This window comes from Sphingobacterium olei (assembly GCF_005048855.1).
Lineage (GTDB): Bacteria > Bacteroidota > Bacteroidia > Sphingobacteriales > Sphingobacteriaceae > Sphingobacterium > Sphingobacterium olei.
In genome coordinates, this window is record NZ_SUME01000008.1 from 1 (window position 1) to 115,343 (window position 115,343).

Sequence of the window (115,343 nt, forward strand, 5' to 3'; positions counted from 1 at the left end):
TTACGTTACCGCCAACTGTCGTGTTCGTTAAATTCTCGATCAATTGGTTAAGCACCTCCGTATTGGTAACGATCTCCTCAAAGTTGTTGATCACATCCGCAGGGACATCGATCGTAACCGTAGCACCTGCCTCGTTCGTATAGGTGTACGTACCGTCATTGTTGGTAACCAGTGTCGTTACCGTCTCATTGGCCTGTACGATACTCTCGATCGTTGCCCATTCCAGTTCGCCGGTCACGTTGGTAACCAGCATGGAGTTTGCATCCCCAGCCTTGATCGTGATCCTAAAGGGGTCTGTGTCTGTTCCCGTCCCGCTTACCTCGATGAAATCGTTGTCCTCGAAATTGGTGTTATTGGTAATGATCTGTGTAAGGTACTCCTCGAAACTGCTGTATGTATCGCCATTGACGACAATCTCTTCGTTGACAATCTGGTTGTAAATGTTCTCAAAGTTGCTGATCACATCTGCAGGGACATCGATCGTGACCGTTGCACCTGCCTCATTCGTATAGGTATAGGTACCGTCGTTATTGTTGACCAATGTCGTTACCGTCTCATTGGCCTGTACGATCTCTTCAAAGTTGATCACCTGCTGTACGTTGTTCTCATCGATATACGTGAACTGGTCACCGTCGTAGCTTACGTTACCGCCAACTGTCGTGTTCGTTAAATTCTCGATCAATTGGTTAAGCACCTCCGTATTGGTAACGATCTCCTCAAAGTTGTTGATCACATCCGCAGGGACATCGATCGTAACCGTAGCACCGGCCTCGTTCGTATAGGTGTACGTACCGTCATTGTTGTTCACAAGTGTCGTTACCGTCTCATTGGCCTGTACGATCTCTTCGAAACTGATGTTCTGGACAACGTTGTTCTCGTCAACATAGGTAAACTGGTCACCGTCGTAGCTTACATTGCCGCCAACTGTCGTGTTCGTTAAATTCTCGATCAATTGGTTAAGCACCTCCGTATTGGTAACGATCTCCTCAAAGTTGTTGATCACATCCGCAGGGACATCGATCGTAACACCTTTACTTAGAATCGGATTGCCATTAGTATCGATTGCCTCTTCGTTAAAATAAGTATATTTTCCACCACCATTACTCACCAATAGAGTTTTCGTTTCATTAGCTTTAATCGCTTGCACCAAATTAACGGTTTGCGGGTTACCACTGGCATCGATGTAACTGATCACGTAAGTCGTTGGATCATAAGATATATTAGAAGCCGAGCCTGAAGAGACCAAAACCCATTTTGTTCCATCATTATAATAAATACCTGGAACAACATCATTTGTAGTCACGGTATTATAAACCATCATCCCTGCCACATGTGCACTTAATGGAGTAAAATCCGTCGTCCGACTGAGTTCAATCCGGACATGCAATAGCCCCTTGTTGATACTACTCAATTCCAAAATTGCATTTTTATTGGGAACAGTCGGATCCCCATTTACAGTACCGTCAGATATTTTGGACTGTGCATTAGCCATGCCTATACAACCAAAAAGTAGACCGTATAGTAAAAATTGATTACGTTTATTCATTAATTTAATACTTAGATTAATTCCTTATCTTGATTTATACCTTGAATTTGTATTCAGGAGCTTAGCTAGGGAAGCTTTTAAATTTTCTTTTAACTGACTACGTTCCAAAAAGTCATGGATGCCGATCGCATTATAAAATGGCATGAAAGACAATTCCCATTCGTCGACGATTAGCACAACTTTCGCCTTAAATCTCATGTTCAACATGCTCTCGACATGTTCTATATTCTCTTTAATACGCATATCAATTGAAAGGATAATCAAACAATCATGTAGTGAATCTCCTGAATCCGCATGCGTTTCCAACTCAGTAATCCTATCTACGCTTTGTGTTGGAAATTCGGACTCAAACATTGTCTTTAACATACTTTTTATACGCGCAGATAATCGTTGAGATATACCGGCTAATACGATCCGATTGATTTTATTTGCAGATTCCATATACAGATTAAATTTTGTACTTGTGGAACAAAGAAAACCAGAAGAGATGGGAGTTAAGAATTATTGAATACGCACTTATACGCACATCATACGCTTAAACATAAGCATCTAATAATAAGATAATTGTCTTTTATTTTTGTAAATTTACATCTACAAATTTTCAGTATTACGATCTTAGATAAAAACTAGAGAATATCAGTAAAATTTACTACTCACTTATACGCATACCATACAACAAGATCTGATTAGGATGACTTTTGCATAATTATATAACAAGCAAATAGCTTTAGAAATGTTTCTAGGTTTGAATGACGTACAAAATCAATGCAGCTAGCCTTAGATAAACAAAAGGACTCCCAAAACATTAACGACTAGATTGTTCTTTACAAATCCCATTAAAAACTGATATACAATCAAAAAAACATCAATACAAGTGTCGAAAAACAACAAATACCTTATAATCAATTAATTAATATGAAAAAATGTAGTTCTTATACTACATAATTATGATAATAGAATTTTTTGAGAAAATGGATACTATAGAAAAACTCAGTTATTAAAGCGTTAAGCCACTTTTTAACAAATAAGTATTCCATTTGATTATTGGGTGAAATTTGGATTATCCCAATTTTTAATAATATTTGTGCGTCAGGAGAAGAGACTCTTTATAATCACACTAAAAATAGTTTAAAATCTTAGATAGGAAAGGTATAAAACATGGCACGTTATTTACATTATTTTATTTCAATTATTATATACCTAGTTGCGTATGCAGTATTACAGAGTGCGAATGCACAGTCGATATCCAATACGTTCAAAATCCAGTCGTTGTATAAGTTCGACTCACAGATACAAAATAATAAAGACAACAACAATAAAAACATCGATATATCTTTTGAAAAAACTATGCCGGCCGAGATACATCCGTACCGAAAATCATTCTTTACATTGATTAGCTTTACAGTACTTATATCAATAACGTTATTTTTTGCTTTTAAATACTATCAAAATATACAATTAGAGCAACGAAAAGCCGTGGATCAGCTCGTACATAAAGTTGAAGAGCTTAGTCAACATCAGTCTTCTCAGAAAGAGGAGGAAAAGGATAAATATATTCAAGAGTTGATTGAACTTGCAAACAACAGAAACCCTATTTTTTTTACAAAATTTAATCAATATTTTCCTGAGTTTTCGCGTCAGTTGATGACGGTAAGCTCATTTAAACTTGTCGCAAAAGAAATAGAAATCTGTGCGATGTTGATACTCAATTTTGACACAAAAGAAATCGCATATTATACCAACAGTACTACCCGGTCGGTAGAAAGTAGAAAATATCGAATCAGAAAAAAGCTTCAGGTTCCTTCATCGGAAGACCTGACATTGTGGATGCAACTGAAATTACCCGAACGATTAGAACAACTAAGAAGCCAATCAGTCTCTTTATCTACCATAAATCTCATTCAAATGCATAGCTAGACGAATACCTGCTTTAAGTAAACAATCTTCCATGATATACTTGTAATCGTAGATATAGTTGTAGCTCAGATTAGTGTTATTTTCCACATCTTTATAAATCTTATTGGCCAATTCGTGGGATTGGAATAGCATTTCTTCGAACGTACAATCCCTATATTTCTTATAAACGTTCATGTCATGAATATCTAATACATCTGCATACTCTGTAAAGCTATACTTCTCATTTTCGACTAAATCGGAATCCCATACGCGATGAATATTAGTTTTTCGACCAAAGAACATTACATCTATTTTATTACCTCCAAGATCTGATTCCCGGCTCACATGCATGGGTTGGTGGGCATCTGCGAAAAGATGTATTATATAATACAACTCATGTTGCTTTTCCAAGAGACTCGTACTAAGGCTGTTTTTTGCATGATCCTTAATCCGCAAATAAGCTTTATAGAGATTATTTTCCGGCGACTGTAGCAGTTCGTACGAAAATTGCTGAAAAGTTAGATTGGAATTGGTATTTACAAAATGCCAGGAACCCGTTTGATTAAGCTTGGGATCGGGGTCTGATTTAATAAAATCAGCCCAATTTGACCAATATGCTAATTTTTGATTGCCAATTATACCTTGAATGTTCTTTTTGGTTTTTTTCGTTAAATGTCGTTCAGCAATTTCCGCAATGACGCGATGTCCCGTCATTCCCCATGCCCGTGCAGTTTGCATGGATGCTATAGAAATAAAAATGACTAGTGTGAGTAATGTTGAAAATTTATGTTTCATTTAAAGATTATTTAAAGATATCAAATAAATACTTTGCGGTAGACCAAAATTCGTCTAAAGCGATGATACGCGGTTTAAAAAACGAGATCAAAGCAGGCCAATCTTCTTTTTTCAAGATGCTGACATCTTCCAGAGACCTAGAAATACGACCTATTTGTTTTCCATATTCGTCATAACATACGTTACTCCAATCCCATTCTTCCTGAAATGTCGCCTGAAAAACAGGTTTAAGTTCCAGAAACTGTTCGAATACCAGATTTCTTATCCCGTCATCAGCTTGTGATATTTCAATCATTATAGTCGCTTTTTTATTAGTAACTTCCATACGAAAGAAAATGTTTTTAATACCCGTTTTATAATTCACCCAGTTAATTTTTTCCATGTCTGAAGAAGGAACAACAGCCATATATTGGCCGAATGTTGTCCAAAAATGTTCTTTCAGTTTTTTTGTTTCTTCTCTTGAGTACAATGTGCTTTTTTTACAAAACTAGCAATTTACATAAACATTTAGGATCGCAAGGTGTTTTAACTTCGGAAAGCATTGATATTTAACAACACAGATATGAATAAGAAGAAATCTTTATTAGTATTGACAGCCGTTGCTGCCGGATCAGTTATCTACAATATTTGGAAACCGATAAAATCAGACCTTCCTGTTATCCAAAATTTAGATATCAATAGATATCTAGGAAAATGGCATGAAATTGCGCGATTAGATTTCTATTGGGAAAAGAATCTCAAAAATGTGACAGCAGAGTATAACCTTAATGAGGATGGTTCTATTCGCGTAAATAATCAAGGACTTGACTTTACTAAGAATAAACACAAACAAAGTATTGGCAAAGCAAAATTTGTAAGGACACCAACTGAAGGGGCACTTAAAGTTTCCTTTTTTGGCCCATTTTATTCGGGATATAATATTATGCATGTAGATGATGATTATCGATATGCGTTAGTTTTTGGAGAAAATTTAGATTATATCTGGATACTATCACGGGAAAAAACTATTCCGGATGAAATACGTGATATGTATTTAGCGTATGCTGAGAAGGCCGGATACGATGTAAAAAAATTGGTCTGGACATTTCATGATTAAATCAAATCCGCTAGCTCTGTGCGGCGGTGCGCATTATTTCTGGCTACTACATAAAAGAAAACGTTCGTATACGAGAACGTTTTCTTTTATAATTACAAACATAGGCTAACTCAGTTGACAAGCTAGCGTCGCTTATAATCTTTTATATTTTCTTCATATTGGAGATACTTTGCTAGTGACGCGGATTAGTTGGACTGTTTAATAACGTGTCCGCTACATCTGTAGATGTAGCGGCAACAGAATCTGTGGCAGTCGTATTATTGGTGCCGCTTCCTTCTCGGCCAAAAAGAAACCAAATCAAAATCAAAATGATCGGAATCAATATCCACCATAAGCCTGCACCTCTTGTATTTTTTGCTATAGCCTCATGGGTATGCACAATAGGCGCAGCTGATGGAATTACAGGAGGAATCTCTTCTTCTATTATGGGAGGTACATACGTATCGGCCGGAGTAGGCGTATCTACGATACCCGGGTCGTTAGTCAAAAGGTTCGGTGTATCCGCTTCCGCAAATGCAGATCCAAAAGTGCCTAATCCCAATCCACCCGGAAGAGCAGAAGCAAAAGACGATTTATTAATCTCCAATACTTCGGCGATCGAACTGATGCTCCAATTACTGCCATTCTCTGTTAGACTCGCGAATACCGCCGGAAGAACGGCTTCTAACAAGTGCCTGATCGTACCGGATGAGTTGCCGGAAAATGTAGATAGCGAAGCGAGAATAGCATCAAGTTTATTACCGAAAACGGTATATAGGAAACTATTGTCGGATAGCTGAGATGCCGTATGCGTATCCTCGGGTTCTTGGGCAAATAAACTCCCCGTTATATTCTCGAAATCAATACCCGAAAAATGTTGTTTCGCTTGTTCAAGTATACCGGCCAAGCCTTCGCTCGATTGACTTTGTAGACCTAAAAATATGGAAGGGATAGCGATATCTAAGCCCCTTCGGATCGACTCGTCACTTTCTCCAGTATTTGCACCCAATCTAGAGATGATAACCTCATCGTTAAAGTGTGATTTTGCTAAATTTAACAAATTATTCTCCATAGCAATAAAATGATTAATTACAATTATACAACACCATTGAATAAATTTTGTTTCATTTTCTTAGTTTAATCTTCTCTTGTATATCTAGCTGTAAAGCAATTATAACTACTGGTTAAAGTAAACATACCCTTTAAATCAATTTGATTTGCAAATGCTGTTCATAGCCTTTTAACTGTTGTTCGAATGGTATTTTTGAATTAACATTAATTTAATTTGAATAACTTATATTTGATTTTTCAATCTAAAAACAGTTATGAATAAAAAAATCACGACATTACTTTTTCTTTCTTTTCTTTTCCTCCTTCCCCTATTTGGTCAGAAAGCCAAATATATTTTTTTCATGATCGGTGATGGCATGGGACTTAATCAAGTTAACATTGCTGAAGTATATTCAGCAGAATTAGCTGGGAGAAACGGTGTTTTCCCTTTGGTATTTACGCAATTTCCATACGCGACATTTGGCACATCATATTCGCTGTCTCATGGCGTTACTGATTCAGGAGCGGGAGGCACTGCGCTTGCTGTAGGAAAAAAAACAAGGAATGGTGTAATAGGGATGGACAGCGCAGCTACGGTACCTTACAAAAGTATTGCGTATGCCGCTAAAGCTAAAGGTATGAGAGTCGGTATTGCGACAAGTGTGAGTATTGATCATGCCACTCCTGCTTCATTTTATGCCAATCGTCCCGACCGCAACATGTACTACGAAATTGGTTTGGATCTGATTAAATCAAATTTTGACTTTTTCGCCGGTGCCGGTTTCATCAAGCCCGATAAAACTTTCGATAATAAGGATGCTCCTTCCCTATTTCCTCAATTTGAAAAGGCAGGTTACCAAATTGTCAAAGGTTATAGAGCCTTTCAAGATGCAAAGAAGACTCAGAACGGCAAGATTATCTTGACGAATATGGATGATACAGATCAATCTGCATTAAAATATGCAATTGATCAAAAAGCAGGCGACCTTAATTTAGCGGAAATTACAGCTGCAGCTATTGAAGCACTCACCTTGAACGATAAAGGAGACGGCTTTTTCCTAATGGTAGAAGGCGGAAAAATAGATTGGGCCTGCCATGCTAATGATGGTGCTACCGCAATCCATGAAGTACTTGATTTCAATGAATCCGTTAAATTAGCTTTTGAATTTTACAAAAAACATCCGGAGGAAACACTCATTATCGTAACAGCAGACCATGAAACCGGAGGAATTGGAATCGGTAATGGCAGTAGCCGATTAAACACAAAGGCACTTAACGGACAGGTTGTGTCTCAAGGAGAACTCTCTACGCATATAAGAGAGCTTCGCAAAACAAATCCAAATGCAAGTTGGGAAGAAGTAAAAAGTGTATTACAACAAAATTTGGGATTGTGGTCTACTGCGAAAGTTGCTGAAAACGACGAAAAGCAACTTTTTACGGCCTACGAGCGGAGTTTTGTCAAACATGAAAATGAAACAGAAAAAAGTCTTTATGCCAATGACGACAAAATAGCGGCATTAAGTATATCCATTTTGAATAAGATATCTTCGGTTTCATGGGCATCTGGAGGACATTCAGCGGCATACATTCCAATTTATGCCATTGGCGCGGGAGCTGAACTATTCAGGCATAAAATGGAAAACGTAGATATTCCAAAAAAAATAGCTATGGCTGCGGGACTGGAATTCTAGGGATATAGTAGAAAACAAAAAGCGGGATGTGCATGTTGCATATCCCGCTTTTTATTTTAGAATGGAAGATCGGTATCCCTGTCCGCTGTTCGGGTGTCAATTTCCTTTGAGGCGTAATCCAATGCCATGAAATGATTTACCTTGATTTCTGCTATCGAACGTTTTATACCTTGACTATCTATATATTCACGGTACTGCAATGGCCCTGAAACTAAAATTTGTGCACCTTTTTTACCATATTTTTCTACAGCATTATTCAACTCACCCCATACCACACAGGTATGCCATTGTGTAGTCTCTTTCCACTCTCCACTACGTAATTTTATACGTTCATTCGTTGCCAAACGTAATGTACAAACCTTAGTGTCTTGACTAGTTGTTTTGATTTCTGCATCAGCACCTAAGCGCCCAATTAATTGAACTTGATTCATTAAAGCATTCATGATCTTAAAATTTAAATTGTAAAAAATATTAATTTAACCTAAACAACGAATAGCCCAAAAGCTACTTGCTGACACAAAGATCGGGGAGGTAAAAATATTATTCGTATATTAAACGCTTATTACCGACTATAACCGTTTGTAAACGCTTACAATTAGATACTAAAGATTAAATATGAATGAAAAATCATGCTTAGAATGTCTCAAACCCATCAAAGGACGTGCTGATAAACGCTTTTGCGATGATGCTTGCAGAAATACGTATAACAACCGACTAAATGGCGATCAAAATAATATCATCCGTAATATCAATCACATACTTCGTAAAAACAGAAGGATACTACAGGCTTTCTTAGGAAATGAGAAATCGATTAAAGTTTCTTCAGATAAGCTTCAAAAAGAAGGCTTCCAATTTGATTACCACACACATTTGCTTCACACTAGCAAAGGACAATCTTATATATTCGTCTACGAATACGGATACCTCCTTCTGGAAAACCATTTATGCTTGATCGTTAGACAAAAATAATCAATGAGACTCGCAAATTAGGAAACGATAAACTTACTATTCTACTTCTTCGTAATTCCAGCTTATCAATTTTTCTTCCAGAATGCGTGCCATTTTATTGAAATAACGTTTTTGTTTATAACCCATGACCCATTGAATACCTTGAACCGCATTGGTACAGAAAATCTCATCAGCACGTTTCATGATTTCCGGACTTATTTGCGCTTCAACTACGGGAATTCCTTCATGTCTGGCCATATCCATTACAACGCGACGCATTACACCGTCAATGCATCCTTCAGATAGCGCTGGTGTATACAGTGTTTTTTCGTAATACACGAATATATTGGAAGTTAATGCCTCGCATAAATAGCCCTCCTGATTTAATAACAATACATCGTCAAAAGAGAACTTTTTCTTGTGCAATCCAGCTAAAACATATATCAGGGAATTATTGGATTTGATACCCGATAGATCACTATATGATTTTTTATACTCGGTATAGAGATCCACAATTAACCCCACTTTCCTGTCGCGTAGGGTCTCATCTATTTTATGCACCTGAAAAACAAAAACAGGTCTATTCGTTTGTGGACTATAAAGCCCTCCACCATCTCTAAATACGATCAAACGAATGCGAAGACGTTTCCCTACCATATTATTCTTCCGAATAAGCTCCTCTGCCCTACTCCGAATAAAGAATTCGTCAAATTTCGTATATTCATCCAAGTGCAGCATTTTCATGCTCTTTTGTAATCTTTCAACGTGAAATTTTAGAAATCGAATGTCCCCGTCTTTCCATAACATAGTTTCAAAAAGACCATCCCCATAGCGGAAGGCGCGATTTTCAACCGTCATCACAGACGTATCCTCCGGCACAAACGTGCCGTTGTAATTAATATAATGTATCGGCATAAATGAATATTCTATTTTACTTCGTGACCCGTGGCATAATTACGCCACTTCTCTAACACTAAACGAAAATCTTCCGGTATTGGTACCTCGAAGTGCACTGTTTTCTTTGATGTGGGATGCACAAAGCCGAGTGCCCGTGCATGTAAAGCCTGTCTTGGCATCATCTGAAAACAATTTTCGACAAATTGCTTGTATTTGTTAAAGACCGTTCCCTTAACGATTTTGTCACCACCATAAGCAGCGTCACTAAATAAGGGATGGCCTATTGATTTCATATGCGTACGGATTTGGTGTGTACGACCTGTTTCCAATTGACATTCGATCAAGGTAACGTAACCCAAGCGTTCTAAAACTGTATAATGTGTTACCGACCACTTACCCTGCTCTGGTTCCTTATACATTTCCATTACCCTCCGATCTTTCATATTACGTCCTATATATCCAGAAACGGTACCATCTTCTGCTATGTCTCCCCATACTAGGGCCACGTAACGGCGTGCTATTGAGTGATCGTAAAATTGCTTGGCTAAATAGGTCATAGCCCATTCATTTTTTGCAATAACCAAAAGCCCTGAGGTGTCCTTATCGATTCGGTGCACGAGTCCAGGTCTACCAGTATTCCCAACCATATTCGGTAACTGACTTAAATAGAAAGTCAATGCGTTTACCAACGTGCCGGTAAAGTTATTAAATCCTGGATGTACAACCATCCCAGCTTCTTTATTGACAATCAGTACATCTTCATCTTCATAGGTGATATTCAATGGAATATCTTCTGGATATACTTCCGTATCGCGTGGTGGATCAGGTAGTAACATGGTGATCACATCTAATGGTCTCACCTTATAAGAGGCCTTTACAATTTTATCATTCACCCGAACAGTATCTGCATCGATTGCATTCTGAATACGATTTCTAGACGTATTCTCTACTCTGTTCATCAAAAATTTATCCAAACGCAACGGAGCTTGTCCCTTATCCGCCACAATACGGATATGTTCAAATAATTCCTGATCTTCTTGTTCTAATAATTCTAAATCCTCTGCCATTGCACAAAAGTAAGGCAAATAGGTCAAAATCTCTTAACTTTGAAGCAAGAACATGAATTAAATATAACAGCAATCGAATTGACACTTGATTTTTATAGTCCCGAGGAGGAATTATTTCTTCCATTATTTAAAGAAAAGCAGGTACGGGTTTTCGTTAAGCGAGATGATTTGATCCATCCTTTTATTTCAGGGAACAAATGGCGTAAACTTAAATATGCGCTAATATCGGCAAAGGAAAACAAACAAGATACGCTGGTTACATTTGGAGGAGCCTGGTCCAATCACCTGCTCGCCACTGCTTGCGCCGGAGCCATGTTCGGTTTTAACACTATAGGATTCGTACGCGGTGAAAGTGTCTCCAATCCCGTTCTCGCGATGTGTAAACTCTATGGAATGGAACTGGTATTCGTGACCCGAACCGAATATAAACACAAAACGGATTTATTCCATCAACGGTTCGAAAATGGCAGCAATGCCTTATTTATTGATGAAGGGGGATATGGAACTCACGGTATGAAAGGTTGCTCCGAAATAATTACAGAATTAAAACAAAATTACAACCATATCTTTTGTGCCGCAGGTACGGGTACAACGTTAGCCGGATTGGCGAAGGGAATTGCAGATCATCAACTGGACAACACAACTCTTCACGGCATTCCAGTCTTAAAAGGGGGAGATTTTATCGAGGAGGAAATGAAGAATCTTAATGCACCCATCAACCAATTGATCCTACATACGACCTACCATTTTGGAGGGTATGCCAAGACTGCCCCCGAATTATTTCACTTTATCCAGGAATTTGTGTCCAAAACAGGTATCATGGTAGAACCGATTTATACTGGAAAGCTTTTCTACGCCCTTCAGGATTTAGTACAAAAGGAAACCTTCTTAGCCAATGAAAAGATATTAATCCTGCACACCGGCGGATTGACAGGATTTTTAGGCATGTATGAAAAATTCATATAGTGCCGTGTTACAGGAAATCTGCCCTAAATGGAGTAAACGTATCAATTAATTCTCCCGCCTCGAGACATACACAGCCATGTACAAGATTAGAAGGTATCACACAGCCATCACCTGCAGAGAGAATCTGATCCTTTCCATCAATGCTATACTTAAACTTACCTAATGATACATAAGAGGATTGTACATGTAGATGGTGATGCAACTCGCCAATCGCACCCGTTTCAAAACGGACCTTTACTAACATCATTTCCGGTGTATATCCTATTACCTTTCGCTGCACACCTTTTCCCAGATCCTGCCATTCCTTTAGATTATCCATTAAAAACATATCTTTTTTGATTACTATATCTTAATCTTTTCTCATTAAATTAACACCCGCTCTTCTTAACCAAAGATACTCCGTTTTATCTGTTTCAGAAAATTTTGGTTGTCATTATGTCATATTCATAATTGCTCATCATCTAATTATCATCTATTCGTCAAACTCACTTTTAAGATTTTATAATAAAGAAAATATCCATTTAATTTGCGTCAGAATTTTTGAACATTTACTTCAGAAAGTCAAAATGAATTAATTAATATTTTATGAACAACGTAATAAAGAAAGGCATTTTATTATTTCTGTCTATTCTATCCGTTATCAACACATATGCCCAAGACCTACAGCTACGGGGACGTGTACTAGATGCACAAAGCAAAGAAGCTCTATCATTTGTAACGGTTGCTGTAATTGGCTCGACACAAAGCACGTATACGGATGATGATGGGAATTTTAATCTAAAGGTTCCTTCTGCACAATCCAAGATACGAATCTCCTACGTCGGATACGAAAATCAGGACTTTTCATTTATTGCCCTCCGATCTCCGGTTGAGATATTATTGGTTTCCGAGAATCTAATCGAGGAAGTTGTGGTCAAAAGACCAAAATTGAAATATTCCAACAAAAATAATCCTGCGGTGGAATTAATCAGACAGGTCATTGCACATCGTGATGAAAACAGATTAACGGGGCAACAATATGTGGAATACGAACAGTATGAGAAGATTTCCCTGGGGCTGAGTAATTTATCCGAAAAATTCAAAAACCGCAAAGCATTTAAGAACTATCAGTTCCTGTTTCAGAAAGATGATTCTGTACAAACCGGTGATAAATATATTTTACCAGCCTTTATTGAAGAGAAAGTGTCTAAGGTATATTACAGGAATGATCCCAAAAAAAATAAGCAATATATTTTAGCGGAGCGGAAAGCGGAATTTGATCCTAAATTTGTCGATAACGAAGGTTTAGGCAATTACTTCAACAATCTTTATCAACATATAGACATATATGATAATAATATTGCACTCTTGACCAATCAATTCTTGAGTCCGATTGCCAATAGTGCACCAACCTTTTATCGTTATTATATCACCGATACCATCAAGACGTCTAACCCCTGGTTGGTTGAATTGAGCTTCTTTCCCCGCAGTAAAACTGATTTTCTATTTCAGGGTAAGTTGTATGTCACACTGGATGGTCAATATGCCGTACAATCTACGCAGATGAAAGTTAACGAAGATATCAACCTCAATTTTGTCAGGGATCTCAATATCGAACTGGCTTTCGAGAAGGACAATAAAAATAAATACTATTTGAATAAAAGCAGTTTGGGAATTGATTTTTCGTTGACGGAAAAAGGAAGTGGAATAAGAGGCAACCGTATCGTGTATTATACCGATTACATTAATGGAAAAGTACAGCCTGACAGTATCTATGCGGGCGAATCCATTGTAAAAGTTCCAGTACAATCTGTCGCAACAAATAAAGAGGGATATTGGGCTTCACTACGTCACGAGCCATTAAGTAAAGCCGAGCAGATCATCTACTACAATATCGATACCTTGCAAACAATTCCTTCATTTCGGAGATTCATGGATATCAGCACCCTGGTGCTTTCTGGCTACAAGCAGGCTGGCCCCGTAGAAATCGGTCCGGTAAATACGTTTTACAGTTACAATCCTGTAGAAGGTCTACGTTTCCGTTTAGGAGGCCGTACGACAGAGTCTTTCAGTACTAAGTTCTATTCAGAGGCTTATATTGCCTATGGATTGGATGACAAAAAATGGAAATATTTTTTAAGTGGTACGTATGCGTTAAATAACAAATCGGTTTACAAATTTCCACAACACTACATCCGGGCGTCCGTACAGCGAGATACCAAAATTCCTGGGCAGAACTTGGATTTCGTCCAGGAAGACAACATCTTGTTATCTTTCAAAAGAGGAGAAAATGAAAGCTATCTTTACAACGATATCTATCGACTGGAGTATAAAGCGGAATTCGAAAACCGCTTCACTATTTCTGCAGGTTTAAGCAAGTGGAAACAACAGCCAGCCGGGGTGCTTAATTATCAAGTAACACAGGAGGATGGGACACCTCTTTTTCTAAGGGAACTAAATACAACAGAAGTATCAGTAGGTTTACGTTATGCACCTCATGAGGAATTTTATCAAGGAAAATTGTATCGTACGCCAATCTTTAATAAATATCCTATTTTCACGCTGAATTACACGGCCGGTATCAAGGGTTTTATGGAGGGTGACTACAACTACCACAATTTTACAGCTGGAGCTTTCAAAAGATTTTACCTGTCACAATTTGGCTTTGCGGATATCAATGTCGAAGGATCCTATATTTTAGGAGAAAATATTCCTTTTCCACTATTAACGGTGCATCGTGCAAATCAGACTTATGCCTATCAATTGAATTCTTACAATCTGATGAACTTTTTGGAGTTTGTATCAGATCATCACGTCGCATTCAATATGCAATATTATATGAACGGATTTTTATTGAACAAAATCCCGCTGCTAAAAAAACTGCAATGGCGTGAAGTCTTTAGTTTCAAAGCCGTATATGGCGGACTTCGTGATGAAAACAACCCGAGCCTGAACAATAATGTATTTGCCTGGCAAAAAAATTCAGATGGGGAGGTATCTTCATTCACATTCGGACAGGAACCCTATATGGAAGCAAGTGTAGGTTTGTCCAATATTTTTAAGATCCTTCGTGTAGACCTGGTAAAACGTCTCAATTATCTCGATCAGCCTAATGTCGCCGAATGGGGTGTGAGGGCGCGATTCAGATTTGATTTTTAGAATTTACACAGTCACTATTAATAACAATAAAGGCGCTTTCAAGATAAAAAGCGCCCTTTATTAATTAGTCGGTCAACGTCGTGATATCTACTTTTGGTTTCGGCAGACGCATTGCTTGGATAGCCTTTTTACATTCGTCTGCCATCTCCTGGGTCATATCATAGGTATAATTGCCATAATCATTATACGTGATTTCACCCACGTGGAAAAAACCATATTTATCAAAGAACTCCGTCAGATCTACTTTACTGACTTCACAGGCTGTCTTTACAAAGTTTAATTGATGTACCGCAGGATTATTATTTCCCGTCATTCTGTCTGCCGCCCAATTACCTCCACGTCCCCTTCCCTGCGGACGTTGCGTTGCAGCTTGCTTACGAAATGCCTCAAACAAATCTGGATAAAAATCTGGATTGGAGCCAATCCCTTCAAAATACAACTGCAATTGCCAAAACGGAACTAGACGATTAAATACATCCGGATCCTGCAAATAGCTTATACCTTTATTGATAATACTATCCGTAGCCGATTTATAATTCCCTTGCTCTGCTACCCGTGTCGGATTTCCAAATGAACGCGTCACATATAAAGAGAAAAGATTATTACTTACTTCTCCAAGTCCACCCCAGTTAAAGGCGGGACGTGTCTGATGTACGTGCCCCACCTCATGACTAAATCCCCAACACGGATCACCTTTTATGACACGGGCAGGATCTACCACTAACGGCATGGCATTTCCAGGGTTGGTACCCATATAAGCCACCCCATCTCCGTCTCGGAACATATAATAATTATAATTAACTCGAGATAATATTTTATTGTCTGGTACTTTATTGTGCTTTATAAGTCCCATAATCCGATGCTGTCGGTATATTAGAGAGTCATAGTTAGCAATAAGTTCCACTCCCCTACCGTAAGCATATTGTTTACAAGCTTCTACCGGATAAGCAATTTGAATATGCTTTCCTATCGCATCAATAATTGGATAAACGGCGTGATCAAGTAGTCTATTCCAGTCTGCATCTGTATGCTTTGCTGCGTCAAAGTAACCATTAACCTGTCCATTTAAAAAGTGAACCTGTACGGGTTGCTCTTCCTTCGGTGTAGCCGAAAAATAATCTATATAAGCCAAGCTCCCGAAAGCTGTTAATTCGATGATATTGATTCCATTTCGAAGCTTGAATTCCACCTTTTCTATCCCCCAACCCTTTGGATCTTTTGTGGGTTCGATGCCCTCAGGTGCTCTACGGTTCCAATTGGGAACAATCAGGTTAACTTCTTTATCCCCTGTTATCCCGTCGACAAGGATGATGTGCTTTCCTTTGGGAAGGTACACACCAGTGATATTTTCATATTTGCTATAACCATCTCCTATACTCAACTCCCTTCCCAATATAGAAGGCGAGAGCAGCGCCGGGTAACTTGCGTAACGGTATGCCGTTTCGTATTTATCAGCAAGTAACTGGAGAGCAACCTCTTTAATCTGCGGATCTGCAATTTTATCAATATCCGCTTTCTTTACGCCCTTCTTTAATTTCAACGCCAAGGGATCTTCAAATACAGTTAGCGAAGCATATGCATTTTTAATTTCTTTCGCCGTTTGGGCAATTAAGGGAACTGCAACAATAAAATTTACAGCTATAAATAACAAAATTCTTTTCATCTCGTATTTTCTCTTAGTTTTTGGACACCCTTTATTGGGGTTATTAGTGCCCTAAGATAATTTCATTCCGTAACGAAAAGGCATGAGCCACTGTACCAAAATTATTACAAAAGATGAATTCAAGGTTATTGATATTAATCAACCGTTTGACTAATTTTTACGAGCAGATCGTCAATGACATCCACAATAGACAGAATCAGGGAATTAACAACGTAGTCCTTATCGTTGAAGACCATATTTTATACCCCCCTTTATTGAGATGAAGGCCATCTTCTTGATAATAGCGCCCGCAAGGTTTTCCGGTCGTGTCTATTAATCGATGGAAAGTATTTATAAATAATATATCGTTTTCACTTGCATAATATTCAATTAAATCATTCGTTTTAATAACCTTCTCTAACAATAGAAGTCGATCAGGACTGGGTTTAATACTTACAACGGCAATATGAATTTCCGGGAATGTTTTCTGGATCAACGACACCATTCTTTTTAAGTCCTGAAGAACAGTTGCAGGAGACTTCCCTTGACTCAGATCATTATCTCCAGCATAAAGGACAATATATTCGGGATTTAAACAGGCAAATAGCTCAGGAAAAAAATAAATACAGTCTTCATATGTTGACCCTCCAAATGCTAGATTGATGAGGTGACAGGGAGCTAGATCCTCTTGCATGTCTTCCCACAAACGAAAGGTAGAACTTCCATAGAATGCTACAAGTCCAGACTTCTCAGGAATTTGCCTTACCTTAACACGCAATAACTCTATTTCGTTTCTCCATTGTATTTCTATATTGTTAATCTGCATACATTTTTTTATTACCGGAGCTTTTTATTTGTTCCTTTAATTTCTTTACTTCTCCCTTGAATTCTATATGATAGTCCCTTACAAAGTCCTTAATGTTGTCAACACCCTTGAACGAAGGATGCTCACTGATCCTAAATGCAGGTAGTATTTTGCAATATTTGGGTGCACCGTCAGCTTTTTTATCAAAGTTCAAAAGAATGATGGGTACAATATAAGGTTCTGGATCTTTCATTAATGCCAGTTTAAATGCGCCAATTTTAAATGGACCAGGGATATCATCTTCTGTACGATAAGAGGTTCCCTCGGGGCTAATGATAAGATTATATCCTTTATCCAACGTAGCTATTGCTTCGTCAAAAAAAAGTTCATTCATCTGATCTTGTTTATCAAGTGATGATACAGCAGAATGCGATGTAGCCACATTAATATACCCTAATTTTTCGTAATAATTTTGATGAGCAAATTCCTGCGATTGCGCGATACGAACCACCCGGATGCCTGGATCATTGTATTTGCGATAAAGTATTTCAGCGCTAATAAAATGGGAATCTAAGGTGATTTGAAAATTATTGTTGAGCGTATAAGCAGGATCATTTATCAAATGGTTATAAATCACTATATTGCCCGTACTTTCCGGCAAATTAGTATAGCCCTCTACCTCGAAATTAAACAAGTTACACAGATTTTGCGTCTCAATAGCACAGTCCTTACGGATTTCTAATTCACTTTTGCTTGCGAGGCTGTCGGTTACAGTAGTATATACTTTCTGTAATTGGTGCAAAAAATTAACCTCGCCAATAGTCGCTTTCATCAGTTCCAAACACATAGATGCCAACCGGCGTTCCTTTGCCTGCCCCCTAACCAATAAATCTTGTAGAATGGTAATGGCCAAAGATTTAGTCATTTTATTCCTCAACAAATGAGGAATTTTATGCAATTCTGAAGATACGTGTATTAACGTCTGATTCTGTCGGATAAGGTAACGGATTGTAAGCTCATCATAGTTAAAATTAAAGCTGAGATATCGTACAAATGCAGCATTGATATAATTGTCTATAAGCCAATTCATGCGAACGTAAAAGATAAACTTCATTTTTTCATCTTTCTCTATCAAATCAAACACACTAGACCAACTTACAAAATACAATTTGGTACTCTGTACTGCTTCAATAGTACAAAATTCGGGTTCACCAAAATATGTAGACCAGCCTACCACATATCCGGCATTCTGTACCGACCACTGACTCAGCGTTCGCTTATCTTCGTATCTTTTAAGCGATAATTTTCCTTCGCCAAGAATATATATCCCATCAGACAAAGAGTCCTGACAGCATACGACATCCTTTAATTCATACGTCTTTCTACACGCATGCTGTGCTAACTTAGCTAGTATCTCATCGTCAAAAAGACCGAAAAAAGGTGATTTCTTGAACAGAAGCGTTAACTCACCAGTATTTATAGGTTCTTTATTCGCTTTATAAGGGGCTAATACGGCTACTCTAGAAATATATTCATTTCGCGACAAAACCTTTCTTTGCCAGAAAAGAGCTTCTTTTAATAAATTGTATTGGATCTTACAGACATGTTGCTGCAACTGGAAATCCTTGATGGTATGTAAAAAAGTATGCTCATTATTTAATGGTACACGATAGAATGTAGCTTCTGGAGACGATACAATAATATCTTTTGTATTTCGACTATCAAGTTCTAGTCCATTCCAGCCAATAGGAAACATTTCTATAGCAAACTCACACACTTGGACAGCCGGAAACCTCTCGTCCAATACCATGATAAAGCTAATTGAGCCTTCGATTAACCAGTGAATATATTCTATCTTCTGATGAGCACGGCTTACATAGTCTTTCTCATTCATTGTGATTAACTGACCGTCAGGAAAGTAATTTTTTAAATATGCTAAATCTATTATCACAAATAATTCTTTTTATTTATCAAAAAAGCCGTAAAAAATACAATATTTCACAACACCCCACTAATAATAAACAAAAAAATCCAAAAATGTTCTTAAAAAATCTATTTTAAACCGATAAAAAACAAAAACTTGAATCAAAATGACATAATAAAACACACCATTATTAATAAAAAGAAATAAAAACACACGAATAACTTACATAAAATACAAAAAAATTAAAAAAAACAACAAACACTCGTTAACGACAGAAATTCCCTACCCTATTTATGTAAATTTAAATTCATTATAAAATCATTTCATGAGTATATACGCTTTACTTCGGAGATAGCAGAGATCGGAGAGATCAAGTGGTAAATTCCAAAGAAAATTCGTGATTCTCATTTTTTAATTAACTTTACTATTTAAACAAAAAACGTTATTTTTTGAAAGATAAGCCTTTAAAAATTATAGCCATATCCGATACACATGGACAGCATAGATCACTGAAACTGACCAAGGGCGATATAATCATTCATTCCGGAGACGTGAGTAAATCTGGGCGTCCGGAAGAGATTCAGGATTTTTTGGACTGGTTTTCTAAATTGAAATTTGCACATAAAATATTTATTGCAGGAAATCATGATTTTCTCTTCGAAAATGAACTTACCGATATGCTCAGCAAAATGATTCCTGAAGGAGTTACTTACCTCAATGATTCCGGTGTAGAAATAGTCGGAATCAAGATATGGGGTTCGCCGGTTACCCCTTGGTTTAATGATTGGGCATTTAATCGAGATCGAGGCGGCGAAATAAAAAAACATTGGGATTTGATACCTAATGATACGGATATACTAGTCACACACGGACCACCTTTTGGAATTTTAGACGAAACGGTCTACGGAAAACGAACTGGATGTGAAGAGTTACTAGTGCGGGTTTCCCAAGTAAAACCTAAATATCATATTTTCGGGCATATTCACGAAGATTATGGACAATTCATAAAAGGAGAAACCACGTTTATAAACGCTAGTGTTTTAGATGATTGGTATGATATGAAGAATAAGCCGTTTGAGCTGTGGGGCTAATTATCCGAATCCCTCCTAAAAAATAAAAGCCCAACTTTCATTGAGCTTTTATTTTGTGGAGCCGGAGGGTGTACTGGAACGCAAACTTAAGTGTTATAGTTGTCTTAAGCCAATGATTCAAATTTAATTTTCTTTTTTTGCTACCCGAATTTTCTAGGACAGGAAACTGAATTTATCAAATTTAGGAAATCGCAGAAAGGATATTACAAAGGCTATTTTTAAAGAAGTAAAAATTTTATTGATTAAAAGCCAGTGGATGATCTTAAAAATCATATAACTTTCGTCTGCTCTCGCTATTTAATACTGTTCACATGGAGATGCTACCTGCTTCAATTTACTTGCTTGCTCATCTGATGAGCTTGACGGAATTTAAAAAGACAAAAGGTATTAAAGGTGTGGCTTAATACCTTCTTTGATCAGCAATGGTGTATCACCATTCGGATTTCTTTTAAAATCAAGCATAGGAATAGAATAGCCCATTCAACAGTCATTGAAATGGGCTTTTTCTTAGGCATTTTTTTGCTAGATTAAATTCTATATCCTCCTGAAACTTCGATTCTTTGCGCATTTATCCATTTGGAATCATCGGAACCAAGGAATGCGACCACACTTCCAATATCATCCGGCAATCCTACTCTTCCTAGAGCTGCTTCGGAAGCTAAGTGTTTATTTACTTCTGACATGTCACGAACAACACCGCCATCAAAATCAGTTTCGATAGCACCTGGAGCAAGCGCATTGACTCTTATTTTTCTATGCCCCAGTTCCAAAGCTTGGTATCTTGATAGCGCATCTATGGCAGCTTTCATAGCGCCATACGCAGAGTATCCTGGAGATGAGAATCTGGCCAAACCTGAAGAAATATTCACGATACTGCTTCCGTCATTTAATAGGGGTAGTAGTTTCTGCGTTAAGAAATATGGACCTTTGAAATGGATATTTGTCATGAGATCGACGATTTCTTCTGTCGTCGTTTCAAAGCTCTGGTTGATCCCTATGCCTGCGTTGTTTACGAGTGCATCCAGTTTTGCGGAAGAAAATTGTGTATCCAAGATGTTTTTCACTTCAGTTGTGAATTGATCGAAACCTGCCGTTGTTGAGATATCAAGAGATAATGCAAATGCTTTTTGTCCGATACTCTCAATTTCCTTTACCACCTCATCGGCAAATTCTCTTTTGGTTTGATACGTAAGGATAATATCGAAACCTTTTTTTGCAAGTTGCAAAACGGAATCTTTACCCAATCCACGGCTTGCACCTGTTACTAATGCTATTTTTTGTGTCATTTTTTATTGTTTTATAGATTATGATGATGTTTTAGAACGCAGCATGTACTTTTTTATACGGTTGCTTTTTTAGATGTTAACTTTAGAAGTCGGTATTTATTGCATCGTCTTTTAGACTAAAGAAAAATCGCGAAAGCATGACTGGTTCTATCAAAGCGTTATATTTTCAATTTAAAAAGCTTCCTCTAAATTCATTTGGTGTACGCCCAACTTCTTTCTTAAAAAGACGTGAAAAGTAGGTGGTATTTTCAAAGCCTAGCAGATACGAAATTTCAGAGATATTGAGTTCTCCTTCGGTCAATAAATTTTTTGCCTCACCGATTAAAAAAAGATGAATAAGCTCTAACGCCGTCTTCCCTGTCTCTTCTTTAAGCAGATCAGTTAGATAACGAGAAGAAATATTTAATTTTTCTGCCATTAGAGCGACTGTCGGCAATCCGATTTCTTTTGTTTTTCGTTCTTCAAGATTAGCAACGAGCAAGGCATTAAACTTTGTAACTGTCGCGCCGGTTAACTGCTTTCGGTTGATGAATTGTCTTTTATAAAATCGCTGTGCGTATTTTAATAAAGAATCCAGATGGCTGATAATAATTGATTTGCTGAGTTCGTCCGTATTATTATGGTACTCTTTTTCGATGTTGAAATACAAATTCCAGATGATCTCCTCTTCTGCAGGAGAAAGGTGTAAGGCTTCGTTGACTTCATAGTCGAAATAACTGTACTTCTTGATTTCGTTGTACAGGGCTGTTCCGGCTAAAAAATCTTCATGGATAATGATTAGAAAGCCTTTTTCTTCTAGCATAACATTTTGGAATGCCACTTTCTGCAACGGCTTTATGAATGACAGCGAACCCCGGTCATGGTCATATTTAGTTTTACCATAAGACATGCTTCCGGATTTCAATTTTTTGAATCCGATGATGTAAAATCCAGAGGAAAATTCAAGTTTATTATTTCCCTTGCACATATCTTGTTCTCCATAAACTACGCTGAAAAGTGGGTTTTCAGGTGGATTGATACCGAAAGCCTCGTGAAGTTCACTTATTTTGTTGAAATGATCCATCTTTTTAAAGCCATATTAAAAACAGATTTCAGAAAATTCAGATTCTGCTTGTTTTAAATTCTGTTAACCGTGTGCTGCTACGGAGATATCTTGCCAAGATTCCCAGGTTTTAAGACGCTCGGCATACGTGTGTTGTGTCCAGGTGAATGTGTTTTTGCCCAACAGCAGTCTCAATGGTGGATTTTCGGCATCAACTAAACTTAGGATAGCTGTAGCCGTGGCATCTGGATCGCCAGAATCTTGGTCTGCTGCGTGATCATAGAAACCTTTTCTTATGGTATCGTAAGCAGCAACTGTTGTGCTGACCGCAAGAGAATTGTTTCCAAAGAAATCTGTAGCGAATCCGCTCGGTTCTACAATGGTTACTTGAATGCCAAAACCGCTTACTTCGCTGGCCAATGTTTCTGTAAGCCCTTCAACTGCAAATTTAGTGGCACTGTAAAGACCCATTAACGGTACTGTATTTAATCCCAAAGCACTTGAAAGCTGAATAATCCGACCCGAATTTTGCGCACGCATAATTGGTAAAACCGCCTGAATCATCCATAATGAACCCAATACATTGGTTTCAAATTGCGCTCTTACATCGTCCTCGTTAAGTTCTTCTACAGCTCCAACGTGTCCAAAACCTGCATTATTTATCAGTACATCGATACTTCCAAAATGGTTTTTTGCGGTTTCAATTGCTTCAAAGCTTCCAATTCTGTCTGTAACATCAAGTTTAAGAACCAAAAGATTTGATGAAAATTCTTGATTCAGTTCTGCTAAGGTTTCGGGATTACGAACAGCCGCCACGACATTATCGCCACGTCTTAAAAATGCTTCCGCCCAAATTCTTCCGAAGCCACGAGATGTACCTGTTATAAAAATTGTCTTTGCCATTCTATTATTTTTAAATACTTGATATGGACAAATTTCCGCAAATTTTTACCTGCTATTATGATACAAAAGTAGGCAATAATGAAACGTTTTTACCAACCTTTACTGGCGATCAAATTCAATTTTCTAGTTGTCGTTCAGTTTTTTACTTTGTTTTTGGTTTTTTTTCAAACAATGCTCTATTGAATTTAACAACATCGGGATGAGACGGGTAGCTTGACCTAGCTGAAAGTTCAACAATAGCTTTATCTCTCAAAATAGGTGCATTTTCTTTCACACCATCTGCCAATGCCTGTTTTAACTCTGCTGCATCCAATTCTGTACAGTAAGCTGGTGTTCCCGGCTGGTGTCTCCAGGATTCGGAAAGATTACCCGAATCAACTGCATCGTAACCAGCATCATTAACCAATGCGGCTATTACCTTTTTTGCCTCTGCGTCATCACCGGCTACAGCCATTGCAATTCTGTCTTCTGCACCAGGTTTTTTTCCACCACTGGCAAGTGTTTCCGCCAGTAAGTTATTGAAAGCTTTTACTACAGGTCTTCCCAATTGTTCAGATACCCAAACACTCTCTACCTTACCATTTTTGATTTCTTCAATATCTGCATCACGGAATGGATAATAATTGGAAGTATCGACCACAATTACATTTTCCGGGACGTCTGCGAATAAATCTTTGGGCAGAGTGGGGATGGCGATAGTCGGTAAAGATAGAATAATGACATCTACATCCTTTACCACATCTTTCTGCTGAGCAGCTGTTACACCCAACTCCGCAGCACGGGCATTCAATTGATCGATGTCGCTTGCATTATTTATTTTCACTTGGTGACCGGCCTCAGCCATTTTTTTGGCGATTGTTCCGCCTATGGCTCCAGTACCTATTATTCCTATTTTCATATGTTATTTATTTTTAAATGGATTGTATATCGTCATTCTAGTATCTATTTGATAGTCAAAAGCAGTTCGTTACGCTGCGTTGTACAGTGCAAAGTTATACTTATATCACTATCAATTGTATAGGACTTTCCTTTAGGAAAGTCGGTTTGTCGTTTAAAACTGCTAAAAGCGATATTTACTGATCATAATAAATTATACTTTCCTTTAGGTAACTACTATCTTTTGGTTAGTAATTTTCCCGTAATTTTGTAAGGTGTAAAAATGTTTGGATCGATACTTTAGAAAATCTCGTGTTGAGATAAGGCATTTAAATAAATCACCAAGTAATATGGGTAATAAAAAGAAATTGAAACTTGCCGCCATTATCGAAGGTACAGGTTGGAATCATACCTCTTGGCTACATCCGGATATGCCGGCAGACGCCAGCGAAAATATTGACTTTTATGTTCAACAGGCCAAACTTGCGGAAGATGCCAAATTTGAAAGTTTATTTCTGATTGACGTCAGCCACGTTGGTCCAGGAAATATTCCGCATTATCTGAGTATGTTTGAAGGCGTCTCTATCATGTCTGCCTTAGCCATGAAGACCGAACGAATAGGACTTTCTATGACGGCTTCAAGTTCTTATACAGATCCTTATAATGTAGCGCGTCAGGTCCTGTCTTTAGATAAAATAAGCCGAGGAAGAGCGTCACTGAATGCGATTACTTCCAATCCGGGAGGGATGGTTAATTTCAGTCGAGGGCACTTGTCGAAAGCAGACCAGTATCCTATGCACCGCGAGTTTTTAGAAATTATAAGGAACTTGTGGGACACCTATGAGGACGATGCATTTGTAAGGGATAAAGAAAATGGAATCTTTTTGAATCAGTACAAAATGCATTTAACAAACTACAGAGGGCAATATTTTTCTGTCGAAGGTCCGTTGAATATAAGCCGTTCTGTTCAGGGAAGACCTGTTTTATACACTGCTGGCAGTTCGCCAACATTTGTTGACATGGCTACTACTTACACGGATGGTGCTTTTATAGGCGGTTTTTCGCTGCAAGAGATAAAACATACGGCCATGGCACTTAGAAAAAAATTGGATGAGAAGAATAGAAATCCGGACAACTTTGTGATCGCCACTTCGCAAAATCCAATCGTGGGAAGAACGGATGCTGAAGCTTATCAAAAATATATGGAGCTGGTGGCACTGAATCCGTATCAGCGAATTGCACCACCGCTATTTTTTGGGTCTGCCGAAAGTGTTGCTGATGAAATTCAGAATTGGTACGAAGGGGGAATTATGGATATGCTGATGATCAAACAAGATCATCCGTATGGTCTCAGAGACTTTATCGAATTGGTCGTTCCTATATTACAAGAACGAGGAATCTTCCATACCGAGTATGAAGAAACAACGCTTCGTGGAAACCTCGAGCTTCCAAAACCAGCATTCAGAAACTTTTAGTCACATCAATCTATTTGCTTTTCAACATGGGAGCAATTTAAACGGATTCAGTGTCTTTTGTTAATTGCTATCAATAATAAAGTTTCAATTGATAACTTTGCGTTGATTTATTTGATAAGAGAGTAGGTGCTGTTATTCTTGTAATCTGTTATTTAATAAAATCAAAATTTCGAAAAAATGAAGAAACATATCGCTCACTCCATTTTAGAACTCGCCATCGTATCAGAAGGCAGTACATTTAGACAAACATTACAGCAGTCGCTGGAACTGGCTAAAGTGGCAGAGGCAAATAATTATAAACGTTATTGGTTTGCCGAACATCATAATTCGGCTTCGGTAGGCAGCAGTGCCACTTCGCTACTCATACTTTATGTAGCCGAAAACACCAGTACAATAAGAGTAGGGTCGGGTGGCATTATGCTACCCAATCATTCTCCTTTAATCATTGCGGAGCAATTTGGAACATTGGCGCATCTTTATCCAAACCGGATTGATCTAGGTCTGGGAAGAGCGCCAGGTACAGATACGCTGACGGCTCAAGAAATCCGATCGGACTTTATGAAAGCAGCGCACTCTTTTCCTGCGGAAATTGAGAAAATTGAGCATTACTTTTCAAATTCTAACAGCACAGGGAAGGTTAGAGCACCGATCGCAGAAGATGCCGATGTTCCTATTTACATCTTGGGATCGAGTACAGATAGTGCGCATCTAGCTGCTCGAAAAGGATTGCCTTATGCATTTGCAAGCCATTTTGCCACAGATCACTTAATGTCGGCATTAAAAATCTATCGGGATGAGTTTCAACCTTCTGAAATGATGGAAAAACCTTACACGATTGCGGGTGTCAATGTGATTATTGCTGAAACGGATGAAGAAGCACAAAAATTGTTTACATCAGTGATCAGGATGTTTTTGGGTATTTTGACTGGAAATTCTCAGCCGCTGCATCCACCAACAGAAATGACGGATGATTTGCAGGATATTTTCCATCATCCAAGTGTACATAAGATGCTTAAATATTCCTTTGTGGGGACTAAGGAAACCGTAAAAGAACAGACGAAAGCGTTTCTGGAACAAACGCAAGTGGATGAACTGATCGTTGTATCGACGATTTATGATTTTAAGGATCGAATCAAGTCGACAGAATTGTTTGCTGAAGTAATGAAAGAAATCAATGCGGTCGATAGCGTTATCTAAAATTAACGTAACCGGCTCATCAGTATAGTAAAATTAAAACAATGGCACAAAAAAAAGTTCACTGTGACTGTCTAGAGACTATAAAACCAGTGCGAGATACTTTGGATGTTATCAATGGGAAATGGAAAATACCCATCATCATATCAGTTGGTGTTGGCAATGATCGCTTCACAGATATCCAAGAGAGTATACCCGGAATCTCACCGAAAGTATTGGCGAAAGAACTGAAAGATCTGGAGCAGCATAAACTGCTCAGGAGAATTATTATAGATGAATATCCAGTAAAGATCTCTTACCAGCTTGAGGAATATGCAGACACGTTGACCCCATTAATTTATGCTCTTAAAGATTGGGGTATTAATCATAGGAAAAAGGTGACGGAGAAATGATCATTTGTTTTCCTGACAATTTAGCTCAATCGAGGATGCATTTACGAAATAAACTTAGGAAGTATTTTTCCAACGAATTTTGATTGCAGACAATGTTGGAAGTTCTAAACGCTGTTCCTTTACGATGTTGAAGCCCTGCTTTAAGTAAAAGTTTAGTGGCGATAGGTAAAGTTCACCATTAACTTTGATGTCCTGGTTATGATCAATCACCCAGCCGCTAAGTATTTCTTCATTAGTTTTTAAATAGCTCATGATTTTGGAACCGATACCCTGCCCTTGAATAGAACTAGAAAGGATTATTGCAAACCATTTTTCTTGATCTCTGATGAACTTTGTTGCCCATCCAACAATTTCCTTGTTTAATTGAACAAGAATATGCGTGGGACTTTCTAACCCATTGATATAGGTCTCAAAATCTTCTACCGCGTCGTAGGCTAATTTAGCTGGGTACTCACCATTCCAAAGTTTCATAACGCTCTCTTCCTCACCAGGAGAAAGTGAATTGGTAAAGGAAAACCTTAAATGACTATTATTCATCGAATAAATCCTTTCTCATCTGAGTAAGTTCCCTCTCTAATTTATCAATCATCATTTGCGGATTATTTGAGATATAGGTTGTTTCTTCGGCCAAATTGTCTCAAAGTATTCGCAGACCAGCTCCATATCGAGAGTTGGTTGCAAACTATGATCACTGAGTTCTCGTGTGTAGTAATCCCAATGAACCTTTTGCCAATAGCCTAAGCTTCTGTCTCCTTCACCCTCAATGAAAGCATATTCCGCTGTGATATCTTCAAACTTTACAATCTCCACTTTAACTGTTTTGATGATTGCCTCGGGAGTTCCATGCCAATCGGTCACGATAGCCAGATCTCCGTTTGTAGGTAGTTTTTCTTCGTGGATTTGCAACCAGGATAAGGAATGTGTGGTAGCTTGTTTAATACCTTTGTTTACGAGGTCAGCACATTCATTTGTATCCTTTTCGTTATCACAAAAGTAATAAGATGGTGGCATTTCTACACCACTATATTCCGGCATTTCATTTTGAAATTCTTTCCAAAAACTATCTATCATATTTCTTCAATTAACCTATGATCTATCGCAATTTACAAAATAAAGTTAGGAAATATGTGACCATTTTGACCCATTACCGCCATTTACTATTCTGCTATAAACTGAGGATAATAAGATAAAATAGTATCATTACCTTTTGTGGTACGATAAGACCTAAAAATTGGGTCTTACCGTACCACAAAAGGTAATCGCAAGTCCGTTAAATAGATGGTTTGTACCCAAATTTATTTTCTTTTGTTTTTAATATGCTGTAAATTTGTATAAATGAACGCAATAAAGGATATATCCCAAATCTTTCTCAAATACTTATTTTGGGATGTCGATCCAAAGAATTTAGATATTCAGGATGACAGGGATTTTATTATCCCTAGAGCGCTAATTGCTACAACTGCAGAAACGTTTGTTAAAGATATCCAACCCTTGGAACAGCTTTATAGTAAAACCCAAATTGTTAAAGAATTACAAAAAACAAAAGAACGCATTAGTAATGAGGTCTGTAAACTTGTTGCTCGTCGTTATCATGTCAGGCAATTTTTACGTTATCAATAATGTCTGCTATTTTTCCAGGTCTGTTAAAGACTATTCGTGAATTACAATCTTTTAAAAGTTTTGAGGGGTCTGCTTTTAAATGGTGGCACTAACTTAGCGATCCGATATAATCATCGGATATCCACGGATATCGACATCTTTTTTCCTCATATTATCGGAAAAGCAGGTTCCCTTAAGATATTGTAAAGCGAAAAGCAATATTAGCCATTCCATAAAAGTTGCGCAAAGGCTAGTGTCGGAGTTAAAGCGTTCCGAATTAGCACAATATGCTTCTTTGTAGAGTTTTTAAACTTTGGGAGTGTTGGAGCTAGTGTCGGAGCTTATATATGCATATTCCACAAGAAAATTAAAGTGAATTCTGGGATCGTATGCAAACCTCCTGTGATTTTTATAGCCTATTAACAAAAATGGAAGTCACGGCGTTCATGGCCGTTAATCGTACTGTGTATAAACTTAATAGAAGGTTTTTTCGCAAGTAACCAAGTTGGTAACTAGCTTCGACGAAAGTCCTTTTCTAAACAATAGTTTCTTCCAACTATGCTTTCCATTAGGATAAAACCTCTATCCGGATCCGTATAGGCATGTAGAATACGGCTAAAGTTCTTAGGCGCATTCTTTCGATCAACCTTTTTCACGAATAATCTGCAGGTCTTTATCTATCATCACAACGGCAACTTTCAAGACGGTTCTATTTTTCTCTGTATGCCCGATATATGTTGCCTCTTCCTTTTATTGAGCTTTTATTTTGTGGAGCCGGAGGGTGTACTGAAAGGCAACCTTAAGTCGTGTAGTTGTCTTAAGCCAATGATTCAAAGTCATAAGATTGTTTGTCTATCCTGTACCAATTACAGTTTACGGCATCAAGGTCAAACACTTCAATGAAGGCAAAACCAACCTTAGTCAAAATCTTGTTTGATCCATTATTCAGACAATCTGCGATGGCATACATTTCGTCTAACCCTAACTCCTTAAAACCATAATCAAGTGAAGCTATTGCTGCTTCAGTCGCAAAACCTTTTCCCCAGTAACGTCTAATTAACCGATAGCCAAGATCATAATAATCCCTGTGTCCATTCGTTTCTTCCGTGATATACTTCAGCCCTGCCCATCCCATAAACTCATTCTTTTGCTTATCGATTACTGCCCACCTTCCGATACCGTGTTTAAAGTATTGTTTTCTAATAAAGTCGATAATAGCCGCGACCTGCCCCTTATCTTTTATCGGATTGTTTCCTAAATATTTATGCACTTCCGGATCGGAGTCCAATTCGAACATGCCATCAATATCTGTCGGTACTATTTCTCTTAAAATTAAACGTTCTGTTTCTGCATATATTTTCATCATTACATTGATTAGTATTCTATATTGTCGCTATTATCTCGTCCATTTTTAGACGTTTTACAACAGTGCCTGTATTCTCCCAGGTTTCGTTTAAGACTTCTTCTAAGAGCTATAGTAGTGCCTGGTAGCTTTTTACCATCTTGTTGTATTTTCAAGAATTCTGTATCACTTAAAAATTCGTTAATACTACGATAGCAGTACTTACTAATCAGCCAATTAATATGCTGCAAAATGAATTGCTTCGGCCGATCCTTGGAGATATACATTTGTGGTAATATGTGGATTCATTAAGTATAAACAAAGCATCCTCACCGAATTGGGCTTACCAAGCTATTATACCGTCGGGGCTGATCTGTATACCAAATTCTGTTCGGTAATCTCTTATTAAATGGTGTATACTTATTGCCTATTTTTCGATCACTCTTGGTTAGGAAGAAAGTAAGTAATATAGTCATCTAACTCTTAATAAACGGATTATTCCCCCTTCAACAACCTCTCCAAATACTCCACCTTAGATTTCTCGGCTTCTAAAAGACGTTCGTAAAGTTTTTTGTTTTCCTCGTGCGCTTCAATAAGTTTATCAAGAGGATTAAAGGTTGGATGTATATTTATTGCGTTTAGTGTAGACGTGTCGTGGCTTGTGAAAGTGTTATTAATAATATTTAGCACTTTATCTTCATCAAAATTCTCAATAGCTTCCGGAGTTACACCTAAGATTTCGGCTACCTGAGCCAATAAATCAGCTTCGATAGCAGCACTTTTTTCGATATTGGATACCGTCTGCTGACTTACTCCCAATTCAATAGCTAAGGCTTCCTGCTTCATTCCCCGCAGTTCGCGGATACGGCTGATTTTTCTTCCTATATGATTTGTCGTGTTGGTTGTACTCATAAGTTCAAAGTTAACAAATATTCAGCGTTCAAGATACGAAATATCTTCAGATGGTACAAAACGAATAGCGTTGTAGAATACAAAGGCTGCTGGTTTTATACAAGTTGTTTTGGTTCGGTACGTGGATGACGCTGCGTTCATTTGTGTAAACCAAAATAAATTTGATATGAAGAAAAAAAAGAAAGACAGTGTTGTAACAGTAGACATGTATCACAAGTATGCTGAAATCGATGAAATGTATTCCAGTAAAGTCAGAGAGGTAAAATTGGATATCCCATCAAATCTCAGAATGCTGTGTGCCATATTAGATATCAAGGTCGAGAAACTGTTAAACGATTTTATGTGGATGTTAAGCTACTCCCATCATAACTCTGCTACGACTAAACAACGGAAAACAGCAAAAAAATACATTCTTTCCTGCAAATACGGCCAGCCTGTGTATACTAAAAAGCAAATTAATCAGATGTTTGACGAACTAAAAGCTGACCGAAAAATACGTAAAACAATAGACGGCATGGATCACGAGGACATGAAACTCTTTTGGAAAAGCAACCACATGTATATGCAGCATTGGTTCAGACGATGGTTTAACAAAAGAGATAGAGCTAAAGGGGATATATCAACACTTAATGAATATTAACTGAAAAAGCATGAATGATTTTAACAACTTAATTGTACAAACTCGCTGTACGATTAAACTATCACATGGCGAACAACCCTCTTTCTCCATCGACGAAAGCGGAGAAAAGGCGAATTGGGTAAATATATCTATCCTCAACGATCAATTAGTTGTATACACCAAGCCTGAATATTACGGTTATCTGTTACTACACGATTATTATCCGCAGATAACGATCACCTATAAAATCTTGACAGGATTGCAGATGCTAGATAAATGCTTTTTTCGCTCATCAGAGAAACTCACCCTACAAAATATGGGTATAATCGTAAGAGAAGGAAATCTGAATATAGCCGTAGACGCTTTTTCACTCGATTGTACCGTGCTAAAAAGTGCGTATGCAAAACTGTCGGGCGAGACCATTATCTCACGCGTTTTGGCGCACCACAAAAGTATTTATGACGGATCGGAACTGGAAGCTTCCGAAGGAAATATACACGTCCACGACGAGGCTAAGGCCTCTATATGGTTAGAAGAAAAGCTAGAGTTCGGACGTAGTAAAATGGACTACAGGGGTAATCCGAGAATGAAAATATTGCAGTTAGATGAAGGCTGTGCGTTAAGACAAATCAATGTCGGTGATAAAATAAAAATTTAAAATTATCAAATATGAACAATGCATATTTAAAAAACCCAGAAGATGAGTGGGACATTCGATGGTATCTAATCGAAGGAGGAATACTTGAATCCATTCAATATGGCACTTATGAATCTTTCAAGAAAAAGCTATGGGACATCCTCGTTATTCTCACATCTCAAAACAATACAGGAGAAACAAAAGAGGAATACATAATTGATCATTTAGATAACATCATCTTAATGGTTAAGGGGGGACATTATTTTTTACATCATAAAAGACGTTTAACGTATGAAGAAGACTGGATAGATATCCAATGGCTACCAAATCCTTACCGCTGTTTAGAAAAATATCGACCTCGCGAAGACGAAAAGCTCAATCATCATTTAGCGCATTTCGATTATAATTTCACTCAATTAACACGAGAAGAGATTCAAAATTTTGTCATCGCATTTGAGAATTTTTTCTCCGAAATGGATCTGTCGTCTTGGCTAAACTTGTTAGATGATTGGAAAAGATGTATAAGTGAGAATGAATCCATCTTCGAAAGTGGAGGTGAATACGCAGCTTTAAAAACTTACGAACAGCTCTTAAAACTACGTGAAGCTTGTTATGTAGCTTACCACTGGGCGGCCATTGATTATCCACCACCAAACAAATACTTGATAGTTGACTACCTTGGAACAGATTATATAAACGGTTATCAAAGTGCCAGTCCTTTAGTAATGACTAGCGATACTTTTTATGAACAAAGCTATAATAACGTTAGACAAAGCATTTTGTATTTGTACCCCACGTGCCCCTGTGGAAAAGGCGGCATAGTATTGACTGCTCGTGATCTGCGATATACTTTAAGGTGGTTGCTCCAATCCGGATGGATGTTATTACAAACAGATTATTTTCCTGAAGACTGGCTTGATCCAGACAAGATTGACTTTTTACGCTGTCCAATACCAGAAGAAGATATAGCAACTTGGAAGCCGAAGAGTTTAAGCAATAAAAGACAAAAAGACATTCCAAAGGCTTTGTCAAAATTGTTTTATGGCGTTGATGTACGCGAAGAGATATACATGGTTGAAAGCAGAATCATGACCTATCTAGAGGGCAAATATTCCGAAAAATATAAAGATTTAGACAAAGAGGAAGTTGCAACAAGAGAAAGACTATTGAAAGTTTTAGATGTGTTAACTCTAATCGTTTTGGATCTGCGCAAACGTAGAACCAAGAATGAAGGTGTATGCTATCCGCCAATATTCGATCATGATAAGCAGACAGAATTACAAAAAGTTGAAAATGAAACCGGAAATTTATAAGTTATGGGAATTACAAATAAAAATGATCAGACTGATTTAAATAGCATCATTCTGATTCTAGCAAGCAGATACAATATCGATCGGATATTCCTGAATACCTACTATGCTGTTGATGTTCCTTTCTACGAGTTGGTTATCCTATTATCCAACAAGGAGCATAAATCTGTAGGCGAACTAGATCCACAGATTAGAATGTCCTTAAAGGATTTTCCGAAGTTTCATCATGTCACTTTAGTAGCGTTTCAGGTAAAAAGTAAGCTTATTGATGGGAACTTATATTTACACATGACCTGCCATCCAGATAAACTTATTTATCAAAATCCATCGTCAAAATTCGAGCTATACCCTGAAGGGCATTCCAACAAAAATACGCTGGAGTCGGTAAACGAATTATTTGCGCGTGAAAATCATAAAATTAATGAGTTTAAAGAGGGCTACTATTATTTCAAAGAGCGAGGATCGCTTTCACACGCAGGATTTATGTTGCATCAGGTATTTGAGTTGCGGTATAGATGCATGGAGATTATGGTCATGGGAAAGGAGCGCGCAACACACTCCATCAGGTCCCACCATCGTTATATTGTTAGAATAGCACCGTCACTAGCCACTATATTTAAAGAAGGCAAGCCAGAAGATGAAATTCTCCTTCAATTTTTAGAGGGGGTATATCGGGCGGCACGCTATGAAGATGATTTTGACGTCGATCTTGATATTCTACTGAACCTGGAACAACGTATGGAGAACTTCATGCAGATCACAGACACGATATTTCAGGATTCCGTGACGAATTTTAAAAACTACCCTTTTGAGGTCGTTAATCCGAAAGAGAAATTAGAAGATCGTGTCGAAAGTCAAGAAAAGTCGCTACGAAGCATTTCTAATGACGATACTATGAAGCCAGAATATGATGTCTACAAAAGCGCTGCTGATAAGAAGTTGGAATTGATTATTACTCGTTTGAAGAATACAATTGACATACAAGGCATCTATCTAGTTGGTCAGCGAACGAGATCATTTGTCATCAATGGTATTAATAAACCTTCAAATACTAACATTTATGATTACTACTTCGATTTGTTAATTGTTAGCGAAAACGATATTCGGGAGACAATAGGTAATATTCAAGCATCGATAAATAAAGAATTGGAAGTTTCTGTTTTATTGCTTTCTTTCACTCGAGATCAAATACAGAAACAGTTGGACAAAAATAGTGCATTCTTCCATCGGTCTTTGCAATATGTGGATCCGCTTCATGGTACGGAGATCAATTTATTGAAGTGGCAATTTCATGAACACAATGGAGAGCGTACTCAAGACGAAATGAAAGAGGCGAAGACAAAATGGTACCAAAGAGAAAATAACGCAAGTGGCTTCTACAATGGAGGTAAAGCGATAGATCAATCCGAAGAGGTTGAAATTAAAGTGCTTCTTTATAATCAAGCTATTGAACAAGCATGTTTGGGTTTACTAGAATATTTTTATGACTATGCGCCATACCAATACAATCTAAAACATTTGTTCAGTCTGTGTGCTAGTTTATGGCAATTTCCAAACGATATCTTTCCACGTAATACCGAAGAAGAAAAATCGCTATTCGATGAATTTGCGCAAACTGTAAAAGATACGCGATATCAGGGTTGGTCCATGGTTGGTTGGGATGAAGCTTATCGTTACGACGAACGATGTGAGCGGTTTTTGGAACAATGTAGCAACCTAATTCGTAAATAAATATGTAGATATACTTTAAAGTCGTTGTCCCAAAGAACAACGACTTTGTTATTTCCTTTTATCCGTCACCCTCCTTATCGAAACCGCTCTAGGCCTGAAACGATTCAATAAAATATACCAATTATTTTGTTCAGAATCGTAGCAAAATAACGGTACTTTAGGATAAACTTACGTAATTATAATTTAATTTAACGTTGCTATATTTTAAATTAACGTCATTGAATAAGTTTATTCGGTTATTTTATCAAATAATTACGTTAAATAGAGTCATTTTTAAGTTACTTTAATTTATATTAACGTTTATATAATATATTACAACGTATTCATATTTTATAATACCGTAATTTAAAAAAACATTAACGTTAATTTTAAATAACTCTACGCTATTGTATTTTAAAATAACGTTAATATTAGTTATATTAACGACATATTAGTATACAATTACATCATATTTCCTCGAAGTGAGTGTCATTATCTGATCTAATATATAAATAAGTAAATCTAAAAACGTTAATTATGAGCTACATACGTGCATTAGGAGGCTTTGGTCAGCATAGAGATAGCGTGCTATTAGTAGAAGCGGATGTTATACTTTCGTCAATGGAAAGAAATCCTCACTTCCCCGATCCCACTCCATCGCTTTCAGAAGTGGAAAGTGCCTATAATGAGTATTTGAGGAACTTGGCACAAGTTAACTGGACGCAGGGACGCGTCGACAGGGTGCTCAAACGAGAGAGTAAGGCACGCTTAGCCACTCTATTAGGCGAGCTGGCGGCTTATGTCAATTTTGTGGCCAAGGGGAAATTGTCTATCCTATATACATCGGGGTTTCCCGTATTTACAGGACGGAAGAAGGGAACGGTCCCCAGCGTACCTACTGGCGGTCGGCTTTCGGATGGGCAACTATTCGACGAAGTCCGTTTCGATTTCAATCCGTTGGGCAGAGACCTGACCTATGAGTGCAGGTATGCGGTATGGACATCATATGATGAAGTTGAACCCTATTCGCCAAAACTTCAGTGGGAGAATTCACTTTTTACTACCCGATCTCGGAATAACGTGATTAAGGGTATACCATCCCGATCAACAGTTTTCATTAAGGTACGCGCTATAAATAGCTACGGAACCGGAGATTGGAGCGATGTTGTGAGTTTGAGGGTACGGTAGGTAGGATTTTGGATACGTTCTGCTTACTAATCTGTGGAGCCGGAGGGATTGAGCGAATACATTTCGAATCCTCCTAAAAAAATAGAAGCCCAACTTTCGTTGAGCTTTTATTTTGTGGACCCGGAGGGATTCGAACCCTCGTCCAAACATAGTATAATTTACGCTTTCTACATGCTTAGCTTCTCTTTAATTGTCGGGAGAGAGAAGGTGAGTAGCGTACCTATACTGTTCTCCGTATTTGCTGTGTCTTACCAATGATTAGCAAAATCACATTGGCCAGTTCTATTGTTCGATGCCCCTGATGTTAAACCAAAGAACAGGATCTAACGGGACAAATAGCTATGTTAAGTCTAACTTAAGCAGCTAAGGCGTAGTTTTCTTCGCCAGTTGTAAAGTTGAAAGTTCAGATTAAAGTGCTCTACTAACAACGCACTGCATGCTTACATAATCATCTCTATCCTGTCAATTCCGGTCGAGCCCAATCATGTATAAGGTACAAATCTAAACATATTATTTGAATAGTAGATCATCAAAAAGTTTAATAAAAATTTCGAGATGCAAACAATTTTCTTTAACTTGTTGTTGTCCAATAAAAAAGTAGACAAAATTAATTAATACAATATGTCAGAAGATACCAATAAATCTGCGACGGGTTCAAAATCTGCTGCGGAATCTACAAATTCGAAGAATACACCGGCTAAACCGGCTACTTCATCCAGCTCTGCTACAACAGCAAAGCCCGCAGCTAAGGCTACAACTACACCAGCGGCTAAAAAACCAGTAGCGACACCTACAAAACCGGCTACTGCATCCAGCTCTGCGACAACAGCAAAGCCTGCGGCTAAGGCTACAACTACACCACCGGCTAAAAAACCAGCAGCAGCACCGGCAAAACCGGCTACTGCTTCTAGTTCTGCGACAACAGCAAAGCCCGCGGCTAAGGCTACAACTACACCTGCAGCTAAAAAACCAGCAACGGCACCGGCAAAACCGGCTACTGCTTCTAGCTCTGCTACAACAGCAAAGCCTGCGGCTAAGGCTACAACTACACCACCGGCTAAAAAACCAGCAACGGCACCGGCAAAACCGGCTACTGCTTCTAGCTCTGCTACAACAGCAAAGCCTGCGGCTAAGGCTACAACTACACCACCGGCTAAAAAACCAGCAACGGCACCGGCAAAACCGGCTACTGCTTCTAGCTCTGCTACAATAGCAAAGCCCGCGGCTAAGGCTACAACTACACCTGCAGCTACAAAACCAGCAACGGCACCGGCAAAACCGGCTACTGCTTCTAGCTCTGCTACAACAGCAAAGCCTGTGGCTAAGGCTACAACTACACCGGCAGCTAAACCAACAGCAGCACCGGCAAAACCGGCTACCGCTTCTAGCTCTGCTACAACTACACCACCGGCTAAAAAACCAGCAGCAGCACCGGCAAAACCGGCTACTGCATCCAGCTCTGCTACAACAGCTAAGCCCGCAGCAGCGCCTGCAAAACCAGCGGTAAAAGCGACTAAAAAAGAAGCTAAAAAAATCGAGAAAGAAGCCGGCTATAAAGAAGACGCACCTGGCAAAGTAAAAGATGCTAAAGCAAAAAAAGCGTTAGATAAAAAAACAAAGAAAAAGACTGACGAGAAAAAATCTAGCAAAAAAGTTAGTAAACCAAAAAAAGATAAAAAATTGGTCGCTAAAAAAGATAAAAAGTCTAAAAAGGAAGAAGGTACATTGGATAAAATCAAAGACGTGATTAAGGGATTCTATAAAGATGTGCAGAAAGAAAAGAAGAGAATCACGAAAGACATTAAGAAAAAGGTCAAGAAGAAAAAATAATATTTTCCGAAATAAAACAAGGTCCACCGTCAAAAGTGGACCTTGTTTTATTTCGGAAAAACCGTTACTCTACAAAAACCTAAACTTTTTTCGTAACACCCTTTATAATCAACCGTAAAGTTGAATTTGTAGAGAAAAAAGCATACATCCAATTGCCTAAAAGTTTCCATTTATTCCTAAATCCTGCAATCGGAAACAGATGAATGATCAACCAGGTAAGCCAAGCAAAGAATCCTTTAAATGAAAACGAAGGTAAATCTGCTACGGCATTATACCTTGAAATAACGGCCATACTTCCTTTATTAACATAAGAAAATGGTTTTAACGTATCTTTAGCATCTCTTGATTTAAGATTCTTTGCTAACAGTATTCCTTGCTGAATGGCTACCTGTGCAAGCTGTGGATGTCCATTAGGATAGTTGGGATCACTAGTCTGATAACAGATATCACCCAGGGCAAAGATATTGTCAAATCCCTGTACGGCGTTGTACTCATTGACCAGAACACGGCGCCCGCGGGTGATCACCGTAGTAGGTAGCCCCGGCAATTCGCGTCCGGTGACACCGGAAGTCCAAATTAAGGTCTTCGTTTTTATGCGTACATCGTTACTCAAAATAACATGCTCATCGACATAATCCTTTACTGCTACATCCAGGATCACTTTCACGCCAAGTTTTTCCAGCACACGTTTTGCTTCCTCCTGTGCCAAGCTACTCATTGGACCTAACAGGGTTTTGGCAGCATCTACCAAATAAATATGTGCACTAAAATCTTTGATTTCAGGATACTCCTTTTTAATAATACGCTGCCCTAATTCAGCCACCATACCTGCTATCTCCACACCGGAAGGACCTCCTCCAGCAATTACGATATTCAGATAACCCTCCCCCTCCGGCGTACCCTGGTAGCGAATAAATTCTTCCATATTCAAAAGGAGCTTATTACGGATCCCCAACGCTTCGGAAACGGTTTTCATAGGATAGGCATTATCCTTTACATTTTCAAGTCCGAAGTAATTACTTTCTGTCCCAACCGCCAAAACCAGATAATCGTATGATAGACTACCATTGTCCGTGATAATTTTCCTGCTATCCGAATCAATCTGCTTTAAGGTGCCCAAATGGAAATATACATTATTGTTCTTGTAGAACATTCTTCGAAAAGGCATACTGATATTCGACGGTTCAATGAAGGCCGTAGCTACTTGGTAAATAAGCGGAGGGAAAAAATTATAATTATTGATATCGACTAACGTAATGTGATACCGTTTGTCGTCACAGATGGACTTAATGAAATTTATGCCCGCAAATCCCCCGCCTACGACGACGATATGTTTTATATTTTCTCCCATATTGCTTAATTCTTTTATCGATCTCATGGATTAGATCAAGTATATGTATAACATCTACTATAAATGAATGTTTTCTATAAATTTCCCAAGTAGCTATTTGAGATTACGTTTTACGAATGGATACGGCATTTTTATGGGCATGCAACCCTTCCAGTTCTGCTAATATTTCTACCGTTGACCCGATTTGCTCAAGACCTTCTGCTGAAATGTGCTGGAAGGTAATTTTCTTGACAAAGGAATCAACGGATACGCCTGAATATGAACGGGCGTATCCCGATGTCGGCAAGGTGTGATTGGTACCTGAAGCATAATCACCTGCACTCTCGGGCGTAAGGTGTCCTAAAAATACCGAACCTGCGTTTAGTATTAAAGAAGTAATGGTCTGCCAATTATCTGTTTCTAAGATCAGGTGTTCAGGAGCATATACATTCGAAAACTGTATCGCTTCTCGCAGGTCTTCCGTTAAAATTGCGTACGAATTTTCGATGGCTTTTTGCGCCAGTTCTGCGCGAGGCAGCACAGCCAATTGTTTAGCCAATTCGTCGTTTACGGCTTGTATTAAATCAATGTCTGTCGACACTAAAACGGCTTGACTATCGACACCATGTTCAGCCTGCGCCAACAGATCGGCAGCGACAAAGGCTGGATTTGCCGACTTATCTGCAATAACCAATACCTCAGACGGGCCAGCCGGCATATCAATACTTACATTCGTCTTTCCTTGAATAAAACTTTTGGCTTTGGTTACAAATTGGTTTCCAGGGCCAAATATTTTATCGACTTTGGGAATAGACTCTGTACCATAGGCCATAGCGGCCACAGCCTGTGCACCTCCTACCAGATAGATTCTTTTGATTTGAAGTAATTTGAGACAATAGGCAACAAAACCGTTGATCTTACCCGATTTCTGGGGAGGTGAGCAGACGACGATCTCTCGGCATCCCGCGATGCGTGCAGGAACACCTAACATCAAAAGGGTCGAAGGCAAAACTGCTGAGCCTCCTGGAATATACAGCCCAACTTTTTCGATAGGACGCACCTCTCGCCAACATTTTACGCCGGGCATCGTCTCTACGACCCGTTCTTTACGAAGCTGGGTGCTGTGAAATTTGTGAATATTCTGAAAAGCGATTTCCAAAGCACGTTGCTGGTCTCTGGAAATAGTAGCAGCCAATAGGTCAATATCGGATTCATCCAGATACAACTGATCGATCTCAACCTGATCAAATTTAGCTGCAAAATTCCGCAATGACGGGTCGCCATTGGTCTTCACTTCTTCTACGATCGAAATTACCGTTTCCAGAATTGCATCATTGGGATCTGTATTGCGGATTACGAGTTCATCAATTTCTTCACGCGATAAGTTGTTATAGTGATACGTTTTTAACATTACAAAATGATTTTTTCAATAGGCATTACGACTATTCCCTGCGCCCCAGCCGACTTTAATCTGTTAATTTTCCCCCAGAAATCATCTTCCGAAATCACGGTGTGGACAGCAACCCAACCCTCTTCAGCCAAAGGAACCACTGTAGGACTTTTAACCCCATGGAGCAGCTCCGTAATCAATGGCAGATTAGATTTCTCCACATTCAACACCACGTATTTCGTCTCTTTAGCTCTTAATACCGATTGTATACGCTGTAATAACTCACATAAAATTTCGTTTTCTTCCAGACCATCACGTCCAATTAAAATCGCTTCTGATTTACGCACATCAGCAAATGGTTTTAATCCATTACTTTTTAGCGTTCCCCCGGTAGAAACGATGTCACAGATCGCATCACTAAGTCCCAAGCCCGGTGCAATCTCCACGGATCCTGATATTTCTTGGATATCGGCCTGAATATTATATTCAGCTAAAAAGTTTTGAAGAATTACCGGATAGGATGTCGCTATGGATTTTCCATTTAAATCTTTTAGGTCTTGAATATCCGAATCCTTTGGAATAGCTAATTTTAATGTACATTTTCCAAAGCCCAGTCTTTGCAGATAGGTAACTTTTGATTCGGTCTCGTCAATGACATTTTCACCTACTATACCTAGATCTGCTATCCCCTCCTCTACATATCCCGGAATATCGTCATCGCGTAAAAAAAGAATTTCAAGATTAAAATTAGAAACAGTTGTGATTAAAGAGCTTTTATAATTTTCGAAATCAAGACCGCAGTTTTTTAGAAGTTGTACTGATTTCTCGTTTAATCTACCCGATTTCTGGATAGCTATTTTTAGATTTTTCAAAATGATTTTTTGATGTTAGTTGAATAAAATTATTAATATTTTGATATAGACACAAAGGGAAAATTGCTTCACGTAGAAACACATAAAATTACATATCGCCGCACTGGCGATGATGGAAATGTACGTGATGTGTAAACAAATATGTCATTAATTACTAATAATATACAAAAGTAGCTTTTTAATCAACTTTTACAAAAAATAGTTGCTATATTTTTAAAGGGATCCCTCCTGTTCATTTTCTATCAGAAAAACGGATCCAAATATTGAATATCGCTACTACCGGACGAGTTTTCCTGTTTTTCAAATCTTACTACAGTCCCTCGATAAGTACATTTTAAGAGACTGAGGAGAGACTGATGAATTTTCTCATTTTATTATACAATTGTAATTGCATATAAATACAAATTTATATAAGTTTGCACCAATTTAAAATCAGTCTAAATAAATGTGTTATATATTCAATTTTCAAAAACATCATTATATTCAGTCGTTAGCGATAGGCTTACTTCTTATCAACGGACTACATACATCAGCTCAAAACGTGAGGTTCCAAAATTCAACAAAACTGACATTATTGGACACCGTGCAAAATCTTAACGAAGTAGTGGTGACTGCTGGTCGTAAACCTGAAAGTATATCGACTGTACCTTCTTCTATTTCTATCCTCTCTACGAAAGAGATCGAAGCACAAAGCCAAATAAGCACCAATTTAGCAAGTATACTAGGTAATACAATTCCGGGATTAGGTACCGCGACTAATAAAGCCACGAATTCCGGACAAACGCTACGGGGCAGATCGGTGTTGGTACTGATTGATGGAATTCCGCAATCTACTCCCTTGATGAATGGACAGCGAGATATACGGTCCATAGATCCCAGCGTCATCGAGCGTGTTGAAGTGATCAAAGGTGCTACTTCTATATATGGAAATGGTTCAGCTGGAGGGATCATCAACTATATTACCAAAAGAAACGATAGCCTAAGCAATCCTATTGGGGGTGTTACCACAGTGAGAAGTACAATACAACCCTACCGAAGTGGTGAAACAGCCGGTTATCGGATTGCCCAAAGTTTATATGGTCGTCTTAACAAATTCAGTTATACAGCAAGTGGTTCGGCAGACTACATGGGATTACAACGAGACGCCGATGGTCTAGCACTGGGGCAAACAGATGGATTGTCAAACAGTTACCAATATAATGCGTTTGTTAAATTGGGTTATGATATTGACGCTTCTTCCTCTTTAGTTGCAGTTTACAATTTATATAACAGCACACAGCATGCAAAATACATTAGTCAGGCTGGTATATATGGAGAATCGCCGACCATAGGGATTAAAGGGGAAGATCCGGGAGAGCCTGCCGGTACACCGTACAATCACAATGCAATGTTAACCTATACCAAAAACAATCTCTTTAACAACACGCTATTACAGGTATCTGGTTATTACAATACATTTAGGTCAATGAACCGCTATGTCGCGAATGCGACAGCGTGGTATGGACCAGGGCAAACACAAATAAATTCAACAAAAAAAGGACTACGTATCAATCTAAATACACCCTTTCTATTAGGTCAATTCCCTTCCGAGGTCACATATGGCCTCGACTTACTTAACGATGTGACCAATCAAGATTTAACCGACGGAAGAGTATACATTCCTAATATGGATATGATCAATATGGCTCCTTATGCACAACTAAAGATTGACTTTTTAGAAAATTTGATCTTCAAAGGTGGACTCCGATATGAAAATGCTTCGGTAAAAATCAACGATTTCAATACGATAGCTACAGGTCCCGACAATGCAGGTAGTATTGCCGTAACAGGCGGTAAGATTCCCTATCGGGGAACAATGTTTAATGCCGGCTTGCGTTTCAATAAATATGATTTTTTCAATCCATTTATCAGTTTTTCGCAAGGATTTGCTATCAACGAACTCGGACGTATTGTGCGGAGAGCCACAGACAATGATCTGGATAGTCTGAAAACAGATCCCATTATCACAAATAATTATGAAATAGGTTTTTCCAGCACATATAGTATATTTCAGCTCTCTGCGGCGTACTATCGAAGTACCTCAAAATTGGGTGCCGAACTTGTAGATGTAGGAGGTTATCTGATGCCACAACGTACACCTCAAAATATCTACGGATACGAGATAGCATTAAATGCGAGATTATCTCCCCAGTGGACAGTAGGTGGCACATATGCCTATGTTGAAGGAAAATCCGAGCAGGAAAATGGAACCAAAAACTATATTAATGGATCATTGATAGGTCCTCCTAAAGCGACGGGATACCTCTATTTTACGCCAAATCCTGCTTGGAATATACAGCTCTTCTGGGTACATACCAGTGCTAGGGATCGATTCGAACCAGTTGAATCTACCGGAAAGTACCGTGCTGCAGAAGGTTCTGTAAACGATGTAAACCTCTTTAATCTAAATGCTTCACATAGGATAAATAATCAATGGTCAATGGGCTTGGGGATAGAGAATCTTTTTAACACAGATTTTTATACCGTACTTAGTCAATATCGGGCTGAAAACGTCAACTATGTAAAAGGCATGGGAACAATTGCTTCATTAAACGTCAACTACAGATTTTAAATGTTTAAAAAAGTAGTTCTTTGGCTTCACAAGTGGCTTGGCATAATAACGGGCATCGTGGTGTTCATCCTGAGCATTACGGGATGTTTCTATACCTTTCACGATGATCTCAAGCTACTGGTATACCCACAAAAATATATTATCCAGCAGCAAATCGATCAAGCATCTCCCCTGCCTTTAAGTGAATTACTCCACATTGCGCAGAGAGCACTTGGACAGGAAGAGCGCGTCTCTCGCGTTGATCTTTATCCTGCACCGGACCGAACCTGGGTATTCCGTGCACAGGAAACAGACGAAAGCGCGTTTGGGTATTGGAATTATTATGTATACTACAAACGGATTTTCGTTAACCCGTATACCGGAGAGGTCGCAGCGATTGAAAATTCTAAAACTGAGTTTTTTCAGCTGATGTTACAAATGCATCTTCATTTACTACTCGGTAAAAAGTATGGTCATCCGGTGGTAGGTTATTCAACCGCTATTTTTGTTCTTCTCTTGCTATCTGGAATAATACTCTGGTGGCCAAAAAAATGGAAAGGTAAAACCCTTAAGCGCGCCATTTGGCTCAAGACCAAAGTGAAATGGAAACGCTTCAACTATGACCTACATAATGTACTCGGTTTCTATAGCTTCCTTCTGGCACTGATCCTAGCTATTACCGGACTGGTCTTCTCGTTTCCGGAGTTCAAAAAGGGGTATACATCTTTTCTGAATAATTTTTCGACAAACGATTACGCTCAAATCGCACAACTAAAACCTCTGGCGTCAATAGATAGTATGTACACCGATCCGCTGGACAATGCGCTGCATTATGCTTTAGCAAAACATAGCCACGCAGGTATGATGTCAATACGTCTTAGATCGATAGAGGCTCCGACAGTCGATATACAAATCCGACATCTTGAACAACGGAGCGGGCTTTTTGAATGGTACTATTTTAACAAAAAGGATCTCCGCATTAAGGAAATAAAATCAAGCAAATCGCTGGCTACAGGTGATAAAATCGCATCGCTAAACTATGATATCCACACCGGTAACATCCGGGGTATGCCGACTAAAATACTTGCTTTTTTCATTTCGTTGATATGCGCCAGTTTACCTGTAACCGGATATATTATCTGGTGGAATAAGAGTAGGAAGATTTCTTAATCCGTGCCCGTCTTTCATAAAGATACTTCACGCGCTTTAATTTATAAAAATCAAAGAAAGCGATGAGCACTAGCACAAAGCATACTAAATAAAATGTTTGATTACCAAAGTAAAAATAATACACCCCGCTGAGCAATCCGCCAAGAAAATAGGAAAACAAAATAACCAACAACAAATGAAATTTGTCGACCAACTGTCTATTTTGTCTGTTCTTTGCCTTTGTGAACATCGAAACCATAATGGCCAAATCGGTCGTTAAGCCGGTTAAATGGGTGGTCTTTACAACTGAATTTGAGATACTGGCTGTTAAACCATTCTGCAGCCCCATTGCAAATAACAAGGCACCTACCAAAAGTTCGGTTTCTTGCAAAGAGTCATTGTAAAAAAAATCGAGGTACACTCCTACAAATAGGATACTTAAAAGCTCTAGTACAACAGGAATCGCGTGTGATACATACTGCCCCCATAAACTCTTTCCGTGAATAATCACGGCATTTGAAATCACACCTCCAAAGAAGAATAAAAGAATCCAGAAAAGCACAACAGCTCCTTGGTACCAATTTCCCTTCGATAACTCCTGTGCAAAAACCGCATAATATCCGGTAATATTCGACGTAAATGCAAAAAAGACGATAACCGATATCACATTCACCATACCCGCTGAAAAGGCCGTCAGCCCCCCCAACTTAATGTTATCGCTAACAGTTCTATGATTACTATATTTTCTCAGCATAATCTTCTTGATATCCCCTTCTTTCTAATTTAATTTTCAGCACCCCCCTCACTTGTAGATCCAGATTAAGGTGCAATTCTAATGTATTTCGATCTATATTGGCGATCTGGAAACTTTCAAGTTGTTTACCTTCCCTAACTAATTGCAAAATATGCCCCCTGCCTCTGATATACCACTCTATGCGTTCATTCAATGAATTATTAGCCGCTTTGATCGTTCCATCGTTGTCGAACTCCCAGACTTTGACATTAAACAACTCAAGGTCTTTCATAATTTCTTCTCTTAAGCTATGTTGTAGCTCCCATTCAGAATGTCGTGCCTTGCTATCGGTTTTTTCTAAATACCACCCCGTTTCGACCCATTCGCCTTGGATAAGGCGTTCAGGATTCTCAAAATGCATAACCATGTATGCTGCAGTAAGCAACAACGAAACCAATAAGATATAGGTGATTGCAAGTAGTCTTTTTCGCTTAAAATGTAACATGCCAATTCCTCCTAAAAAATAAACCATCTAACTTATCTATAACAGGGACATTTTCTAACCGCGTAGCTAAGTAAACTGCCGAAAGACCGACATTGGAATTCTTATTAAATATTTCCAATAGATCGAAACTTCTCGGTGTAGCGCTCTCAAACCTATAATCCTCTGCAATTACAAGATGATCTACTCGGCTGCCCTTGCAGTAATTCCTAAAGTAATTGTTCGTTTGGGATGTGATGATATCCGCATACATTTCATTTATGCGGTCGCCATATTTCGAACGCATGAGCTGGCATGCTTTAATAAATTCTTCAGTCTGTAATTCTTCGAGATGATCTTCAGCGTGAAAACCAAGTAACTCAGTAATGGAATTATCAGATTGTAAACCATGTACGAGGATAATTTCAAAACATTGATCGGGATACCGATCTAGTAGATCTACAACAATATTTAGTGAATTGACAGTGAAGTCTGTTTGAATGAGAACACGCTTTGTCCTAGCCATATTTTGATTTTTTTTTCAAAGTTAGGACACCGAAATTGCAACGAGATTAGCCTCACATTAGTTTTTTGTGAGACTTTTTAGGTCATATTAGAATGTAATTAGAATGATTCAACATACATTAGAATAAGATTAAAAAGAGGTAACCGTAGGTAGTTCTATCCGCACCGTTGTGCCTTCCCCCAGCACAGAAGACACATTTAATTTTCCATTATGCATCCGAATAATATTTCGTGCCAGAGGTAATCCTATACCATAGCCTGAGAAATTTCCGGTGTTAGAAGCTCTAAAGTACGGATCAAAAATGTAAGGAAGATCCTGTTCAGGAATACCAATACCTTCATCTTTAATGAGCACAATAACACTATTATCAAGTGCACCAAGAGCTACATAAGCGGTATGGTCGGAAGAATATTTACAGGCATTCGATATGATATTCGAAAAAGCCAATTGTAGCAAAGCAGACGACCCATATACCTTTAGCTTCATGCTATCTTCGGGAAGTAGGGTGAAATCCGTTTTAATATGGAACCGTTCATTGATCGCCTTTACAGTTAGATCTGAATCCATAATAATCTGATCGATACGTACCGGCTTAAAATTACTTCCATTATTTTCATAGCCTGTACGTGCCAATAACAGCAACGCATTGGTCTTTTTTTCGAGATTATCCGCTGCGGCTATTATCTTCGTCAACGATTGTTGGTATTCCGCTACAGTACGTTCCTTTGACAGTGCTAAATCTGCTGTTCCGATGATGGAAGTCAAGGGTGTATTTAGCTCATGGGATGCGTTGCTAACGAAGTTTTTTTGCGTCTCAAAGGAAGTTTCTATCCTAGAAAGCATTCTATTAAATGTTATCGCTAATTTATTCAACACACTCTTGTCTTCCGTTTCTTTAAGACGAAGAAATAGATTTTCTGAACCTATTTTTTCCACCTCATTTATAATACCGTTAATTGGTCTTAGAAATGATCGCTTTACAAGTAAAGAGACCACGATGACAAAAAGAACCCCCAAAACTACACTGATAAATAACAAGTTCCGTAGATATGCGATATGATGGGTATAGAAATAATTCTCGGCAGAAACTCCGACAACATACATTTTACCATCGTTCATGTAGACATCTGTCGAATAAAACTTGGTTCCTATCTTAAAATTAGCATGGCCTACTTTACTAATCTCTTTCCAAAGTGCAGGATCCAAACCGTTATTATATAATATTGTATGGGTTTGGTCAAATTCGACAATAAAATTATGTTGCTTGTCGAGATTTTCAACATTCTCATACGTCCATTTGAAATCTTCGTTCCTAGGATCTTCATTAAGCATCTGCTCTGCGGCCAGTTTTCGCCTTAAGTCCAATCGTTTATAAAAATCTGTAAAGGCAAAATTAGAGATGGAATAAAAAACAAAGATCACAAAAGAGACTGTATAAACAATAAGGATAGTAATCAGTGAATATAATGTTCTATTGTATTTATGCATTTTTAACTATTATCGTCTATTTTTAACACGTACCCCATGCCTATAACGGTATGTATCGCCTTTTTTGTCGTTATTTTCTCAATTTTTTTTCTCAAATAATTTACATAAACGTCTACGACATTAGATCCAATGTCAAAATTGATCCCCCAGACCTTATCCAAAAGTTCATTCCGATTGAATACTTTTTTTGGAGTCTGGATGAAAAGCATCAAAAGTCGATATTCTGTCGATGTAAGATTTAGTTCCTGACCTTCGCAGTACGCTATTTTTTTAAAATCATTCAGTTCTAGGAACCCGTAGCTGTACTTTTTTTCTTCTTGATTAATTAAATGGTTCGCGATTTCACTTTTCCGTCGGATCAAAGAGCGAATTCGCGCTTTCAGTTCAATAAGCTTAAAAGGCTTAGAGAGGTAATCGTCAGCGCCGCTATCCAGACCTAACACTACATTTTCCGGACTCCCCAACGCAGTTACCATCAATATAGGCAAGTCTTTGTAGCCTAAATTTCTAAAGTTTTTACATATTTCAAGTCCATTTACTTCAGGAAGTAATACATCTAAAATTACGAGATCAATACGGTCTGTACTGACAATTTTGAGTGCGTCTTCATAATTATTCACATGTAAGACCGCATAACCCTCTTCTACTAGCCCCTGTACAATGAATTCAGCTACATTTCGCTCATCCTCCACCAACAAAATTTTTTGTACAACCATACGATAGGAATTACTTAGATTTTAATTTACACTTAGCGAAAATATGTAATTAATTTCATAAAATAAGAAAGGGCGATATTTCATGTGGGATTTAACATATCCAAACGAATAAAAAAAGCCTCCAATATCGGGGAGATATAGAGGCTTGAACTTTAACCTAAATTATGAATCTAAATATACATGTATGTACACTTTCATCCCCTCTCCTTTTGTAATATTCATGCGATAAAGAAATAATGCAACTGTAATGTTATCCCGTCTACCGATGCAGCAGTTAGTTACCATTTGGAATCTAGATTCAATTACGATAAGGAATTTACTTACCGTAAATAAAACGTTAGCCTGCGACGGGAAGTCTTGTGCTGATCGCGATCCGATTCCATGCGTTAATTGTAACAACTGCCATAATGATCTGTGCTATTAATTCTTCCGAAAAGAACTTTTTAGCTAAGTCATATGTAATTTCTGTTAACCCGTGCTGATGAATAAGTGTGACCTCTTCTGTAATAGCAAGGAGCGCCTTTTCCTCCGCTGAAAATTTATCTGTTTCCTGCCAGGCATTTAGCAAGAAAATACGTTGTGTAGTTTCTCCACTTTTTAGGGCATCCTTTGTATGCATATCAATGCAAAATGCACAGCCATTGATCTGCGAAGCTCTGATTTTAATTAATTCCTTCTGTGATTTCGTTAGTTGTGAAGCCGTTAAATAAGCTTCTAAACCATACATGGCGTTGTAAGCCTCTGGCTGAACATTCTGAATGTTAAAGCGATTTTCCATTTTATAAATTTTAATTATTAACGATGCTGCTAAATTCCGTATTATCTGCTAAAAAAAACTTAAACTGGTTTAAGAACACCATCCATTATTATTTTTTTTTGATTACTTTTTTCTTCCGAAGCTCGCTCAGGTACTCTAGTGTAAAGCCGAGAAAGGAAGCTAATAGTTTCTGAGGAATCCGTTCTATGAACTTGGGGTATTTCGAAATAAATATACGAACAAAACTGCTCCTCGGCTACGAGTGTTTGTTTTTTTTGCACCTCGAATACCGTAAAGAATTGAACTATTACGCTCAATGCATCATCGTCTATTGTTATATTTTTTTTTATGTGTTGGAATAAAGCTTCATGCATCGTGCTTCTGTATTCACTGTTTCAAATGATAATGCTAAGATACGATTCCCCAGTAATATCTGATATTCAGTATTAACTTTATCTTTCAAAGAAATATATAGATACCGGAGCACTCGGCAAAATTAGTGTACTTAGAAAATAAGCCGCCCACAATACAGATTTAATGCGGGCAACTCTACCAATACAGCCGTTTATTCTATTTATTCAATAACTTACGCAAATAAAAGACTGGGACATCAGTCGTTGTTTGATCGGAAAGACTTCCTGATAACTGATTAATTTCAGCATTATTTAGATATACAGCAGATTTTCCGTGTGTAGTCACGTTCATTTCGTTTATATTGCTTGCAGTATCTTTTTGTAAGTTAAATGCGATCTCAGAATCTTTAATACCTGCATTCAAACTTGCAAGAGCTTTTTTATGAATGCGAATAGAGCTGCTGTCTAGATCTAACGTCAGGTCTCGCACGCCATGAAAAGGTTCTCCCACAACATCAACCCAACGTATGTCAAAATTGGACCTGCTGACTTTTAATGATAAATGATCGATTTTTGTATTCAAGCCAAAATTAAGGTCTCCCTGCTCTGCTAGTTTCATATGGAATTCAGATGCTTGAACCGTAAAATTATGTAGATGTACTTTAGAAAGCGAAAGTCCTTCCACCTCGGGTGAAAATATCGAAACGGATAAATAGTTATATCTATCATGATTTTGAAAATCGAGTTCCAAATTTCCTCGATCGTCGATCTGATAAACAAAATCAGTTTCTTTTCCTTTATCTACTTTAACGGCAAACTTTTTACTTTTTACCAACTGAAGATTGAGAGACGTGCGATTGGATCCTACGATACTAACTTGTTTAAAAGGCTGTACATTTATTGTACGCATGTATTTGTCAGGAACGGCCATACTTATTGCTTCCTCCTGCGTTATGGCTGTATACTCCTTTGCATCCACACGATTGGTTTTTGTTACAACGTATATAACACTGATCGGCATCACAAAAAGTATTATTGCCAAGGTAATTAATAATTTATTACTTAATTTCATCGCTATCTATTTTTTGAAGTTTTGTTCAATAAAAGCCTGGTACATGCGGGTGATGTCATCCAGGCCAATATTTAGTAAATAAATGTTTTTAAACAACTGAGGTAATTCTTCGTCGATAAAGATTGTCTTTCGGTAATGCTGTACCTGTTGAATAGCATCCAAGCTGAGAAAAAAACCAACCCCCCTTTTGTTGTAGATTATTCCCTTCTGCTGCAATAACTCATAGGTACGCGCCACGGTATTGGGATTAACCTCCACATTTACTGCCATATCCCGGACTGAAGGAATCTTTTCTTCCGGCTTCCAGCTACCGAGCAATATATGCTCACAGACGTGCTCCGCAATCTGTAGATATATTGCTTTATTATTGTTAAAATCCATATCAAACCTCCTTCTCTTTTAAACGCAGGTAACTCAAGAACCAGAAAATCAGGGTAAGTAGTACCCCCACAACATAAAAAACCCTAAACGTATTTATTTCGTTTTGCCAAAATCCATCTCCTATTAATATCGTGTCGCGAATTGCACGTTGCACGATAAAAACAACTAAGCCTATCCAGCAGGCGACATAGATCATAACACTGATGGCTGTTTTGATGTAGTGGAAATTATTGAAATAAATCGATCCCAATAAAAACAGACTATTTAGCAGAAACGGCAAAAAAAGAAAAAACTTTGTCGGTTTCGGAAACGGTTGATTAAAAAAATAAGTGATATTATCAATCACGACCTGTGTTCCGTCTTCTTGTGCGTAAGAAGTTGTTGCGGTAGTAAAACTCCGTATATAGGATAGAAATGCGAAATCGATAAGATAAAACAGCAGAAAATAAGAACCTATCGTTAAGATAATGGTATAGAATAAGCTTGCCAGAAATTTTTCCAATTGAGAAGCTGGAATCAGCAATTCGATAATCGCCTTTGGCTTTTGTCCCAGATCAGCGAAATAACCGCTAGAAATCATAGTTAAAAATAAAAGACCTAAAAAGATGAAAATAAATGGTCTGAAACTGAGCGTGGCCGTCCAGCTGCCATGCCCATGGGTTAATTGTTCGTTTATATTATAACCATAGAATGCAGTAATTACACCTGTAACAACGGCCAGAGAAATAAGATAAATCTTTCCAAAGTTGATCCATTCCCGGCGTAACAGAAGGAAAAACCGATTGAAATCAAATGTATTATTCATGATGAACTGTATTTAAAATTGAAGTTATGTTGCTTTTCTGTGCTAGAACCGCATTAAATAATAATTCCATATCCAGCTTGGAATCCTCCTGATTGCTATTAGCGGCAATGACCTGATAGCCACCTAATGCTTCTTCAGCATATAACACCGTATTATCAAGTTCCTTCACTTTCTTGAAAGTAAATGCAGCTGTGATTTCATCAATGGAAGCGTTCAATGCTACTTTCTGTTCGTCTAAGAGAATAACCGCGTCAATCAGATTATCTAAATCACGAACTTGATGTGTAGAGATAATAATGCAGCGATCTTCCGTCATAGCTGAGGCCATTATTTTACGAAACTGTGCTTTAGATGGAATATCTAATCCGTTTGTCGGTTCATCCATGATGATTAATTTTGCATTGGTCGCCAATCCGAAGGCTATAATGTATTTTTTCTTTTGCCCGTAGCTCATCTCCGATAGTTTCTGCTGAATAGGAATATCAAATTCCGAAAGCAACCTATTTAAGTAAACATGATCAAAATTAGGATAGAACGGTGCATTTACTTTCACATAGGTCGATGATTTAACAGACGGCAAATGAAATTCTTCTGGAATAAAACTAATCTGTTGTAAAAGCGAAGGCTCGCGCTTTGTGGGATTGTGTCCGAGCACCTGCAGCGAACCAGCAGAAGGATAAACAAGACCAGCAATATTTTTTAACAAAGTGGATTTGCCTGCTCCGTTTTTTCCAAGCAGACCATAAATATGTCCTTGTGTCAATTGCATATTCATGTTCTTAAATAAGGGCCTAGCCTTATTATAATTGAAATTTAGATTTTGAATAGTTATCATACTAGTGTACTACTTAAATAATACACTAATTTACAAAGATTACGTTAATTTCCAATTTTTATGAAAAGTTTTTTCTCACATCAGTGTTGAATCCGTTAAAACTATATGTTGTTAATTATTTATTGACTTTAATTCAAACAAACTACCATTGTCATTCAAATGTCTATTTTAAAAAAACATTTTCACTTAGTGTATTAAATACACTACATTTGTATCATCATAATTTAGGTTTATAATTGGTTAGTAAAGGTTTTCATTCTCCCCGTTTGAAAACCTTTCTTTTTACCCCTTCCAAATAATTTGATTACATTGTTTTTTACATCCTTTATCCGATTTTTCAGTCAAATTTCAGGCCTACATCTTTAATAGGATATTTTTCACTTAGTACACACCTCACTAAAGATCCAGTATTTTATGCCAGTTCCATTGTATATATTAATGGTTTAATAGCCAAGATTTAGAATACATGCCAGTCATCTGTCCGAAATGGCGCGATAGGTAGGCCGGTTTCTGTAAATAAATTTGATATGGATGTGTTAGTAAACACAACTGTTGGGCCTCGCACATCTCAGACGATAGAATAATAAACAAGATTAAAGTAAGTGATCTTTTCTTGATTTTGTATTTTAGCTCTTTTGTTTAATTTTTACAAGAGACAGTGTAAATGAAATCAACAATAACACTATCGCTATGATCTGATAGGTGATCGAAAGACTTACATTTGCATCTTTCAATGCGCCTCCCACGTATACCATCAACCCTCCCACTATAGTACTCAAGAAATTTAAGAAGCCATAAGCCGTAGCAATATACTTCTGATCAACCACTTGCCTAAGCATAGGCATCAAATTAGCATCATTAAAACCTCTCGCCAATCCAAATATAACCATAGCTACAATGGCCATTAAAAAGACGTTCGTAGAAGCCATGATGAACAAAAACGGGGCTCCGATACAAAAGCCGATTATCATTACATTTAATCTGCCTTTCGGATTTTTTTGTACCCATCGATCTGCAATTATTCCACCGACTATCACGCCGACAAAAGATCCTATTTGTATATAGCCCGTAGCGGAAATCCCAGCAGTTCCCAAATCCAAACTAAATTGATCTTTCAAAAAAGTCGGTAACCAACCATTGACCAACCAATTCGCCATGCCTAATATCGCAAAGTAGAACAATATAATATAGAAAGAAGTCAGTCTAAACAAAGAAGAAAACACTTCCCTGATCGAGTAAGAAGATGGAGCTTCTGTTAGGGGCTGCGAAGTAATACGTTCTGGCTCTGTCTCCGCTTTTTTAAGATCTTTCAAAAAATAAATCAATACGAAGGAATAGACAATCCCGAACAAGCCAAAAACATGGAATCCGGATCGCCATCCCCAGTACTCCGCAATAAATCCGCCCAAACCACCTAGTGCTAGTCCGGTATACAGACCACACATGTGCAGACCGGTTGCCAATGATCTGGTTTTTCCGGTATGGTAATCGGTGATCAACGCGAGTGCGGCAGGTATATAGCAGGCTTCGCTGATCCCCATCAATACTCGGGTAGCTAGCATTTCAGGAAATGAGGATGCATAGCCGGTCCATAAGGTTACCAATGACCAAATGGCAACTGACAGAACAATCACTTTTTTTCGCGAATATTTATCTGCTAAAAAACCACCAAAAGGACTTACAAAACCATACGACCATAAAAATACCGAAGTCAGCAAACCAAATTGCGCATCCGTCAGATCAAAATCTGCGACAATAGGATCGCGCATCGATGTAATTAATATTCTATCAAAATAATTTAAAAAAGCAACTACCCATAACAACGCCACGAGTAGCCATGCATAACCTTTAGTTTTCGTATTCATAAGATTTAGTCTAGCTTAATAGTGCCCCATAATACCTGAGGTGTACGGATTCCCGGTCTGATTTCTCCTGACGGTAATACAATTCCACCCGCCCAATTTGCTGTGCCGGTCGTAACTGGAACCCAGGTTTTTCCGTGCTGTTGTTTTTCTGAAATAATGATCTTATCGACATTATAATGCCATAGTGCTTCTTCAAAATTATAGGTTAGTATGCGATTGGAAAAACCGGGGTGATCATGCTTCAAATCCTGATTAGCTAGCTCCCCATTATCGCCTCCGAATACAAAAAGTTTGTTGGATTTACGATCATACCAAGCTGGACTTGGGGCGGCTGCTACTGATTCGGGCAGGTCGACAATCCTCGACCATCGCGTGTGGTCGTCCAATATATAGGCATCCTGCAGATATTTTCTTTTGCCATCCTTCAAACTTACACCAGATAACACGACTAAACTACCCCCTCCATCTGCGACCACGGATAGCATACGCCCCTCACCGGGAATCGGTGGACAGATCTCCCATCCTTTATCTATTTTGGTTAGATCCATACGCCAACATATTGATTCCGCCGTTGGTGAATCCGGTAACTTGATTCCTCCGACTATATACCACAAGCTGCCTATTCTTACACTCGAACAATTTGCTAATTGAAAGGGTAAGCTTGGCAAATTTTCGATTTGCCATCGGTTTTCTTTCCATGTGAGCTTATATACTGAAGAAAGGTGCCCATCCTCATTGCTGCCACCGGCGACAAAAACATCGTTCTGAAAGGAGGTTACCGCTCCGTATCCCATTGGAATCGGCAAATGTCCTAGGGAGATCCAGTTTCCTTGCTTATCTTTAAGTGCAAATATCTTATTTGTCCACACTTTCTTACCTCCATCCCATGGTGCTATTCCATCGGGAAAATTTGCACCACCCATGACCAGCAGAAAATCATCAGTTGCTGTAATATATGCACCGGCAAATCCCATGGTATCTGGAATGGGAGATAGTGTTTTCCATTTAATTTTTACTTCAGCTGTCTGGGCAGGTAAAAGAGTTGAGCTTAGCATAAATAATATAAAGATAAAATATTGTATATTCATTACCTGTCGGTTCATTAACAAGACTTTACAAGGGAAAGAAAGTCGGGCTGGGCAAGATCTGCGTATAAATTTTGCTCCCGCTCTTCACTTAGAGATACCAAAGGGAGTCTTGATGTCCCTAGATCCAATCCTACTTTTTTCATAATTGCACGCTGCGTCGGAATAGGTCCATACTTTACCAATAATTGTATCATTTGTACGGCCTCGAAATGAAGTTTTTCGGCTTCATCCAGTTTACCTTCTTCGAAATAAGCCATAACCTGAGCATATAGTTTAGCTGCGTAATTATATGTGCTACCTATTGCCCCTTTGGCTCCTACGGCAAGGGCGGGAAGAAGAAGTTCGTCATAACCAAATAAAATATCAAATTTACCTTCCTTGTAATGTAGACAAGCTTGGTATTCGTGAATTGTGACCGCCGTATATTTGATACCCGCTAAGTTCGGTATCTTCTGTTCCGCCAATTGCAAAAACTGAATCATATCGATCTGTATACCTGTCAAAGCAGGGATATGGTAATAGAAGAAAGGCAGCTTGGGCGCAGCCGCTGCAATTTCGGCCATACAATCGACTAAATTAGCTACCGAACTTGGCTTGAAATAAAAAGCAGAAACAGATGATATATAATCTGCTCCGTGTTCCTGTGCATGTGCGGCCAAACGTTTGGCCTCCGTGATGGAGCTATGGCCTACATGTACGAAGACTAGCAGTCTCCCTGCTACACTGTTTATATATTTTTCGGTAATTGCCATACGTTCTTCTACGGTTAAATTTGGTCCTTCACCGTTCGTCCCACAAACAAATACACCACTCACATTCTGCTCGATCAAGTATTCCACATAGAGCGGGATAGCATCCAGATCAATACTTCCATCTTTTTTATAAGCAGCGAAAGTCGCCGCAATTAACCCTTTAACTTTATTCATTTTTATATTTTAATAATTTTTATAACAAATCTTTTAACGCGATACGTTGGAATACCAAGTCAGCTTGGCTACTTTCATACAGAACACCAATGGTGTGCTCATCGACGGAAGTAATACACGAATATCCTCTACCCTTTCCTTCATCGAGCAACAGTTTCCTTTCCCACGTATCGGCATTGTCCTTACTCACTTTTAGCGTGATATTGATACGGTCGTACTTGGAATCCGGATTGCAAAACACGATTATCGATTTCTGCGCCCCGTTCTCAATATAATTATGTTTGTGGATACTAGCCATGCATGTGGGCTCGATGAGAGCATGATGTGATGTGGGGTGTTCCATCCAGGTTTCGCCCATATCTGTTGTTGTTGCAATAGCTCTCCCATTATCAGGTCCTTTGTTGGTTGTGTTGAGATTCGAGCGCATATTTAGCATGATACGCCCCTCTTCTAATTCTACTGCCATACATTCGGTTGTCGGCCGAGGCATTGCTGCATTTGATGTCTTCCATGTTTTGCCACCATCGTTACTATAGGTAATATTGGAAAAGGCTTTTCCCGACTTGTCTCTTCCCTGAGTAGGCATTAACAAGGTACCGTCTTTCAAGGTAAGACCATGTCCAGGAGCAGGCGCCCACAGCCACCATTCCTCTTTTTTACACATCGCCGTCAGATTAATTGGTTCCGACCAGGTCTTACCATTATCTTGGCTTTTTACCATTAGAAACTGGGAAGTTTGCTGGATACCAAATCCCGGCTGTGAGCCCTTGGTCTTCCATTGATGATTCCAGATTTCTTCTCCGCTCTTTGTACCTGGATACCACGTTCCGGTTTCGTCGATTACACCATGCATCCATAACCCGGCTACATAAATATCTCCAGTTCTTTCGTCCAATAGAATATTAGGATCAGAGACACCGTTGAACTTCTGTGCCAATCCACCATACTCGCCCATATCGATAGCAACTTCTATGGGTAGCCACGTATTCCCCTTGTCTACACTTCTTGACACACCAATATCCATATGACCTTGCAAGTCCCTCCCAGATTCGTAGCGGGCATCATATACAGAAATTAAAGAACCATCCTTATCTGTAATAATTCCCGGGATGCGACTCGTATGCACCCCCTCCTGATTATGTCTCCTCACAGCTACGCCTAGACGATGCATTGACGTTCTTACGTCCTCTATACTTGTTAATTTTTGCTTATCTATTTGGAATTTATGAAATTCAAGTGCAAAAGGGAGCTCTATATCCTTAACTGGTCTTATCTTGACCGTTATCCAAAGAAAATTTGCACCTTCTCCCAATTTAGTATTGAAAGATATTTTATTCTTGCCTGATCGGGCTTTAACTTTTTTTAAAGCAGTATAGTTCTTTATATTATTCTGCTTTATTAAGGTAGAATCACCTAATATATACCACAGAACTATTTCATCGATGACTTCAGTAGCTCTTTCATCCAATTGTAAAATGAGTTCACCTTTTGATAATGCGGAAGACTTTTTGCTGTTTATTTGCAATCTTTTGACCACGTTGATCTCCTGATCAGCTAATACGGGAAGATACCAGTTTTTTACCGTTACTTGAATTTGTGCTGTACTTTTTAATCCCCATAATAATAAGAGAAAAACAATAAGTATCCTTGGTTCTTTCATAGGTTTACATATAAACTATTAGTACTTATGTACTACATATAAAAATAGTAAAAAAAGATGTGATATCCCGAAGAATATCACATCTTTTTTTACTACAAATTCTTAAGTAATTCGAAATGAGGCCTTAAGTGCTCTCTCATTCCTACTACAAACTCCTCTTTTGTACCATTTTTTAGGATACGCACTAAATCCGTGTGAGATATATTGGACTTCACACTTCTATTTTCATTTTTCAGTACGTAATCAAATACGGGTAAAAGCATAATTTGAAATCTTTTCAAGGTATCATTACCTGTAATTTCATACAGCTTTCCGTGAAATGCAATCTCCCGGGTCACACGAAACACATCGTCATCCTCAAACTTTCCATTCTTGACAATCGCTTCCAGCTCTTTAATATCTTTAGCTGTTTTCCTGACAAAAAGCAGATCAGCTAATCCCATTTCCAAAACCAATCGCAATTCGAATAGATTTTTTAAAGTGCTGGTATCCATACGTTGCGGATTCAGCACCCGTTCAAAACTTCCTAAAATATCAGGATTGGTTAATACCATACCCCGTTTTTTTTTGGATTCAACCAAACCTAACATCCGTAGTCTACTTAGTGCCTCTCTTAATACATTCCTACTTACCCCCAAAGCCTCGGAAAGCTCCATTTCTGTAGGTAATAAATCGCCTGTTTTTAGCTCCTTTTTGTTCAGATATTCTCTAAGCCTTAATTCAACCATATCTGCTCTCGTATTGACGGAGATAGGTTCCAAATCTTTCTTCAATTCAGTTGTCAACATATGCAAACAAGTTCTAAAGTTATGTTCTACAAATTAACATAAATTTTTTAGTTAAACTATCGATGTTAATAAATTATTAGGTGTAAGATTGTTCAACATACTAGGTTTTCTCGCATAGCATGCCATACACCTAGCAAAGTAGCTTCTGCACTGTCAATTGCCAAATAAATAGAAATGTCGATATTTCTAGTATATAGTTGTTGTTTTGTAATATCCAAAAAAGTTGACGCTCCGTTTGCTATCCCACCCCCTATTATTAAACTTCCCATCTGATATGTACCATAATACTGACATATGAAATCGGCTAAATAAGTACCGAATTGTGCAATGGTATCCCTCGCAAACGTACAATATTGTTGATCTTCCATCACTTCTTTTACTGTACTTTTCCTTTCTCCCCCTGCCTGCTTATACAATCGCATAAAGCCCCGTGTAGAAAGGTAATCTTCCGTTATACCCTTCATAAATGGTTCTTTACCCAAATCTAAATCTTTACATCGACCATTTTCGTAAAGACATGCTCCTAATCCTGTGCCCAATGTCAAACCAACAACTTTATTCTCCTTCAAACCATCAATAAGCTCTACCTGTCCTACCAAAAAACAAGTGGCATCATTTTCAAAAAAGATCACATTTTGCGATAGCATGTATCGTTTGGCAATTAATTTTTTTACATTTGTTCCATACAAGTCATCATATTTACCCAAATTCTTTATATATGAAATTCCATTTTCATAATCGAATGGTCCGGGCATTCCAATATATACACCCGTTGGTATTGCATTTACTTTGTGTAAAGTCTCGTCTATACACGAAAACCATGTATCTAATATCTCCTCTTTCTTTCCCAAACTCTTTACTGACCTCCTAGATATCCCTGTAAATGAGTTATTTATAACAGGATCATATACACCTGAAAGAATATGACTCCCTCCTATTTCTACACATAGAATGTGTTCTTTTTTGTTTATAATCATCGTTTAATCAATTTAATTTATATAATGCAAATCAAGAGAATGCTTTCTATTTGCAGCCGATCTAGCAGATGGGTCAATTACATGCTACACAAGTACGGCAATTTCTTCTTCGTTAATTTATATCCTCCATATTCCAATGTACATATTACATTTTGGGGAATTCTAGGATAACCCAATTGCTTTGACGCAAGCCAAGACTTACCATCCTCCATACTTAAGCAAATACCCATCTGGTTATCACGAATGAAAGAAGCAAAAGCCTATGAAGTAATACATAAAAACTCGTAAATACGGAGAATGCATCGGCATTTCTTTTGGTTTACAATTATTATTTGTCACTACAATTATTTAAGTCACACAACTGTCTGCTCATATATTGTATTTATGTACTACAAACATAATTATTGTTTTTAAAATATAAGCGAAAAAAAAATTTTTTTTCGAAGGTAACAACTAGACGTTATTTAAAACAATTCGCTATTATATATACCCTAACTAACATAGGCGTGTTAGTGTTGCATAGACTGCCATAACATTTAAACGGTAGCACACACTTTACTTGACAATAAAAAATATAGAATAAAACAATAAAAACAAAATAATTTATCGAAAAAACGCACTAGTATTGATAATAATTTAAAAATTCTGGAGGTTTGATGAAATAAATCACAAAAAAGCAAATCCAAGTAAACATTAAAATTAAAAACGCATGAAAAGATTGACAGTAGTAATAGTCGCCCTATTTGCATTAAGTGCAACACAAGCACAGATCTTAGATCCCGTAAAATGGACATTTGCGGCTAAAAAGACAGGAAAAGATGAAGCAGTGCTCTTTCTCAAAGCTACAATCGATAATGGCTGGAATATCTATTCACAACATATCGGCGAGGGTGGCCCCGTTCCAACTTCATTCAATTTCACGCCATCGAGCGACTATCAATTTATTGGAGAGGTACTTGAGCCTACCCCAAATAAAAAGTTTGAAAAGACGTTTAATATGCAGGTTCTGTATTTCAATAAAGAGGTCGTTTTTCAACAAAAAATTAAATTGAAAAAAGGTCAGACAGTCGTAAAAGGTGCAGTTGAATTTATGGTCTGCAACGATCAGCAATGCCTCCCTCCCGATGAAAAAGTTTTTGCCATTAGCATCAAATAATCCATTTTTTTCGTAAATAAATCAAAAGAATAGCAATGACTATAAAACATAATTTATTCCGAATCAGCATCCTTTTCATCAGCCTGAGTTTTACAGTACCTACTCAGGCTCAAGAAAAATACAGCTGGAAAGAAAAAGAAACCGCAGGATATACGTATCGTTACGTCAGTAATGATCCAATGAACACCCGCTTTTACACCTTAAAAAACGGATTTACGGTTATCCTAACAGAAAACACAAATGAGCCACGTATTACAGCTCAGATCGCCGTACGGGCGGGCAGCAACAATGATCCGGCTACCCATACTGGATTAGCTCATTATCTGGAACATCTTTTATTTAAAGGCACAGATAACTTCGGAACATCCGATTGGAAGTCGGAAAAAGTATTATTAAATCAGATCGAAGAATTGTACGAAACGTATACAAAGGAGACTGATGCCAACAAACGTAAATCACTTTATAAAGAGATTGATCGCTTATCCGTAGAAGCCTCTAATTACTCCATCGCGAATGAGTATGATAAACTGATGTCTACAATCGGTTCACAAGGTACCAACGCACATACCTGGTATAACGAAACCGTTTACAAGGAAGATATCCCATCGAGCTCTATTGATAAATTTTTGATGATACAGGCCGAGCGCTTTCGCTATCCCGTATTCAGACTATTTCACACCGAGCTCGAAACCGTTTATGAAGAAAAGAACATGAGCCTCGATAACGATGGAACCCGGGCTTACGAGGTCTTACTAAAAAAGTTATTCCCAAAAACGAACTACGGACAGCAAACGACATTGGGCACAGTAGAGCATCTTAAAAATCCATCCTTAAAAGTAATACGTTCATTTTACGATAGGTATTATGTGGCCAACAATATGGCCATTGTATTAGCAGGAGATTTCAATTCTGATGACATGATCAGGAAAATAGATCAACATTTCGGCACTTTTCCAGCAGGTACAGCGGTATCAGATAGTGATATTGTAGAAGATCCAATCCAGAACTCCGCCATTCTCGAGGTGACGGGACCAAGTGCGCAATATATGATGATGGGATACCGTGTAGGCAAGAGCAATAGTCGTGAAGCCTTGTTGGCAGATGTGGCATCCTCGCTGTTATCTAATGGGAAAGCAGGATTAATCGATCTAAATCTATCTCAAATGCAACGCGTATTGGGAGCCGGGGCAAATGTCAATCAACAAAAAGACTATGGGTTCTTTACGCTTTACGGGTATCCGAAACAGGGACAAACACTTGAGGACGTGCGCGCTTTACTTCTAGAGCAAATAGAACTGTTAAAAAAAGGAGATTTTGATGCGGAATTAATTGATGCGATAAGAGCGAATAGTACATTATCTTTTTTACAGAGCTTAGATAATAACACCGCGCGCACTCAGAATCTAGTCACCGATTTCATCCGTACCAAAAGTGCAGGCTGGGATCAAGAAGTAGCCTATCTTGATGTACTTTCCAAAATCACTAAAGAAGAAATCGTTAATTTTGCCAATGCATTTTTTAGGGACAATTATATTGTTGTTAATAAAAGACAAGGAGAGGCGGGTGATATCGCTAAAGTAGAAAAGCCGCCTATCACACCTGTACATACTAATGCAGACAAACAATCTTCCTATTTAAACCAAATAGCTTCAATGCCTTCGTTGCCTGTTTCGCCAGAATGGTTAGACTACAAACATGATATCCAACAAGCAAAAGCAGACAAAGCAGCTGTTCTATATGTACAGAACAAAGACAATCAGCTATTCCGACAGACCTTTCTTTTTGATATGGGAAGCTGGAACCATAAATTACTACCACTAGCAGGCAGCTATCTTTCCTACTTAGGTACCGATGAAATGACCGGAGCACAGGTACAGGAAGCTTTCTTCAAATTAGCCTGTAGCTACAGCATAAGCATCGGTGCAGAAGAAACACGTATCACGCTAACCGGTTTACAAGAGAATTATGGCAAAGCGATGTTATTGCTTACGGATCTGCTAAAAAACTGTAAAGTCGATGAAACTGCATTGGAGAATCTCAAGAAAGATGTGTTACAGCAACGACAAAATAACAAGACTAACAAACGCAATATTATGCAGGGTTTGATGAGTTATGCTGCTTACGGTGCTACAAACCCTTTTAATAATCAATTATCGACTGCAGCGCTAACTGCGATTACAGGTGAAGAGCTGGTCGCCTTATTACACGGTTTAATGGACTACGAACACAAAGTTATTGCATATAGTCCTCTTAACTTGAAACAATATACCGCTGCGCTTAGCCAATATCACAAATCACCCAAATCTTATAACAGCATACCTGCTAAGCAAGTGTACACGCGCTTAGATCAAGCCGAGAACACGGTACTCTTTGCTCATTATGATATGGTGCAGGCTGATATCAGTTGGTATAGAAAAGGAGACCATTATCAAGCCGATAAAGAGGCAAGCGTAGCCCTGTTTAACAGCTATTTTGGTGGCGGAATGGGATCTATTGTCTTTCAAAATCTACGGGAAGCTAAAGGATTAGCCTATACTACTTATGCAAACTATTCGACTCCTGCAAAGAAAGAGGATCCTTTTAGTGTATCCGCGTTTATTGGCACCCAATCAGATAAAATCAGTGACGCTGTGGAGGGAATGAATGCCTTATTAAATACATTACCACGCTCGGATAAGGCATTTGATACGGCAAAGAAAAGTTTCCTAAGCGATATCGAAACTCAACGCGTCAAAAAAGACGGCATCATATTTAGCTACCTACAGAACCTGAAGAAAGGCATCGATCACGACAGACGTAAGAACTGGTACGAACAGGTTAAAACAATGCAGTTCGCTGATATCGAGAACATTCATCAAACGGAATTGGCTAATAAACCTTATAGCTATTGTATTGTTGCCTCCGAGAAAAATGTCACGGATGAACAACTTAACAACATTGGAAAACTCACGAAATTAAGCCTCGAAGAGTTATTCGGTTATTAAGATTCTTCCTACTAACTATTTAAAAAGGGCAAACCGAATATGTTTGCCCTTTTATTTTTATTTAAAAACCGGCCCACTCAGAGGCCCACTTAGTTTTATACTAATTTTTTTTGAGTAATGTCATACCAAACCCTGGCGTTGCAGGAGGTATCAACTTGCCATTTTGTAATTTATACCCTGATAGATCTACATCATCAGATGTACTAGACACCCCCTCAATGGTAACAGTATTACCGAGTCCGCCGGTTAAATGTGCAGTATAGTGCGTTTTAAGCAGCGACCCCCAAGCGTGAGGTGACGTCTGTGCACCTAATTTTTGTAGTTCGGGCATCAATTTTCGCCAATTGGTAAAACCTAAATCTTCGATATCCGTAAGGTGGACATCAATCAGCTTCTTTTCGATAAGCTCTCGTAGCAGAGCTTGATCCCAATCAGCCTCTCCATCGGCCAACAATGTGGTGATACCCTCACTTTTTAACCAAGCTCTTAATTTCTGATAATCTACGACAGTTTCATGAAAAGGTTCTTCAATCCAAAATAAGCGAACTCCCGATATTCCTTTCATGTACTGGATAAATTCTTCGACAGAAAACCCATTATTTCCGTCAACCAAGACTTGGCAGTCCGGAAAAGCCTCCGCCACTTTTTTCGTTACCTCTATATCCCTTTGCAATCCCTTTTTAAAAGGCATCCAACGATTTCCGCGACCGATCTTGAGCTTAAATTGGCGATAGCCGAGTTTATAATCATATGCACATTCTTCTAATATTTTGTCAATACCACCGGGATTGTGAGCAGGTTCAAGATCATCAAAATAGATCATTCCGCTGTAGCAGTCCGTTATGATGGGCGTTTCCTGTCCCAATAACGCATACACCGGCTTGTTTAATATTACACCTGCAATGTCGTGCAATGCCATATCAAATGGAATATTTTTTGCATCTAAAATCCCGATATTTGTTTGAAATACGTCGGAAACTTTTTTACCCAGCAGTTCCTTTGCTACATCTTCCGCATGCCTTCTCGACCCTCTTAGAGATCCCCATCCCATAGCACCTTTATCAGTGTGAATAATGCAAGTTTCTACCCTAGGGCCATATCCGTGCAAATCAAGACGAGCATTCTTACCCACTAAGCGTGGATACTGTAGACGTACAGATGAGAATTTTATCGATTGAATTGTGTGATACGATAGCTCTTTATCATCAAACGGTAGGGATAAAGGTGTTGTCAATGGCATCCCATACAGCTTTGTATCTAACAACGCCACGGATGCAATACCAATGTTTAAGGTATGCAAAAAGTTTCTTCTTTTCATCTATTTATTTTTTGTTTATTGATTGATCAGATTCAGACGTAAACAATAATTTCCTTCTGGGTCAAAATTATTTATCGCTCGGTTTTAATATATAATATTTGGTTCTCAAAGGATGTCAGGATTATTGTTCACGACGCTCGGTTCACCGTGCAATCATATAAGAAGCAGTGAAACACCAATATAATAATAAATCGTTTTAGCATTTTAGGTGTAAAAATCATACATACTTTAATTGAGTTTATGTCTTAGTTATAGTTAAAGATATAATTATTTTTTTGTTAACACAAATATAAAACCTGTTGTAAAATCTACAATATAAGGGCACATGGAACCAAAAGTCTGTCAAAAAATTAGAGAGTAACCCTGGAGGGTTATCTTCAGACGAAGTCAATAGGCTGCGGCAAAAACTCTGAATTGTCGACTCCATGCAACAAAAGGGCTGATATTACAGATCTTTTTGTTGTATGTTCCATTTTTAAGAAACATTTTCAAAATAGAGGCACCGTCGCTGGAAGCTATTACTGGCAGCACCTATCTCTGTCACGTGTGTACTAGCCATAGAACTGTCCAAGTTGCTACTAATATGGTTGAAAAAATAAACATTTTTACAACTCTACAGGATAATAGATGTTGCCGATTTCCTGCAAATCCGTTAAATCGATTTCTTCGTGTTCAAAAATACCGAATACTGCTGATCCGGAGCCAGACATAGACGCATATAATGCTCCCTTCTCATAAAGTTTGTGCTTTATCTTTTCAATCAGCGGATATTCTCGAAATAGCCCCAATTCAAAATCATTCGTTAAATGATATTTCCATTCTTGGATAGGTAAACGGATAACACGTTGAATATCTATTGTGGGTATCTGCGGTGTAATATGTTGATAAGCTTCGGCAGTTGATATATGAATATCGGGTTTGATAATGATAATTCGATATTTTGAAAGGTCTAACGCTATGGGAGCAAATGTCGTACCCGTTCCGCTAGCAAAAGCTGGCGTGTTTTCGATAAAAAATGGACAGTCGGCGCCTAACTTTGCTGCATAATCCTCGAGCTGCGCAGTGGTCAAATTCAATCCATTTAACTGATTCAATAAAATTAGTACATGAGCCGCATCAGAAGATCCGCCGCCCAAGCCGGCTCCGATCGGTATATTCTTTAATAGGTGAATGCGGACCGGATTAAGTTCAAAATCTGCGCTTAGCAACTGCCATGCCTTCTCGCAAAGATTAGCTCCCCCTTGTGGTATAAACAGGCCATCCGACCGAAAGGAAAACGAATCTGAAGCCGTAATTTCAACGACATCGTATAATTTTATCGGATAAAAAACGGTTTCGATATTGTGATATCCATCATCCCTCTTTTCAGTAACAAGAAGGCCTAAATTAATTTTGGCGTTGGCGAACGAAAGCATAGATCAAAAATACAACGCAATTTCGGATTTTATTAAATAAAATCATATAAATAAATTCTCATCTGCTCAATGCAGATTTTTCTAAGTTTTATGGATAACTTTATAACGTTTCTAACATCCACAATTATATATGATTCGTTATCTGCTATTGTATTGTTTGTTCTTCGTCTTCACCCCACTTGTGTTTGCACAGCACATTATTCGCTCTGGAACACCTTACGTCAAACAATACACAAAAAATATTTACAAAGCAGGTAACCAAAATTGGGGTATTGCGATAAGTCCGGAAGGAATTATATATACAGCCAATACGGAAGGTTTACTAAGCTTCGATGGTCAATTTTGGAATTTATACCCATTAAAGAATAAATCTATAGTTCGAAGTGTATCAGTAGATAGCGAAGGGAAAGTCTACACGGGCGGCAAGGGTGAGTTCGGATTTTGGGAACGAAAGAAATATGGTGGCATGCGATACACCAGTATCTCAGGGCTCGTCGAAAAAGCGGATATTCAAAATGACGAAATTTGGAAAATCATTATAGCGGATGATAAAATTTACTTCCATTCATTTTCGAAATGCTATGTGTATCAAGATAATCATATAAAGACGATTACAGCTTCAGGCGAGCCCTTTTTATTTCCGCATTTGGCTAACGGGGATATGTACTTCGAGCAGATCCCCTCTGGACTCCACAAATTAGTGACCGACGAGCTCGTTCCTATAAAGGATAAATCTATCCTTGGCCAAAAGAACATTCTATGTATGCTTCCTTTTGGCCTAGACGAAGTATTGATTGGTACGGCTACAGATGGCTTGTTTATAATGGACAAGGATGGAAATATTACGCCTTGGAAGACCGCGATCGATCATGATCTAAAACGAGCACAATTAAATAATGGAATTGAAGTATATGGCGGGCACTATGCATTTGGCACAATCCAAAATGGTGTTTTTATCATCAACAAAAGGGGTGACCTGATCCAACATATTAATAAACACAATGGCCTTCAGAATAATACCGTATTAAGTATTGCAAAAGATAAGCAGGAAAACATCTGGGTGGGCCTAGATAATGGGATCGATCGAATAGAAATCAATTCACCGGTCTACTATTATGCTGATTTTTCGGGAAATATTGGCACGGTGTATACATCTGCTATCTATAATGGGAAGATATATCTAGGCACAAATCAAGGACTGTTTGTAAGTCCCTGGAAAGGGCCTAATGACTATAATTCTTTTGATTTTAAACTAATACCAAATTCAAATGGGCAAGTATGGACCTTGTCTATCGTTGGAAAGGAGCTGATATGTGGTCACAATAACGGCACATTCAAAGTCGAAAATGACAATTTAAATCAAATTTCAACGGTGACCGGTGGATGGACCTTCTCGTCGATTGAAGGGACCAATTTCATGCTGCAAGGCAATTATACGGGGATAGCCTTATTCGACAGTGACCCGACCACTTTTTTAAGACAATTTGACGAAATAAAAGCTCCCATAAGGTATATCAGTCAAAAGTCGGGCACGGAGTTTTGGGTCGGAAATGAAAACGAAATTAAGCTTGTCAAATTTTACAATGGTTTTAGAAACGTAAAGACGCTAAATTCAGTTGGGAGGACGCCAAATAATAATCTAAGATATCACGGAATTTTTAAGTTGGAAAATAATTTGGTTTTCGCGACCGATTCTGGTTTCTATGTATATGATGGAATTGTTAAAAAATTTAAACCACATAATGATATCAATGAAAAACTCGGATCCTTTAGATATTCGAATAAAATTATTCCAATCCATTCTAACCGCTATTGGTTCGTAAAAAGATCACATATTGCACGGGTAGAAGTCACGCCTAGTGGCGATGTGGTAATAGACTCTACGGCGCTTACGTCACTAAGCGATAAGATGATGAATTATTACGAAAGCATTATTCCCATCACAAATCAAATATTTCTAATAGGCTTAGATAATGGTTTTGCTATTTATGACTCACAATCTGAAACAAAGATCGACATCAAAAAGCCAATTATCTCCCACATATGGAATATATCTAATGGAATACACCCTATTGAGGATGAAAAACTATCGATCCTAAATCGCGAAAATAACATCCGAATCGCATATGCTTCTCCGTGGTACGCATCTTCGCCAGTGCAATATCAATATTTTTTGGAAGGTTACTCTGAAAAATGGTCTGATTGGGAAGAGACCTCGTATCGGGACTTCACTAACTTAAATTTTGGAAGTTATACTTTTCAGGTTAGGGCGAGATCAGTAGCTGGTGCCATTTCGAATATCACGGAGATTTCATTCGAAATACAGCCACCTTGGTATTTATCCTGGAAAGCAATCGCTTTCTATATTATCTCATTAGGTGCGATCGTATATTATGGTCGGAAATGGAATAATAAGCGGATACAAAAAAGACAGTTTCAAATTAACAGAAGGTTATTGGCGCAACAGAAAGCAGTGATAGCGCGTGATGCAGAACTAAACGAACAGAAATTAGTTAAACTTAAAAATCAGCAGCTGCAAAACGAATTGGATATTAAAAACAGAGAGCTCGCTAATTCTGCTATGAACATTGTCTATAAAAATGAAATGTTGAACAACCTGCATGACGAACTCAAAAAATTAAAAGATTCGGAAGGTAGATACCTAAACCCTGATCAGCTTCGTAGAATAAACAAACTCATCGATGATGCTCATAACGACGACCGGGATTGGAACCTATTTGAGAAAAGTTTTGATGAGGCCCACGGAAATTTCTTTAAAAAATTAAAAGCTGAATACCCGGAGTTGATTCCGAATGATCTAAAATTATGCGCGTATTTACGTCTCAATATGTCAAGTAAAGAAATCGCTTCACTCCTTAATATTACCACCCGTGGCGTAGAGATTAGAAGATATAGATTACGTAAAAAACTCAATATCCCTACTGAAAAGAACCTCTCTGAATTCTTATTAGAGCGTTAGTACCTGCTAACGGACTACATCATTACCTCTCATGTAAAATAGTGTAACAACGACACTAAGATTTTAAACTATAACACTATATAATCAAAATAACACATTGTTATTCTTTTGATTATATCAAATATTTCGATGCGGCTTAGATAGGTTTTATCGCTGTAGTAGTAATGTTGATCTCCTCACACTTTGATTGAAACAAATACATCATGATATTCGTTGAGCATAACTAAGGGACATCAATTGTCCGATATTATAAATCACAACAAAAACTATGTTTTTATGAGGAAATTATCTACATTATTTCTGCTGTTCCTATTCGCTGATATAGCATATGGGCAGACGACAGTCAGCGGAATAGTTAAAGACAGTCAGTCTTTAATTGTATTACCGGGGGTGACCGTCAACGTGAAGGGGAAGAACACTACGACGCAAACCGACGCGACCGGGAACTTCAGCATCACTGCTGAACCCACTGATGAATTGGTGTTCACCTTTATTGGTTATACACCACAGACAATTGAGGTGGGCAATCAAACTCAAATAGACGTTTTTCTGGACGATGAAAGCCGTGCGTTGGATGAAATCGTTGTTATCGGCTATGGAACCGCCCAAAAAAGAGATCTAACCGGTTCGATCGCACAGGTGAAAGGTAGCGAGATTGTAGACCGTCCGGGTACAAATCCGGTAGCCAATTTGCAGGGTAAAGTTGCCGGTTTACAAGTTACAAACTCGGGAAGACCGGGACAAGAACCGGATATACGAATACGAGGTACAAATTCCATCAATGCGGTAAAGCCATTATATGTAGTGGATGGTTTATTGAACGACAACATTAACTTCCTGAATCCGGCCGATATCGAAAGTATCGAAGTGCTGAAGGATCCCTCCTCTTTGGCCATCTTTGGTGTTAGGGGTGCTAACGGCGTGATCGCTGTTACGACCAAAAGAGCCAAAACCGGTCAGTTGAATTTTGAATTTACCTCGAGGCTCGGTATTAAAAATGTCGGACGCCGAATGGATATGTTGAACGGCGACCAATTCCGCGAATTATATCAAGAACAACGATTTAATCAAGGTGATTTTCCTTTTAATTACGATAATTGGCAGGCGAATACCAATTGGCAGGATGAGATTTTCAGAAATGGTATCTTGAACTACAATAACCTAAGTGTAAGCGGTGCTACCGAACGAAATAGTTTCCGGATGGGACTTGGATATTCTGTTGACGAAGGTATTATTAACCATGAAAAACACAGTCAGATCACACTAAATCTTTCCGATGAGCTGAAGATTACGGATAATTTCCGCACCGGAATTGTTTTCAACGGCTATCGTGCTCAATTACCACAAGAACGCGGTGTCTTTGGAGCCATTTTGGCTGCACCTATAGCCCCCGTGCTGAACGAAGAATACGGTCTATATCACACCATGCCTGAATTTCAACGAGCACAAGTTGGAAATCCCCTTGTAGATATTGAGGATCGGAAAAACACCTATATCGGAAATAATTATCGAGCGGTCACGAATGTATATGGAGAGGTGGATTTTCTGTCCAACTTCTCTTTTCGAGTAAATCTATCTGCAGATTATGGCTTTAATCAATTTCGTTCATACCAAGGATTAGTTTCCGTTTATAATCCCGAAATTGAAGGAGAGGATAAGACAGAACTAATTGGAAATCGTTTAACTTCCGTAAATCAGGAACAAAATACGCATTACAAGTATCAAACGGATTGGCTTTTAAACTACAAGAACAGCTTCGGTAAACATAACTTGACTGCAACTGCCGGTTATACTACATATATACAGGGCGTTGAAGCAATAACCGGGCGTAGAACGCAAGGTGGTGGACTAGAAATCCCGAATGATCCAGATTATTGGTATGTGGGTATTGGTGACGTGAATACGCAAACAGGCGACGGATCAGCATCAGAATTTAGAACGCTGTCGTATTTAGCAAGAGCACTTTATAATTACGATGGCAAGTACCTACTTAATGCTTCTTTTCGCCGAGATGGCAGCTCGGCTTTCGCTAAAAACGGAGAGCCTTGGCAGAATTTTTATGCTTTCGGCGGTGCATGGGTTGTAACTCAAGAGAGCTTTATGCAAGATCAGAGTGTAATCAATAACCTAAAATTAAGAGGATCTTGGGGATCATTAGGTAATCAGAATGTCGGTGGTAACCGCTATCCTATGTATCCTCAGCTAGTAGCCGGAAATTCTGCGGTTTTTGGAGACCAGTTGATCCCAGCCTATGGCCCTCAATACATCCCCGATCCAAATCTGCGTTGGGAACTGGTAAAAAGCTGGGAAGCCGGATTTGAACTGGCAGCATTTAGAAACCGTTTAAACATTGAAGCGGTATATTATAGTAAGAATACTGATGGTGTTCTCGTGACAGTACCAGGGATATTGGGTAGCTTACCTGGTCTGAGTAATTTGGGTAATATTGAAAACAAGGGTATTGAAGCTTCGGCAAGATGGAATCAAAGTATTTCGGACGATTGGAATATTTCCTTCGGAGGTAATATAACCACCGTTAAAAACAAGGTTGTCAAATTATCCAGCGAAGGATATGATATCATAAGTGGTCCGTCACGTACTATCGCTGGTTACCCAATTGGCTATTTCAGAGGGTACGTACACGATGGAATCTTTCAGACATTGACTGAAGTCGAATCCGCACCTATTAATGGCTTAGGTGGAGGAGCATTTCTGCCTGGCGACATCCGATTTCGAGATATTGACGGAAACGGAACAATTGATGTGAATGATCGGACAATGATCGGTAACCCTACCCCCGATTTCTATTATGGCTTATCCCTATCTACTTCATATAAAAACTTCGATTTAGGTTTTGAATTCCAAGGCCTATATGGCAACGAAATTATGCGTACTTGGAATCAAAACCAGTTTGCCACCTACAATTTCTTAACAGACAGATTAGAACGCTGGAATGGTGTGGGTACAAGCAATTGGGAACCAATCGTACATGAAGGCAGGGCTAATAACAGGCAATACTCCAGTTATTTCATAGAAGATGGAAGCTTTTTCCGTTTGCGGGATGTAACCTTGGCTTATACGTTTCCACAAGAAGCCATTGGTAAAATCCGACTCAAAAACCTTCGAGTTTTTGCGAATGCACAAAATGTATTTACACTTTCAAATAATTCAGGATTTACCCCAGAAATTGGAGGTAGTGCCGTCTCATTCGGAGTGGACAATGGTACCTATCCCGTACCCGCAATTTATACATTGGGTCTGAGCCTAAATTTTTAACCCATTAGCAAGATATAGATATGAAAACGAAATATAACACGATACTCCTGATAGCTTTATGTTTGATTGGAACGATAGTTTTAAACAGTTGTAGCAAAGACTGGTTGGATATAAAACCAAAAGGCCGATTTACGGAAGAGGATCTCCCTGAAGGATCTTTAGAAGGACAAGTATTTGCTGCGTACGCAGGTTTGCGAAGTGAGGCGACAAGTGGTCTACCATACGTGGCAGTCCATAATATACGTTCCGATGATGCGCATCTAGGAAGTAACTCGGGTGATTACGCCGCAGCTGGTCCAATATACGATGAATTTAACTACCCCTTATCACATTGGTTAACAGATAGCTATTGGACAGGGCACTACGGTTTAATAAATTCTGCAAATAATGTTATCGCTGCCGCAGATTCTATTGAAACCGTAGGTGAAATGACTTTTATTAACGTTGGTGAGGCTAAATTTTTGCGTGCTTGGGCCTATTTCAACTTAGTACGCACCTTTGGAGAAGTTCCATTAATTGATTTCCGTATTGTCGATCAAGCTTCTGCAAATAAACCGAAATCTACGATAGCTGAGATTTATCAGCTGATTGACGCCGACCTGCAGGAAGCTGTCTCCGTACTCCCTGAAACTTGGCCGAATCATCCAGGACGATTAACACGTGGAGCAGCTTTAGCGGTACAGACAAAAACTTTTATGGCAAGACAACGTTTCTCAGAAGCGCTCGCATCCGCTAATGCAGTCATCAATTCAGAAATATACGATCTTAGTGTACCCTATAATATGATCTTTAGAGAGGAAAGTGAAAACAGTAAAGAGTCCGTATTTGAAATACAGGCACTCGCTGATGGAGTTCAAAATTTTGGTGTCACATACGCCAGCAGACAGGGCGTGAGGGGCTCGGGACTACTAAATTTGGGCTGGGGATGGAATATTCCGCATCAAAGGTTACTAGACGCATTTGAAGAAAATGACCCGCGAAAAGATGTTACTGTTCTCTACAGCGGTATGAGAAATGAACCTTACGGAGAGGTACTGCCGACAGATCTACCACGTGCTTATTGGAATAAAAAAGTATATACGAATCCAAACTTACGCGTACGATATGGCAGCCAATCTGGAAATTGGTTTAACGTACGCATTATTCGCTATTCGGATGTTGTTCTATTAGCTGCTGAAGCGGCAAATGAAGTGGGTGGCGAGGCGAATATAGACTTAGCGCTGGAATATTTGGAACAGGTGAGAGGACGGGCAAGAGGGACAAACAGTTTAGTACTACCAACTGTAACTACACGCAACCAATCGGAACTGCGTGAAGCGATACGCCATGAGCGTCAAGTGGAATTGGGCATGGAAAATGAACGCTTCTTTGATCTGGTCCGCTGGGGCATCGATGTAGAAACCATGCATGCAGCTGGCCATATCAACTATCAGTTGCGAAACCGCTTCTTCCCTATTCCACAACCGGAAATCGACCGTTCAGCTGGGGTATTGATACAAAATCCTAACTATTAATAACACTGATAAAGAATAAAAAGATGAAAAAACACATATATCTAGCTTTAGTTTTGCTTATCTGCAGTATTGGCGGAATAGCACTTAGCTCGTCGTGCCAAAAAATGGAACGGCCAGAAATGAATATTATACCAGATCCAGCTGATGATGGTACCATACGCGTGTTGACAATCGGCAACAGCTTCTCGGAAGACGCAGTTGAGAATTACCTTTATGACCTCGCTAAAGCGGAGGATATCCCAATCGTTATTGGGAATCTTTACATCGGGGGTGCGCCACTCGAAATTCATCAAAAAAATGTGATGGAAAATAACGGCGCATATAGTTTTCGTAAAATCGATCGCGCCGGAAACAAAACCACCGTGGCAAGTACCTCCATCGCAACTGCGTTGGCGAGCGAAAGATGGACACACATCAGTTTCCAACAAGAAAGTTCAAACTCGGGAATGTATGATAGCTGGGTAGAGCCCTTACCTATTGTATATGATTATGTCGCCGCAAGGGCCACCAAGAATAATCCTGATGTTAAATTCCTATTGCATCAAACTTGGGCTTACGCTCAGAATTCGACACACACCGGGTTTGCAAACTATGGTAACAACCAAATGGCCATGTATGAGGCGATCATAGATGCTGTAAACCGTGCTAAAGAACTTGTCGCTATTGATCTTGTTGTGCCTGCCGGAACAGCTATCCAGAACGGAAGAACGTCGGTGGTAGAAGATAATTTTACACGCGATGGATACCATTTAAATTTGTCTATAGGTCGGTATACGGCGGCATGTACCTGGTTTGAAGCGTTGATCGGCAAAAGCGCAATCGGAAATTCATTTAAACCTACGGGAATGTCTGATTTTGAAGCCGAAATAGCACAAAACGCAGCACACACGGCTATTACAAAGCCGTTAGAGGTAACACCTATGACCGACTTTCAAGGTGGCAACTCTGGTCCATTGGAAAGCGCTGTATTGCTGGATTTCGGAAATAACTTGGCATCGGAAAACTGGAACCATATCAATTCCTTTTTAGCAGGAACGCGTATCAACTTAAAAGACAGCTTGGGCTCTTATGTTGGAATCGCGCTGGAAATAACGGAACGTTTTAATGGCGTAAACGCAGACGGACCTTCGTCATCTGAGGCGTTCGATAATATGCCTTCGAATGTATCAAAATATTCTTATTTCGGAAATTCAAAAGGCCCCTTCAATGGTATAACTGTTCTGAAAAGCGTATTCGACATATCCGGACTTGATCCAAACTTGACCTACAACTTATGCTTCTTTGGATCTAGAGGAGGCGTATCAGACAATCGAGAAACAAAATATACTTCTAAAGGCACCAATGAGGTTAGCGTAAGTCTGAATACTTCTAATAACGTCAGTAATAAAGTATGTGCTAACGGAATAACACCGAATGCGGAAGGAACGATAACAGTTACGGTCACGTCGGGTGAAAACAACACAAATGGATCTGGCTTTTATTATTTATCGGCTGCAAGACTAACATCGAATTAATCTCATTCTGGCCTTCCTTGGGGAAGGCCATTTAACAATATATCTATGCTAATACATCGTTTTATATTTTTTTTATGCTGTTTATCATTGTTTGCATGTGTTAACAAACCAACGGAAAACAAAACGAATGATCATAAACTCTCCGACGATTCGCTACTGACCCTAATCCAAAAACAAACTTTTCAATATTTTTGGGAGGGTGCCGAGCCTACCTCTGGCCTAGCTCGGGAACGAATTCATATTGATGGTGAATATCCACAAAATGATCAGAACGTCATCACTATAGGCGGTAGTGGTTTTGGAATCATGACTCTTCTCGTAGGTATTGAAAATAGATACATCAGTGTCGCCGAAGGACAAGAAAGATTAGCACACATCGTAGAATATCTGGGGGAAATAGAAAGGTTTCATGGCGTATGGTCCCATTGGTATTTTGGTGATACGGGCAAACCGAAAGCATTCAGCCAAAATGATGATGGTGGCGACCTTGTCGAAACTGCTTTTATGGCGCAAGCATTAATCTGTGTAAGGGAATATTACAAAGATGGCACGCAGGATCAACAGCGGATTGCACAAAAAGCAGATCAACTATGGAAAGACATTAATTGGGATTTCTACCGTAATGGTAAGGATGTGCTATTTTGGCATTGGAGTCCAAAATATGCGTGGGGCATGAATCATGCTATACAGGGATATGATGAAGGGTTGATAACGTATATTCTTGCCGCTTCTTCTCCTACTCATCCTATTCCGGCATCGACCTACCACAAGGGATGGGCAAGGGATGGTCAAATATCGTCTACTATCAGCAAATACGAGATTCCTACCATATTGAAACACAATTCGAAAACCGGCGAGGTCGGTCCTCTTTTTTGGCAGCATTACTCCTACTTGGGGCTAAGTCCTAAAGGATTAAAAGACAAATATGCTAATTATTGGGATGCGGCAGTGAACCATACCAAAATCCATATTGAACATGCGAAGAAAAATCCGAAACAATATGTGGGATATGGAGCGGATAAAGGCTGGGGACTTACGGCTAGCTATTCGGTAAAAGGCTATAACGCGCACCACCCCGATAATGATCACGGCGTTATATCACCAACCGCCGCCCTTTCTTCTATTGCATATACACCGAAAGAAAGCATGTCCTTCGCACAGTACCTTTATCAGCACTTGGGCGACAAAGTTTGGGGGAAATATGGTTTCTATGACGCATATAGCGAGACCGAAAACTGGTTTCCGCAGCGATACCTAGCAATCGATCAAGGCCCTATCGTGGTGATGATAGAAAACTATCGATCTGGATTGATATGGAATTTGTTTATGAATGCCCCAGAGATACAGGCTGGATTAAAAAAACTGGATTTTGAGAGTCCGTATTTGAAGTAGTAATTACCTCGAAGCGCTTTAGAATATATTAATGATAACCGAGCTTGCCCGCCTCACAGCGAGCAAGAAAGCTCAAGTAGTACTTAGACAGATGAAAATCACAATTGCAGGATTGCTTATAAGCTTAGTTCAGCTTGGATCCATATATGCTCAGGATCGCAAGATGGATCATTTTATAACGAATTTAATGGGTAAGATGACCGTCGAAGAAAAGATTGGCCAGTTAAATCTGGTAACGGGTGGCGAGGCAGTGACCGGATCAGCCGTCTCGACAGGGGTCGAATCTAAAATCAAAGAAGGAAACATCGGCGGTATTTTCAGCATGTCTTCGCCAGCAAAAATTCGACAAGCGCAAGAACTCGCCGTGAAGCATTCCCGGCTGGGCATACCTATCATTTTTGGCATGGATGTGATTCATGGGTACAAGACCATGTTTCCAATTCCGCTGGGACTGGCGGCTACCTGGGATATGGAACTAATCCGTGAATCGGCGCGCATAGCAGCAGTAGAGGCTACAGCAGATGGTCTAAATTGGACCTTCTCTCCGATGGTTGATATTTCCCGGGATCCGCGTTGGGGACGAATTTCTGAAGGTAGTGGTGAGGATACCTATTTAAGTTCAAGAATAGCGACGGAGATGGTAAAGGGCTATCAAGGTGCTAATTTGGATGCACACAATACATTGATGGCCTGTGTAAAGCATTTCGCTTTATATGGTGCTGCCGAGGGTGGACGTGATTACCACACCACGGATATGAGTTTACATCGTATGTATAACGAATACCTGCCGCCCTATAAAGCGGCAATCGATGCTGGTGCAGGAACGGTCATGACTTCTTTCAATGACATCAATGGTGTGCCTGCTACGGCAAACAGGTGGTTAATGACAGATCTACTGAGAAAACAATGGGGATTTAAGGGGATGGTCGTCACGGATTACACCGCCATTAACGAGTTGATCGACCATGGCCTCGGCGATCTCCAAACCGTATCGGCTTTGTCTCTAAAGGCTGGCGTACATATGGATATGGTAGGTGAAGGATTCTTATCTACGTTAAAAAAGTCATTAGAAGAAGGAAAAGTAACGCGAGCTGAGATTGACGAAGCTTGTCGCTTGATACTCGAGGCTAAATATAAGTTAGGTCTTTTTGATGACCCCTTTCGCTATTGCAGCGATGAACGCGCAAAAAACAACATATTAACAAAAGATCATTTGGCCAAAGCACGTGAAGCCGCGGCAAAATCATTTGTATTGCTTAAAAATGACAACAATCTACTACCTTTAAAAAAGCAAGGAACTGTCGCTGTTATTGGTCCGCTTGCAAACAGTGGAGCGAATATGCCAGGAACGTGGAGTGTAAGCGCAGACTTAGCAAATACGCAATCGCTTGTAGACGGCATGAAAGATGCCTTGGGAAACAAGGTCAAGATTATGACCCATTTAGGAAGCAATCTAGTAGCAGATGCTGCTTATCAAGAGCGGGCTACCATGTTTGGCCGAACTATCCCACGGGATGAAAGACCCGAGCAGGAGATCATTAGCGAGGCTATCCGTGTAGCTGAGGATGCAGATGTTATCGTCGCGGCGCTGGGTGAAGGATCGGAGATGTCGGGTGAAAGTTCGAGTAGAACAGATTTGAATATCCCCGCTACTCAACGACGCTTGCTAGAAGCCTTATTAAAGACCGGTAAACCTGTTGTATTGGTACTTTTTACAGGGCGACCTTTAACATTAACTTGGGAAGATAAACATGTTCCGGCTATATTAAACGTGTGGTTTGGGGGAACAGAAACCGGCAAAGCTGTTGCTGATGTACTTTTCGGTGATATCACTCCCTCTGGAAAGCTACCGGCTACCTTTCCGCAGAACGTAGGACAAATCCCATTATATTATAGTGCTAAAAACACGGGACGTCCGCTCGCGGAGGGTGCCTGGTTTCAAAAGTTTCGTTCGAATTATCTGGATGTAACCAATGAACCGCTTTACCCATTCGGCTATGGTCTAAGTTATACAACATTCGAATATGGTGATATTAAATTGGACAAGAAGTCCATCGCTGCGGGACAACATATCCAAGCGGATATCACCGTTACCAATACCGGTAATTATGACGGCGAGGAAATCGTGCAATTATACATCAGGGATTTAGTTGGGTCGGTAACTCGCCCGGTAAAGGAGCTGAAGGCTTTTGAAAAAATATCGTTGAAGAAGGGAGAAAGTAGAACCGTCTCCTTCACAATATCAGAGGACGATCTAAAGTTTTATAATCAGGAACTTAAGTTTACGGCCGAGCCTGGGGATTTTACGCTATTCATCGGTCCAGATTCCAAAAACACCAAAGAGATTGATTTCAAACTCTTATAAATAGATAAAACGGGAGGCGCTAGGCCTCCCGTTCTATGTTGAATAAATGTATCTTATTTCTTCCCGCAGATTATAACGTGAGGCCATTACTTCACCATAGGCACCTGCCGTGCGAATAGCAATCAAATCACCTCTTTTGGATTCTGGAAGGGGAACCTCCTTACCAAAGCAGTCCGAACTCTCACAAATAGGCCCAACTACATCGTAATTGATTGTCTTTGCAGACGGATCGGAGCCTATTTTTTCAATTTTATGATATGCTTGATATAGAGCAGGACGCATCAATTCCGTCATTCCTGCATCTAATATCAGAAAGTGCTTTTTTGTTCCACTTTTGGTATACAAAACTTTGCTTACTAAACTTCCACATTGTGCTACCAAAGCGCGTCCCAATTCAAAATGTACCTCCTGTTGCCCGTTGCGGTCCAAAAATTTATCGAATACATCGAAGTAAGCTTCAAAATCGGGAATTGGATTTTCATCGGGAGCATGATAATCAACACCCAATCCGCCCCCTACATTAATTACTTTGATGTAGGTACCACGCTCCTCAAACCAATTTTTCCACTCATTTACCTTGACACACAGGCTCTTGAAGACGTTTAGATCTGTAATCTGAGATCCCACATGAAAATGTAATCCTACTAGATTCACATGCGCGCAAGACCTCAAAACAGAGGCAGCCTGCTCCAGCTCTGAATTTGGAACGCCGAATTTATTTTCGTCTAAACCCGTTGTGATGTAATGATGGGTATGTGCATCCACATTTGGATTAATGCGTAAAGACACATTTGCCTTTTCGCCCAGCTTAGCTGCGAGTTCGTCAATTACTTCAAGCTCTTGAATAGATTCTACATTGAATGCAAAGATTTGATGCTTAAGTGCACTTGTAATCTCCTTATCTGACTTACCTACTCCTGCAAAAGTAATCTTACTGGCTTCAAAACCCACATCAATGGATTTTTGAACCTCATTCCCACTTACACAGTCTGCGCCAAATCCCTTCGATCGAATGATAGATAAAATTCGATCATTGAAATTGGCCTTCAGGGCGTAGTGAATATGAAATTTACGCTTATCGGCAGCTTGCTTTGCCGCATCTAGGGTACGTTCTAATAATGCTAGATCGTAATAATAAAAAGGTGTCTCTACCCCTACTAATTTTTCTACTTGTTGATCGTTAAACAACATTCCTTCTTAAGCTTAAAATAATCTATTATGTAAAGAGCGCAACGCCTCCGTTTTGTGTTTCGAATCCAATAAAATAGAAACGTTATAATCGGATCCGCCGTAAGAAATCATTCGAACCGGCAGATGCTTCACGGCATCCAACACACGCGCGGCATATCCATGTGTATTCGCTCCGAAATCTCCTACTACACATACAATAGTCTGTCCTTCATCTACACCTACCTTACCGAAACTCTCAACTTCTTTTATAATCTCCAGTAAATTACTGGTATCGTCGATGGACAACGACACAGCAACTTCGGATGTCGTAATCATATCAATCGGGGTTTTATAACGTTCGAAAATTTCAAAGACCTTCCTCAAAAAGCCATAGGCCAATAGCATACGTGTGGAATGAATGTGTATCGCCGTTATTCCATCTTTTGCCGCAATTGCGCGAATAGAGCCTTTCTCGCCCCCATTTTTCGAAATCAACGTTCCTTTTGCCTGCGGATCCATGGTATTCAATAACCGTACTGGAACATTGTATTTTTGTGCAGGGAAAACACTTTGCGGATGTAATATCTTAGCACCAAAATAAGCTAATTCGGCGGCTTCATCAAAGCTCAGATTTGCAATGGGCTTTGTGTTGGTAACGACTCGTGGATCATTATTGTGCATGCCGTCAATATCTGTCCAGATTTGAACCTCATCTGCCCGAACAGCTGCCCCGATCAATGAGGCAGTATAATCTGAGCCACCTCGACGTAAATTGTCGATTTCACCGAATGAATTGCGACAGATATATCCTTGAGTAATAAATAGATTATTAGACGGATAATCTGCTAAAATAGCGCTTATTTTTTCACTAATATATTCCACAACCGGCTCGTTATCTTCATCAATTTTCATAAAATCCAATGCCGGTAATAAAACGGAAGGAACGCCAATTTCGGTAAGATGAAAATGCCATAAGGTGGTAGAAAGTAACTCACCTTGTGCTAAAATAATCTTCTCCTCAGTTGGTGTAAAAATATCATTGGATAAAGATGCGATATGGTTAAAATGAGAATCAATTAATTCCTGCCCTTTCTTTAACCCTTCTTCGGTACTAAAAAGTTCTTTAATTAATGCATTGTACTTATCTTTGTGCGTCTTGATTAATTGATTAGCATCGTCCTTCTTCCCATTTAGAAAAGCTTGACCAATTTCAACCAATGCATTTGTCGTACCCGACACCGCAGACAACACGACGATCTGGCGTTCAGAAGGATTTACTATATCCAATAACCCTTTGATACGCGCTGCACTTCCTACAGAAGTACCACCGAATTTTAGAATTTTCATATGTAATTATTATTCATTAATATTTATTTTTTGCACTGTATTCTCGCTGTTCGACTTTTAATGGTCATATGCCATGTTTATATCTGTTAGTCTCGCCAAAGGCAAGATGAGAACATTTCATCATTTAATATTTGTTTTTAAAGCCTGTGAATATACTTATTACAGGTGAATTATAACAAAAAAAGCGGCACAAATGCGTTAAAAGCTTTTGTGCCGCATATTATTTATGCGGAAAATCTACTTCTTTAGATTTTCAATCAAAAGAAGGGCTAATTCTTCTCCTATACGCTCTTGCGCTTCATTCGTAGCCGCACCGATGTGTGGTGTCAAAGATATTTTAGGATGGTTTAAAATCTCAGCTCTCGGTGTTGGTTCGTTATCAAAAACATCCAATGCCGCGAATGAAACTTTACCTGTGTTAAGGGCATTTACAAGTTCCAGCTCATCAATAACACCCCCACGTGACGCATTTACAAGCGCGACACCATCTTTAAGAATTTCGAATTCTTCTTTACCAATGACAGGTTTGTCCAAGAAAGGAACGTGCAAAGAGATGAAGTCGGCATTACGAAGTACTTCTTCCAATGCGACCTGTTTTACGGGCACATCTACCTGTATTCCACCTGAAAGTGTTAATGTAAGTGCCTGAGGTCCACCAAAGAGATCCGAATAAAGCACGTCCATGCCTAAGCCTAAAGCAATCTTAGCCGTTTCTCTTCCGATACGCCCGAAGCCTACTACTCCCAACGTTTTACCTTGAAGTTCGACACCTGCTCCATAGGCTTTCTTTAACCCGCCAAAATTTGTATTGCCCTCCACAGGCATTTTGCGGTTTGAATCGTATAAGAAACGTACACCATTTAGTAAATGTGCAAATACCAATTCCGCTACGGAATGCGAAGAAGCAGCTGGGGTATTTACAACAGCAATACCTTTTGATCGCGCATAATCGACGTCGATGTTATCCATACCTACACCACCGCGACCGATCACTTTAATATTGGGACAGACATCAATTAGCGCCTGTCTTAATTTTGTAGCACTACGCACGGTAACAGCATCATATTCATTTAGTCGAAACGGCAACTCATCTTGTGGAATGTGAACGGTATCCACCGCGAAACCTGCATCTTCTAATATTTTCTTTCCGATAGGATCAATCCCATCATTCGCTAAAATTCTCATATTCAAAAACTATTTGTGTTTTTCTTCAAATTCCCGCATTGTGTCTACCAATGCGTTAATAGATGTAATACTTAAAGCATTGTAAATAGACGCTCTAAAACCTCCCACCGAACGGTGACCTTTAATACCAATTAAATTACGCTCTTTGGCCAAAGCTAAAAAATCGCCCTCTAAATCCGAATTTTCCATTACAAAAGTGACATTCATACGAGATCTATCCTCTACCGCAGCAGTTCCTTTAAAAAATGGATTACGCTCGATCTCGTCGTATAATGTGCGGGCTTTAACAATATTTTCTTGTTCGATCACCGAGATACCGCCCTTAGCCTTTAGCCACCGAAGATTCAACATGGATACGTAAATAGAATACACTGGAGGAGTATTGTACATAGAACCTGCTTTGATATGCGGTTCGTAATCCAAAATAGAAGGTAAGCTACGGCCGCTTTTACCTAAAATTTCATCTTTGATGATGACCAATGTCACACCCGCCGGCCCCATATTTTTTTGCGCCCCAGCATAAATCAAGTCATAATCGGTTATATCTATCACGCGACTTAGTATATCTGAAGACATATCTACTACGGTAGGAACTGACGTAGTAGGTTTTTCAAAAACTTCTGTTCCGTAAATAGTGTTATTGGAGGTATAATGAAAATAGGCAGAATCAGCTGGGATTTCAAATCCTTTGGGAATATAATTATAGTTTTTATCACTTGAGGAAGCTACTATTTCTACTTGTCCTATTTTTTTAGCTTCTTTAGCCGCCTTTGTAGCCCACACACCTGTATCAAAGTAAGCAGCCTTACCGCCTTCGGGCAATAGGTTTAACGGAACCATTGCAAATTGTTGACTTGCACCACCTTGTAGAAATAATACAGAATAATTTTGAGGAACATTTAACAGTTCACGTACTAAACGCTCCGTTTCCACTACCACTTCCTCGAACTCTTTGGAACGATGAGATATTTCTAAAATTGACAATCCCGTATTATTAAAATCCAATACCGCTTGAGAAGCTTCTTGAAAAACTTCTTTAGGTAAAATACATGGACCCGCACCGAAATTATGTTTCATTTTTAAGTATTGTTTTAAGGTGAAATTTTGGTTGCAAATTTACACTTTATTTTATATTATTTTAAATGAATTCAAATTTTTATTATCAAATATTCAAATTTTACCACTTTTTTATAAAACATTGACACATAAGAAGAAGTCTTATCTTTTCGAATATTAAATTAATCACCCCGCTGTTCTCTCCAGACGATCGATAATTTCAGTTCCTTTTATAGCGAAATATTAATACCAAATTTTAAATATTTCATCTAAAAAAATCGTATCTTCGCATGCGAAGTGCCTAAATTAGGGCACTTCGTTTAGTTTTACAGAAACCAGGTAAATATGGCTGAAGAAACAGAAAATGAAAACAATTTAATGCCTGCTCACGACAGGATTGTTCAAATCAATATCGAAGATCAGATGAAAGCTGCTTACATCGATTATTCGATGTCAGTAATTGTTTCCCGGGCTCTTCCTGACGCAAGGGATGGCTTGAAACCAGTTCACCGGCGTGTTTTATACGGCATGTTAGATTTAGGTGTCACATCTGGGAAGTCTTATAAAAAGTCTGCTCGTATTGTAGGGGACGTATTAGGTAAATATCACCCACATGGCGATTCATCCGTTTATGATGCCATGGTGCGATTAGCGCAAAACTGGTCAATGCGTTATCCACTTGTCGATGGTCAAGGTAACTATGGATCTCTAGATGGTGACCCACCAGCAGCAATGCGTTATACTGAAGCCCGTCTCCGCAAAATTGCAGAAGAGATGTTGGCCGACATCAATAAAGATACGGTAGACTTTCAGCTTAACTTTGATGACTCCTTAGAAGAACCTACTGTATTACCGACACGTATTCCTACCCTATTAGTTAATGGAGCTTCTGGTATTGCTGTGGGTATGGCTACGAATATGGCCCCGCATAATTTAACAGAGGTCATCGAAGGAACGATCGCATATATAGAAAATCGCGAAATTGAGGTTGCTGAGTTAATGCAATTCGTGAAAGGTCCGGACTTCCCTACTGGCGGCTTGATTTATGGTCATCATGGTGTAAGGGAAGCTTTGGAAACAGGTAGAGGACGTATTGTAATGCGGGCAAAGGCTGAAATCGAAACCACAAAATCAGGTCGCGAAATCATTATCGTTACCGAAATTCCGTACCAGATCAACAAAGCTGATATGATCAAGCGTACAGTGGATTTGATCAACGAGAAGAAAATTGAAGGTATTTCAGAAATACGTGACGAATCTACACGGGATGTTCGGATAGTATACGAGATAAAACGTGATTCAAATGCAAATGTTGTTTTAAATAATTTATATAAACACACTTCATTACAGACTTCGTTCTCCGTGAACAACATTGCGCTTGTAAAAGGAAGGCCAATGTTAATGAATCTGAAAGATATGATTCATGAGTTCGTAGAGCATAGGCATGAAGTCGTAATTCGTCGTACAAAATATGAATTAGCTGAAGCGGAAAAACGTGCGCACATACTTGAAGGATATTTAATCGCACTAGATCATTTAGATGAAGTGATTAAGTTGATACGTAGTTCAGATACTCCGGAAGATGCACGTGTTGGCTTGATGGAACGGTTTGGATTAAGTGATATTCAAGCCCGTGCTATCTTAGATATGACGTTACGACGTCTTACGGGACTGGAACGTGACAAGATCAAAGAAGAGTATGCCGAGTTGATGAAAACTATCGAATATCTGAAGTCTGTATTGGCCGATGAAGGTTTACGTATGCAGATCATTAAAGACGAACTCGCTGAAATCAAAGAGAAATATGGTGACGAACGCCGTTCAGTAATCGTACACTCTGCCGAAGATATGACGATGGAAGATTTCGTAGATGATGAGGAAGTCGTGATCACCATATCGAACAACAGTTACGTAAAACGTACCCCATTATCGGAATACAAACGTCAGGGACGTGGCGGTAAGGGAGCAATTGGAACGAATACACGAGATGAAGATTTTACGGAACATATTATTACAGCCACTGCGCATAATTATATGTTGTTATTTACCGAATCAGGACGCTGTTTTTGGTTACGTGCATTCGAAATACCGGAAGGAAGCCGTACCTCACGAGGTAGAGCACTGCAGAATATCATCAATATTCCCAAAGAAGAAAAAATTAAGGCCTACATACTAGTGAAGAATCTCAAAGACCAAGATTACTTGGAAAATAATTTCATCATTATGTGTACAAAAAAAGGAACAATCAAAAAGACTTCTTTAGAAGCCTATTCCCGTCCAAGAGCAAATGGTATTAATGCAATTAATATCAATGAAGGAGATCAGTTGATCGAAGCATCTTTGACAAATGGCACCAGTGAAATTGTTATGGCTTTACGCTCAGGTCGTGCCATCAGATTTAATGAGTCAACGGTAAGACCCATGGGCAGAACAGCAACAGGTGTTCGCGGTATTACATTAGCTTCAGAAAAAGATGAGGTAGTTGGCATGATTAGTGTTGATAATTCTGAAGCAACGGTGTTAGTTGTATCTGAGAAAGGATATGGAAAACGTACTGATATAGACGATTATCGTGTTACAAACCGTGGTGGTAAAGGCGTAAAAACCATAAATGTGACCGATAAAACGGGCGAACTAGTCGCCATTAAAGGTGTCACAGATCAAGATGATTTGATGATCATCAACAAATCTGGTATCGTGATTCGTATTGGTGTAGAGACGTTAAGAGTTATGGGTAGAGCAACACAGGGTGTAAGATTGATTACGCTGAAAGACAGTGATGCAATCGCTTCGATCACCAAAGTAGCTCGCGAAGAAGAAGAGGAAGATATTCCGAATGATCTTGAAGATCAGGATTCAGAGAATACCGAATCTAACGATCAAAATAATGATAAAACTGAAGAATAATAAGATTATGAAAGCGTTTACAGCTTCACTATTATTTTTAACTATTAGCGGAACTGTTGAGGCTCAATCCAATTACAAGGAAAGCTCCAACAGTTTCGCCAAATATTCGAAAACAGGCGAATTACCTCACCTTGAAGGTGCTAAGAAGTTTATTGATGCAGCGTATAAGACGAAGCGCGACTCTTCCAATACAAGAGTAAATCTATTGCGCGCGATGATCTACAGTTCAATGGCTTACTCTGACTCCACACGTAAAATTAAAAATGACAAAGATCCAATAGAGATTGCAATGAATGCTTTATCACGAATAAAGCCTAAAGATTTAAACAATTTCCAAGGAGAAGTGGGTTATATAAAACAGAATCTCGCAGCATCTTATATTTATAAAGCAAATAAATCTATTGAAAGCAAAAAATTCGAGGATGCTTATTCTGATTTTCTACAAGTCGAAAAATTGGGATCAAAGGGGGAAGATGTGACCTATAACTTAGCACTATTAGCTAGCCAAACGAATAAAATAGATGAAGCAATATTCTATTACAAAAAGCTAATAGACAGTACGGACGCTGATGCTAGTAAATACTTAGAGCTAGCAAACCTCTATAACAAAAAGGGGGAAAGCCAACTGTATCTGAACACGTTGCAAACGGCTAGAACAAAATTTCTTGACAATAAGGATGTCCTTTTCCAGTTGGTGGAAGTGTATGCACAAAACAAATCATATGCTGCAATTGTTCCCATTATTGATGAGGCGTTAAAGTTTGATCCTGAAAATATCCAATTGAATTACTTAGCTGGTTTTGCAAATGAAAACGAACAAAATATTGAAGCTGCAAAAAAATATTATGCGAAAGTAATTTTATTGGACGACGGTAATTATGATGCTAATCTTGCATTGGGGCTAATTTACTTAAATGCATTCCTGAAAGATAAAAATAATCTTGAAGCACAGTATGATGCACAGAACTATCTATTAAAGGCAAACGAAATTAAACCCTATGCTGTAAATACACTCAAAGGGCTGGCATTATTTTATGAAGCAGCCGATGATGTTACACAGCTAGACAGAGTTAACATATTATTAAATCAACTTTCGAATAATTAATATTATATAGTCATGAATTATTTAAAAAAAGCAATAGTTCTTTCCGTATTGATCACAGCAGGAGCATCTACGGTTTATTCACAAAGTAGCAATTTAAAGAAAGCCGCTACTAATATTCAAAAATTTGAAGAATTAAAAGGCGCCGGAAGTGCTGAATTAGGTAAGGCGAATTTGACGACAGCAAAAGAAGCTATCGACGAAGCCAGTATACATGATAAAACAAAAGATTTAGCAGATACCTGGACTTACTATTCTTTGATATACGCCAATATTGCTTCTCTCGAAAAAAGTAGTGAGTCTGCCACAAAAGCAATTGAAGGGATCACAAAAGCAAAAGAATTAGATAAGGATAATAAAAATACAGCCAACATTGAGGTAGCAGGTCAAATTTTAGGTCAGTATAAATTTAATGAAGGTGTGGGAGCTTGGGAAAAACAAGACTTCAAATCTGCCTATACGTCTTTTAATGACGCGTTGACCTATTTACCAGGGGATACAACGTTGACCTATTATTCAGGATTAGCTGCTATACAAAATCAAGATTATAAAAATGGTATCGAAAAATACAAGCAGTTATTAGATAGAAAGGATTTTTCATCGCATAAACTGGTAGTGGTTGATTTACCCAAGTTATACTTATCTTTGGGAGATACTACCTCTGCCATTGAATATGCGGCTCAAGCAGCTCAAGCCTATCCAAATGATAACGATGCAGTAATTCAAAATATTGAATTAAATCTAATTGTAGGAAACGAGTCTAAAATTGTTTCCGAAATCGAAAACCAATTAACCAAAGATCCGCAAAACAAAAGTTTATATTATTATTTAGGTATCGCACATTCATCAGCTAATGATTCGCAAAAAGCTTTAGAAGCGTATCAAAAAGCTATCGAAATTGACCCAAATTATGCCGACGCAAATTTGAATGCAGGCGTAGTATTAATGAACTCTGTTCGTGAGGAATTACAGATCATTAACGATGATAAAACGTTAAATAATAATCAGTACAATGAAAAAATAAACGCGCTTAAAGAAAGGATTAAGCCAGCTGAAGAATACTTTACAAAAGTAGTTGATGCTGATCCAAAAAGTGAAAGTGCATTGAGAGGACTAAAAGGACTTTACGATTTCATACAAGATGAAGCTAAAGGTCAAGCTATTCAAGCTAAATTAGACGCCTTAAACTAAAAAAACAATTAAGCAATTAAGCGTATAAAAAGAGAAGGAGGTGCTTTTATGCACCTCCTTCTCTTTTTATGTGTTTGTTCACAGCACCAAAGTAATTTCACAACTCAATATAAATAGCCATATTTCCTTGAATATAGAAAGAGCTCTTTAACATTATACATACTATAAAGTTAGATTATGGAGAAATGTTTCATAAAGAGAGGATGGAGATTAAATGACGATAAAGAATTAATAAAAAAAATCCCAAATGTTAAGACATTTGGGATCAAAAAACGATTATTATAGAATACTTTCCTACTACATCACTACCAATAGATAGTGTACAAAGCTATCGTAATAAAAGTTACGATCAATGCTCCAGCAATAAAGCCGGGATGCATTCTAAACATTTTGACATCAATCTCAAGCCCTTTCGGAACCACTCCTCTCGCATTCTCAATTTTACTAATTATAACCATTCCAATAATGCAAATGACAAATACAAAGCCCATACGGTCTAAGAACGGAATTTCGTAAATACCACTAGCAGGGCTGAGAACAGCAAAATTCGATGAACTTAGAAAAGAAAGATCGATGTATCCTGGTAAAAATTTAAAAAAGATCGAAAATAAGAAACCACCAATAGTTGCAAATAATGCTGCATTAGATGTCGTTTTTTTCCAGAAGAATCCTAAAATAAACATCGCGAAAATACCGGGAGAAACAAATCCTGTATACTCCTGAATATATTGAAATCCACCTTTCTTGTCGATTCCTAAATGTGGTGCAATAATTACGGCTAAAATCATGGATACGATAATGGTAATTTTACCTACATTCACCAATTGTCTTTCCGAAGCATCTTTTTTGAATACTTTTTTGTAAACATCCAAAGAGAATATAGTTGCAATACTATTTGCTTTTCCAGCTAAGGAAGCTACTACCGCAGCCGTGAGAGCTGCAAAAGACAAGCCCTTCAAACCTGTAGGTAGCAGATTTAATAAAACTGGATATGCTCGATCTGGATTAGTTTCTCCTGCTTGAAGCATCTCTTGTTGGAATAACCCGTCTTTCCATAGCACATAAGCAGCAATACCTGGGAGTACGACAATGATAGGCATCAATAGCTTTAAGAATGCTGCAAACAAAATTCCATTACGGGCAGTTTTAAGATCCGCTCCTAAAGCTCTTTGCGTAATATACTGATTACATCCCCAATAATTCAGATTTACAATCCACATACCACCTACCAACACAGTCAAACCCGGCAAATCGAGATAATTCTCATTCTCGGGTTTTAGTATCATATGAAAATGCTCAGATGCTTTGTCCGTCATGATTTGGTATCCTTGTAGAATTCCACCTCCGCCGCCGAAATGGTCGGATACCAAACTCAATGCTAAATAGGTTGTAGCCAAGCCTCCTAAAATCAAAAAGAAAACTTGAATTACATCAGTATAACCAATTACTTTCATCCCACCCAACGTGATAATGATAGCAAAAACGGCAATAGCATACATACAGAACGTTAAGCTGATTCCAGAAATACTGCTCACCGCAAGGGCTCCCAAATACAGAATAGAGGTCAGATTCACTACAACGTACAACATTAACCAAAAAACAGCCATAATCATGGCAACTGTGCCATTATATCGCTGATTAAGAAATTGTGGCATCGTAAAAATCTTATTCTTCAGGTATACTGGAATAAAGAAAATAGCTACTACAATTAACGTAATTGCAGCCATCCATTCGTAAGTGGCTATGGCTAAGCCCATCTTAAATCCGGAACCACTCATACCGATAAATTGTTCGGCAGAAATGTTAGAGGCAATGAGAGACGCTCCGATTGCCCACCACGTTAATGACCCCTCGGCCAAAAAGTAATCTTTTGATTCTGTTCCTTCAGTCTTCACGTTTTTCTTATAGTAAACCCAAAGCCCATAGGAAGCAACGATCACAAAATAAATGAGGAACACAATGTAATCTTGTGTACTTAAATAATTATTCATCGGTTTATTCGATATTAGTTTAGGGTCTAAATGTAAGAAAATGTTCGGACTTATATAAACCTATTAATTAAATTTTCTAAATATTCTTGGCGTCCGCTAATTGACTTAGGTTCACCATTTGCTACTGCATAGTCGCGCAAGTCCTCCAATGACAACAGACCTTTCTCAAAATCAGCACCTTGATCACTATCAAATGAGGCGTATCTTTCCTTACGGATTTTTAAATATTCCGATTTTTCTAAAATACGGTCAGCAGTTAATAACGCTCTCGCAAAGATATCCATCCCTCCTACGTGTGCATAAAATAAATCTTTCGGATCTGTAGAGTTTCTTCGTATTTTAGCATCAAAATTCACTCCTCCGCCCTGAAGTCCTCCCGATTCCAAGATAATCAACAAGCTCTCAGTCAATTCATTAATGTCATTTGGAAATTGATCTGTATCCCATCCGTTTTGGTAATCGCCGCGATTCGCATCGATAGAGCCTAATAATCCCGCATCGGCAGCCACTTGCAATTCATGCTGGAAAGTATGCCCTGCTAATGTTGCATGATTTACTTCCAAATTCAATTTAAAATCATCTAACAGATCATATTGTCGTAAAAAACCAATAACTGTAGCAGCATCGTAATCATATTGATGTTTTGAAGGTTCACAGGGCTTAGGTTCAATAAAGAAGGTTCCTTCGAAACCATTTTTACGCGCGTAATCTTTTGATAAATGTAAAAACTTCGCCAGATGTTCTTGCTCTCGTTTCATGTTCGTGTTCAACAATGACATATAACCTTCACGCCCACCCCAGAACACATAGTTTTCACCACCTAATGCTATCGTTGCGTCTAGTGCTGCTTTTACTTGTGCGGCGCCATGCGCAACCACATGAAAATCGGGATTGGTAGAAGCGCCATTCATATATCTACTGTGGCTAAACAAATTTGCAGTACCCCACAATAATTTAACCCCACTTTCTGATTGCTTAATCTTCGCATAATCGGTAATTGCCGCTAACCGTCGTTCATTTTCGACGATGTCATCCGTGTAATCTACCAAATCCACATCGTGAAAACAGTAATAAGGAATCTGCAATTTTGTAATGAATTCAAATGCAGCATTCATTTTATCCTTAGCTCTTTCTACAGCATCTGCTTTTTTATCCCATGAGAAAATGTGTGTTGGACCACCAAAAGGATCGCTACCATTTGCATTGAAAGAATGCCAATATGCGCACGCAAATTTGAAATGTTCAGCCATGGTTTTACCACGCACGACTTGATTCGGATTATACCAACGAAAAGCTAATGGATTATCACTTCCATCTCCTTCAAATTGGATTTGATCGATACCTTCGAAATACTCTTTTTCTGCTTTTAAAATATTCATATTCTTTGTTGATAAATTATTATTTAGTTTAGTTGCCTGATTAATAACCCTTTCCAGTCTTGATATAACTCCTCATAGAGGTCCACATGCTGTGGTTCTATCTCGCGTATCATCTGCATTTTGGAAAAGGCCTCTCCTGCTGTATGGTAAATATCAGCTCCGATACCAGCTCCCAAGGCTGCGCCAACACTACCATCATTGTTGTACAACTCTACCGGTGTATCCGTCACACCAACAAACGAAGAGGTAAAAATTGGACTTAAAAACAAGTTGGCGTTACCGGCTCTGATAATAGAAGGATTCAAACCATTCTCGCGCATAATGTCCAATCCATAACGAAATGAAAATGCGATTCCCTCCTGTGTAGCGCGCAGCACTTCGGCTTTACCATGGCGATTGAAATCGATTTGATGGATATGTGCGTTAATTAATTTATTGTTGAGCACACGCTCCGCTCCATTTCCAAAGGGGAGCATCCGAAGTCCGTTACTTCCAATAGCTGCACTTCCAGCTATACCGTTAATATCATTGTACGATAATTTATCACCCACCATTTTTTTTATCCAACTGTTTTGTATTCCCGTTCCATTTATACAAAGTAAAACTCCCGTACTGATCATTTCTTTATCATGATTAACGTGAGCAAACGTATTAATGCGTGATTCCTTATCATACACAAGTTGATTACTTACTCCGTATATAACTCCCGAAGTCCCCGCAGTTGCGGCAACCTCTCCAGGCTTTAACACATTGAGTGACAATGCATTATTCGGCTGATCCCCTGCTTTATATGTAACGGTAACATCTGTAGCCAATCCCAATAGAGCTGCTACATCAGTATGCAATCTGCCATGATTACAGAATACAGGATTGATTAAGGGGATGAAGGATTCAGAAAAGTTAAAATAAGACATCACTTTATTTGACAATGTATTTGTTGAAAAATCCCAAAAAACGCCCTCTGAAAGTGCACTTGTAGTCGTATTAACCTCACCGGTCAACTTCATGGTAAGAAAATCGCCTGGCAATAATATTTTGTCTATCTTTTCGTAGATATAAGGCTCATTTGCTTTCACCCAAGCTAACTTGGACGCTGTAAAATTGCCAGGAGAATTTAACAAAGTAGTCAAGCATTCCTCATGTCCCAAATCGTCAAATGCTCCTTCACCAATAGTCACAGCTCTACTATCACACCAAATGATTGCATTACGCAATACTTGTTGCAATTTATCAACGAGTACAAGGCCATGCATTTGATAAGCTATTCCTATTGCCCTAATCTCTTTTGGGTTGTAGAGGTTGGAAGCATGTGCTTTTTGAATACAGCGAACGGTATGCTCCCACCATAAATTAGGATCCTGTTCTGCCCAACCTACTTCCGGAGCTATTATTTCTGTCTCTGTTTCCGGATAATTAACAGATACTATTAATTTTTGTCTATGAGCATCAATAACTGATACTTTTATGGACGAAGTTCCTAAATCTATACCTAATAATAACATAGTAAATAACAACGTAATGCAACCGATTGCATAAAAGTATTTATTTTTATTTATATTTACAACTAAATTTTAAATATAAAATCTTTGAAAAAGAAAACTACTATATACGATATAGCTAAAGAGCTCAATATTACAGTTTCCACTGTTTCGAGGGCATTAAATAATATATCATCAATAAGTGAGGAAACTAGAAATGCTGTTTGGGAAACGGCTAAAAAATTAAACTATCGTCCCAACAAAATTGCGACCTCACTAAGTTCTGGAAAAACCAATATTATTGGCGTGGTCATTCCAAGTGCAAAAATTCAATTTTTTTCTTCAGTAGTACATAGTTTAGAACAGGCGCTAAAGAAAGCAGGTTATAGTATTCTGTTGTATCAATCCAATGAATCCATTGAATCGGAAAAAAATGGAATACAGACTTTATTGGAAGCACAAGTGGACGGTATAATAATTTCTCTTTCTTTAGAAACGGATAATATAGATCATATCCGAAAAGTAGAATCAGAGGGAAAGCCTTTGATTGTATTTGACCGCATACACAATGAACTCAACGTTCCATCAGTCGCCATTAATGACATAATGGCAGGATATATTGCTACTAAGCACCTTATTGACTCAGGCTATAAGAAAATAGCTTATGTATCTACTAGGCATAAAATTAAAATTTTCGATGATAGGTATAAAGGTTATATAGATGCATTACAGGAAGCGAATATGCCATTAAATGAAAATTTAATTATTTTAGACGAACTATCCATTCAGGGTGGAATTAAGGCGACTGAAAAGCTACTCAAATTAATAGACAAACCAGATGCTATTATTGGTGGCGATGACTTTACCGCTCTAGGTATTATAAAAGGTCTATCAACAAAAGGAATCGTTCCTCCAAAAGTGGGAGTTATTGGATTTGCCAATCAAACCTTTTCCGAATATATCACGCCTAGCCTGTCTACTATCGATCAACAAGCAGTAAAAATGGGACAAGAATGTGCTTCCTTATTTCTAAGGTTAATTAATAAAAAGTCAAGCACCAACACTGACAGTCCTGAAAAAATAATATTGGATCCGATCTTAGTTGCGAGGGATTCCACAAAATAACCAGCATCTCAAAGAAATGCTGGTTACTATTGTATTATGCAAATGCTCTATCTCCTTTTTTGTAAGGGTAAGCACCATCAAATTTACCTGGAATCTTTACATATCGCAATGCCTGCGTCATTCCTACTTCAGAAGTAAAAAATCCTGTAAGTGTTAGTTGCTTCAACATCGTAAAAAAGTGGTTAGGAAGTTCATCTAGATCATTCACTTTATTCGCGCTCTGATTTTGCCTATTTGTTGAACTTTCATTTTGATTGGCCCTATCTTGCTCCATTGCTTTCTCTTTCTCTCTCTTCTCTGTTTGGAAGGCTTTTGCTTCTTTGTCTAATGTATTTACAAATTGCAGACGCTCTTCTGGCGTTATTTCCGCAAATTTCTTATTAAATCCTTCTTGCGAAATCTCATCTATTTTAGATAACCCTTCCAAAAAAGCCTTTTGGTCAACTGATGTATAACAATCTCTTATCATTACGGGAATGAAAGCCCCTACATTTGCGTCTTTCGCGCCTGGAGTCGATGTACGAGGTAAAATAGCTTCTGCCAATTCATTTAATAAATCTATATTGGTTTGCTCAAATAACGCCGCTACATCTTTAGAAGCAGATCTAGTACATCCTTCCAAAAATAGATTAGCACCGATTACGGACCCTCCTATGATCATCGCAACTCGTTGTATTGCTTGTCTTCTATTCATCTCATTTAATTATTAAAAAGTATAATTAACCTCCCATCCCGGACGGTATGTTCTTTTCACAAATTGATTTACATCATCAAAATTAGTAACGCGCATATTATCATTGTCCCACAATAATTTCAATCCACGTCCCGGATATTTATTATCAATCTTCAAGTCAGATCCTCTAATAGCTAAATTGGCCATCAATAAGGCTTCAGTCAACGGACCAGCAATCTCGAAAGGCGAAGACATTTCCATATTACCATAACCAGCAATACACCCCTCTACCCACTGTGCCCAATGTCCTGATGCACCTCCTTCTACGCGGGCATATTTCTGTTTTACTTCTTTATGCTTTTTATCCGTTGGCAATAATCTTGGATTCGCAGCGTACGTGTCTGCCAAAATCTTGCCTTTCTTTCCTATAAATAAAATACCGTTCCCGCCATCACCAAACATTTCATTTGGACCTAATTCTTCTGGTCTCGGTGGTTGAATACCGCCGTCCATCCAGTGAACTTTTACATCACCTTTCGTTTTCGCCGTTTTTGGAAAAGTCAATGTTGCATAACTAGATGGTGGACAAGACTCTGGAAAATATCCACGTTTGAACTCATCTACATATACAGATCCTACACTTGCCTGCACATCTTTCACATATTGTAATCCATAAATACTAAACGGTGCCTCCATATTATGACACCCCATATCACCAAGAGCTCCAGTGCCGTAAGGCCACCAGCCTCTCCAGTTGAAAGGAACCAGTTTATCAAAATAATCCGTATGTGGTGCCGTACCTAACCATTTGTCCCAATCCAATGTACTTGGAACTTGCGCTTTTTGGGCCGGCCAAGAAATGCCTTGAGGCCAAACTGGCCTATCTGTCCAACAATAGATTTCTTCTAAATCTCCGATAAGACCGGCATCAATCCATTCACGCATCTGCCGTACACCATCTCCTGAGGCACCTTGATTCCCCATCTGCGTCACTACTTTATATTTTTTTGCAGCATCAGTCAAAACCCTCGCTTCCCATACGTCATGAGCCATAGGTTTTTGTACGTAGACATGTTTACCCAACTGCATTGCAGCTAAAGTTTGTATGGCATGGTTGTGATCTGGAGTCGAAATAGATACTGCATCAATATGTGCATGCTCTTTATCCAACATTTCCCTAAAATCGGTATAGAACTTTGCTTTAGGAAAATTCTGTACCGAATTCTTTGCTCTTGCGGCATCTACATCACATAGATAAGCAATATTTGCTTTTCCGCTCTTAAAAAAATTATTTACATCAGATTGCCCCATTCCACCTACGCCAATCGATGCAATTTGCAACATATCGCTCGGCGCTCTATACCCTTGGCCTCCAAGTACGTGCCTTGGTACTATAGTAATCCCAGCGGCCGCTATTGCTGCTTTCTTTATGAAATTTCTTCTACTCTCGTTTGTTGTATTCATGTTTTATAGTTTTATCACAAAAAAATTCTACAAATTACCTTTTTTTAGTTCCGAAACAGCAAAATCTACAGCTCTCGCTGTCAATGCCATATATGTTAAAGATGGGTTTACACAAGCCCCTGATGTCATACTCGCACCGTCTGTAACAAATACATTTTTTGCATCCCAAACTTGGTTATGTTTATTCAACACGGAATTCTTAGCATCTGTACCCATGCGCGCAGTACCCATTTCGTGGATCCCCATACCAAAATGATATTCGTTATCATAGGTATAGACATCTTTCACGCCTACTTTTTCCAACATCTCTTTCATCTCCTCTGCCATGTCTTTACGCATTTTTTTCTCGTTGTCCTTTATCTCCATATCCATTGCCAATACAGGTAATCCCCATTTGTCTTTGGTATTCTTGTCCAAAAAGATACGATTTTCGTGATATGGTAAGATTTCACCAAACGCCGTAAATCCAACAGACCAATTGCCCGGTTCAAGCATGGCATCTTTCCAATCTCCACCCACACTCATCTCAGCTACTTCGCCAGACCAGCGACCGCGACTAGCTGCCCCTTGATATCCAAATCCCCTTAAATAATCACGTTGCTTCGTATCTCCATCTACGTTAACAAAACGAGGGACATATAGTCCGGTAGGTCTACGTCCGAAAATATACTTATCTTCATAACCCTCTACCGTTCCACCAGCACCGACCCGGAAATGATGATCCATTGCATTATGGCCCAATTCACCGCTGCTGCTTCCCAATCCATCTTCCCACACATCGGTGGCAGAATTCATTAATACCCAGGTTGAGTTGAGCGCAGAGGCGCACACAAAAATTACTTTAGCAAAAAATTCATAGGTTTGATTTGTTTCTGCGTCAATGATCCGTACACCTTTCGCTTTCTGAGTATCCTTGTCGTAAATGATTTCGGTAACGATAGAAAATGGTCTTAAGGTTAGATTACCTGTAGCTACCGCAGGTGGCAATGTGGAAGACTGGGTACTAAAATATGCACCGAAATTACAACCTAACCAACACTGGTTTTGATACTGACAATTGATACGTCCGGTATGTGGCTTAGTGATATTAGCAGTTCTTCCCATGATGAAGTGCCGTTGTCCACCATACTCTTTTTTTAAACGTGAAGCAAGATCCTTCTCAACAATATTCATATCCATAGGGGGCATAAAATCTCCATCCGGCAATACAGCTAACCCGTCGCGATTACCCGAAATACCGGCCCATTTTTCCGCATAGCTATACCAAGGAGCAATATCTGCATATCGGATAGGCCAGTCTGTACCATGTCCATCTTTTAAATTGGCCTCAAAATCAAGGTCTGAAAAACGGTAACTTTGACGTCCCCACATTAAAGACCTTCCCCCAACGTGATATCCCCTGAACCAATCAAAACGCTTGGTTTCTGTGTAAGGACTTTCTTTTTCGTTAACCCAAAAATCCAAATTTTTCTCATTCAATGGATAGTCACGTTTTAAAACCGGATAATCTGCTTCCATTTGTTTTGTACGACCGCCGCGGTGTGGGTATTCCCATGTATCTTTGTTCGCATGATAATCCTTAACATGTTCAACATTCCGACCTCGTTCCAACATAATGGTTTTTAATCCCTTCTCCGTAAGCTCCTTCGCAGCCCATCCTCCACTAATACCAGATCCAATTACTATTGCATCATAAACATTGTCTGCCATACTTCTTCTACTAGTTTGTTTTAAATATTTTCAGTTTTGTTCTCTACTTTTTCATCCTTAAAGAATATTAAGAATAGGATAAATACCACAAATGCAATGACTGCTGGTATAATCCATGTTTGCTCCCAGAATGCAGCAACATCTGTTCCCTGTAAGCTTTTATATTTTTCCCCTACAAATCCCGCAACCCAAAATCCAATTAATTGCCCCAGACCATAGGTAGCTAGTGTTATTAGCCCCTGTGCAGCACTTTTATATTTTACTCCGGCTTTACTATCGGTATAAATTTGTCCTGAAACAAAGAAAAAATCATAGCAAATCCCGTGTAACGCTATCCCTAAAATCAACATAAATGATAAATCTCCCGCATCACCATAGGCAAATAAAAGATAACGAACAGCCCACGCCAACATGCCAACAAGAATAGTTTTCTTGAAACCAAACTTGGTAAAGAATATAGGTAATAACAATAAAAAAAGCACCTCGGATATTTGACCTATAGTCATTTTTCCCGTGGGATTTTCCAAGCCTATCTGATCTAAAAAAGGATTTGCATTTTGATAGTAAAATGCAAGTGGAATACAGATTAAAATGGAAGCGATAAAGAATATCAAAAAGTTTTTATCCTTTAGCAATTTTATAGCATCTAAACCAATGATAGATGCAAAAGATGGTTTTTCATCCGATAAAATTTTAACGGGAGGAGTTTTAGGTAATACGAAAGAGAATAATCCTAACGCTAATGATGCGACCGAAGCCATTAAAAATGTATTTCTTAATGCTCCTTCTCCAGACGCTTCCGCAGCATCCCATTTAAATAAATAGCTTATCGATAATCCCGCAACAATCCATCCGATGGTACCCCAAATACGTATACTGGAGAATTGCTTTTCTGGATTAGTCAGTTGTCTAAATGACACCGAATTCACCAGGGATAAAGTTGGCATATACAATATCATATACGAAAGCACATACGGATAGAATACTGAAATATCCGTCGCCTGATACATTTGAAACATCAAAACGGCACCAATTAAATGTAAAATTCCCAATATTCTTTCGGCATTAAAATACCTGTCGGCAATCATACCAATAATAAAAGGGGCGATAATAGCACCTAGTGACTGGGTCGAGAATACGTTCGAAATTTCGAACTGACTCGCTTGAAGATTTTTAATCAGAAACGTTCCCAACGTTACAAACCATGCTCCCCAAATAAAGAATTCGAGAAACATCATGAAGGATAACTTAAATTTTATTGATGTTGACATCTTGATGAAATGATAGGTTTATTTTATAAATATAGTAGTTATTGTAAATTATTAAAAATTATTTTTGCTAATATAATTTAGCATTAGAAATTATCCACTTCTCGGTAAGCATTTACCAACGCTATTTCGCCTTCTTTTCCCGATTTTGACATACCGTGTTCCATACCTACTATGCCTTTATAATTTTTTTCATACAACCATTTAAACACATTCTTATAGTTGATCTCTCCTGTCGTGGGTTCCTTTCTCCCTGGGTTATCGCCTACTTGGATATACGCAATTTCATTCCAACACTGGTTCATCAAATTGATCAAATTTCCTTCGTTTTTTTGTTGGTGATAGGCATCATATAGAATTTTGCATGACGGACTATTCACCGCTTTACAAATTTCATAGGTCTGATCGGTAAAGCGCAGAAAAAGATCTGGGGTGTCGCTTAGCGGTTCTAGAACCATTGTAATTCCATACGGTTCAAATATTTCAGCCCCTCTTTTTAAACCTTCAATTACGTTTGCTGTCTGTACGCCAATAGGAAGACGACGTTCATAATCACCCGGTACTACAGTTACCCATTTGGCATTAACACGCTTTGCAATTTCAACAGAATCACGACACCCTTTCAGAAACACATCGACATGCTCTTGTTTTCCTGCAGCTAGTGTATTTGCGCCATTCCCTCCTTTCGGCACCACAAATACTCCCATTCTCATCCCTAGCTTAGCAAGTAGTTCTCCTGCCTTTTTTTGCTCTTCAACGGAACGTCCGGGCATACCGTTATCTTCAATACTGCGAAAACCCAGATCGTACATATATTGTATTTCACTTAGGAAATCTTTACCTGCTGAAGTGCTAAACATCCCTTGATGTGGGGCATAGTCTAATTTAAACGTTTGATTTTTCATGTTATTACTATCTGGCATAGATGCTTTTAAAGATGAATCAAAAAATACAGAGCTTCCAACAAGTAAACTCGCATTCTTAACAAAATCTGATCTTTTCATATGTATATAATTGTTCGTTAACGTATATTTATCAAAACACCGTCGCAGCTTAACTTTTTAATCGACTGCCCATCGGTTCGGTCTGTATTTTTCATTTGTTAATCGGCATTCTAAAAAAAATATCCCTTCATATAGTTTATCAGTTGTAAATATAATTTTTAAAGCCCTTAGAAAAGGCTTCTTTAAAAGAATTATTCTCGAAATAAATTAAATACACCTCAATTCCCTTTAATTTATCAGCGAATTCTACCGCTTGTTGAGGGTTTAAATACACAAAGTAATTATCAAGGGCATCTGCTTCCATGGTGGTATTTGCAATCACTGTTGCACTCACCGTCACATTTTCAATGGGATATCCAGTTAATGGATTTATATGGTGAGAAACGTACCTATTGCTAACCATTCTTTTATTTTCATATGTTCCAGATGTCGTTACCGCTTTATCTTTTAAATTTAAGATATAAGTCAACGAATCTGACGGTGCACTAGCACGAGAGGGCGGTCTTTGAATCGCAATTTGCCATTGTCCTGAATCTTTAGCGCCTTTTACTTTAATTTCTCCTCCAAGTTCGATGAGGTAATGCTGAACATCATTATCCTCTAGATATCTTGCCAGAACATCGACGCTATATCCCTGCGCTATGCCATTTAGGTCTATCGAAACACCGGGATTATTCTTCATTATTTTTTTTGCCTTAATTTTAAGGTTTCGCATTCCGACAAGAGGTAATATACTTGAAATAGCTTCGGTTGTTGGATTTTGTTTAAAACCGTCAGGACCAAATCCCCATAACTTAATGAGCGGCAATACCGTGATATCAAAATATCCATTAGTTACCTTGTGTATCTCCACACTTTTACGAACAACCGTTGCCATATGAGGATCCATTTGTATCGCTCTCGTGTCGGTTTTGTTAAATGTAGAAATTAACGAGTTCGGATTATAAATGGACAAAGATAGATCAATACTATTCAATATGCTATCTATATCTTTTTTAAGTATAAGCTGATTTGAAAAACAACGTATTAAATAGGTGGTTCCTTGAGCCTGTCCTTGAATTACCTGCTCTTTAAATACATTAGGATGTTGTGCAAATACAAAACATCCTAACAATATTTGAAATATAATAATTGCAATTTTCAAGGTTAGATATACAACTGCGAATTAATGCCGGGTACTGCCGCTGGATAAATTCCATTTTCATCGGGTAATATCTTCGGAAGACTCTCCCACGTATATACCGCTGGCATAAGATCAATCTCCGATTGTATTGCCTGATCCCATTTAATTACTTTACCAGAATAACAGGCTAACCTACCAATAATACCAGTTAATGTACTATAGGCTCCATACTCCGCATTTTCAAATTTGTATTCGCCTTTTGCAATTGCATCAAACAATTCAACGTGTTCCTGGCGATAGGGATTCGCATCCCCTCTACCATTGTGACGAAATATTTCGTTCCCTTTGGCATCCCATAGCACAGCTTGATTACCTGCTGACAAGTAGGCCCGCCCTTTGGTTCCTTGGAAAGTCTCGTCTACGCGATTGTGTATCCCCTCAAAGTGACGGCATTGGCTATACACGACCGAACCATCATCATAGGTCAATTCCACCGCAAAATTATCGTAAATTTCGCCGTATTCCTTTCCAACTCTGTGCGCTCTGGAGCCAGTTCCTTCGATTGAGACCGGATATTTACCTTTCACCCAATTGGCGACATCAATATTATGTACGTGTTGTTCTACGATATGATCTCCACACAACCAATTAAAATAAAACCAGTTTCGCATTTGGTATTCCATTTCGGTCTGATGTGGCTTACGTGGTCTTACCCATACACCTCCGCTATTCCAATACACCTGTCCCGATGTAACGTCACCTATCGCGCCGTCTTGAATGCGCTGAATACCTTCTCTATAATTTTTTTGATAACGTCGCTGCAAACCTACTACGACGTTTAGTTTTTTCTTCTTCGCTTCTGCTGCCGTGGCTAATACTTTACGTATACCGGGGATATCAACAGCCACTGGCTTTTCCATGAAAACATGTTTTCCCGCATTTACAGCCGCCTCAAAATGAATAGGCCTAAAACCCGGTGGAGTCGCCAAGATGACCACATCGGCATCTTTTATGGCCGACTTGTACCCTTCAAAACCCACGTATTGTCTGCTTTGAGGAACGTCGATTTTATCGGCATATTTTTGTTTTAGATTTTTTAAAGATGTATCGAGATTATCTTGAAAAGCATCTGCCATTGCAACTATTCGAACATTTTGTCCTGATTCAAGCGCATCGGCAGCGGCTCCTGTACCCCGTCCACCACAACCGATCAATGCAACTTTAATGACGTCATTTCCGGCAGCAAACACTGATGAAGCTGATGTCATGGTAACAGCAGCCGATCCGGCTATTATGGAGGAAGATCTAATAAAATCTCTACGGTTAAAATTTTTCATGTATATATAAATATTAGGTTTTTTTTTAAAAATCCGCTATAGGTTCTTTATCGTAATAAGCCATTATCTCCTCATGTGTGGGTGGATTCAAGGGCCTAACCAGACGCATTCCTACAAAAGGAGCTTCCGGAAACCACCAATTAGATTTGGGCATTTGTGGATCCAGTTGTTTCCAAACAGGATCAGAGGGCGTACGGGCAGCCGAGCGCAACTCATCGATTGTACTTTCAAAAGATCCACCCCTCACCACATGTGGATATAACGCAGTGGGAAGCGATACTGGATTATCATTAAGGTCGGTTTTATCTCTAGTATAGAAATCAGCAATATATTGATCATATGTCCACTCTGCTACATTGCCTAAAATGTCATACAATCCGTAAGGATTTGGCTTTTTCTGTCCCACTTTCTGCGTAGATTGATTACTATTAGAAGCAAACCAAGCATATTCAGAGACGACCTTCGGATCATCGCCGAAAAAATATTCCTCATCTGAACCAGCGCGGCAGGCATATTCCCATTCTGCTTCTGTCGGCAATCTATAAAACACCCCCGTTCTTACATACAGCCATTTGCAAAACTGTATGGCGTTATAATGTGTCATTGCCAGCGCGGGATGACCTTCTTTTCCCATTCCGAAAGTCATATCCAAATAAGGTTTAGTCGGTCTCGTAACTGCATCTACATGCTGAGGAATAGTCCCAACTCTCTGTTTAGATTGCTCATAATCCTTATATAAAAATGGCTCATAAATATCCCAAGTAACTTCATAAGTCCCCATCCAAAAAGGATCAATTTTAACCTTATGAGCAGGTTTTTCATCGGTATTTGGAGAACTATTGCTTCCCATCATGAATGTTCCTCCCTGAATCGCTTCCATGGTAAACTCAAGTGTAGTGCCTTCGATCTGTTGAACATAACGCTGATGAGAAGTTTGAGCCTGTGCCATAGAAATACTCAAAACAGAAAACAAGAAAATTCTATTCATTAATTATCAATTATAGGTTTAGCATATCTAATTCGATAAACTAACTCTAAAGTAGTAAATAAAATTCAAGTTACTAACATGAAAAAATAACAAAGACGTTACAATAGTGTAATTATCACACTATGCCAGATTAAAGAAAGAAATAGTCCAATAATAATACTCACTCCTATTATTGTATTTGCAAGTTTAGTATTTAAACCAAACTGTTGTACAACAACACTCGTTGCGACTAGACTTGGCATAACCATTTCAAAGACGGAAACCTGGTAGAAAGTTCCATGTAATCCCATTAAAAGCGTAAGTATGATCAGAATAAAAGGACTTAAAATCAGTTTATAGAACAAGGAGTATGAAATTAAATTCAATTCTTTCTTCCAGTTCTTAAAATTCAACTGCATGCCTATCGAAAAAAGTGCTAAAGGTGAAACCGTTGAAGCAAAAGTACTGAGCAGCCCTTGAGATACTTCATTAAGCCACACATCATGAAAAATAACAGCAATTATACATGCAACAAAGGGAGGAAAGGAGAATACTCTTTTAATAATAAAAGAATTTCTGTCTTCTGTCTTGAACCCGACTCTTTTAGCACCTAGAGCAAGTATTATTCCCCATGAAGATAAAATAAAAAAAGTGGTTTGATCACTTACAATACCGATTTTTAAATATTCCTCTCCGAAAAAAGTGATAATCAATGGAAACCCGATAAATGATGTATTGCTTAATCCCGAAACTAGGATTAAAGTCCTTAAATTGCGATTCGAGAGTTTTAGGAATATGTTAAGATACTGAAAAAACAAAAACGATCCGCCAAAAACCAGGAAAGGCAGCACGACCGTAAACATATAAGCAATATTCCAGTCAATCTGTGGTATGCATTTTAGTGCCACAGCTGGAAGAGCAATGTATATTACCCATATATTGATCCCTTTATAGGCATTTGCGTCTACCAACTTGGTTTGTTTGACAATAAAACCTGCCACCAGGGAAATCAAGATTACTAGAAAGTTTAACACGACAGCAAAGAAAAGGCTTTTGAAATGATTTCAAAAGCCTTTCGCCAACAATTCTCCATTAAAAATCTAAATTTTTAGCTTTTTAAGCAAATTTGTATCCACCGTAATGTATGTTGGATAATATATATTGTTGCCTCCAATTCGAAAAGAAGGTTTAATTTTTAATGTCATAAAATTATCGCTTTTCTCTCTTTTAAAAAGTTCATCAAAAATCTTTTCCACATAATTGTCCTTTTTATCTGCTCCAAATAAATTTAACTTAAAACTTAATGGAACTATACTAAATTCATTGGTTGTTAAACGAATATTTTCGTCAACTGTTCCTTCGAATACCGGATTGCCTTGTATTTCTATCAAATATTTAAATTGGTTGATGGCGGCAGTTTTCTGGGAAGGATTGGTTATCTTTAAATTTACGTTTGCTTCCAAAGGAAGATCCTTTCTCAAAATAGCCAATGCGATACTAGGTATAGAAGCTAGATTAATTCCATTTCCTGTATCAAAACTTTCAACGGATTTACCACCTACCAACATGCTATTGATGGATTGGATGTCATATGTACATTTCGCTAAAGCTTCTACCTGCGCTCGTTTGCTCGCAACACATCCGAAGATAACAAGAGATAATACAATGACCCCTGATATTAAACTTATTTTTTTCATCTGTTAATATTTTTTTATGTCTGGTAGATGGATCGTCCATCTTTATTATTTTTTTTGCCCCAAATTATATGATACACCTAATGTGAAAATTGAATTACCGGCCTTTAAATATTCGTTATCAACTACACCTATATTAAAACCTGTTGTATATTGCAGTTGAAAACCTTTAAAAAGCTCCAAACGGGTAAAAAATACTGGTTCAATAAACAAGTTTTCTTCTTTTTGCACACCTACCCCATCTACGACAAAATCCGTCATACCTACTCTACTTAGCCGAATTGCTGTACCGTAATTTAATTCCCTTTTATTGCCAAACAAATTAAGTTTGCGCTTTTGAGTCGAAGAATAGTTTACTTGCACAAATATTTTATCAAAATCCATTTCTCGGGTTTCAACGGCTTCAAACCCCATTGTAGACGCCCGTTTATCAATATTCAGGGTATTGCCTATACCATAACCACCATAAAATTCTAGTATCTGTTTTTTATCTTTCCCCATCTTAGCAAAATAGCCTACTCCTCCTTCAATCAATTTTTGATCAAACTGTTCGTTGGATTTTATACCACTTTTTATATAGGATCCATTCGTGATTATTGCGATATGATCTGTGGCTGCCACTCCAAAAGATCCACTCATATTACCTTGTGTATTTATGTGTCCTGAAACATATGCTTCTCCTTGATTTCGAAACATGGGAGTAGCCGGAACATTGGGCATGTATATCGAACTACAGCTTGCTAATAAAAAAAGAATCGCCAGAACGATTAACGGTTGAAGTTTTTTTACAATCATCTTTGCTGAGCATAAACAATCATGCCAAATTTACCGTTATCACAAACTTAGAAAAAGTTTCTCTTATTTATCCGATAAAAAATGTCCTTAATAATTTTGCTATTAAGGACATTCATTTTTTTTGATAAAACCTACAAATCTTCCACAGTAGGTGCGTTATCCGCTTCTGGAGCTTTATCAATCAATTCCATAAATTGATCCAACTTAGGTGTAATGATAATCTGGGTACGTCTGTTTCTTGCTTTACCATCTGGAGTAGAGTTATCCGCGATAGGATTATACTCACCACGCCCCCCAGCAGTTAATCTTTTCGGTTCTACGCCATAATTATTTTGCAACGCCTGCACAACAGATGAAGCTCTTAAAGCACTCAGGTCCCAATTATTACGAATATTTGTTTTCGAAATAGGATCGCTGTCCGTATTACCCTCTATAAGAACTTCGTAATCTTTATAATCTTGAATAATTTTTGCGATTTTACTTAATGTTTCTCCAGCTTTATCGGAAATCTCATAACTACCTGATTTGTAAAGCATATTGTCCGAAAGGGAGATATATACCACGCCTTTTAATACTTTCACATCAACATCGCGTAATTCTTCACGGCTAAGTGAACGCGTTAGATTGTTTGTCAGTACTACATTCAACGAATCGCTCTTATTTTTTGTGTTTACAAGATGTTGAATATACTTATTTGAAGCATTGATCTCATCTACTAGTTTCGAGATATTTACATTTCCTTGCGAATTTTGCGATATACTATTATCTAATGTGGTTTGCAATTTTGAATAAGCTTCTTTTAATGCAGCATTATTCTTTCTTTCCTGCTCCAATTGGTCTTCTAGACTTTTAACTTTGGCCCGACTTTCTGCTAAATCCACTTGTCCCTTTTGATATAGCGCCGCTAAATCCTGATGTTGTGTTTGCAAAGCCAAATACTTTTTATTGCTAACACAGCTTGCCATTACTAAACTACCCAGTAATATAGTTAATGGAATTATTCGTTGATGTTTAAGCATACCTCTTGTTGTTTTTCACGTATGTGAAGATAGCAAATTAAATGCCTTTCTACATCATGTTAACAATATTTAAGTATTTTACATGAATAAGCCTTCAACCGGGGAGACTGAAGGCTTATTATTAACCAATTATTAACCTAAATTATGAATGAAACATTTATCAATCCCTGTGCCAAAAAATATTCCAATAATTTGAAATAACATATTTTAACAATTATATAGCAACCTAACAGCGCTTTAATGCCTCGATTGCGATTTTCAATCAGTCAATGTTAATATATCGCATGGCTACCGTATTATTTATTTAATTTAGCGCCATGGACATCGCAAAAATTCTTAAAAACTTACGCATCGAATCGTTAAATCCCATGCAGCTGGAAGTTACCGAAAAATTCAGGGCTCAGCAGGATTTGGTAGTTCTATCTCCCACTGGAACGGGTAAAACGCTCGCTTTCTCCCTAATCATCAGTCAGCTACTAGATCCATTCATAAAAGACATTGTTCAAGTTCTCATCATTGTTCCGACACGGGAACTAGCACTACAAATAGAATCTGTTATTAAAAAAGTGGTAATCGGGCAGAAAGTGACCTGCTGTTATGGCGGTCATGACACTAAGATAGAACGGAATACATTAAAAGAAGCACCTAGCATACTAATTGGCACCCCCGGACGTCTGATATACCATCTCGATAGAGGACATTTTAATCCGAGGCAAATACATACCGTTGTATTAGATGAATTTGACAAATCATTGGAACTCGGCTTTCAAGCTCAAATGTCCAATTTGCTATCACAGATTAATCAAATTGAACACAAAATCTTGACTTCTGCAACAAAATTAGTTGAATATCCTAGTTTTATAACCCTTAACACCCCAGTTACGGTCGACTATTTAACGGATAATGAAAGTATCCCTAATCTAACTTATAAAAAGGTACACTCTTCTCCTCAACATAAACTCAAAACTCTTTTCAAATTACTCTGCCAGCTGGGTGATAAAAAAATATTGATTTTTTGCAACCATCGGGATGCTGTAGATCATATCAGTGAGCTACTGGAAGATCGTATGTTAATTCATGATGTTTTCCACGGCGGTCTAGAACAAAGAGATCGGGAGCTAGCGCTCTTAAAGTTTAGAAATAATAGCAATCGCATATTATTAACAACAGATTTAGCGGCACGCGGTCTCGATATTCCGGCCGTAGATACCATCATCCATTATCAATTACCTTATAAGGAAGATGCATTCATTCACAGAAACGGACGTACCGCACGTATGAACACCGAAGGAGACGTTATTGTAATGCTCAAACCAGACGATGATTTCCCGTACCTGTCTGGTCCAACTGAAGAAATTACATTGGAGGAGGAATACGAGTTACCGTCAAACACACCTTATGCTACACTTTATATCCCCGTTGGTAAAAAAAATAAAGTAAACAAAATTGACTTGGTTGGATATACACTTCAACTCGATGGTGTCGAAAAAGAGGATATAGGCATTATTGAGGTTAAAGATAATGAAGCTTATATCGCAGTAAAAAGAAGTGTGGCCTCCCTCATTCTCAAGAATGCGGGATCAGGAAAGATTAAGGGTAATAAAATTAAATTTATGCGAACCTAACAACATGTTATAAAAAATCAATTACTTCTTGGGGCACCAATTTATCAACCGCTCCTCCGTTAGCGAGAATATCCCGAACGATTGTAGATGAAATATGTGCAGTACCGCTTCTACTTAATAAAAAATAGGTTTCGATATGCGGAGCGAGGATCAAATTATTCTGAGCAATTGCATCTTCGTAGATCAGGTCGTTTGTATTACGAAGACCTCTCAATATGAATTGTGCTCCTAAGGATGTACAATAATCAACCGTAAGCCCCGAAAACATATCTACTAGAACCCGGTCTGAATTAGCATAAACTGATTCAATTGCATTCTTTCGTTTCTCGAATGCCATTAATCCCTTCTTTGAAGAATTGACACCGATCGCAATATATACTTTATCAAATAACGATAACGATCTATCAACTAAATCCTTATGGGCAAACGTAAATGGATCAAATGAACCGGGAAAGACTGCTATTTTCATGTATTTATAGTTGCTTTGTGAGCTCGCAAGCTCGATTATTCATTATTTTTGTTTGTAAAAGCTAAAAGACGAGTATCCGTATTTTCGCGTTTCTATAAAAGCAGGATGCATAGCCATTCTACGCATAGAAGGATGTTCCACGACAAGAATACCTCCTGGATTCAGTAAATTGTTGTTCAGAATTATTTCGGGTAGTTGTGGTAAGCGGTCAATATCATATGGTGGATCCGCAAAGATTAAATCATAGCTTTTTTTACAGGAAGTAATGTACTTAAACACGTCCGCTTTGCGTGTATAAATAGTTTCGATCTGATGCTTTTCACAGGTATCCTTAATATAAAAAAGGCATTTACTGTGTATATCTATCGCATCGACATGGATAGCTCCACGAGAGGCGAGTTCGAAAGAAATATTTCCCGTGCCACAAAATAAATCCAAACATGTTATCCCATCAATATCCATTAGATTCAACAAAATATTAAATAAAGCTTCTTTTGCGATATCAGTAGTTGGCCGCACGGGCAGATTAGTTGGCGGATTAAGTCGGATTCCTCCTAATTTACCTCCGATTATACGCATAATTGACTATCTATTAAGATGTTCAAATCAAGTATATGATTTTTTACATCATCACTAGTGGTTATCCATTTTGATTTAGCTTTTATTACTTCTAAATCCTCCGTATACTTAGATAGTCGCTCTCCCCACTCTGACTCTTCATTCGCTCCACTCAATAGAATGCGTTGAATTTTATTCGTTAAGCCAAAGTTTTTGAATATACTTAACATAAAGTAACTCAAATCGTCAACTGTCTGCACTTCAAATGTATTATACAACTGCAAAACGCCGTCTATATATAAAAATAAATCTGCCTGACTATCATAAATATGAACGCCTAAAGTCTCACCCTGAATAGGAATATTTGATTGCGCCTGCCGTATAATTACTTCAAACGATGGAATAAAATGAGCTTCCGAAAAAAGATTCTTCCATCTATTATATAATAATAAATCATATTGATATAGCGCTGTAATACCTAAAGATAAATTTCTTATGTAAGTATGGTCCGTATTCTGGTCTATAAAATAATCCGCATAGATATCTTTCTCTTCATGTTGGAATACGTCGGTTGGTATCAAAACAAGACTTTGATGTGGAAGTGTCACAAAAATATGTTGGAAAGGCAGGCTCAATATTTTCATGGCGTCGGTAGAGGGTTTCGTTGTTGCATACTTCATGAAAACCAAAACATTCTTTTGCTCATCTACAACCACCAAATGGTCGTACGCATAGTCACTATTCACAAATAGCGTATAAGAGGAAATATAGTGAATATGAAATTCTTCTGATGTGTAGTTCATTGAATAATATTATTTAGCAGATTACGCCAAGCTTTGACAACAAAATTAGCTTTTACAATTGAATTGACAAACCTTTTAAATAACTTTGGACGTGTATATTAAAAATCTTCTCATTCAAGAGTTTTCATGGAAACCTACTATACAACAAGAAGAAGTGTTTTCTCTGCTAGGAGAGTTTCTACATACTTTTTCGGAAAGCACTTGCTTTATCTTAAAAGGTTATGCAGGTACCGGAAAGACTACTATCATTAGTTCATTGGTAAAAACGCTCCCTAAGCTACAAAAAAGAGCTGTTCTTCTTGCTCCTACAGGAAGAGCCGCTAAAGTGATGGGCGCCTATTCGGGGCGTAATGCTTTGACTGTCCACAAAAAAATATACCGCAAAAAGTCCGCCGCTACACTACAAATGGATTTTTCGATCGCTGAAAATCGACATCAAAATACATTATTCATTATTGATGAAGCATCCATGATCTCGAATGAGGGAATAAATATTTTTTCGAATGGTCTCTTACACGATTTAATCTCTTATGTTCGTTCCGGAGAGAACTGTGTAATCATTTTTGTAGGAGATACGGCCCAGTTACCGCCTGTTGGATTAGAAAACAGTCCTGCGTTAAATTCAGACTATATCAATCAGGAATTCGGTCTTCAGACTTTTAGTTATGAAATGACGGATGTGGTACGACAGGCAAAAAACTCGGGAATACTTTTTAATGCCACTAAGATCCGGAATGAGATAAAACTGGACGAAAGCAATGCGACTTACAGTTTTCCAAAATTCATAACAGCCGGATTCAAAGATGTTTATAGAATGACTGGCGAACGATTGATTGAGGGATTACACTACGGCTACGATAAACACGGAATTGAAAATTGTATGGTCATCTGTCGATCGAATAAGTCTGCGAATCTTTATAATAAGCATATCAGGAATCAAATACTATCTAGAGAGGAAGAAGTTACTGGCGGCGACTTAATCATGATCGTGCGCAATAATTATTATTGGTTGCAGCAACATGATGAAAATCACACCGGATTTATCGCAAATGGAGATATGGCAGTTATTCGAAAAATTAGCAATATACACGACATGCATGGATTCCGCTTTGCTGATCTCTATTTAGAATTCTTGGATAATAACGAGGGGGACGCGATTCGTTGTCGCGTTCTGCTCGATAGTCTTCACGTTGATGCGCCTCAATTACCTTATGATCTACAACAGCAACTGTATGAAAGTATAGCCAAAGATTACGAAGATTTTGGATCGAAAAAAGATCGTCTCGAAGCGATTAAAAAAGACCCATATTATAATGCGCTTCAAATCAAATTTGCTTATGCTATTACCTGCCATAAAGCAC

The 115,343-nt window shown here is 38.5% G+C and carries 96 protein-coding genes and 1 other RNA gene (1 of these 97 running past the window's edge); 33 read left to right on the forward strand and 64 right to left on the reverse strand.

The window, feature by feature from the left end:
• Positions 1-1,546 (reverse strand): autotransporter outer membrane beta-barrel domain-containing protein (locus FAZ15_RS17530; protein ID WP_202912445.1); only part of this gene is annotated, 1,546 nt, incomplete at its 3' end.
• Positions 1,547-1,570: 24 nt separating this feature from the next.
• Entirely contained in the window at positions 1,571-1,987 is a 417-nt protein-coding gene (locus tag FAZ15_RS17535) for a hypothetical protein (RefSeq protein WP_136902623.1), read from the reverse strand.
• A 717-nt stretch (positions 1,988-2,704) separates the two neighbouring features.
• Between FAZ15_RS17535 and FAZ15_RS17540 the strand changes: the two genes are divergently transcribed.
• On the forward strand, positions 2,705-3,463 hold the full coding sequence (locus tag FAZ15_RS17540) for a helix-turn-helix transcriptional regulator (RefSeq protein ID WP_136902624.1): 759 nt from the start codon (positions 2,705-2,707) through the stop codon (positions 3,461-3,463).
• Here the strand turns inward: FAZ15_RS17540 and FAZ15_RS17545 are convergent.
• On the reverse strand, positions 3,428-4,237 hold the full coding sequence (locus tag FAZ15_RS17545) for a S1/P1 nuclease (RefSeq protein WP_136902625.1): 810 nt from the start codon (positions 4,235-4,237) through the stop codon (positions 3,428-3,430). The genes FAZ15_RS17540 and FAZ15_RS17545 overlap by 36 nt on opposite strands.
• A 7-nt stretch (positions 4,238-4,244) precedes the next feature.
• Entirely contained in the window at positions 4,245-4,706 is a 462-nt protein-coding gene (locus FAZ15_RS17550; protein ID WP_238387301.1) for a DUF4268 domain-containing protein, read from the reverse strand.
• Positions 4,707-4,799: 93 nt separating this feature from the next.
• On the opposite strand from FAZ15_RS17550, the gene FAZ15_RS17555 reads away from it, so the two are divergent.
• Positions 4,800-5,333: a lipocalin family protein gene (locus FAZ15_RS17555; protein ID WP_136902626.1), complete on the forward strand. Its 534-nt coding sequence runs from the start codon at positions 4,800-4,802 to the stop codon at positions 5,331-5,333.
• Between the two features lie 172 nt (positions 5,334-5,505).
• On the opposite strand, the gene FAZ15_RS17560 is transcribed toward FAZ15_RS17555, so the two are convergent.
• Positions 5,506-6,384 carry a DUF937 domain-containing protein gene (locus FAZ15_RS17560; protein WP_136902627.1) on the reverse strand — a complete coding sequence of 293 codons (879 nt, stop codon included), beginning with the start codon at positions 6,382-6,384 and terminating at the stop codon, positions 5,506-5,508.
• A gap of 253 nt (positions 6,385-6,637) precedes the next feature.
• Between FAZ15_RS17560 and FAZ15_RS17565 the strand changes: the two genes are divergently transcribed.
• The gene (locus FAZ15_RS17565) at positions 6,638-8,053 is read left to right on the forward strand and encodes an alkaline phosphatase (RefSeq protein WP_136902628.1); all 1,416 of its coding nucleotides are present in this window, start codon (positions 6,638-6,640) and stop codon (positions 8,051-8,053) included.
• Positions 8,054-8,109: 56 nt separating this feature from the next.
• Here the strand turns inward: FAZ15_RS17565 and FAZ15_RS17570 are convergent, their stop codons facing one another.
• The gene (locus tag FAZ15_RS17570) at positions 8,110-8,496 is read right to left on the reverse strand and encodes a single-stranded DNA-binding protein (protein WP_136902629.1); all 387 of its coding nucleotides are present in this window, start codon (positions 8,494-8,496) and stop codon (positions 8,110-8,112) included.
• A gap of 172 nt (positions 8,497-8,668) precedes the next feature.
• On the opposite strand from FAZ15_RS17570, the gene FAZ15_RS17575 reads away from it, so the two are divergent.
• A complete protein-coding gene (locus FAZ15_RS17575; RefSeq protein WP_136902630.1) occupies positions 8,669-9,022 on the forward strand; it encodes a hypothetical protein in 354 nt (117 codons plus the stop codon).
• A 36-nt stretch (positions 9,023-9,058) separates the two neighbouring features.
• On the opposite strand, the gene FAZ15_RS17580 is transcribed toward FAZ15_RS17575, so the two are convergent.
• The gene (locus FAZ15_RS17580) at positions 9,059-9,916 is read right to left on the reverse strand and encodes an aminotransferase class IV (protein ID WP_136902631.1); all 858 of its coding nucleotides are present in this window, start codon (positions 9,914-9,916) and stop codon (positions 9,059-9,061) included.
• An 11-nt stretch (positions 9,917-9,927) separates the two neighbouring features.
• Complete coding sequence (locus tag FAZ15_RS17585) at positions 9,928-10,965, reverse strand: RluA family pseudouridine synthase (protein ID WP_136902632.1); 1,038 nt, start codon at positions 10,963-10,965, stop codon at positions 9,928-9,930.
• Positions 10,966-11,004: 39 nt separating this feature from the next.
• Here FAZ15_RS17585 and FAZ15_RS17590 point away from each other — a divergent pair, with 39 nt between their 5' ends.
• Entirely contained in the window at positions 11,005-11,931 is a 927-nt protein-coding gene (locus FAZ15_RS17590; protein WP_238387302.1) for a 1-aminocyclopropane-1-carboxylate deaminase/D-cysteine desulfhydrase, read from the forward strand.
• A 7-nt stretch (positions 11,932-11,938) separates the two neighbouring features.
• Here the strand turns inward: FAZ15_RS17590 and FAZ15_RS17595 are convergent, their stop codons facing one another.
• Entirely contained in the window at positions 11,939-12,250 is a 312-nt protein-coding gene (locus FAZ15_RS17595) for a cupin domain-containing protein (RefSeq protein ID WP_238387303.1), read from the reverse strand.
• 266 nt (positions 12,251-12,516) lie between these two features.
• Between FAZ15_RS17595 and FAZ15_RS17600 the strand changes: the two genes are divergently transcribed.
• Entirely contained in the window at positions 12,517-15,069 is a 2,553-nt protein-coding gene (locus FAZ15_RS17600) for a DUF5686 and carboxypeptidase-like regulatory domain-containing protein (RefSeq protein ID WP_136902634.1), read from the forward strand.
• A gap of 64 nt (positions 15,070-15,133) precedes the next feature.
• Here the strand turns inward: FAZ15_RS17600 and FAZ15_RS17605 are convergent, their stop codons facing one another.
• The 3 genes from FAZ15_RS17605 to FAZ15_RS17615 form a co-directional block, all read right to left on the reverse strand.
• Positions 15,134-16,732 (reverse strand): M60 family metallopeptidase, encoded by a 1,599-nt coding sequence (locus FAZ15_RS17605; RefSeq protein ID WP_136902635.1) that lies wholly within the window; start codon positions 16,730-16,732, stop codon positions 15,134-15,136.
• A gap of 196 nt (positions 16,733-16,928) precedes the next feature.
• Positions 16,929-17,537: a GDSL-type esterase/lipase family protein gene (locus FAZ15_RS17610; protein ID WP_136902636.1), complete on the reverse strand. Its 609-nt coding sequence runs from the start codon at positions 17,535-17,537 to the stop codon at positions 16,929-16,931.
• Complete coding sequence (locus FAZ15_RS17615; protein ID WP_136902637.1) at positions 17,527-19,467, reverse strand: cyclic nucleotide-binding domain-containing protein; 1,941 nt, start codon at positions 19,465-19,467, stop codon at positions 17,527-17,529. The genes FAZ15_RS17610 and FAZ15_RS17615 overlap by 11 nt, the downstream gene beginning before the upstream one ends.
• Before the next feature lie 422 nt (positions 19,468-19,889).
• Here FAZ15_RS17615 and FAZ15_RS17620 point away from each other — a divergent pair, with 422 nt between their 5' ends.
• Complete coding sequence (locus FAZ15_RS17620) at positions 19,890-20,531, forward strand: metallophosphatase domain-containing protein (protein ID WP_136902638.1); 642 nt, start codon at positions 19,890-19,892, stop codon at positions 20,529-20,531.
• Between the two features lie 527 nt (positions 20,532-21,058).
• Here FAZ15_RS17620 and FAZ15_RS17625 read toward each other — a convergent pair.
• The 4 genes from FAZ15_RS17625 to FAZ15_RS17640 form a co-directional block, all read right to left on the reverse strand.
• Complete coding sequence (locus tag FAZ15_RS17625; RefSeq protein ID WP_136902639.1) at positions 21,059-21,817, reverse strand: SDR family NAD(P)-dependent oxidoreductase; 759 nt, start codon at positions 21,815-21,817, stop codon at positions 21,059-21,061.
• 166 nt (positions 21,818-21,983) lie between these two features.
• Entirely contained in the window at positions 21,984-22,880 is an 897-nt protein-coding gene (locus FAZ15_RS17630; protein ID WP_136902640.1) for a helix-turn-helix domain-containing protein, read from the reverse strand.
• A gap of 63 nt (positions 22,881-22,943) precedes the next feature.
• Entirely contained in the window at positions 22,944-23,762 is an 819-nt protein-coding gene (locus tag FAZ15_RS17635; RefSeq protein WP_136902641.1) for an SDR family NAD(P)-dependent oxidoreductase, read from the reverse strand.
• A gap of 142 nt (positions 23,763-23,904) precedes the next feature.
• A complete protein-coding gene (locus tag FAZ15_RS17640) occupies positions 23,905-24,660 on the reverse strand; it encodes an NADPH-dependent F420 reductase (RefSeq protein WP_136902642.1) in 756 nt (251 codons plus the stop codon).
• Between the two features lie 328 nt (positions 24,661-24,988).
• Between FAZ15_RS17640 and FAZ15_RS17645 the strand changes: the two genes are divergently transcribed.
• The 3 genes from FAZ15_RS17645 (at position 24,989) to FAZ15_RS17655 (ending at position 27,699) form a co-directional block, all read left to right on the forward strand.
• Positions 24,989-26,113: an LLM class flavin-dependent oxidoreductase gene (locus FAZ15_RS17645; protein WP_136902643.1), complete on the forward strand. Its 1,125-nt coding sequence runs from the start codon at positions 24,989-24,991 to the stop codon at positions 26,111-26,113.
• 177 nt (positions 26,114-26,290) lie between these two features.
• Entirely contained in the window at positions 26,291-27,310 is a 1,020-nt protein-coding gene (locus FAZ15_RS17650; RefSeq protein WP_136902644.1) for an LLM class flavin-dependent oxidoreductase, read from the forward strand.
• An 89-nt stretch (positions 27,311-27,399) separates the two neighbouring features.
• Complete coding sequence (locus FAZ15_RS17655) at positions 27,400-27,699, forward strand: winged helix-turn-helix transcriptional regulator (RefSeq protein ID WP_202912446.1); 300 nt, start codon at positions 27,400-27,402, stop codon at positions 27,697-27,699.
• A 54-nt stretch (positions 27,700-27,753) separates the two neighbouring features.
• On the opposite strand, the gene FAZ15_RS17660 is transcribed toward FAZ15_RS17655, so the two are convergent.
• Entirely contained in the window at positions 27,754-28,170 is a 417-nt protein-coding gene (locus FAZ15_RS17660; protein WP_202912447.1) for a GNAT family N-acetyltransferase, read from the reverse strand.
• A 117-nt stretch (positions 28,171-28,287) separates the two neighbouring features.
• The gene (locus FAZ15_RS17665; RefSeq protein WP_136902647.1) at positions 28,288-28,770 is read right to left on the reverse strand and encodes an ASCH domain-containing protein; all 483 of its coding nucleotides are present in this window, start codon (positions 28,768-28,770) and stop codon (positions 28,288-28,290) included.
• Between the two features lie 264 nt (positions 28,771-29,034).
• On the opposite strand from FAZ15_RS17665, the gene FAZ15_RS17670 reads away from it, so the two are divergent.
• Positions 29,035-29,319 carry a DUF6922 domain-containing protein gene (locus tag FAZ15_RS17670; protein ID WP_136902648.1) on the forward strand — a complete coding sequence of 95 codons (285 nt, stop codon included), beginning with the start codon at positions 29,035-29,037 and terminating at the stop codon, positions 29,317-29,319.
• Between the two features lie 796 nt (positions 29,320-30,115).
• Here FAZ15_RS17670 and FAZ15_RS17680 read toward each other — a convergent pair.
• Together FAZ15_RS17680 and FAZ15_RS17685 are read right to left on the reverse strand one after the other, a co-directional pair.
• Positions 30,116-30,664 carry a GNAT family N-acetyltransferase gene (locus FAZ15_RS17680; RefSeq protein ID WP_202912448.1) on the reverse strand — a complete coding sequence of 183 codons (549 nt, stop codon included), beginning with the start codon at positions 30,662-30,664 and terminating at the stop codon, positions 30,116-30,118.
• A gap of 471 nt (positions 30,665-31,135) precedes the next feature.
• On the reverse strand, positions 31,136-31,552 hold the full coding sequence (locus FAZ15_RS17685) for a helix-turn-helix transcriptional regulator (protein ID WP_136902649.1): 417 nt from the start codon (positions 31,550-31,552) through the stop codon (positions 31,136-31,138).
• Positions 31,553-31,718: 166 nt separating this feature from the next.
• On the opposite strand from FAZ15_RS17685, the gene FAZ15_RS17690 reads away from it, so the two are divergent.
• The 5 genes from FAZ15_RS17690 to FAZ15_RS17710 all read left to right on the forward strand — a co-directional run bounded on the left by FAZ15_RS17690 (position 31,719) and on the right by FAZ15_RS17710 (position 37,016).
• Positions 31,719-32,192 carry a hypothetical protein gene (locus tag FAZ15_RS17690; RefSeq protein ID WP_136902650.1) on the forward strand — a complete coding sequence of 158 codons (474 nt, stop codon included), beginning with the start codon at positions 31,719-31,721 and terminating at the stop codon, positions 32,190-32,192.
• A 10-nt stretch (positions 32,193-32,202) separates the two neighbouring features.
• The gene (locus FAZ15_RS17695) at positions 32,203-32,829 is read left to right on the forward strand and encodes a GIN domain-containing protein (RefSeq protein ID WP_136902651.1); all 627 of its coding nucleotides are present in this window, start codon (positions 32,203-32,205) and stop codon (positions 32,827-32,829) included.
• 11 nt (positions 32,830-32,840) lie between these two features.
• A complete protein-coding gene (locus FAZ15_RS17700) occupies positions 32,841-34,121 on the forward strand; it encodes a hypothetical protein (RefSeq protein ID WP_136902652.1) in 1,281 nt (426 codons plus the stop codon).
• Positions 34,122-34,124: 3 nt separating this feature from the next.
• The gene (locus tag FAZ15_RS17705; RefSeq protein ID WP_136902653.1) at positions 34,125-35,849 is read left to right on the forward strand and encodes a hypothetical protein; all 1,725 of its coding nucleotides are present in this window, start codon (positions 34,125-34,127) and stop codon (positions 35,847-35,849) included.
• Positions 35,850-36,365: 516 nt separating this feature from the next.
• The gene (locus tag FAZ15_RS17710; protein ID WP_136902654.1) at positions 36,366-37,016 is read left to right on the forward strand and encodes a hypothetical protein; all 651 of its coding nucleotides are present in this window, start codon (positions 36,366-36,368) and stop codon (positions 37,014-37,016) included.
• 112 nt (positions 37,017-37,128) lie between these two features.
• On the opposite strand, the gene ssrA is transcribed toward FAZ15_RS17710, so the two are convergent.
• Positions 37,129-37,496: a transfer-messenger RNA gene (ssrA, locus tag FAZ15_RS17715) on the reverse strand.
• A 141-nt stretch (positions 37,497-37,637) separates the two neighbouring features.
• On the opposite strand from ssrA, the gene FAZ15_RS17720 reads away from it, so the two are divergent.
• Complete coding sequence (locus FAZ15_RS17720; protein ID WP_136902655.1) at positions 37,638-38,846, forward strand: hypothetical protein; 1,209 nt, start codon at positions 37,638-37,640, stop codon at positions 38,844-38,846.
• A gap of 79 nt (positions 38,847-38,925) precedes the next feature.
• On the opposite strand, the gene FAZ15_RS17725 is transcribed toward FAZ15_RS17720, so the two are convergent.
• The 3 genes from FAZ15_RS17725 to hisG all read right to left on the reverse strand — a co-directional run bounded on the left by FAZ15_RS17725 (position 38,926) and on the right by hisG (position 42,438).
• The gene (locus tag FAZ15_RS17725) at positions 38,926-40,224 is read right to left on the reverse strand and encodes an NAD(P)/FAD-dependent oxidoreductase (RefSeq protein WP_229707615.1); all 1,299 of its coding nucleotides are present in this window, start codon (positions 40,222-40,224) and stop codon (positions 38,926-38,928) included.
• 76 nt (positions 40,225-40,300) lie between these two features.
• Positions 40,301-41,587, reverse strand: a complete 1,287-nt coding sequence (gene hisD / locus FAZ15_RS17730) for a histidinol dehydrogenase (protein ID WP_136821982.1) — start codon at positions 41,585-41,587, stop codon at positions 40,301-40,303.
• Positions 41,587-42,438, reverse strand: coding sequence for an ATP phosphoribosyltransferase (hisG, locus tag FAZ15_RS17735; protein WP_136821981.1), 852 nt, complete (start codon positions 42,436-42,438; stop codon positions 41,587-41,589). Before hisG ends, hisD begins: the two co-directional genes overlap by 1 nt.
• Positions 42,439-42,883: 445 nt before the next feature.
• Here hisG and FAZ15_RS17740 point away from each other — a divergent pair, with 445 nt between their 5' ends.
• Both FAZ15_RS17740 and FAZ15_RS17745 read left to right on the forward strand, forming a co-directional pair.
• Positions 42,884-45,049 carry a TonB-dependent receptor gene (locus FAZ15_RS17740; protein WP_136902656.1) on the forward strand — a complete coding sequence of 722 codons (2,166 nt, stop codon included), beginning with the start codon at positions 42,884-42,886 and terminating at the stop codon, positions 45,047-45,049.
• Positions 45,050-46,198, forward strand: coding sequence for a PepSY-associated TM helix domain-containing protein (locus FAZ15_RS17745; protein WP_136902657.1), 1,149 nt, complete (start codon positions 45,050-45,052; stop codon positions 46,196-46,198).
• Here FAZ15_RS17745 and FAZ15_RS17750 read toward each other — a convergent pair.
• The 16 genes from FAZ15_RS17750 to FAZ15_RS17825 form a co-directional block, all read right to left on the reverse strand.
• Positions 46,164-46,931, reverse strand: a complete 768-nt coding sequence (locus FAZ15_RS17750; RefSeq protein ID WP_136902658.1) for a YoaK family protein — start codon at positions 46,929-46,931, stop codon at positions 46,164-46,166. The genes FAZ15_RS17745 and FAZ15_RS17750 overlap by 35 nt on opposite strands.
• Positions 46,915-47,442, reverse strand: a complete 528-nt coding sequence (locus FAZ15_RS17755) for a hypothetical protein (RefSeq protein ID WP_162304999.1) — start codon at positions 47,440-47,442, stop codon at positions 46,915-46,917. Before FAZ15_RS17755 ends, FAZ15_RS17750 begins: the two co-directional genes overlap by 17 nt.
• Positions 47,402-47,917, reverse strand: a complete 516-nt coding sequence (locus tag FAZ15_RS17760; protein WP_136902660.1) for a hypothetical protein — start codon at positions 47,915-47,917, stop codon at positions 47,402-47,404. The genes FAZ15_RS17755 and FAZ15_RS17760 overlap by 41 nt, the downstream gene beginning before the upstream one ends.
• A 129-nt stretch (positions 47,918-48,046) precedes the next feature.
• The gene (locus FAZ15_RS17765; protein WP_136902661.1) at positions 48,047-49,405 is read right to left on the reverse strand and encodes a HAMP domain-containing sensor histidine kinase; all 1,359 of its coding nucleotides are present in this window, start codon (positions 49,403-49,405) and stop codon (positions 48,047-48,049) included.
• 2 nt (positions 49,406-49,407) lie between these two features.
• A complete protein-coding gene (locus FAZ15_RS17770; protein WP_136902662.1) occupies positions 49,408-50,121 on the reverse strand; it encodes a response regulator transcription factor in 714 nt (237 codons plus the stop codon).
• A gap of 337 nt (positions 50,122-50,458) precedes the next feature.
• On the reverse strand, positions 50,459-50,899 hold the full coding sequence (locus tag FAZ15_RS17775) for a carboxymuconolactone decarboxylase family protein (RefSeq protein ID WP_136902663.1): 441 nt from the start codon (positions 50,897-50,899) through the stop codon (positions 50,459-50,461).
• Between the two features lie 549 nt (positions 50,900-51,448).
• Positions 51,449-52,303 (reverse strand): hypothetical protein, encoded by an 855-nt coding sequence (locus tag FAZ15_RS17780; RefSeq protein ID WP_136902664.1) that lies wholly within the window; start codon positions 52,301-52,303, stop codon positions 51,449-51,451.
• Positions 52,304-52,309: 6 nt separating this feature from the next.
• Complete coding sequence (locus tag FAZ15_RS17785) at positions 52,310-52,684, reverse strand: GntR family transcriptional regulator (protein ID WP_136902665.1); 375 nt, start codon at positions 52,682-52,684, stop codon at positions 52,310-52,312.
• Between the two features lies 1 nt (position 52,685).
• A complete protein-coding gene (locus FAZ15_RS17790) occupies positions 52,686-53,489 on the reverse strand; it encodes a hypothetical protein (RefSeq protein ID WP_136902666.1) in 804 nt (267 codons plus the stop codon).
• On the reverse strand, positions 53,482-54,324 hold the full coding sequence (locus FAZ15_RS17795; RefSeq protein ID WP_136902667.1) for an ABC transporter ATP-binding protein: 843 nt from the start codon (positions 54,322-54,324) through the stop codon (positions 53,482-53,484). Before FAZ15_RS17795 ends, FAZ15_RS17790 begins: the two co-directional genes overlap by 8 nt.
• A 626-nt stretch (positions 54,325-54,950) precedes the next feature.
• The gene (locus tag FAZ15_RS17800; protein ID WP_136902668.1) at positions 54,951-56,189 is read right to left on the reverse strand and encodes an MFS transporter; all 1,239 of its coding nucleotides are present in this window, start codon (positions 56,187-56,189) and stop codon (positions 54,951-54,953) included.
• Positions 56,190-56,194: 5 nt separating this feature from the next.
• Positions 56,195-57,277 carry a galactose oxidase gene (locus FAZ15_RS17805; RefSeq protein ID WP_136902669.1) on the reverse strand — a complete coding sequence of 361 codons (1,083 nt, stop codon included), beginning with the start codon at positions 57,275-57,277 and terminating at the stop codon, positions 56,195-56,197.
• Between the two features lie 14 nt (positions 57,278-57,291).
• Positions 57,292-58,203 (reverse strand): dihydrodipicolinate synthase family protein, encoded by a 912-nt coding sequence (locus tag FAZ15_RS17810; RefSeq protein WP_136902670.1) that lies wholly within the window; start codon positions 58,201-58,203, stop codon positions 57,292-57,294.
• Between the two features lie 19 nt (positions 58,204-58,222).
• A complete protein-coding gene (locus FAZ15_RS17815; RefSeq protein ID WP_136902671.1) occupies positions 58,223-59,863 on the reverse strand; it encodes a sialidase family protein in 1,641 nt (546 codons plus the stop codon).
• Positions 59,864-59,955: 92 nt separating this feature from the next.
• Entirely contained in the window at positions 59,956-60,651 is a 696-nt protein-coding gene (locus FAZ15_RS17820) for a FadR/GntR family transcriptional regulator (protein WP_136902672.1), read from the reverse strand.
• A 92-nt stretch (positions 60,652-60,743) separates the two neighbouring features.
• Positions 60,744-61,628, reverse strand: coding sequence for an ROK family protein (locus FAZ15_RS17825; protein ID WP_136902673.1), 885 nt, complete (start codon positions 61,626-61,628; stop codon positions 60,744-60,746).
• 709 nt (positions 61,629-62,337) lie between these two features.
• On the opposite strand from FAZ15_RS17825, the gene FAZ15_RS17830 reads away from it, so the two are divergent.
• Positions 62,338-62,784, forward strand: coding sequence for a protein-disulfide reductase DsbD N-terminal domain-containing protein (locus FAZ15_RS17830; RefSeq protein WP_136902674.1), 447 nt, complete (start codon positions 62,338-62,340; stop codon positions 62,782-62,784).
• A gap of 35 nt (positions 62,785-62,819) precedes the next feature.
• Positions 62,820-65,768, forward strand: a complete 2,949-nt coding sequence (locus FAZ15_RS17835; protein ID WP_136902675.1) for a M16 family metallopeptidase — start codon at positions 62,820-62,822, stop codon at positions 65,766-65,768.
• Positions 65,769-65,868: 100 nt separating this feature from the next.
• On the opposite strand, the gene FAZ15_RS17840 is transcribed toward FAZ15_RS17835, so the two are convergent.
• Both FAZ15_RS17840 and ispE read right to left on the reverse strand, forming a co-directional pair.
• Positions 65,869-67,086, reverse strand: coding sequence for a mandelate racemase/muconate lactonizing enzyme family protein (locus FAZ15_RS17840; protein WP_202912449.1), 1,218 nt, complete (start codon positions 67,084-67,086; stop codon positions 65,869-65,871).
• Positions 67,087-67,691: 605 nt separating this feature from the next.
• Positions 67,692-68,501 carry a 4-(cytidine 5'-diphospho)-2-C-methyl-D-erythritol kinase gene (gene ispE / locus FAZ15_RS17845; RefSeq protein WP_136902676.1) on the reverse strand — a complete coding sequence of 270 codons (810 nt, stop codon included), beginning with the start codon at positions 68,499-68,501 and terminating at the stop codon, positions 67,692-67,694.
• 130 nt (positions 68,502-68,631) lie between these two features.
• On the opposite strand from ispE, the gene FAZ15_RS17850 reads away from it, so the two are divergent.
• The 6 genes from FAZ15_RS17850 (at position 68,632) to bglX (ending at position 81,542) form a co-directional block, all read left to right on the forward strand.
• On the forward strand, positions 68,632-71,481 hold the full coding sequence (locus FAZ15_RS17850; RefSeq protein WP_136902677.1) for a helix-turn-helix and ligand-binding sensor domain-containing protein: 2,850 nt from the start codon (positions 68,632-68,634) through the stop codon (positions 71,479-71,481).
• A gap of 276 nt (positions 71,482-71,757) precedes the next feature.
• The gene (locus tag FAZ15_RS17855; RefSeq protein WP_136902678.1) at positions 71,758-74,757 is read left to right on the forward strand and encodes a SusC/RagA family TonB-linked outer membrane protein; all 3,000 of its coding nucleotides are present in this window, start codon (positions 71,758-71,760) and stop codon (positions 74,755-74,757) included.
• A gap of 20 nt (positions 74,758-74,777) precedes the next feature.
• Positions 74,778-76,271 (forward strand): RagB/SusD family nutrient uptake outer membrane protein, encoded by a 1,494-nt coding sequence (locus FAZ15_RS17860; RefSeq protein ID WP_136902679.1) that lies wholly within the window; start codon positions 74,778-74,780, stop codon positions 76,269-76,271.
• A 23-nt stretch (positions 76,272-76,294) separates the two neighbouring features.
• On the forward strand, positions 76,295-77,785 hold the full coding sequence (locus FAZ15_RS17865; protein ID WP_136902680.1) for a DUF4886 domain-containing protein: 1,491 nt from the start codon (positions 76,295-76,297) through the stop codon (positions 77,783-77,785).
• A gap of 87 nt (positions 77,786-77,872) precedes the next feature.
• On the forward strand, positions 77,873-79,177 hold the full coding sequence (locus FAZ15_RS17870; protein WP_238387305.1) for a glucoamylase family protein: 1,305 nt from the start codon (positions 77,873-77,875) through the stop codon (positions 79,175-79,177).
• A gap of 91 nt (positions 79,178-79,268) precedes the next feature.
• A complete protein-coding gene (gene bglX / locus FAZ15_RS17875; RefSeq protein ID WP_136902682.1) occupies positions 79,269-81,542 on the forward strand; it encodes a beta-glucosidase BglX in 2,274 nt (757 codons plus the stop codon).
• A gap of 33 nt (positions 81,543-81,575) precedes the next feature.
• Here bglX and lysA read toward each other — a convergent pair whose 3' ends face one another.
• The 4 genes from lysA to serC all read right to left on the reverse strand — a co-directional run bounded on the left by lysA (position 81,576) and on the right by serC (position 86,321).
• Positions 81,576-82,730: a diaminopimelate decarboxylase gene (lysA, locus tag FAZ15_RS17880; RefSeq protein WP_394343818.1), complete on the reverse strand. Its 1,155-nt coding sequence runs from the start codon at positions 82,728-82,730 to the stop codon at positions 81,576-81,578.
• Between the two features lie 15 nt (positions 82,731-82,745).
• On the reverse strand, positions 82,746-84,059 hold the full coding sequence (locus tag FAZ15_RS17885; RefSeq protein ID WP_136821015.1) for an aspartate kinase: 1,314 nt from the start codon (positions 84,057-84,059) through the stop codon (positions 82,746-82,748).
• Positions 84,060-84,296: 237 nt separating this feature from the next.
• Complete coding sequence (locus FAZ15_RS17890; protein WP_136902684.1) at positions 84,297-85,244, reverse strand: D-2-hydroxyacid dehydrogenase; 948 nt, start codon at positions 85,242-85,244, stop codon at positions 84,297-84,299.
• A gap of 9 nt (positions 85,245-85,253) precedes the next feature.
• Complete coding sequence (serC, locus tag FAZ15_RS17895; RefSeq protein WP_136902685.1) at positions 85,254-86,321, reverse strand: 3-phosphoserine/phosphohydroxythreonine transaminase; 1,068 nt, start codon at positions 86,319-86,321, stop codon at positions 85,254-85,256.
• 324 nt (positions 86,322-86,645) lie between these two features.
• On the opposite strand from serC, the gene gyrA reads away from it, so the two are divergent.
• From gyrA to FAZ15_RS17910, 3 genes are read left to right on the forward strand one after another with little or no spacing between them, the layout of a single operon-like run.
• Complete coding sequence (gyrA, locus tag FAZ15_RS17900; protein WP_136902686.1) at positions 86,646-89,207, forward strand: DNA gyrase subunit A; 2,562 nt, start codon at positions 86,646-86,648, stop codon at positions 89,205-89,207.
• 7 nt (positions 89,208-89,214) lie between these two features.
• The gene (locus FAZ15_RS17905; RefSeq protein ID WP_136902687.1) at positions 89,215-90,312 is read left to right on the forward strand and encodes a tetratricopeptide repeat protein; all 1,098 of its coding nucleotides are present in this window, start codon (positions 89,215-89,217) and stop codon (positions 90,310-90,312) included.
• Between the two features lie 12 nt (positions 90,313-90,324).
• Positions 90,325-91,500, forward strand: a complete 1,176-nt coding sequence (locus FAZ15_RS17910; RefSeq protein WP_136902688.1) for a tetratricopeptide repeat protein — start codon at positions 90,325-90,327, stop codon at positions 91,498-91,500.
• Positions 91,501-91,805: 305 nt separating this feature from the next.
• Here FAZ15_RS17910 and FAZ15_RS17915 read toward each other — a convergent pair whose 3' ends face one another.
• The 3 genes from FAZ15_RS17915 to FAZ15_RS17925 are packed head-to-tail and all read right to left on the reverse strand — an operon-like array spanning position 91,806 to position 96,372.
• Positions 91,806-93,491 (reverse strand): sodium/sugar symporter, encoded by a 1,686-nt coding sequence (locus FAZ15_RS17915; RefSeq protein WP_136902689.1) that lies wholly within the window; start codon positions 93,489-93,491, stop codon positions 91,806-91,808.
• 50 nt (positions 93,492-93,541) lie between these two features.
• Positions 93,542-94,870 (reverse strand): xylose isomerase, encoded by a 1,329-nt coding sequence (gene xylA, locus FAZ15_RS17920; protein WP_136902690.1) that lies wholly within the window; start codon positions 94,868-94,870, stop codon positions 93,542-93,544.
• Between the two features lie 23 nt (positions 94,871-94,893).
• Positions 94,894-96,372, reverse strand: coding sequence for a xylulokinase (locus tag FAZ15_RS17925; protein ID WP_136902691.1), 1,479 nt, complete (start codon positions 96,370-96,372; stop codon positions 94,894-94,896).
• A gap of 84 nt (positions 96,373-96,456) precedes the next feature.
• On the opposite strand from FAZ15_RS17925, the gene FAZ15_RS17930 reads away from it, so the two are divergent.
• Positions 96,457-97,473, forward strand: a complete 1,017-nt coding sequence (locus FAZ15_RS17930; RefSeq protein ID WP_136902692.1) for a LacI family DNA-binding transcriptional regulator — start codon at positions 96,457-96,459, stop codon at positions 97,471-97,473.
• Positions 97,474-97,507: 34 nt separating this feature from the next.
• On the opposite strand, the gene FAZ15_RS17935 is transcribed toward FAZ15_RS17930, so the two are convergent.
• The 12 genes from FAZ15_RS17935 to FAZ15_RS17990 all read right to left on the reverse strand — a co-directional run bounded on the left by FAZ15_RS17935 (position 97,508) and on the right by FAZ15_RS17990 (position 110,527).
• Complete coding sequence (locus FAZ15_RS17935) at positions 97,508-98,167, reverse strand: gluconate 2-dehydrogenase subunit 3 family protein (protein ID WP_136902693.1); 660 nt, start codon at positions 98,165-98,167, stop codon at positions 97,508-97,510.
• A gap of 12 nt (positions 98,168-98,179) precedes the next feature.
• A complete protein-coding gene (locus FAZ15_RS17940) occupies positions 98,180-99,610 on the reverse strand; it encodes a Gfo/Idh/MocA family protein (RefSeq protein WP_136902694.1) in 1,431 nt (476 codons plus the stop codon).
• A 27-nt stretch (positions 99,611-99,637) separates the two neighbouring features.
• Positions 99,638-101,320 (reverse strand): GMC oxidoreductase, encoded by a 1,683-nt coding sequence (locus FAZ15_RS17945; RefSeq protein WP_136902695.1) that lies wholly within the window; start codon positions 101,318-101,320, stop codon positions 99,638-99,640.
• Positions 101,321-101,340: 20 nt separating this feature from the next.
• Positions 101,341-102,591 carry a nucleoside permease gene (locus FAZ15_RS17950; RefSeq protein WP_136902696.1) on the reverse strand — a complete coding sequence of 417 codons (1,251 nt, stop codon included), beginning with the start codon at positions 102,589-102,591 and terminating at the stop codon, positions 101,341-101,343.
• A gap of 83 nt (positions 102,592-102,674) precedes the next feature.
• Positions 102,675-103,592, reverse strand: a complete 918-nt coding sequence (locus FAZ15_RS17955) for a hydroxypyruvate isomerase family protein (RefSeq protein ID WP_136902697.1) — start codon at positions 103,590-103,592, stop codon at positions 102,675-102,677.
• 139 nt (positions 103,593-103,731) lie between these two features.
• The gene (locus tag FAZ15_RS17960) at positions 103,732-104,736 is read right to left on the reverse strand and encodes an FAD:protein FMN transferase (protein WP_136902698.1); all 1,005 of its coding nucleotides are present in this window, start codon (positions 104,734-104,736) and stop codon (positions 103,732-103,734) included.
• 2 nt (positions 104,737-104,738) lie between these two features.
• Positions 104,739-106,052, reverse strand: coding sequence for a Gfo/Idh/MocA family protein (locus tag FAZ15_RS17965; protein ID WP_136902699.1), 1,314 nt, complete (start codon positions 106,050-106,052; stop codon positions 104,739-104,741).
• A gap of 25 nt (positions 106,053-106,077) precedes the next feature.
• Positions 106,078-107,040 (reverse strand): formylglycine-generating enzyme family protein, encoded by a 963-nt coding sequence (locus FAZ15_RS17970; RefSeq protein WP_136902700.1) that lies wholly within the window; start codon positions 107,038-107,040, stop codon positions 106,078-106,080.
• A gap of 98 nt (positions 107,041-107,138) precedes the next feature.
• Positions 107,139-108,053, reverse strand: a complete 915-nt coding sequence (locus FAZ15_RS17975) for an AEC family transporter (RefSeq protein ID WP_136902701.1) — start codon at positions 108,051-108,053, stop codon at positions 107,139-107,141.
• A gap of 66 nt (positions 108,054-108,119) precedes the next feature.
• Positions 108,120-108,716, reverse strand: coding sequence for a hypothetical protein (locus tag FAZ15_RS17980; protein ID WP_136902702.1), 597 nt, complete (start codon positions 108,714-108,716; stop codon positions 108,120-108,122).
• A gap of 45 nt (positions 108,717-108,761) precedes the next feature.
• Positions 108,762-109,508 (reverse strand): hypothetical protein, encoded by a 747-nt coding sequence (locus FAZ15_RS17985; protein ID WP_136902703.1) that lies wholly within the window; start codon positions 109,506-109,508, stop codon positions 108,762-108,764.
• A gap of 131 nt (positions 109,509-109,639) precedes the next feature.
• Positions 109,640-110,527: an OmpA/MotB family protein gene (locus FAZ15_RS17990; RefSeq protein ID WP_136902704.1), complete on the reverse strand. Its 888-nt coding sequence runs from the start codon at positions 110,525-110,527 to the stop codon at positions 109,640-109,642.
• A gap of 317 nt (positions 110,528-110,844) precedes the next feature.
• Here FAZ15_RS17990 and FAZ15_RS17995 point away from each other — a divergent pair, with 317 nt between their 5' ends.
• Positions 110,845-112,152, forward strand: coding sequence for a DEAD/DEAH box helicase (locus FAZ15_RS17995; RefSeq protein WP_136902705.1), 1,308 nt, complete (start codon positions 110,845-110,847; stop codon positions 112,150-112,152).
• Between the two features lie 7 nt (positions 112,153-112,159).
• Here FAZ15_RS17995 and coaD read toward each other — a convergent pair whose 3' ends face one another.
• The 3 genes from coaD to FAZ15_RS18010 are packed head-to-tail and all read right to left on the reverse strand — an operon-like array spanning position 112,160 to position 113,982.
• Positions 112,160-112,621, reverse strand: coding sequence for a pantetheine-phosphate adenylyltransferase (gene coaD / locus FAZ15_RS18000; protein ID WP_136902706.1), 462 nt, complete (start codon positions 112,619-112,621; stop codon positions 112,160-112,162).
• A 42-nt stretch (positions 112,622-112,663) separates the two neighbouring features.
• A complete protein-coding gene (locus tag FAZ15_RS18005; RefSeq protein WP_136902707.1) occupies positions 112,664-113,200 on the reverse strand; it encodes an RsmD family RNA methyltransferase in 537 nt (178 codons plus the stop codon).
• Positions 113,191-113,982: a DUF3822 family protein gene (locus FAZ15_RS18010; protein ID WP_136902708.1), complete on the reverse strand. Its 792-nt coding sequence runs from the start codon at positions 113,980-113,982 to the stop codon at positions 113,191-113,193. Before FAZ15_RS18010 ends, FAZ15_RS18005 begins: the two co-directional genes overlap by 10 nt.
• 91 nt (positions 113,983-114,073) lie before the next feature.
• Between FAZ15_RS18010 and FAZ15_RS18015 the strand changes: the two genes are divergently transcribed.
• Positions 114,074-115,343 carry the 5' portion of an ATP-dependent DNA helicase gene (locus FAZ15_RS18015; RefSeq protein WP_136902709.1) on the forward strand. It continues 149 nt past the right edge of the window, so only the first 1,270 of its 1,419 coding nucleotides appear in the window; it begins with the start codon at positions 114,074-114,076; the stop codon falls past the right edge of the window.

Coding starts and splice junctions, on each gene's coding strand:
- FAZ15_RS17535 (WP_136902623.1), bottom strand. CDS start 1,987: ATGGAATCTGCAAATAAAATCAATCGGATCGTATTAGCCGGTATATCT.
- FAZ15_RS17540 (WP_136902624.1), top strand. CDS start 2,705: ATGGCACGTTATTTACATTATTTTATTTCAATTATTATATACCTAGTT.
- FAZ15_RS17545 (WP_136902625.1), bottom strand. CDS start 4,237: ATGAAACATAAATTTTCAACATTACTCACACTAGTCATTTTTATTTCT.
- FAZ15_RS17555 (WP_136902626.1), top strand. CDS start 4,800: ATGAATAAGAAGAAATCTTTATTAGTATTGACAGCCGTTGCTGCCGGA.
- FAZ15_RS17560 (WP_136902627.1), bottom strand. CDS start 6,384: ATGGAGAATAATTTGTTAAATTTAGCAAAATCACACTTTAACGATGAG.
- FAZ15_RS17565 (WP_136902628.1), top strand. CDS start 6,638: ATGAATAAAAAAATCACGACATTACTTTTTCTTTCTTTTCTTTTCCTC.
- FAZ15_RS17570 (WP_136902629.1), bottom strand. CDS start 8,496: ATGAATGCTTTAATGAATCAAGTTCAATTAATTGGGCGCTTAGGTGCT.
- FAZ15_RS17575 (WP_136902630.1), top strand. CDS start 8,669: ATGAATGAAAAATCATGCTTAGAATGTCTCAAACCCATCAAAGGACGT.
- FAZ15_RS17580 (WP_136902631.1), bottom strand. CDS start 9,916: ATGCCGATACATTATATTAATTACAACGGCACGTTTGTGCCGGAGGAT.
- FAZ15_RS17585 (WP_136902632.1), bottom strand. CDS start 10,965: ATGGCAGAGGATTTAGAATTATTAGAACAAGAAGATCAGGAATTATTT.
- FAZ15_RS17595 (WP_238387303.1), bottom strand. CDS start 12,250: ATGGATAATCTAAAGGAATGGCAGGATCTGGGAAAAGGTGTGCAGCGA.
- FAZ15_RS17600 (WP_136902634.1), top strand. CDS start 12,517: ATGAACAACGTAATAAAGAAAGGCATTTTATTATTTCTGTCTATTCTA.
- FAZ15_RS17605 (WP_136902635.1), bottom strand. CDS start 16,732: ATGAAAAGAATTTTGTTATTTATAGCTGTAAATTTTATTGTTGCAGTT.
- FAZ15_RS17610 (WP_136902636.1), bottom strand. CDS start 17,537: ATGCAGATTAACAATATAGAAATACAATGGAGAAACGAAATAGAGTTA.
- FAZ15_RS17625 (WP_136902639.1), bottom strand. CDS start 21,817: ATGACACAAAAAATAGCATTAGTAACAGGTGCAAGCCGTGGATTGGGT.
- FAZ15_RS17630 (WP_136902640.1), bottom strand. CDS start 22,880: ATGGATCATTTCAACAAAATAAGTGAACTTCACGAGGCTTTCGGTATC.
- FAZ15_RS17635 (WP_136902641.1), bottom strand. CDS start 23,762: ATGGCAAAGACAATTTTTATAACAGGTACATCTCGTGGCTTCGGAAGA.
- FAZ15_RS17640 (WP_136902642.1), bottom strand. CDS start 24,660: ATGAAAATAGGAATAATAGGTACTGGAGCCATAGGCGGAACAATCGCC.
- FAZ15_RS17645 (WP_136902643.1), top strand. CDS start 24,989: ATGGGTAATAAAAAGAAATTGAAACTTGCCGCCATTATCGAAGGTACA.
- FAZ15_RS17650 (WP_136902644.1), top strand. CDS start 26,291: ATGAAGAAACATATCGCTCACTCCATTTTAGAACTCGCCATCGTATCA.
- FAZ15_RS17660 (WP_202912447.1), bottom strand. CDS start 28,170: ATGAAACTTTGGAATGGTGAGTACCCAGCTAAATTAGCCTACGACGCG.
- FAZ15_RS17665 (WP_136902647.1), bottom strand. CDS start 28,770: ATGATAGATAGTTTTTGGAAAGAATTTCAAAATGAAATGCCGGAATAT.
- FAZ15_RS17670 (WP_136902648.1), top strand. CDS start 29,035: ATGAACGCAATAAAGGATATATCCCAAATCTTTCTCAAATACTTATTT.
- FAZ15_RS17680 (WP_202912448.1), bottom strand. CDS start 30,664: ATGATGAAAATATATGCAGAAACAGAACGTTTAATTTTAAGAGAAATA.
- FAZ15_RS17685 (WP_136902649.1), bottom strand. CDS start 31,552: ATGAGTACAACCAACACGACAAATCATATAGGAAGAAAAATCAGCCGT.
- FAZ15_RS17690 (WP_136902650.1), top strand. CDS start 31,719: ATGAAGAAAAAAAAGAAAGACAGTGTTGTAACAGTAGACATGTATCAC.
- FAZ15_RS17695 (WP_136902651.1), top strand. CDS start 32,203: ATGAATGATTTTAACAACTTAATTGTACAAACTCGCTGTACGATTAAA.
- FAZ15_RS17700 (WP_136902652.1), top strand. CDS start 32,841: ATGAACAATGCATATTTAAAAAACCCAGAAGATGAGTGGGACATTCGA.
- FAZ15_RS17705 (WP_136902653.1), top strand. CDS start 34,125: ATGGGAATTACAAATAAAAATGATCAGACTGATTTAAATAGCATCATT.
- FAZ15_RS17710 (WP_136902654.1), top strand. CDS start 36,366: ATGAGCTACATACGTGCATTAGGAGGCTTTGGTCAGCATAGAGATAGC.
- FAZ15_RS17720 (WP_136902655.1), top strand. CDS start 37,638: ATGTCAGAAGATACCAATAAATCTGCGACGGGTTCAAAATCTGCTGCG.
- FAZ15_RS17725 (WP_229707615.1), bottom strand. CDS start 40,224: ATGAGATCGATAAAAGAATTAAGCAATATGGGAGAAAATATAAAACAT.
- hisD (WP_136821982.1), bottom strand. CDS start 41,587: ATGTTAAAAACGTATCACTATAACAACTTATCGCGTGAAGAAATTGAT.
- FAZ15_RS17740 (WP_136902656.1), top strand. CDS start 42,884: ATGTGTTATATATTCAATTTTCAAAAACATCATTATATTCAGTCGTTA.
- FAZ15_RS17745 (WP_136902657.1), top strand. CDS start 45,050: ATGTTTAAAAAAGTAGTTCTTTGGCTTCACAAGTGGCTTGGCATAATA.
- FAZ15_RS17750 (WP_136902658.1), bottom strand. CDS start 46,931: ATGCTGAGAAAATATAGTAATCATAGAACTGTTAGCGATAACATTAAG.
- FAZ15_RS17755 (WP_162304999.1), bottom strand. CDS start 47,442: ATGGTTTATTTTTTAGGAGGAATTGGCATGTTACATTTTAAGCGAAAA.
- FAZ15_RS17760 (WP_136902660.1), bottom strand. CDS start 47,917: ATGGCTAGGACAAAGCGTGTTCTCATTCAAACAGACTTCACTGTCAAT.
- FAZ15_RS17765 (WP_136902661.1), bottom strand. CDS start 49,405: ATGCATAAATACAATAGAACATTATATTCACTGATTACTATCCTTATT.
- FAZ15_RS17770 (WP_136902662.1), bottom strand. CDS start 50,121: ATGGTTGTACAAAAAATTTTGTTGGTGGAGGATGAGCGAAATGTAGCT.
- FAZ15_RS17775 (WP_136902663.1), bottom strand. CDS start 50,899: ATGGAAAATCGCTTTAACATTCAGAATGTTCAGCCAGAGGCTTACAAC.
- FAZ15_RS17780 (WP_136902664.1), bottom strand. CDS start 52,303: ATGAAATTAAGTAATAAATTATTAATTACCTTGGCAATAATACTTTTT.
- FAZ15_RS17785 (WP_136902665.1), bottom strand. CDS start 52,684: ATGGATTTTAACAATAATAAAGCAATATATCTACAGATTGCGGAGCAC.
- FAZ15_RS17790 (WP_136902666.1), bottom strand. CDS start 53,489: ATGAATAATACATTTGATTTCAATCGGTTTTTCCTTCTGTTACGCCGG.
- FAZ15_RS17795 (WP_136902667.1), bottom strand. CDS start 54,324: ATGATAACTATTCAAAATCTAAATTTCAATTATAATAAGGCTAGGCCC.
- FAZ15_RS17800 (WP_136902668.1), bottom strand. CDS start 56,189: ATGAATACGAAAACTAAAGGTTATGCATGGCTACTCGTGGCGTTGTTA.
- FAZ15_RS17805 (WP_136902669.1), bottom strand. CDS start 57,277: ATGAATATACAATATTTTATCTTTATATTATTTATGCTAAGCTCAACT.
- FAZ15_RS17810 (WP_136902670.1), bottom strand. CDS start 58,203: ATGAATAAAGTTAAAGGGTTAATTGCGGCGACTTTCGCTGCTTATAAA.
- FAZ15_RS17815 (WP_136902671.1), bottom strand. CDS start 59,863: ATGAAAGAACCAAGGATACTTATTGTTTTTCTCTTATTATTATGGGGA.
- FAZ15_RS17820 (WP_136902672.1), bottom strand. CDS start 60,651: ATGTTGACAACTGAATTGAAGAAAGATTTGGAACCTATCTCCGTCAAT.
- FAZ15_RS17825 (WP_136902673.1), bottom strand. CDS start 61,628: ATGATTATAAACAAAAAAGAACACATTCTATGTGTAGAAATAGGAGGG.
- FAZ15_RS17830 (WP_136902674.1), top strand. CDS start 62,338: ATGAAAAGATTGACAGTAGTAATAGTCGCCCTATTTGCATTAAGTGCA.
- FAZ15_RS17835 (WP_136902675.1), top strand. CDS start 62,820: ATGACTATAAAACATAATTTATTCCGAATCAGCATCCTTTTCATCAGC.
- FAZ15_RS17840 (WP_202912449.1), bottom strand. CDS start 67,086: ATGAAAAGAAGAAACTTTTTGCATACCTTAAACATTGGTATTGCATCC.
- ispE (WP_136902676.1), bottom strand. CDS start 68,501: ATGCTTTCGTTCGCCAACGCCAAAATTAATTTAGGCCTTCTTGTTACT.
- FAZ15_RS17850 (WP_136902677.1), top strand. CDS start 68,632: ATGATTCGTTATCTGCTATTGTATTGTTTGTTCTTCGTCTTCACCCCA.
- FAZ15_RS17855 (WP_136902678.1), top strand. CDS start 71,758: ATGAGGAAATTATCTACATTATTTCTGCTGTTCCTATTCGCTGATATA.
- FAZ15_RS17860 (WP_136902679.1), top strand. CDS start 74,778: ATGAAAACGAAATATAACACGATACTCCTGATAGCTTTATGTTTGATT.
- FAZ15_RS17865 (WP_136902680.1), top strand. CDS start 76,295: ATGAAAAAACACATATATCTAGCTTTAGTTTTGCTTATCTGCAGTATT.
- bglX (WP_136902682.1), top strand. CDS start 79,269: ATGAAAATCACAATTGCAGGATTGCTTATAAGCTTAGTTCAGCTTGGA.
- FAZ15_RS17885 (WP_136821015.1), bottom strand. CDS start 84,059: ATGAAAATTCTAAAATTCGGTGGTACTTCTGTAGGAAGTGCAGCGCGT.
- FAZ15_RS17890 (WP_136902684.1), bottom strand. CDS start 85,244: ATGAGAATTTTAGCGAATGATGGGATTGATCCTATCGGAAAGAAAATA.
- serC (WP_136902685.1), bottom strand. CDS start 86,321: ATGAAACATAATTTCGGTGCGGGTCCATGTATTTTACCTAAAGAAGTT.
- gyrA (WP_136902686.1), top strand. CDS start 86,646: ATGGCTGAAGAAACAGAAAATGAAAACAATTTAATGCCTGCTCACGAC.
- FAZ15_RS17905 (WP_136902687.1), top strand. CDS start 89,215: ATGAAAGCGTTTACAGCTTCACTATTATTTTTAACTATTAGCGGAACT.
- FAZ15_RS17910 (WP_136902688.1), top strand. CDS start 90,325: ATGAATTATTTAAAAAAAGCAATAGTTCTTTCCGTATTGATCACAGCA.
- FAZ15_RS17915 (WP_136902689.1), bottom strand. CDS start 93,491: ATGAATAATTATTTAAGTACACAAGATTACATTGTGTTCCTCATTTAT.
- xylA (WP_136902690.1), bottom strand. CDS start 94,870: ATGAATATTTTAAAAGCAGAAAAAGAGTATTTCGAAGGTATCGATCAA.
- FAZ15_RS17925 (WP_136902691.1), bottom strand. CDS start 96,372: ATGTTATTATTAGGTATAGATTTAGGAACTTCGTCCATAAAAGTATCA.
- FAZ15_RS17935 (WP_136902693.1), bottom strand. CDS start 98,167: ATGAATAGAAGACAAGCAATACAACGAGTTGCGATGATCATAGGAGGG.
- FAZ15_RS17940 (WP_136902694.1), bottom strand. CDS start 99,610: ATGAATACAACAAACGAGAGTAGAAGAAATTTCATAAAGAAAGCAGCA.
- FAZ15_RS17945 (WP_136902695.1), bottom strand. CDS start 101,320: ATGGCAGACAATGTTTATGATGCAATAGTAATTGGATCTGGTATTAGT.
- FAZ15_RS17950 (WP_136902696.1), bottom strand. CDS start 102,591: ATGTCAACATCAATAAAATTTAAGTTATCCTTCATGATGTTTCTCGAA.
- FAZ15_RS17955 (WP_136902697.1), bottom strand. CDS start 103,592: ATGAAAAGATCAGATTTTGTTAAGAATGCGAGTTTACTTGTTGGAAGC.
- FAZ15_RS17965 (WP_136902699.1), bottom strand. CDS start 106,052: ATGAAAAATTTTAACCGTAGAGATTTTATTAGATCTTCCTCCATAATA.
- FAZ15_RS17970 (WP_136902700.1), bottom strand. CDS start 107,040: ATGAATAGAATTTTCTTGTTTTCTGTTTTGAGTATTTCTATGGCACAG.
- FAZ15_RS17980 (WP_136902702.1), bottom strand. CDS start 108,716: ATGAAAAAAATAAGTTTAATATCAGGGGTCATTGTATTATCTCTTGTT.
- FAZ15_RS17985 (WP_136902703.1), bottom strand. CDS start 109,508: ATGATTGTAAAAAAACTTCAACCGTTAATCGTTCTGGCGATTCTTTTT.
- FAZ15_RS17990 (WP_136902704.1), bottom strand. CDS start 110,527: ATGCTTAAACATCAACGAATAATTCCATTAACTATATTACTGGGTAGT.
- FAZ15_RS17995 (WP_136902705.1), top strand. CDS start 110,845: ATGGACATCGCAAAAATTCTTAAAAACTTACGCATCGAATCGTTAAAT.
- coaD (WP_136902706.1), bottom strand. CDS start 112,621: ATGAAAATAGCAGTCTTTCCCGGTTCATTTGATCCATTTACGTTTGCC.
- FAZ15_RS18005 (WP_136902707.1), bottom strand. CDS start 113,200: ATGCGTATAATCGGAGGTAAATTAGGAGGAATCCGACTTAATCCGCCA.
- FAZ15_RS18010 (WP_136902708.1), bottom strand. CDS start 113,982: ATGAACTACACATCAGAAGAATTTCATATTCACTATATTTCCTCTTAT.